Source organism: Clostridium fungisolvens, from assembly GCF_014193895.1.
Classification (GTDB): domain Bacteria; phylum Bacillota; class Clostridia; order Clostridiales; family Clostridiaceae; genus Clostridium_AR; species Clostridium_AR fungisolvens.
Window position 1 is genome coordinate 2,306,855 of the sequence record NZ_BLZR01000001.1, and the last position, 115,343, is coordinate 2,422,197.

The window sequence follows — 115,343 nt, forward strand, 5'->3', positions numbered from 1 at the left end:
TTTTCTTATAGCATCAAGTAAAGAGGTCTTACCATGGTCAACGTGACCCATTACTGTTATAATTGGAGGTCTGCTTTCAAGGTTTTCACCATCTTCAGTTTCCTCTTCAAATATTTCTAAAGTAGCTTCTTCTGCTTTCTTTAAAACTGAAACTCCATACTTTTCTGCAACTTTTTCAGCTGTAGCAAAGTCTATTTCTTGGTTTATAGCAGCCATAACACCAGTGAAGATTAAAGTTTTTATTACATCAGCACCAGGTTTATTTAACTTTTCAGCTAATTCCTTAACTGTTATTGTATCGCTGATTTCAATAGTACCACCGTCTAATACAGTGCTATCTTCATCATTAACTTCTTCATCATCTGATTTCTTTTTCTTTCTCTTTTTAGCAACATTATTAACTTCTTCAGCTACCATTTCCTCATATTCATCTACGATAGTTTTAGAAACTTCCTCATCATCATCATCTGAACCTGCTGGAATTATAGTGTGGTCACTACCTGCTAGCAGTTCTTTAATAAGTTCTGCATCTTCGTCTTCTATAACACTCATATGATTCTTAACTTCTATGCTAAATTCATCCATAAGCAAAGTGATAAGATCCTTACTTGCTACATTTAATTCTTTTGCTAATTCATATACTCTAATTTTTGACATAGATTCACCCCCGACAAAATTCGTTGGATTTATCAAATATTCTCCTGAATCTGAATTAATTTCTTAGCCATATTTTCTTCTGTAACAGCTAAAACATTAATTTCACTTCTTCCTAAGCTAAGTCCTAAGTCTTCTTTAGAGAAAACATCAATGGTAGGGATATTTTTTTCTATGCAATATCGCATAAACATATCCTTACTTTTAGGTGAAAGCTCAGTTGAGAATATAAACAAATAAATCTTTTTCTTCTTTAATATTTCTTCACATCTATTGTAACCTTCAATTAAGTTCCCGGATTTTTTTACTAGTCCTAAAAATTGAAGAAACTTATTAACCATTTACAATTTCATCCTTTAAGTTATTATAAATATTCTCATCGATTGTTGTTTCAAGATTTTTATTAAGTCTTTTTGCTTTAAATGCTTTATCTAAGCATTCAACACTTTTACAGATATAAGCTCCTCTACCGGACTTTTTACCTGTCAAATCAACTGATACAACGCCCTCAGGACTTTTAACAATCCTTATGAGTTCTTTTTTTGGTTTCATTTCCATGCAACCTGTGCACATTCTCATTGGAATTTTTTTTGGTTTCATTGTAGCACCTCCAAGCTTCAGAACTATTCAGTCTGAGACTTGCTTTTAATATCAATCTTCCAGCCAGTAAGCTTAGCAGCTAATCTTACATTTTGGCCTTCCTTACCTATAGCAAGTGATAATTGATTGTCATCTACAACTACCTTAGCAGATTTATTATCTTCATCAATTGCAACATCTAAAACTTTAGCTGGACTTAAAGCATTAGCTATATATTCTTCAGGTAACTTACTCCATTTAATGATATCAATTTTTTCATTTTTTAACTCATTAACTATGTTTTGAACTCTTGACCCCTTTGGTCCAACACAAGCTCCCATAGGATCAACAGATTCATCAGTTGTATTTACTGCAATCTTAGTTCTTGAACCTGCTTCTCTTGCAATACTCTTAATTTCTACTACACCTTCAAAAATTTCAGGAACTTCTAACTCAAAAAGTCTTTTTACAAGTCCTGGATGAGTTCTTGAAACTAAAACTTGAGCACCTTTTGAAGTGTTTTTTACTTCTACAATGTAAAGTTTTAACTTTTCATTAAAATTATATTCCTCACCAGCCATTTGCTCATTAGGTCCTAGAATTGCTTCTATTCTTCCTAAATCAACAAAAACATTGCCTTTATCTTTTCTAATTATTGTTCCAGTGATTATATCAAATTCTTTTTGAATGAATTCATTATAGATAATATTTCTTTCTGCTTCCTTAATTCTTTGGATTACTACTTGTTTTGCAAGTTGCGCTGCTACCCTTCCAAAGTTTCTTGGAGTTACTTCTATTTCAACAACATCATCTATTTCATATCTAGGATCAATCTCTTTTGCCTCATCAATTGATATTTCTGACACTTCGTCATAAACAAAATCAACAATTGATTTTTGTGCATAAACATGGATTTCACCAGTTTCCCTGTTCATACTTACTCTTACATTCTGCGCTGCAGTAGTAGAATTTGCATAATTCTTCTTATATGCAGCTACAAGAGCATCTTCTAAAGTTGTAAAAATAAGATCTTCACTTATCCCCTTTTCTTTTACAATCTCTTTCAATGCACCTATAAATTCTTCATTCATTTTTTTAACCCTCCTTACTAAATCTCCCCTTCGATGTTTACAGACTTTATTTTATCTTTAGGAACAGTAAATTTCTCACTGTTTTCTGCGATAACTAATGTATCATCTGTTACTTCTTCAAGTATACCTTTAACATTTTTTTTACCATCAACATTTTTAGTGAACTTTACAAAAACCTCCGAGCCAACAAATCTTTTATAGTGCTCTTCAGTAAATAACTGTCTATTAAGTCCAGGCGAAGAAACTTCTAAATAATATGGATCTGTTATAGGATCCTTTTCATCTAGAATATCACTTATTCTCCTACTTACTTTCTCACAGTCAGCTAGAGATATACCTTCTGGCTTATCGATATATATCCTTAAGTAGTATTCATTGTTTTCCTTTACAAACTCAACGTAATAAAGTTCATATCCAAGTTCATCTACAACAGGCTTGCAAAGGTTATTTAAATTTTCTAAAAGTGCATCTTTTTTCATATCTATCCTCCTTTAAACACCTAGCAATTTTTATTAGTATTCCCAGATAATAAATCTATATTGATTATTATGCAAAAACGCAACTTTCAACAAGTTGCGTTTACAAATAGAAAGAGCGGACTTTTATGCCCACTCTTATCTTGCTCTATTGTAAATAATCTACTAGTGTAATCATAACATAGTAATTATTGGATTACAAGTACTAATTTATATTAGCATAAATGAATATTCTGATTTATTACTTTATTCACCAAAAAAATTATTATTAGCTAATGATTTAATTGATTACTTATCTTCTTTAAGTTTTTAAATTCCATAAAAATTTTATATTTTCCTTACAGTAAAAAAAGCGACTAAGTCGCTTTTAAAAATTTTCAATTTCTTTAATTAATTCATTAACTAGATCTTTTTCATCAACTTTTCTAACTATTTCACCTTTTTTGAATATTAAGCCCTCACCATTTCCTCCAGCTATTCCAATATCGGCTTCTCTAGCTTCACCAGGGCCATTAACAACACATCCCATTATAGCTACTTTTATATTTTTCTTGCAAGATGCTAGCTTACTCTCTACTTGCTCTGCTATATTTATCAAATCAATTTTTGTTCTTCCGCATGTCGGACAAGATATAAATTGTATTCCTGATTTAACATATCCGAAAGTTTTAAGTATTTCACGTCCAACTTTAATTTCTTCAACAGGGTCTCCTGTCAAAGATACTCTGATGGTATCACCAATTCCTTCAGAAAGCAATGTGCCGATACCTATGCTTGACTTAATAGTGCCTCTCCATAATGTTCCGGCTTCAGTAACACCTAGGTGAAGAGGATAATTGACATTCTGAGACATAAGCCTATAGCTGTCAATCATCTTTAATACATCTGCCGATTTTATTGATATTACTATATCATTAAAATTCATATCTTCCAGTATTCTTACATGTCCAAGAGCGCTTTCTACTAGAGCCTCAGGAGTTGGACTTCCGTATTTTTTCAGCAATTCTTTTTCAAGTGATCCCGAATTAACTCCAATTCTTATAGGAATCTCTCTTGACTTTGCAGCTTCAGCCACAAGTCTAACTCTATCAGCGCTTCCTATATTTCCAGGATTTATTCTAAGTGCCGATACTCCATTTTTTATAGCTTCTAGTGCTAATCTATAATCAAAATGAATATCAGCTACTAATGGAATATTGATACCTTTTACTATATCATTAATAGCTGCTGCAGCTTCCATATCTGGTACTGCACACCTAACTATATCACAACCAGCCTCTTCAAGTCTTTTTATCTGTTCTATAGTACTTTTAACATCTCTAGTATCTGTGTTAGTCATAGACTGCACTGATACGGGTGAATCTCCACCTAAAAATACACTTCCAACTCTAACTTTTTTTGTTTGCTTTCTGTCCATAAAACCATCTCCTACAAATTAACTGGGAACAATATATCCTTAACTGTTACTAAAAGCATCAACAGCATAAGTAGTGAAAATCCCACAAAGTTTAATGCACCTACAACTTTATCAGGAACTTTCTTTCTTGTTATCAGTTCAAATAATAACATAATAATCCATCCTCCATCAAGTGCAGGAAATGGCAATAGATTAAATACTGCTAGCTGAACACTTAAGTATGCTGTAAACCATACTAAAGTTATTATACCACTTTTAGCTGCAGTTCCTGTCATTTTAACTATAGTAACAGGTCCACCAACATCAGTTTTTAAGTTAGCTTTTCCAGTGAAAATTGTCTTTAAAGCAGAAAATGTTTGCTTAACCCATGAAGCTGTTCCCTTGAAGCTATACTTAACACTTTGAAATACAGAAGGGTTCTCAACAAAATCATTAGTTATACCTATCATTAATATTCCATCACTATTTTTAGTTGGTACTATACTAAAATTTTTAGTTTCGCTTCCTCTTTTTAACTGAACATCTACGGCATTACCCTTTGACATGGCTATCTCGTAGGTTAAATCATCTTTAGTCAGCACTGTTGAATTATTCACTTTAGTTATTTGGTCACCTTGCATCAATCCTGCTTTAGCTGCTGGAGAGTCTTTCACAACATCCTTTACAACAGGTATTGCATATCCATTGTGAAATGTAAAAATACTAAATAAAACTATTGCTAGAACATAATTCATAAAAGCACCAGCAAATATTATTGATATTCTTTGAAGTGGTGATTTAGATAAAAACCCTCTATTATCACTAGTTGTTTCTTCTTCACCGTACATCTTAACATAGCCACCTATAGGTAGAGCCTTAATCATATATTCTGTTTCTTTCCCCTTAATACTGAAGAGTTTAGGTCCCATCCCTATAGAAAATTCATCTACCTTTACCCCATTGAGCTTTGCTAAAGTAAAGTGTCCAAGTTCGTGAATTAATATTAATAAACTAAATGCAATAACTGCAAAAACTATATACACAGCAGTTCCTCCTATTCATACTTTTTAAATACATAATCTCTTACTTCTTTATCAATAGACTTTACATTTTCTAAGGTTACTTCTTTGTTGTAGTCGAACTTATTCATACATTCTTCAACAACATCTCCTATTTGTAAAAATTCAATTCTATTGTTCAAAAATAAACTTACACATGCCTCATTTGCAGCATTAAGTATACAAGGCATAAGTTTTCCAAGCTTTCCAGCTTTAAATGCAAGATCAAGGCATTTAAAGGTTTGCAAATCTGGAGTTTCAAATGTTAAAGTGCGCAAAGTTTTAAAATCTAACGTTCCTCCAATATTACTTTTCCTACTCGGATAATTTAATGCATATTGGATAGGTAACTTCATGTCTGGAGTTCCAAGTTGCGCAATTACGGCTCCATCTTCATATTGAACCATAGAGTGGATAACTGATTGAGGATGTACAACTACCTCTATCTTGTCATAATCACAATTAAAAAGCCAATGCGCCTCGATTACTTCCAGACCTTTATTCATAAGCGTAGAAGAATCAATTGTTATCTTTGGTCCCATTGACCAATTAGGATGTTTTAATGCATCTTCTAAAGTAACAGCACTTAAATCATCTATTTTTTTTCCTCTGAAAGGCCCACCTGAAGCAGTAAGTAATATTTTATCTATTTTGTTCATTTTATTTCCTTGAAGACTTTGAAAGATTGCACTATGTTCTGAGTCTACAGGAAGTATAGTAACATTGTTCTTTTTCGCTTCTGACATAACTAATTCACCAGCAACCACTAAGGTCTCTTTGTTTGCTAACGCTATAGTTTTCCCAGCCCAAATGGCATTCAAAGTTGGTTCTAATCCTACCATACCAACAACAGAAGTAACAACAATGTCCACTTCTCTACGGGTTGCAACTTTATTCAAGCCCTCGATACCAAAGTTTACTTCTATATCATACCCTTTTTTAGTACAATAATCCAAAATTATGTTATAAGCTTCGAAATCTGTCATAGCTACTGTTTTAGGCAAAAATTCATCTATTATATTCATAATACTCTGAGTACTTCTGTGTGCACTTATCCCTATTAAGTTAAAATCATCTTTATGAAATCTTAATACATCTAAAGTTTGTGTTCCTATAGAACCAGTTGCCCCTAATATTGCTATATTTTTCATGTAAAATCCTCCTGAGTTGAACTGATTATTATATTTTTAGCTAGAAGTATATATAGTGGTCCTGATATGATACCTATTATTCCAAATAGGTTAATTCCTATATATATTGAGATAAGAGCAAGTATAGGATGAATATCTAGCTTATCTCCAATAAATTTAGTTTCAAGAATTTCTCTATTTATTTGAATTAGAATGTATAATACCACCAATCCAAAGGCTATGAAATACTCCTTTAATACAATATTGTATATTATTAGTGGAATAAATACAATAATTGTTCCTACATAAGGAAGTACATCAAGCATTCCACATATAATTGCTAACAAAAATGGTTCTGGCACTTTGAAAAAAATAAAACCAATTAATGTTTCTATAGTACTAATTAATGCAAGCATTATTTCAATAGCAGCTAGCTTTTTTAATTTTAAAATAGACTTACCTATATTATTAATTACTGAGGTTGGCAAAAATGAATAAAAAGCTTTCTTTAATACAACCTCATCTACCATCAAAAAGTAAACACAAATGTTAGCAATAACATAAGATACAATACTTTCAGATGTATATGCAGCACCTTTTCTTATAATTGAACTGTCAATCAGGTTGCTTCCCTTATTTAATATATCACCACTACCGCTTACTGTAATTAAATTAATAAAATCACCATAAAAGGATCGTAGCTTGTCTATATTTAAAACAATATATTTTTGAAAAAGCAGAATTATATTGTTACTTAAATAAAATATCATAATAAACAAAAGCAAATTTAATACAATTATACTAAAAGCTGCCGATAATTTAAATGATTTTGTAACTTTCGAAAAAAATTTTTGTGAAGGTTTTGCGAGTAGATATAAAACAACAATATATAAAAATGGATTAAAATAGTTTTTAACTATATATGACACTAGTAAAATTATAATCAATAAAATTAGTAACTGAATTAACTTAGCGTATTCTTTTAACATTTTCATTCCTTTCTAAAGCGGTTATTCTTCATTTAAGATATTCACAGTCCTATTAATATAAGTACTTTAGTTAAGTATATTAATAAGAATATAAGTATATTAATAAAAAATAAAAAAACTCACAGTGCATTTCTGCATTATGAGTTATAGTATATATAGATGGACACTTTATAATCAAATTTATATTTTCAAATTAAAGTGTTTCATCTTTATTAAAATTCAGTTGATTTTACATAATATAATTTATATAGATAATACAAGGTGAAGATACATATATATTATAGTTGAAGCGAATAATATACTATCAAATCTATCAAGTATTCCACCGTGACCTGGTATAAGATTGCTATAATCTTTTATACCTACATATCTTTTTATAGAAGATGCTATTAAATCTCCAAATTGGCAGAACACTCCACATAATAACCCTATTATTATATAATGATAAAAAGGTATGTTATGTATAAAAGAGTTTATGTAGTATCCATAAACTGATAAAGCTAAAGTGCTACCAAATAATCCACCGATAGAACCAGCAATGGTTTTCTTAGGACTTACTTTAGGGCAAAGCTTTCTTTTTCCTAAATATTTTCCAGTATAATAAGCTACTGTATCACAAAGCCATGATGCTAAGAATATTAACCATACTAAAAACTTACCATTAGGCATAGCATTTATCAGGTAAATAAAACTGAAAAAGACGCCTACATATAGAAATCCTAGAATAGTTAATGAAACATCTATAAAAGTATATTTCGTATTAATAACCGGTATACAAAATAAAATAATTAGTGCTATTATCAGCAGATACACTAGCTTTTCTATATCTGCGTTTATAAGGTAATAGCAAATTAGAAGACCGTATCCAACTGGCCATATTGGATTAAAATCTTTAACTTTCATTGTTTTATAAAATTCATACATACCAATCATTGAAATTAAGATCGTGAAGTACTTCAAATATACTCCACCAAGAAATATAAAAATTAATATTGGGGCAATTATCAATGCACCTAGATATCTGTTATTCGATTTCATAATATCACCTCAGTTATTTTATGCCGCCAAATCTTCTATCTCTATTCTGATAATCGTAAATAGCTTTATGAAGATCTGACTCTGAAAAATCAGGCCAATTTATATTGGAATACCAAAACTCAGAATAAGCACATTGCCAAAGCAAAAAGTTACTTAATCTTTGTTCTCCACTTGGTCTAATAATTAAATCTGGATCTGGCATACCTTTGGTATACATATGAGATGAAATTACTTCTTCATCAATGTCTTCAATTTTTAGTTTTCCATCTTTTATATCCTGTGCTATTTTTTTTACTCCATCTATTATTTCAGACCTACCACCATAATTCAAGGCAAGATTCATAACTATACCTGTATTATCTTTTGTTCTTTCGTATGCACTTATAAGTTCCCTACTGCACCTTTCAGGTAACTTAGAAATATCACCTATATGATTGATAACTACGTTGCTTTTATTAAGTTCGTCAAATTCTTTCTTTAAGTATTCAACTAATAAATCCATCAAAGCACTGACTTCATCCTTTGGTCTTTTCCAATTTTCTGTTGAGAAAGCATATAGAGTTATATACTTAACACCTAACTTGTCACATTCTTTTATAATTCTGCGGATTGTTTCTACACCAGCTTTGTGACCAATAGTTCTCGGAAGATTTCTTTGTTTCGCCCATCTTCCATTGCCATCCATAATTATAGCTATATGTTTCGGGATATTATCATAATTTAAATCTATACTTACATCATCACTTATAGTGCTTCTCTTTTTTAAGAAGTCAAACATAATTTTTACACTCCTATAAGAAGATTTATGACATTATTAATAGTATCAATATTTCTTCATACTAATATATTTTAAACAAATTTTATTTAAAGAGAAAAAAACCTGCTAAAGAAGCAGGTTTTAAACTGTCATAATTTCTTTTTCCTTATCTGCTACCATTTTATCTATTTCTTTTACATAACTATCAGTTATTTTTTGTATATCTTCTTCAGCCTTTTTGATTTGATCCTCAGAAATTTCTCCATCTTTCTTTAAAGCCTTAACTTTATCATTAGAATCTCTTCTGATTGATCTTAAAGCAACTTTAGCTTCTTCCCCAGCTTTCTTAACATTTTTCACTAGGTTTTTTCTAGTTTCTTCAGTAAGTTCTGGAACTAAAAGTCTGATTATTGTACCATCATTAGTCGGATTTATGCCTAAATCTGATTTCAGTATAGCTTTTTCTATTTCCTTTAAAAGCGATTTTTCCCAAGGAGTAATCACAAGTAGTCTTGGCTCTGGAGCAGAAATGTTAGCAACTTGATTTAAAGGACACATACTTCCGTAATAGTCAACTTGTATTCTATCAAGCATGGTTGGGTTAGCTCTTCCAGCTTTCATTGTTGCAAACTCAGAGTGTAAAACAGTTAAAGTTTTTTTCATTTTATCTTCAGATGCTTTTATAATATCCTTAATCATCATAAACCTCCTTATTTATTACAAACTAAAGTACCAATTGTTTCTCCACATGCGGCCTTTTTTATATTTCCTGGTTCATCAAGTCCAAACACAAGTATTGGAATACTATTATCCATACATAGTGAAGTCGCTGTAGAATCCATAACTTGAAGACCTTGTTCTAACACTTGAATGTATGATAAAGTATCATATTTTTTAGCGTCATTGTACTTATGTGGGTCTTTATCATAAACTCCGTCAACTTTTTTAGCTAAAAGTATAACATCTGCTTCTATTTCAGCTGCTCTTAAAGCTGCAGTTGTATCAGTTGAGAAATATGGGTTACCAGTGCCTGCTGCAAATATTACAACTCTACCTTTTTCAAGGTGTCTCATAGCTCTTCTTCTTATAAAAGGTTCTGCTACTTCTTTCATTTCGATTGCAGTCTGAACTCTAGTAAGTACACCTAAACCTTCTAATGAATCTTGAAGCGCAAGTGCATTTATACAAGTTGCTAACATACCCATATAATCAGCAGTAGTTCTATCCATTCCTTCTCCACTTCTGCCTCTCCATATATTTCCGCCACCAACTACAGCACCAACCTCAATGCCCATATCTACAAGCTCTTTTATTTCACTAGCTATTCTTGTTGCTACGTTAAAATCGATTCCAAACCCATTATCACCAGCTAGAGCTTCACCGGAAAGTTTTAGTATTACTCTTCTATATTTAGCTTCCATTACACAACCTCCACCATGTAGTATATATTTATTTTTTAAAAAAAGAGAACACGGTGTGTTCTCTTTTGTTTTACTATTTTCCTTGAACTTGCTTTGCAACTTCTTCTGCAAAGTTTTCTTCTTTCTTATCTATACCTTCTCCTCTTTCATATCTAACGAAAGTATTGATATTGATTGGAGAACCAACTTCTTTAGATTTCTCTTGTAAGTATTTAGTTATAGTCTTGTCACCATCTTTTACCCATGGTTGTTCAACTAAACATACTTCTTTATAGTATTTTTGAATTCTTCCTTCAACCATTTTATCAACGATCTTTTCAGGCTTTCCTTCATTAAGAGCTTGAGCTCTGTATATTTCTTTTTCTTTTTCTAAAGATTCAGAATCAACTTGAGTCTTATCTAAGAATAAAGGATTTGCAGCAGCAACTTGCATACAAAGTTCTTTAGCAACTTCTTCTAAAACTGGGCTAGCAGTTTCACATCCTAGTTCAACTATAACACCAATTCTACCACCACCATGGATGTAGCTTTGAGTTATTCCGTTTTCAACTGAGAACTTTTGGAATCTTCTTACTGTCATGTTTTCGCCTAATTTAGCGATTAGAGCAGTTAAAAATTCTTGAACTGTTTGTTCTTCATTATATTTTTGAGCTACAAACTCTTCAACTGTAGCAACAGTAGTAGTTGAAGCCATTTCAGCTAACTTACCAGCAAATGCTACAAATTCTTCGTTAGCAGCAACGAAGTCAGTTTCACAGTTAACTTCAACGATACCAGCACTCTTCTTATCATCTGATATGTAAGTCTTAACTATACCTTCAGCAGCAACTCTGCCAGCTTTTTTAGCAGCAGCAGCTAATCCTTTTTCTCTTAATACTTCTACAGCTTTGTCCATGTCGCCGTTTGTTTCTGTAAGAGCCTTCTTACAGTCCATCATTCCAGCGCCAGTTCTTTCTCTTAATTCTTTAACAGCTTGAGCAGTTATCATGCTAATTCCTCCCTAAAATGTTAATTTAAAAGGTAAATGAAGCCTTGCTTCACCTACCCATATATAATTATTCAGCTAATTGTTCGCCTTGTCTTCCTTCAATAATAGCGTCAGCTATTTTTGCAGTTATAAGTTTTACAGCTCTTATAGCATCATCATTTCCAGGTATAACATAATCAACTTCATCTGGATCACAGTTAGTATCAACTATTGCTACTACTGGTATACCAAGAATCTTAGCTTCTGATATAGCATTCTTTTCTTTTCTTGGATCAACAACGAATAATGCACCTATGTTAGTAGCATCTAAGTTTCTGATTCCTCCAAGATTTTTTTCTAACTTTTCCATTTCGTTCTTAAGATTAGTAACTTCCTTCTTAGGTAGAACATCGAATGTACCATCTTGTTCCATCTTTTCGATTTCAGCTAATCTGTTTATTCTAGTCTTAATAGTGTTAAAGTTAGTTAGCATACCACCAAGCCATCTATTATTAACGAAGTGCATGTTTGATCTAGCGCCTTCTTCTTGAATAGCTTCTTGTGCTTGTTTCTTAGTACCAACGAAAAGTATATCTTTACCTTCTGTTGCTACTTCTTTAATGAAGTCATAAGCTTCTTCAACCTTTTTTACTGTCTTTTGAAGATCTATTATATATATTCCGTTTCTTTCTGTGAATATATAAGGAGCCATCTTAGGGTTCCATCTTCTTGTTTGATGTCCAAAGTGAACACCAGCTTCTAATAATTGTTTCATTGAAATAACTGACATAAAAGTACCTCCTAAATTTTGGTTGTTTCCTCCACTATCATCATATTTTTAGAGATTCCCTGAAAGGGCACCACTCTAACAATTCGATAATGTGTGTATTTTCTTACCTTAGACAGTATATCATAAGGTTTACTGTCTAGCAATATAAATTTGTAAAATTATTAATTAATATGGAAAAATTGCTGAAGTGGCTTTCTTCAGTGTTTTTTGTGCATCTGCTTTCCGGATGCATATGAGTTAAATCTGGCAGGCGACAAATTCGTATTTTTTATTCTTTTCATCACATTATATTTTGAGGCATTACTCATATTTATGGATGGAACACTTCGTAATAAATTTTTTATTTTCAAATTCTCCTCTCAGAACCCAGAAGAGTTTTAAAAATAAATTTCAAATCGAAATGGTACATCTTTATCCACATATAATTGAACTATAAATTTCTAAAGAATAAAAAAATAAGGAGGAAATCTCCTCCTTATAATTATTGACTATTTTATTTTCTTTAATTCATCAAGTAATTTTTCATTAAGAATTCTAATGTGTGTTCCCTTCATTCCTAATGAACGTGACTCGATAACTCCTGCACTCTCAAACTTTCTTAAAGCATTTACTATTACAGATCTTGTTATACCAACCTTGTCCGCAATTTTTGATGCAACTAGCAATCCTTCGTTTCCATCTAATTCGTCAAAAATATGTTCAACCGCTTCAAGCTCTGAATAAGAAAGTGTTCCAATAGCTAATTGAACTACTGCTTTCTTTCTTGCTTCATCCTCAATTTCATCTTGTTTAGATCTAAGAATTTCTAACCCTACTATTGTTGCACTATATTCTACTAATACTAAATCTTCATCAGTAAATGGTTCCTTAAATCTTGCAAGAAGAAGTGTTCCTAATCTTTCTCTGTTTCCAACTATAGGAACTATTGTAGAAAGCTTGTCCGACATCATGCATTCACCTTCACCGTCAAAAACGCATTGTCCTTTGTTAGGAAGGTTTGCTAATGTATCTCCAATGTTCAATAATTTATTATTATATTCTTCTGGGAATCTTTTGTCGTCTAATATCTTTCTTTTCATTATGTCACATTCGAAACTATCTGAAAAAGTATAACCTAGTATTTTTCCTTTTCTACTTGATATGTACACGTTACAGGCTAATACCTCACTTAATAATTTACAAATATCTTCGAAGGCTACAGGATCCGTACCTGATTTTTGCAAAATTTTATTTAACATTCTTGTTTTGTTTAGTAGAGTTGACATTAAATTCCTCCTCATAATACCGATGTTTATAATACAGGGTTTTAATTTAATACACACATAGCACGTACCAATTTGAAATTATAAAAAAATTAAAACCCTGAAAATATTTTCGAATTTTTTGAATAGTTTAAATTTTTAAAATTATCACATCCACGTCTATCTTAGCATACAAAAAAACTTATTTCAACAGTCTTTTCCGCTATTTCGACATATAATTCTACTTTTCATCATTTTGAACAGGAACTTTATTGCCGCATTCTTTATTTGTACATTCTAAATACTTGCCTTTACTTTTACTATATCTGATAACCATATGTGAATTGCAGTGGCTACATTTTTCTTTTGCTGGTTCATACCAACTAACAAAAGAACATTCTGGATAGTTAGAGCATCCATAGAATTTATTACCTTTTTTACTCTTCTTAACAACTACATTACCATTGCAAAGTGGACACTTAGCATCGATTTCTTCAACTATTGGTTTAGTATTTTGACACTCAGGGTATCCAGGGCATGCTAAGAAGTTACCAAAACGTCCTTGCTTTATCACCATCATCTTACCACATTTATCACATTTAACATCACTTACTTTATCTTCTATTACTACTTTTGATACTTCTTTTTCTGCTTTGTCTAATGCTTCCTTTAGTGGTCCAAAAAATTCATCAACGATTTTTTCCCATTCTACTTTTCCTTCTTCGATATAGTCAAGCTTATTTTCCATATCAGCTGTAAAATCTGCATCAACAATTTGCTTAAAGTAATCACTCATAATATTGTTTACAATAATACCAAGTTCAGTTGGGAAAAGATTCTTCTTTTCTCTTTGTACATATTTTCTGCTTAAAATAGTAGATATTGTTGGCACATAAGTACTCGGTCTTCCGATTCCATTTTCCTCTAGCACCTTAACAAAAGAAGCTTCTGTATATCTTGGTGGTGGTTGAGTAAAATGTTGTTTACCTAATATACTATCATAGTTTAAAACTTCATTCTCCTCAATTTCTGGGAGTAATACACTTTCTTCATCTTCATCAGTTGTATACTCATATACCTTCATGAAACCATCAAATTTAATAGTTGAACCAGTAGCTCTTAGCTTGTAATCACCATTATTTATATCTATAGTATTAGTGTTAAGAACACATGATGCCATTTGACTTGCTATAAATCTTTCCCAAATGAGCTTATATAGCTTATATTGCTCTGATGACAGATTACCTTTTGCAATTTCAGGTGTTATCTCAACTAATGATGGCCTAATTGCTTCATGAGCATCTTGTATATTCTTCTTACCTCTATATATTCTTGGGCTTTCAGGTATATAACCACTTCCATAAGTGTCACCAATAAATTGTAAAGCACTATCTTGAGCTTCCTTGGATATTCTTACAGAATCAGTTCTCATATAAGTTATAAGCCCCACTGTTCCATATCCTTTGACTTCAACCCCTTCGTAAAGTTGTTGAGCAATTGACATAGTTCTCTTAGTTTGGAAGTTAAGTTTTCTACTGGCATCCTGTTGAAGAGTACTTGTTGTAAAAGGTGGTAACGGATTTTTATTCTTTGTTCCCTTTTTAACTTTTGCAACAACAAAATCGTTGTTCTTTAGCTGTTCTATTGTTTTATTAGCTTCAGCTTCAGTAGCTATCTCGAATTTCTTTCCTTTGAGTGTTGCTATCTTAACATTGAATTTTTTGTTTTTCTTTTCTAATTTTATATCAACAGTCCAATATTCTTTAGATTCGAATTTGTTTATCTCATCTTCTCGATCACATATTAATTTTAAAGCTGCTGATTGTACTCTACCAGCACTTAGTCCCCACTTAACATTTCTCCATAGAATAGGACTTATTTCATAACCAACTAGTCTATCTAAAACTCTTCTTGCCTGTTGAGCATCAACTAAGTTTTGGTTGATAGTCCTTGGATTTTTTATAGAATTCTTCACTGCATTTTTAGTGATTTCGTGAAATTCAACTCTGCATGTATCCATATCAGGTATCTTTAGGATATTAGCTAAATGCCAAGATATGGCTTCCCCTTCTCTATCAGGGTCAGTTGCCAAGAATATTTTATCACTTTTCTTTGCAAGCTTTTTTAGCTTATCTAATAAATCCCCTTTACCTCTTATGGTTATATACTTGGGATTATAATTATTATCAACGTCAACCCCTAGCTGACTTTTAGGAAGATCTCTTATGTGTCCCATAGATGCCTCTACAACATAATTTTTCCCTAAATATTTACTAATTGTTTTTGCCTTTGCAGGCGATTCTACTATTACAAGATTTTGACCCATTTTTTACTCCTCAAAAACTTTGGAGTGTTCACCCCCTAGTTTTAAATATTTTTAACATAATAATTTCCTAAAATACACATAATTTCATTATTAAATTGCATTTCAAATAATAACTCATAAATCATTGAGGTGTCAATATCTGTGTTTCTTATAATTTCATCAATATGAGTTGGTTTATCATTTATTAACCTTATAATTTGAGCTTTTAAGGTATCACTGAAATTTTTATTTTTTTTCATATTGATATCAAGACCTTCTAATAAAGTTATTGTATCTAATATAGACGTAGCACCATCTCTTATTAGTTTATTTGTACCTTTACTTTGAGGTGAATAAATTGTTCCTGGTACTGCCAAAACATCTTTTCCTTGGTCCAATGCATAATTTGCTGTAATTAGCGAACCACTCTTCTCATTAGCTTCAACCACTATGACAGCTTTGGACAATCCACTAATTATTCTATTACGTCTAGGAAAATTATAAGGTAAAGGTTTAGTTCCTGGAAGAAACTCAGATATAAGACAACCATCTACTGATATATTTTCATATAAAATTTTATTATAAGCCGGATATATTACATCAATACCACAACCTAATACTCCACAAGTGACTCCTTTATTTTCTATGACACTTTTATGAGCTTCTGAATCTATTCCATAGGCTCCACCACTAATTATACACGTATCATATCTGCTTAATTCCCTACAAATAAACTTTGTAACTTCTCTCCCGTAGGACGTACATTTTCTTGAGCCTACTACTGCTATATTAATCTTTTTATTCAAAATGTCAATATCCCCTTTATAAAATAAACAATAAGGAGCATCGTTTATTTGTCTTAAAGAACTAGGATATCTGTCTTCTGTATAAGTTACAAGTCCGATATTATTTTTTATTATGTATCTAGCAAGTTTAGTTATCTCTTCTTCTGAAATATTACTCTTAATCTTTTTATTTACGAGTTTCTCCATCTTATAATGATTAAAATTGATATTTCTATAAATAGTTTCTTCATCTATATATTCATCCAGTAGATTCAATTTTATACTATCACTTATAGGTAACATGGAAAACCAAATTTTATAAAAATCCAAAATCAATTTCTCCTTTATATTATCTGTCCATCAAAAAACTTTCTATAACCTAAAGCCTCTATTATAGATGATTTTCTTACATCTTTATCATTATTTAAGTCAGCTATAGTTCTAGAAACCTTTAAAATTTTATCCAGACCTCTTGTGCTTACTCTGTATTTATCATAAATCTTTTCTATTAACGCTAAACATTCGCCATCTAATTTAATATATTTTTTTATTTGACTATGATTTAATTGTGAATTGAAACTTACCCCTATATCTTTGTACCTTCTCTGTTGCAAATCTCTTGCCTTTATAACTCTTTCTTTTATATCTTTAGAACTTTCTCTTCTCGAATTACTCATTAGTTCATTGAAAGGAATTTGGACAACTGATACATATAAATCTATTCTGTCAGCTATTGCTTTTGATAATCTCTTTTGATACTTATTTTTTTCTACATCAGTACAAACACAACTTGAAAAACCGCTCTTGTCAACGCCTTTAGCACACGGACACTGATTGGTTGCGCCGATAAAAATAAAATCCGCTGGATATGTTATTTTGCCAGATAGTCTTGATATTTGTATCAATTTTTCTTCTAAAGGTTCTCTTAAACATTCAAGAACTCTTCTATCAAATTCTAATAGCTCATCTAAAAATAATACCCCTTTATGTGCTAGGCTAATCTCACCTACTGCCAATTCCCTACCACCACCTATAAGGGTATGTTTAGGAGTTGTATGGTGAGGGTTTCTAAAAGGTCTTATATCAACAACACCATTTTTATTCTTTAAGTTTCCAGAAACACTATATATTTTTGTAACTTCTAAACATTCTTCATAGCTCAAATCAGGCAGTATTGATGATAGCCTCTTAGCTAGCATTGTTTTTCCAGAACCTGCTGGCCCATAAAGAATAATGTTATGGTTAGATGCAGCGGAAATTTCTAGAGCTCTTTTTGCCGACTCATTACCATATACATCACTAAAATCATATTCCATTTCATGAGAATCATTAAACTTAACTACTTCATCATACTTTATTGGTAATTGATCTTCATAAACTAAAAATTCTGTAACTTGCTTCAGACTCTTAAAAGGATATATATTTCCATTCTTTATTAACGATGTCTCTTCTATATTTCCTTGAGGTATAATATAATTATCTATTCCTCTATTCTTACCTTCTAATATAATAGGTAAACATCCATTCACAGTGTTTATTTCACCATTTAATGATAATTCGCCTACTAGCATATATTTATTAGGATCACTTAGCGTGATCTGATTACTTTCTAGAAGAATACCAATAGCTATTGGTAAATCTAAAAGAGTACCTATCTTTTTTATATCAGCAGGGGCTAGGTTAACCACTACTCTTCCAAGAGGAAATTCATATCCGCTGTTGATTACTGCAGAACGAACTCTTTCTTTAGACTCTTTTATAGACATATCTGGCAGTCCTACTATAGAAAATGAAGGCAATCCTTTATTAATATCCACTTCTACATACACAACTTCACCATCTATACCGTTAAATGATGCACTTATTATTTTTGTTGCCATCTTAATCACCTCTTTAATGAGTATTGACCATTTTTAATTTTAATAACAAAAAAGTTTTTTTTTTGTTTCAAAAGTCAATAATATTAAAAATATGTTAATTAGGGGAAAATTAAATGAAAAAGATGAATAAATCCATTGGAACCACAGGAGAAAATATAGCTTGTAATCTTCTTTTAAGTGAAAAATACAATATTATTAAGAAAAATTTCAATTGTAGAAATGGAGAAATAGATATAATTGGATGGGATAAAGAAATACTTTGTTTTATTGAAGTAAAAACAAGATACGACTTAGGATTTGGAAGTCCTATGGAAGCCGTATCTTTCAGTAAAGTATTAAGCATAAAAAGGGTTGCCAAATACTTTATTCACAAATATCAATTATATAATGTAAATGCTAGATTTGATATTATAGAAGTATATTTAAATCATAAAAATACAGAAATTAAGACTAATTTAATAAAAGATGCATTTAGGTAAACAGAATTTCTGTTACAAAATGCATCATATCTTATTATTAAATCACTTATAATATTTAAATTATTTTTTAGATAGTATGTTATTGAGGAATGACATTCTATGTATTTCACATGTTCCTATTTCATGAATTGCGTCTACATGCTTCTGCGTGCCGTAGCCTACATTATCCTTAAAACCATATCCAGGATATATAAGATCATATTCTTTCATAAGTCTATCCCTGTAAACTTTAGCAATTATAGAAGCACATGCAATAGAGGCGCTTTTTGCGTCTCCTTTTATTACAAATTTGTTAGGTTTGTTCAAATTTCTAACTGGATATCCATCAGAAAGAACCAATTGAGGCTCTATAGGCAAAGTTTTACAAGCATCTAAGAAAATCTTATTATTACAATGAGCTATTCCTAGTGTATCTATTTGCTTATTATCACATACAGTTATACTATAGGCTAGAGCCTTTTCTCTTATGATAATATCTAATTCCTCACGTCTTTGCTCACTTAATGCCTTAGAATCCTTTATACCTAAGATTATATCCCCTAAGTTGTTAAGGTCTAAAATCACAGCCGCACCTACTATAGGGCCAGCAAGAGGTCCTCTACCAACTTCATCAACTCCTGCAACGTATCTAAAATTACTAAATTGTTTATCAAACATGTACATAGCTCTGACTCTGTTGTACTCTGCTTCTTCTTTTTGAATTGAGGTTTCAATTTTTTTAGCTAATGCAAGTACGTTCTTTCTTTTATCGCCAGAAAGAATATTTGTAAGCTCTGACAGTTCTTCTCTATTGCTTAGCTTAACAGGTACTGAGGCAGCTAATGCTTTAACCTCGTTAAAACTAATATTATGTAAATTCTCTTTCAAATAAATAATATTATCCTTCAATTTCTTCGCCTTTCCAAGGAGTTTCTAAAGATACATTACCTATCTTACCGCCTCTAAATTCATCTAATAAAATAGAAGCTATTCTGTTGTAATCAATCTCTCCACCAGATACAATTGCCCCTCTTTTTCTCGCAATCATATTTAAAGTATCAATTGGTTCTTCAGCTACTGCTTCTAATTTATATCTAGCCTTTAGTAATTCAGGATTAGTATTCTGCAATCTCTCTACTAACTTTAAAGAAAGCTCTTCTGTATCCATAATTTCATCTTTAATCGCCCCAGTAAAAGCTAAGTTTAATGCCACTTCCTCGTCTTCAAACTTAGGCCAAAGCACCCCAGGAGTATCAAGAAGCTCAATACCAATAGAAGTTTTAATCCACTGTTTATTTTTAGTAACACCAGGTCTATCGCCAGTTTTAGCTATATTATTTCTTGCCATCTTATTTATGAAAGTAGACTTTCCAACGTTAGGAATGCCTACAACCATAACTCTTGTTATAATCTTAGCTAATCCTTTAGCTTTTAGCCTCTCGTGCTTTTCCTTTAGCAGTTCCATTAACGCAGGCTTAATATTTTTTATACCATCACCCTTAAGACAGTTAACTTCAATTGCTCTTATTGACTCACTTTTCAAAGCATTAATCCACGCTTTAGTAGTCTTGCTATCAGTAAGATCACTCTTGTTAAGTAGAATTAATCTAGGTTTATCCTTACATAATTCATCTATATCAGGATTAGCACTAGATTTAGGAATTCTAGCATCCCTAATTTCAATAACAGCATCTACTAACTTTAAATTTTCTTTAATCTCTCTTTTGGTTTTCACCATATGGCCAGGAAACCAATTTATCGCCATAAAATCATTCCTTTCTTATTCAAAAACATTATCAATACATTCATATATTCATATATTTATATATTTATATATTTATATATTTATAGCTCTATATAGATATATCGATATATGAATGTAGATTATATATATTTTACAGGTTTATATAAAACAAATTTATATATAACAATTAGTTCCATAGCAATAGTATACCTATATATATATCAACTATGTTACAATTATAGCCACACTACTTAATATTTAAATTCATCAAAATAAAGATTCGTAGAATCACCGAAATCTTTTAATTCATTTAGCAATTCTTGTCGATATTTCATTTGGAACTGATATATCTATAGCTACACAATCTATTTTAAAATAAAAAACGGAGCTAAATTAGCCCCTGTCTTTTAATTAAATATTAGATTAATTCTTTAACCTTAGCTGCCTTACCTACTCTATTTCTTAGGTAGAATAACTTAGCTCTTCTTACCTTACCTCTTCTTGTAACTTCAATCTTCTCTATGATTGGAGCATTTAGTGGGAAAGTTCTTTCAACGCCAACGCCATAAGCTATTCTTCTAGCAGTGAAAGTTTCTCTTAATCCACCATTTTGTCTCTTAATTACAACACCTTCGAAAACTTGGATTCTTTCTCTTGTACCTTCTTTAACTTTTACGTGAACCTTAACAGTATCACCTACGTTAAATTGAGGTAAATCAGTTCTGATTTGTTCTTGTTCTATTGCTCTTAATATTTCGTTCATGTGCATTCCCTCCTTAGTAATAATGTGACGTTCTTACCATATGTAAATACGACAGAGGACCGCCCGTACTAGCACAATGGTAATTTTAACACATGTAATTTATTTAATCAACATTTTTTTCATATTCTTTAAGTAGCTTAATATCTTCTTTAGTGAGTTTTACATTTTGAAATAAATCAGGACGTCTTTCCTTAGTAATCCTAAGGGACATTTTCCTTCTCCACTTTCTTATGTTCTCATGATGCCCTGATAAAAGAACACTTGGAACCGATTCATCTTCAAAAACTTCTGGTCTAGTATACTGAGGATGCTCTAGCAAACCACTATAAAATGATTCCTCAACAAAGCTTTCCTCACTACTTAAAACTCCCGGAATCAGTCTGCAAATACTATCTATAATAGGTATAGCAGCCATCTCTCCTCCAGTAAGCACAAAGTCCCCTAAGGATAATTCTAGATCAAAATATTTATAAGCTCTCTCATCTATGCCTTCATAATGTCCACAAACAAAAATAACTTCATCTAGTTTAGATATTTCTTTAGCAACTTCTTGATTGAAGGTTTTGCCTCTAGGTCCTAAAAAAATTACTTTACCACTATTATTCTGTTTTACAGCTTTGATGCATTCTACCACAGGCTGAGCACTCATAACCATACCAGCACCACCACCATATGGATAATCATCTACTTTTTTATGCTTACTAGCTGAAAAATCTCTAATATTAGTAGTAGTTATATCTAAAATGCCACTATTTCTTGCTCTACCTATTATGCTATGTTCAAAAACACTAAACATATCAGGAAAAAGGGTAAGAATATTAATCTTCATCTTGCCATTCTCCTGAAGGTTTTATTATAATTTTCTTCTCTCCAATATTTATATCAAGGACTATCTCTTTTAATACAGGAACTAAAATCTCTTTATTACCTTTAACCCAGTAAACATCATTACTTCCTGTTTGTATTACATCGTATACATCACCATAGTTAAATCCATCTGTATCAGAAACATTACATCCTATTAAATCAGATATAAAATATGTATCTTCGGGAAGTTCAACAGCATTTTCTCTAGTAACTCTAATATACTTTTGTTTTAGTTTTTCAGCATCATTCATGGTATCAATACCTTTAATTTTAACTATAACTCTATCTTTCTGGTATTTTACCCATTCAACTTCAGCCTTTTTATCATCAATTAAAATTTCTTTTAGATCATCAAATCTGTTTACGTCATCAGTTAGAGGATAAACTTTAACTTCTCCTTTAACTCCATGAGTATTAACAATTTGACCTACGTTAAAAAATTCATTCATAAAATCACCTCGCAAACCATTTTAAGAGTATGTGGAAAAAGAGCTAGGAAGCCCTAACTCTTATTAGATAATTTCAACAACAACTCTTTTATTGTCCTTAATTGCTGCAGCCTTAACTACTGTTCTTATAGCTTTAGCAATTCTACCCTGTTTTCCTATAACTTTACCCATATCTTCAGGAGCAACTTTAAGCTCTATTATTATAGATTGCTCTCCAGCCACTTCATTAACCTGAACTGAGTCTGGGTTATCAACAAGTGATTTAGCAATAACTTCTACTAGTGTCTTCATAAACAATCTGCTTTAGGGGAATCCTAAGCAGAATTCACCTCCTAAAAGCTTTTACTTGTTTATACCAGCTTTAACAAAAAGCTTTTTAACTATATCAGTAGGTTGAGCACCGTTGTTTAACCACTTTGCAGCCTTTTCAGCGTCAATTTTAACTTCAGCTTCAGGTTGAACGATTGGGTTATAGTATCCTATTTCTTCGATGAATCTTCCGTCTCTTGGACTTCTTGAATCAGCTACTACTACTCTGTAGAAAGGAGCTTTTTTAGATCCCATTCTTCTTAGTCTTATCTTTACTGCCATTAATTTCACCTCCTTTTAAGGATATTGATATATTTTAACTAAAGAAAGGCATTTTACCAAACAAACCTTTTTTAGTATTTTTTTGCATTGATTTAAATTGCTTCATTTGTTTCTTCATCATTTCATAGCCTTTTAAAAGCTTATTTATTTCTTGAATTGTAGTACCAGAACCTACAGCTATTCTCTTCTTTCTCGAAGAAGAACTTGAAATCAAGTTAGGATTTTTTCTTTCTTTTGCAGTCATTGACTGAATGATTGCTTTAACTCTTCCCATTTGATTTTCACTGTCTGAAAGGTCTAACCCCTCAAGTTGTTGAGTATTTACTCCTGGCATCATCTCAAGCAGCTTATTAATAGGTCCTAACTTTTTCATCTGCTCCATTGCACTTAGATAATCATCAAAGTTAAATTCTTGACTTAACATTCTTTCACTAAGTTGTTGAGCTTCTTTTTCATCAATTGCCTGCTGAGCTTTTTCTATAAGTGACAAAACATCACCCATACCAAGAATTCTTGAAGCCATTCTATCTGGATGGAACACTTCAATATCATTCATTTTCTCACCAATACCAGCAAACTTTATAGGCTTTTCAGTAATGCTTCTAATTGATAGAGCAGCACCACCTCTAGTATCACCATCAAGCTTTGTAAGTATTGTTCCAGTAACATCTAATGATGCATTAAAAGTTTCAGCAACATTTACAGCATCCTGACCAGTCATTGAATCAACAACAAGTAAGATTTCATTAGGGTTTACTGAAGTTTTTATATCTTTAAGTTCCTGCATAAGCTCTTCATCTATATGAAGTCTACCAGCAGTATCAATAATAACTAAATTATATCCATGTTCTTTAGCATGAGCTACTCCTGCTTTAGCTATATCAACAGCAGGTACTTTATCTCCCATAGAGAACACAGGAATATCTATTTGCTTACCAACAACCTCTAATTGTTTAATAGCAGCTGGTCTATAAATATCACAAGCAACTAATAAAGGCTTTTTATTTTTCTTTCTCATGTGAAGAGCAAGCTTTCCACACATAGTTGTTTTACCTGCACCTTGAAGACCTGCCATCATAAAAACTGTTGGGCCATTGTCTGCATAGTTCAGTTTGCTTTCAGTATTTCCCATTAAAGATGTTAGCTCATCATTAACTATTTTTATAACTTGTTGTCCTGGTGTAAGGCTTTCTAACACTTCAGATCCTACGCATTTTTCACTTACAGTCGCAATAAACTTTTTAACTACTTTAAAGTTTACGTCAGCCTCAAGTAATGCGAGCTTAACCTCTCTCATGGCTTCTTTTATATCTTTCTCAGTTAGTTTACCTTTTCCCTTGAGCTTTTTAAGCGTATCTTGTAATTTAGACGCTAAACCTTCAAAAGCCATGTTACCCCTCCTACGAATTAATAATTTCATCTAGCATTTCATCTATATCTTCTACTAATTCTTTTGACAACATATATTCGTTAGTAAGTTTTTTTATTAGGTCATTTTTCTTAGATTTTCTTATTTTACTTTTTTCCACAAGCTGTAGCTTTTCTTCATAATTAATAAGTTGTTTATCACATCTTTTAATCAAATCGTGAATTGCTTGACGGCTAGTGTTATTTATCTCAGCAATCTCTGCTAATGAAAAATCATCATTATAATACATGAACATTATATCTTTTTGTTTCTCAGTTAATAAGTCTATGTAATAATCTAGTAACAGAGAAATCTCAAATCTGTCTTCCATATAATCACCTTACTCACAAAGAATATATTATCAAAAGAAAATATAGCTGTCAAGTATTTTTACTTAACAGTTATATATTTTTTAAAATAATGCATCAGCGAACCCTTGTGGATCGAATTCTTGAAGGTCTTCTACACCTTCACCAACACCAATATATCTTACTGGTATGTTTAAAGAATTCTTTATTGAAATAACTACTCCACCTTTTGCAGTACCATCTAACTTAGTTAAGATTATGCCATCAATAGGACACGCTTCCATAAATTGCTTCGCTTGAATAACTGCATTTTGACCAGTTGTAGCATCTAAAACTAAAAGAGTCTCTTTTGAAGCTTCTTCAAACTCCCTATCAATTATTCTATTAATTTTTGATAATTCGTTCATTAAATTTTTCTTATTATGAAGTCTTCCTGCAGTATCACAAATAAGTATATCCATATTTCTAGCTTTAGTTGCTTGAATTCCATCATAAACAACAGCAGCAGGATCTGATCCTTCTTGATGTCTTACTATATCAACCCCAGCTCTATTACTCCATATCTCTAATTGATCACTAGCAGCAGCTCTAAAAGTATCTGCTGCAGCCAATATTACTTTTTTTCCTTCATTTTTGTATTTAGATGCTAATTTTCCTATAGATGTTGTCTTTCCTACGCCGTTTACCCCTATAACTAACATTACTTTTTGCTTATCATTAGTTTCTTTATTTTCTACACCTTCATTAAGCATATCTGCAATTACATTTTTTAAGCACGGCTTAACTTCTGTTGGATCTTTAATTTTTTCAGCTTTAATTCTAGATTTTAGTCTATCTATAATTTCTACTGTTGTATCCATACCAATATCTGATGTTATTAGTATCTCTTCGAGTTCATCATAAAGATCCTCATCAATTGTTACTGCTAAGTTTAAAACTTCAGTAATTCTGTCTGTAAAGTTATCCCTAGTCTTACTAAGTCCCGATTTTAATTTTTCAAATAATCCACCAAACATAAATGCCTCCTAATTTGTTAAGTCTACTGATACAACCTTTGAAACTCCTCTTTCTTCCATTGTTACTCCATACATTATATCACTAGCTTCCATGGTTCCTTTTCTATGAGTAATAACTATAAATTGTATATTATCAGAAAACTTTTGAAGGAATTCTGAATATCTATAAACATTTGCATCGTCTAGTGCCGCCTCTATCTCATCTAATATACAGAATGGGGTTGGTTTCATCTTAAGGATTCCAAACAGTAATGCAATTGCTGATAAGACCTTTTCTCCACCTGACATAAGATTTATATTTTGAAGCTTTTTACCTGGAGGTTGAACATTGATATCAATGTTAGCAGTTAATTCATCACCATCTGATAGTATAAGCTCAGCACTTCCGCCTTTAAAGAGTTCCTTAAATGTAATATTAAAGTTCTCATTTAATATTGCGAAATTCTCCTTAAATACCTCTTTCATTTTTGCAGTCATTTCGTCAATTACTGCAAGAAGCTCAGTTTTTCCTTTTTCTAAATCCTCTCGTTCCGTTGACATAAATTTATACTTTTCTGAAAGATCTTTATACTCTTCTATAGCACTAACATTAACAGTTCCAAGTCTATTTATTGATGCTTTAAGTTTATTTATTTGATTACTGTATGAAACTTCATCAAAATCCTTATGTGCCAAATCTATAGCTTCAGCATAGGTTAAACTCATTTCGTCATTGAGTTTTAATAAAAGATTTTCTTTTTCAACTTCATTTTTAGCCTTTACCAACTCAGATTTATGAATTTCATCTTCTTTTATGTTAATCTCAGAAGAAAGACTTTCAACTTTGTTCTCATGGTTTTTTATAGTTTCTTTAATTTTTATTTTTTCAATATCATATTCTTTGAATTTATTCTCAAGTTCTTCAATGTTATTATTATAAATTATAATATTATTTCTATTTTCATCAATAGTTTGGATACACTTACTTTTACTCGCTAAACTTTCTTCATTTGATGTTTCTAAAAAGATCATTCTGCTTTTAAGCTCAGTTGTCTCATTAGATAATCTTTCAACTTCCTTTTTTATACTTAGTATTGATTCATCAACTTTAGCCTTTATAACTTTTTTACTAGTAAGCAAGTCTTTCTGAGTATTAGTTTTTTCATTTAAATCTTCTATCTCTTTTGAAAGCTCATCGAATTGTACCCTATAAGACTTTAATTTTTCTTCTAATAGTATAGCTTTATTGCTGCTTTCTTGAAGCTCTCTTCTGTAACTATTTAATTTTGACTCACTTGTAAGTTTTTCATTTTGTGAAATCTTTATATTGTTTCTAAGTCTTAAGGTATCTTTTTCAATATTATCTATTTCACTATCTAATTTAGCTATTTCTATACTCTTAAAATGACTTTCATCTTTGAAATTTAAGTTAGTTTCATCTAGCTTCTTAATTTCATTTCTACCATCAGAAATTAATCTAACAAGTTCTTCAATAGAATTTTCAACTTTAACTAATTCTAAGCTAATATCGTCTATTTCTCTCTTTCTACTAATAATGCTTGTATGCTTATTATAGACACTACCACCTGTTAAAGATCCACCAGGATTAATTACTTCTCCTTGCAAAGTTACAATCTTATGTGAGTATCCACTTATTTTAGCTATGTTTAAAGCACTATTCATATCTCTACTTACTATTGTTCTTCCTAATACGTAATTAATAGCTTTTTCATATTTCTTGTCGAAATTCAATAATTCAGAGGCAATTCCAATATAGCCACTTACTTCTTTAATTCTCTTATCTAACTGAAGTACAGTGCCCTTAATTATTGTTAGTGGTAAGAAAGTAGCTCTTCCAAGTTTTTTCTCTTTTAGGTATTCTATAAGCTTTTGAGCACTTTTTTCATCTTCAGTAACAACATTAGATATCGAACTTCCTAAAGCTATTTCTATTGCAGTTTCATACTCTTTTTCAACGGATATAAGTTCACCTATAACAGAACAATTCTTTACATCAGTACCAACATATCCTTTATCAATATGCTCCATTAATATTTTAACAGCTCTATTATACCCCTCATATTGCTTTTCTAGATTTGAAAGCATGGTTTTATTAGCTTCAAGTTTACTTTTTTCTTGGTTTAGCGTTTTAAGCTTTGCATCATTTTTAGTATTCCTACTTGATAGAATCCCTATGTTTTTATTATTTTCTTTTACTGCTAGTTCTAATCTCTCTATTTCATCTTTTAATAATATTACTTTTTCTTCAAGCATAAGCTTGGTTGATATATTTATTTTCAAAGAACTTTCTAGATTTGAACTGTTATTATGTAAGTTGCTAATAGAATCTTCTAAAACTTTTATTTGACTAATAAGCATAGTCTTATTGTTTTTAAGCTCAGATGACAATTGAATGTTTTCAAATTCATCTTCTCTTAAAAACTTTATCTTATCCTCTTTTATTTTTAATGATTTAGATAAATCAAGAAGAACATTTTCTAAGCTTTTGCTTTCAGTATCAATAAAAATTTGTTCCTCAATTTTGCTGTTTAAATAATTAACATGTTCATTTCTTTCATTTTCAATAGAAACTAACTTTTCCGATAAAGTCTTTATTTCTTTATTATTATTTTCAATATTAAATTCAATATTTTTTACTCTTTCATTAAGAATATCAATCTGCTTTTGAAGTTCACTTGAAGTCTCTTTATTTTTATAATATAATTCTCTATCTTCTCTTGTTAGATTTTCAAGCTTTTCAAGTTCATCGCTCAAAGAAATTGTTCTATTTTTAGCTTCAGAAAGCTCTTCCTTAAGCTTATTATTCTCATTAATTAGCTTTGATACTTTTTCACCTTGATTTTTAATATTTGTATCAATTTTTTCTATATGGTTTACTATCAAAGAAATCTCTTTTCCACGAAGTTCATTTGAAAGTTCTAAGAAAATCTTAGCTTTTTCACTTTCTACCCTTAATGGCTCAATTCTTTCTTCGTAAGTAGATAAAATATCATTTATTCTAACTAAATTTTGCTCAGTATTATCAAGCTTTCTTTCAGCCTCATGTTTCCTAGTTTTAAATTTAACGATTCCAGCGGCTTCCTCTAAAAGAGCACGCCTTTCTTCTGGTCTTCCACTTAGTATAGCTTCTATTTTACCTTGTCCAATAAGTGAATAACCTTCTTTACCTATACCAGTATCCATAAACAAAGTTGTAATATCTTTTAATCGGCATTGAGAATTATTTATTAAGTATTCAGCTTCGCCTGATCTATATATTCTTCTAGTGACTGTCACATCATTGTATTCAATAGGAAGTTCTCCATCTGCATTGTCTAAAGTAAGTGAAACTTGTGCCAAGCCAACTGGTTTTCTAAACTGAGTACCAGCAAAAATAACATCTTCCATTTTACCGCCTCTTAGAGTCTTAATACTCTGTTCACCTAGAACCCATCTAACAGCGTCGGAAATATTACTTTTTCCGCTACCATTTGGTCCAACTACAGCTGTGACACCTCTTTTAAACTTTAATTCTGTTTTATCTGCAAATGATTTAAATCCCCTTATTTCAAGAGACTTTAGAAACATATGTCCACTCCTTATCTTCCAACAAATTGATAAAATAATCCTATTAGAAATGATGTAATAATTATTGCCATTATTATATTCATTATGATTTTTCTTGTTCTCTTCTTCATACTGCTCACTCCTTATTCTATTTAAGTTTATAGTAAATAAAGTAAAATATCAATGGTGACGAAAAGAAAACCCTAGAGTTTGCTCTAAGGTAATTTCTCTATGTATCAAAGTAATATAAATTCATTTATAAACATTTCTTCGTTACCTGTATTTATTTATATTGAAACTATCTTAGTTTCATTATTTGAATTAATTAAAATTTCTCCTACCTTTACTGAATCATCGATACATACATCTATCTTTACATTAACCAACTTACTCTTTAATTCATTAAAGAATTCTTTTTTGTTAGCATAAAGTCTAGAAATATATCTATTATTTATTCTAATGGTTACATCATCTTTACTTTCTCTAAGTAAGTTATAGATATGCTCATTTAAGATACTGCTTTCTACGAGTTCTCTAAATGCTGGATGAAATGGACCATCAACTATATCTCCACCAGTATTAATGTTTTCAGTAGGTTGTAACCCAACTCTTATAACATTGATATTATTTTCTATATAAAGCTTATATATCTTTTTTGCTACTGTTACTGCTTCGCTTAATGTGTATGGCTTATATTCTTCTCTCCTAAGCATTTCTTCCATAGGTGTATCTTTAATAACTAAGGCTGGATATATTCTACAAATATCTGGTTTCATCTCAATAGATTTTTTTGCTGTATCTAAGTCTTTTTCAAATGTGTCACCAGGAAGCCCAAGCATAATTTGATGACCTAAAGTAAAGCCGTATTCTTTTATAAGCATTGATGCCTTCTTTACATCTTCTTCTGAATGCCCTCTTGCAGATTTTCTTAGTACTTCTTTGTCAAGAGATTGAACCCCAAGCTCTATTATATCAACCTCATATTCTTTTAAATGATTTAAAATATCATGATCTATATAGTCCGGTCTTGTTGATAATCTTATATAATTTATTTTTTTTAACTTCTTGTATTTGTATGCAACTTCTAAAAGTTCTTTTTGCTTCTGCATCGGTATTGCAGTAAACGTGCCACCAAAAAATGAAATTTCAACTGTTGAATTAGCGATATCTATAGTTTTCAAATACTCTTCTACTGTATTTTCTACATACTGACTATCTACTACTCCTTCTTCACCAGATATCTTATTTTGATTACAAAATACACAGTTATGTGGGCATCCTAGATGAGGTACGAAGATTGGAATTATATAATAACTTTTACTCATTGCTGCCCTCCAAAAAATTCAAAGCCTTTTTAGCAGATTGCTGCTCAGCTTCTTTTTTACTAAAACCTTCTCCTTCACCAATTATCCTATCACCGATAACGACTTTAGTATAAAATTTTCTTCTATGCGGAGGACCTTCATATTTTACTAGTTCGTAGTTTATATTAACTTCGCCATTCTCTTGCAATTTTTCTTGAAGCTTTGTTTTAAAATCAAGAACGATTTTATCATTAATCGCATCTGCTATTACATGTTTAAAGTTTGTTATTATAAAATCTCTAGCGTACTCCAAGCCTTTATCTAGATATATAGCAGCTAGTAAAGCCTCTAAACAGTCGGCCTGAATAGATATTCTTTCTCTTCCTCCTGTTAGTTCTTCACCTTTACTCATTCTTATAAGATCACCAAGTCCAAGAATCCTTGCCACCTCATAAAGAGAATTTTCACATACTATTAAAGCTCTCATTTTTGTAAGCTCACCTTCGGATTTATCCTTACAATTATTGAACAAGTATTCAGATATGCAAATTTGAAGCACTGAATCGCCTAAAAACTCAAGTCTTTCGTTATATTCAATACCTTTATACTGATTTGCATATGAACTATGAGTTAATGCAGTTTCAAGCAAATGTTTATTTTCAAAATAAATATTTAGTTTGCTTTCAATCTTTTCAATATTAAACTCGTACATTTAAAAAAATTCAACTCCTTAAGGTTTATTCTTCAGTATGTTAATCCTTTACCGTCGTACTTAAATTTATTACTCATGCCATCATTAACACATTCAAGAATAAACTTAATTTAAAATATAAAATCCCGCTTTAGGCGGGATATATTATTCTTCACTATGTTCTTTAAGATACTCTACTACATCGCCTACTGTAACAAAGCCTTCTGCTACATCATCAGGGATTTCCATTTCAAGTTCATCTTCTAAAGCCATAATAAGCTCAACTATATCTAGTGAATCTGCACCTAAATCTTCTATAAATGATGCCTCAAGTGTAATATCATCCTCATTCACACTAAGCTTATCTGCTATTATTCCTTTTATTCTTTCAAACATTTAATGCACCTCCAAAATTAATCTACTTAGATAATATTATATATAATCGACATCGTCAATATATCTCTAAGCATATTTGTAATAAAATATTATTTTATATTAAAAATAATATTAATTTTTATCGTTAGTATTAGCTTCAAGCTCAACTTTAAGCTTTGCAAGAGTATCATTAACATAAAACGTTCTCGCTTGCTTTATAGCATTCTTAAAAGCTCTTGCATCTGAGCTTCCATGAGCTTTAATGCATATTCCATCAACACCTAAAAATGGAGCTCCTCCATATTCCTTGTAATCAAATTTATTTTTCAAAGATTTTATTACAGGTAGAATAAATAATGCGCCAATTTTAGTAATTATTGATGATGTAATTTCGGATTTTATAGTTCCAAGAAGATTTGAAGCAACACCCTCATACATTTTAAGAACTGTATTTCCTACAAATCCGTCACACACAACAACATTTACATCTCCATTTGAGATATCTCTAGGTTCTATATTTCCAACAAAATTAAGATTAGAATCTTTCAAAAGCGAATAAGTCTCCTTTGTAAGTTCATTACCTTTCTCTTCTTCTGCACCAATATTAACCAATGCAACTGTAGGATTGGATACCTTAATTACGTTTTCATAATATACTTTGCCCATAATTGCAAACTGTTTTAAATATTGTGGTTTACAATCAACATTTGCTCCAGCATCAACAACTATAAAAGGCCCATTTATTCCTGGCATAATAGGTGACAATGCAGGTCTTTCTATACCTTTAATTCTACCTATAACCAAAGTACACCCTGCAAGGAATGCTCCAGTACTTCCAGCTGAAATTACTGCATCACACTCTTTATCTTTTACAAGTTTCAAAGCTTTATTCAAAGTGGAATCTTTTTTCTTCCTTAAAGCCATAACTGGATGTTCATTAGTGCCAATTACTTCAGTTGCATCAATAATTTTTACTCTTGAGCCATCATATTGGTATTTACTTAACTCATTTTTTAGTTTTTCTTCAGGTCCAGTAATTACGATTTCAATATCTTTAAACTCTTTTAAAGCCTCTACACACCCTTCTACAACCGCAGAAGGAGAATTATCTCCACCCATACCATCAATAGCTATTCTCATTTTATCACCCCTTTGTAAACTATAATTCAATTTAGAATCTTAATATTTTATTATTTACACATTTGATGCAGAATCAAGGCAAATATAATCTCTTAACTCTAACATGCTTTATTAATAATAATCTTATACTTTAATTTCACTTACAACATTAGGATAATATAGATGAATCACTTCATACTTAAATTTATATTTTCAAAATTCCTCTCAAAACCCAGAGGAGTTTTGAAAATAGATTTTGGATTGAAGTTCTTCATCTTTATTAAAATCAAATAACTGATGCATGACGAAATTCAGTAAAATGACTTTAATAAAAATTAGCTTTATATGGTTTAAAAACTTTTACAAAATATTTTGTTACATATAAAGAAAAGAAAGTCAATTGACTTTCTTTATTGTTCTGAAGCAACTACTTCTTTACCCTTGTAATATCCACAGCTCTTACAAACTCTGTGAGCTAATTTCATTTCATGGCATTGTGGACATTCTACAATACCAGGTATGCTTAACTTAAAAGTTTGAGCTCTTCTTGAATCTCTCTTTGCTCTGTATGTTTTTCTAGCAGGATTTCCCATAATTACACCTCCTTATTTGCTAAACAAATCATTCAATTTAGCCAATCTAATGTCAATATCATTGTTGTCACAGCTACATTGCTTTTTGTTTAGGTTCGTTCCACATTGCTGACACAGACCTTTACAATTTTCATTGCAAAGTCTTTTTATAGGCAAGGCTGATATAATATTGTTAACAATTATTTCTGTGATATCTATTGTATCACTATCAACGAAGATAATATCATCATCTTCATCTGATAAATTATTTGTAAATCTCTCATTAACACTAATGTGTATTGGATATGAGAAGATTTCTAAGCATCTTGAACAAGAAAGTTCTAAAACTGTTTCAACATCTACATCTAGCTCTAACAACCCTTCATTAAAAGAGAACTTACCCTTCACCTTTACAGGTTCAACAGCTTTTATCGATTCACCTTCATAATTAAAGGCATCTAGATCTAATGTAAAGTCTAAAGGCTTTACTCTTTCTCTCTTGCTAATTAAATCTGAAAATTGTAGTATCATATGTACAACTCCACTTCATGCCTAAGAATGGCACAGCCATTCGTACAGCAGAATTAGTAATTTTTACTGACAACACAATTTATTATATAAACATGACTTTTAAAAGTCAAGAAATTTATTTTTTATTTTCTAACAAGCTCCAAAGTATCCTTAGCTATCATCATTTCTTCATCAGTTGGTATTACAAATACCTTAACTTTTGAACCTTCTTTACTTACCTCAGCTATTTTACCTCTTACGTTGTTTTTAGCAGTATCTATTTCTATTCCAAGGAACTCTAAACCTTCACATGCCTTTAGTCTTGTTAAAGGATCGTTTTCTCCTACACCAGCAGTAAATACAACTACATCAAGACCACCCATAGCAGCAGCATATGAGCCAATGTATTTTCTTACTCTGTATTGGAATATATCTAAAGCTAATTGAGCTCTAACATTACCATTTGCAGCAGCTGTTTCTATGTCTCTAAAGTCACTGCTTACGCCTGATATACCCAATACTCCAGATTTCTTATTTAATAATTCGTTAGTTTGTTCAACTGTATAACCAAGTTCCTCCATTATAAAAGTTACTACAGCTGGATCAAGATCTCCTGTTCTTGTACCCATTGCAACACCTTCTAATGGAGTAAATCCCATAGATGTATCAATTGACTTACCATTCTTTACAGCAGTTAAACTTGAACCATTTCCTAAATGACAAGTTACTATCTTTAATTCTGATAAATCTTTCCCCATAACTTCAGCAACCTTAGCGGATACATATTTATGAGAAGTTCCATGGAATCCGTATTTTCTTATATTATGTTCTTTGTATAATTCATATGGCAAAGCATATAAAAATGCCTTATCTGGCATAGTTTGATGGAAAGCTGTATCAAAAACAGCAGTCATTGGTGTGTTAGGCATTAGAGCTTTACAAGCATCTATCCCTATTATGTTTGGTGGATTATGAAGCGGAGCAAGTTTAATGCATTCTTCCAAATACTTCATAACTTCATCATCTATAACAACTGAGCTTGAATATTTTTCACCACCATGAACAACTCTATGTCCTACTGCAGATATTTCATCCATTGACTTTAATACACCATTATCTTTATCTATCAGTGCGTCTAAAACCAACTTTATTGCATCCTTGTGGTCATTCATATCTTGTTCTATTACATATTTGTCCTTACCTTCAACTTTTTGAGTAAGGATTGATCCTTCTATTCCTATTCTTTCAACAAGTCCTTTTGCTAAAACTTCTTCTTTAGCCATATCTATTAATTGATATTTTAAAGATGAGCTTCCACAGTTAATTACTAGTATGTTCATTTCTATTCCTCCTAAAATGATTAAAATGTTCTATTTATCAAATTGCGCTTGAACAGCAGTAAGTGCAACTACATTTACAATATCCTCTGAACTACAACCTCTAGATAAGTCATTTATAGGCTTATCAAAACCTTGGCAGATTGGTCCGATTGCTTCTGCATTCGCAAATCTTTGTACAAGTTTATAACCTATATTTCCAGCTTGAAGATCTGGGAATATAAGAACATTAGCTTTACCAGCTACATCACTATTAGGTGCCTTTTGACTAGCTACTTTTTCAACTATAGCTGCATCTAACTGCATTTCCCCATCAATTAATAGATCAGGTCTTAATTCCTTTGCTCTTTCAGTTGCAGCTCTAACTTTATCTACAACCTCATGATCTGCTGATCCCATTGTTGAGAATGAAAGCATAGCAACCTTAGGCTCTATCTTACATAATTTTTTTGCTGTATCAGCTGTTGCTATTGCAATAGCTGCAAGTTGATCCGAATTTGGACTTGGGTTAACAGCACAGTCTGAGAATAAAAGCATTCCTTCTTCACCATACTTAGAACCTGGTACCATCATAATGAAGAAACTTGATACAACAGAAACTCCTGGTGCAGTCTTAATTATTTGAAGACCTGGTCTTAATAAATCTCCAGTAGTATGCACAGCACCTGAAACCATACCATCTGCATCTCCAACCTTCACCATCATTGTACCAAAATATAATGGATCTCTTACAATTTTCCCTGCTTTTTCGATTGTCATTCCTTTACTTTTTCTAAGCTCATAAAATTCGTTAATGTAAACCTCAAGCTTATCTGAAGTTTCTGGATCAGCAATATTTATTCCTGTTAGGTCAACACCTAAATCTGCAGCTTTACTTCTAATCACTGATTCAGATCCTACTAAAGTTACCTCTGCTAATCCATTTTCTTTAATTTTTTGAGATGCTACGAGTGTTCTCTCTTCATCTCCCTCAGGTAGCACAATTCTCTTTATATCTTTTTGTGCCATATCCCAAATTTGCTTCATAAGTTCCATGTTCATTTCTCCTTTCAGTCGAACGGATAATATCTACATATACTAATATACTCCTAAATTAGAGTAGATTTCAACACATAAAGCCAAAAACATAGTAGTTCTTATATTTGAATAATTAATAATAGTCTGACATTTCATTTTTTTTAATACTTTATTTATTCTATCCAATGTTTGGTGTATTATATATCTATAATTTGATAAAGGAAGGTTTTATTATGAATATTGTTGGAATAGTAACTGAATATAATCCGTTTCATAATGGACATAAGCTACATCTTGAACAGACTAAGAAGCTAACTAATGCTGATGGTGTCATATGTGTAATGAGCGGAAATTTTGTTCAGAGAGGACTACCTTCAATCTTAGATAAATGGACTCGAGCTCAAATTGCTGTTCTTAATGGTGTTGACTTGGTGATAGAACTCCCTACAATATTTTCTGTATCTTCAGCTGAATTTTTCGCAAAAGGGGCTGTAGATATTTTAAATCAAACATCAGTAGTTAACTCACTGTGTTTTGGAAGTGAAGTTGGAGAAATAGACATAATTATGAAAGTAGCAAAAATATTATCATACGAATCAGATGAGTTTAAATCCTTATTAAGAAACCATTTAAACCTTGGTAAATCGTATGTGAAAGCCCGTTCTGAAGCTTTACTAGAGTATTTTAAAAAATATGAATATATAAATTTAAGCACAGAGGAATTCGAAAATTTCTTAAATTCCTCAAATAATATTCTAGGTATCGAGTACTGCAAAAGTATAATTAAATCAGAAAGTAGCATTAAGCCTGTAACTATTAAAAGAATAGGTTCCTCTTATAATGATATAAGCCTTTCTAGTAGTTTTGCTAGTGCCACTGCTATAAGAGAACAACTTTATAAGGAGTCTTCAATTGATGAACTTTATAAATACATGCCTGATACATCTATACAAATAATAAACGAAAAGAAAAAAAACTCAAATAAATTTCCATCAAATGATGATTTCCTTAAGTATATAAGATATAAGATTATAACCAATCCAGGTTCGTTTTCTAATCTTCCAGATAACATGGAGGGTTTGGAAAATAAATTCATCAAGGAAATTATGAAAGCTAAATCTGCCGATGAGCTTATAATGTTAGTTAAAAGCAAACGATATGCCTATACAAGACTTTCAAGGCTTATATGTCAATATTTTATTGGATTTGAAAACTATGATATTCAGTCTTTAAGAACTTCAAAACCAAATTATCTAAGAATACTCGGATTAAACAATGTTGGCGCACAAATAGTAAAAGAAATAAAGAAAAAATCACAAATAAATATATTAAATAAGATACCAAAACAAATAGACGATTCAATGCTAGAGCTTGATTTAAGGGCTACAAATGCATATTCACTTATAAATCCTACTATTCCAGTTAACGCAGATTATCTGATTAGCCCTTTTATACATAAATAAATATTAAAATCTTTAGAGTTAATTATAGAATAAAAATATATAAAAAATACTATATATGAGATAAGGGGGGATCTCATGTATAGTATTTTTTTATTGCTTATTGCATCAGCTTTATTAGTCTTTATGCTGCTAAAGCTTAATTTTAATAGGACAAGCACCTTTGTAACTTTATCATTAACAATATTAATACTCTATTTCGTAGTTAATCCAAGAAGTTGTATGGAAGCAGCTTTACAAGGCGCACAATTATTTATAAAAGCCATCTTGCCTTCTTTGTTTCCATTTATGGTTATCTGCAATCTTCTTATTGCTTTTGATGGAATATCTATATATTCTAAATTATTAGGTCCAATTTTATGTAGACCTCTAAGATTAAGTAAAAACTGTAGCTTTGCTATTGTTGCAAGTATGTTATGTGGTTATCCACTTGGTGCAAAATATAGTTCTGAGCTCTATGATAATGGCTATATTGATGAACTTGAATTCAAAAGACTTTTAAACATAGCATCTAATGCAGGACCAATATTCATATTAGGGTCTGTAGCTAGCTCAATGCTCAACAATATCTATTACGGTTATATAATTCTAGCTGCAAACTACTTATCATTTTTTATAATCGGACTATTTTCAAAAAGCAAAGCAAGCCCTAGAAAGTTAAATTTTAACCCGGCACCTAAAAATATTAATATAGGCGAAGCTTTTAAAGCATCTATTAATGATGGAATAAATGGCACTCTGATGGTAGGAGGCTATGTAATCATTTTTGCTGTATTAATCGCCATAATAAAAAATAATGCTATTGCAAGCATTATTTCTAACAGTATATCCAATATGAACCTAAACAACGAATTGTTATCAGCTTTATTTTTAGGTAGTCTAGACTTAACTAATGGATGTTATATTATAACAAGTAGTTCTTTATCTATAACAATAAAATTATGCCTCATAAGCTTTTTTTGCTGCTTTGGAGGATTTTCAATTATTGCACAAACACATGCTTTTTTTTACAAATATGATATCTCTGTAAAAAAGTACTTTATTATTAAATTCTTGCAAGGATTGATAGGCGTAATCGTTACATTCCTTCTATGTACTATATTCATCACCACTATACCTACATTCAGCACAAATAATACGGTTGGTCTCTACAACCAAATTTGGCTGCCATACTTAATATTTATGATAATAACAATAATTTGCCTAAGTATAAAAAAATTATTTAATGCTGCGTAGTTCCTTAATATTTTCCCTTATTGTAACAGCTGTTTTGTTCATATCATCATTCATATTAGTGGCCAAGGTTTCTACGTTAGTCTTAATTATGTTCAAAATTTCATTTGTTTTAACTTCTATTTCTTTTTCAAGTTGACTAAGTATTTCATCGGCATAATCTCTTGCACCTATTCTAATAGCTTTAGCTTCTCTTTGAGCTGAAGCTATTACTTCTTGTGCTCTAATATTTGCTTCTTTTACTATATCATGATTTTCGACCTGCTTTTTTAGAAGATCCATAGTCTGTTTTTTGACAGACTCATATTCTTTTTGTGCTTCTCCTAAAATTCTCTCTCTCTCTGTCATAACCCATTGAGCTTTCTTAAATTCATCTGGTAAGTAATTTATCACTTGATCTACAACTTCTAGTACTTCCTTCTTATCAACAACAACTTTACCAGTTATAGGAACCTTTGCTGCACTTTCAACAATATCTTGAAGATATTCAAGGAGCTCAATAACATTAACTTCCATCTTACTCACCCTTATTCCCCCTTTATTCTACTTATAATATCAACGATGATCTCATCTGGAACCAATTCACGAATACAACCTCCGAATTTAGCAACTTGCTTTACAGCTGAACTACTCAAATATGAGTACTGTGCATTAGTCATCATAAAAACAGTCTCTATCTCCGGATCTAATTTATTGTTCATCAATGCCATTTGAAATTCGTACTCAAAATCAGAAACTGCTCTCAATCCTTTTAAGATTACAGTAGCTTTCTTTTGTCTCATAAAATCCACTAAAAGACCATTAAAAAATTCAACTTTTACATTTGGAAAGTCTTTTGTAACTCTCTTTATTAATTCAACTCTTTCATCTATCTTGAATAAGCCCTTTTTATCAACATTAACTAGTACGACAACTATTACTTCATCAAAAACCTTAGCCCCTCTAGCAATGATATCAAGATGTCCATTAGTTATTGGGTCAAAGCTTCCAGGGTATACGGCAATCTTCATTTTAGACCTCCTTGTATTTATAAAAGACAACGGTTGTATTTCCATATTTTCTTTCATTAGTTATTTTAATTTTTTCACTACCTTGATATATTTCTTCACTAGTATCTATTTTAGTTACAATTATTCCATTGGGATCTAGTAAATTTCTATCCTCTACTATCTTTATCGCATCAGGAATCATATTCTTTAGGTAAGGTGGATCAATAAAAATAATATTAAAAACCTTTCCTTTATCAGCCATTGAGTTTAAGGCACTATATGCATCCATGTTTAAAGAGAAGCAGAAATCATCAAATTTCAAGTTTTGAATATTCTCCCTTAAAACTGGATATGTTATCGGACTTTTATCAACTAAATAGCATTCTTTGGCACCTCTACTTGCAGCCTCCAATCCTAAACTACCAGTTCCCGCAAATATATCAATTACAACAGCATCAGGAATGTAAAATTGTATGCTACTGAACATAGCTTCTTTTACCCTATCTAATGTTGGTCTTGTATCATATGTAGGGGGCGATAATAATTTTCTTCCTTTTGCTTTTCCCGCTATGATTCTCATTTGTATGTCCTCCTAAATTAAGTAAATTTTATCATATAGATAAATAAATTAAAATATTGTTTAACTAAATAGATATATCCTTGTATCAAAAGAAATATCTATTTTTAATTAATGAGCATATTTATATACACTTCCGTCTTACACTATCTTTAAGTATTAACGAATAATTCAAAATCTAAAAACTTCTTCTTTCAACTAGAAATTACAAATCATAGTTTTTTAGTTGAAGCAAATATACTTTGAACTTCTAGATAGATTTTTACTAATCTCTGAAATTAGTTTTACATTATTTAGGTCTGAACTCTGTAAGATTATTTTAGCTTCTTCGCTAGCACATCTTAGGATCTTCATATCTTCAATTATATCTGCTAAAATCAATCCTGAATCTCCACTTTGTCTTAAACCAAACATTTCACCAGACCCTCTTAGTTTTAAATCTTGTTCTGCAATATAAAATCCATCGTTACTTTCGGTCATTATCATCATTCTTTTCTTAGTAATATTATTTTTAGCATTACCAACAAGGATACAATAAGATTGATATTGACCTCTACCTACTCTTCCTCTAAGCTGATGTAGCTGACTTAATCCAAATCTTTCGCAATTCTCAATAATCATTACACTAGCATTAGGCACATTTACCCCAACCTCAATAACAGTTGTTGATATTAAGGCTTTTATATGACCTTCTTTAAATCTATTTACAATGTCTTCTTTATCCTTTGGGGCCATCTTTCCATGTAGTTTTTCGATTTTATGTTCTTTTAAAACCCCATCGCTAAGGTCATTATAGACTTTATCAACAGAATTTAGCTTTCCGTCTTCATCCTCTTCTATTAAAGGGCATACCACATATACTTGTCTTCCTTTGTTAATTTCATCTAGTGCTAAACTATATGCTTGATTTTTGGATTCACTTTGAAAGAATAATGTCTCAATCTTTTTTCTCCCAGGTGGAAGTTCGTCAATAATAGAAACATCCAAGTCACTATATAAATATAAAGCTAAAGTTCTAGGTATTGGTGTCGCAGTCATAACTAGAACATCTGGTTCTTTCCCTTTATTGATTAGTTTACTTCTTTGTTCTACACCAAATCTATGCTGCTCATCAGTTACGACCAACCCTAAATTTGTAAAATTAACATCTTCCTGTATTATAGCATGAGTCCCTATTACAACAATAGGTATTCCAGAAGAAATTTTTTCTTTTATCCTAATTTTCTCCTTATTTGTAGTACTTCCTGTCAGAAGTTCAATATCTATGTCGAATTTGCCAAGTAGCTTTTTAGCCTCATAAAAATGTTGTGATGCCAAAATTTCAGTTGGTGCCATCATAGCAACTTGATATCCGTTCTTATATACATTAAACATAGATATAAATGCTACAACAGTCTTACCACTTCCTACATCTCCTTGGACAAGTCTGTTCATAGGACTAGAACTTTTCTGGTCAAGAAGTATTTCTCTCACAACTTTTGCTTGTGCATTAGTTAACTGATAAGGAAGCGATTCTTTTAAATCTGTGAGTTCTGAACACATGGTAAATTTAATGCCATTATTGCCCTGTTTTAAGTGATTCTTTAACATTAAGAGTTTTACCGAATATGTAAACAACTCTTGAAATTTCAATCTTGTAATTGCTCCGTTTAACTTTTCTTTTGTAGAAGGGAAATGTATATTTCTTATAGCTTCGTCTAAAGAAACTAGATTATACTTTGACAGTAAGTATTCTGGTAAATTTTCGCCAATAACTATATTGCAAAGTATACTGTTAACGAGCTTTGATATAACTCCTCCAGTAATATCACCCTTCAAGGGATATACTGGTAGTATTTCATTTTCACTAGCATCCCTAAATACTATAGTAGGATTAACTATTTCCAGATAATTTCCTACCTTTTTGTATTTCCCCATTAAATTATAGTTTTCACCAATTTTAAAATTGTTCTTTATGTACGGTTGGTTAAACCATTTTGCTATAACTTTTGTATTTTCATATTTTAAAGAAATGGAGGTTAGCCTCTTTCCATTTTTAGTTCTAATATCTCTTTCAAATGAAACTACCTTACAATTAATTATCTGTTTAACTTCTTCAGAAATATCATCTATATTAGGATTTCCATCCACAAATTCATAATCTCTTGGAAAATAGAGAAGCAAATCTAACATAGTAAAAATACCACAACGATTTAACTTTTCTTCTAATTTAGGCCCTACTCCTTTTAATTTTTTTATCTCGCTATATATATCCATCTTTACCACCTAAAATAAAAAAAGTCTTCAGTTTATCAGTCATTTTTCATTTGTATTTATAATTATTGAAGTATGATTCATATGACTAATAAGCTATTATTCTACATTTTGTTCACATTTTCATCACAATAAATTTCAGCTTACTACTTGTTATTGAATTATATAGATAAACTTCTTCACATTTAAATTTATCAAAATAAAGATTCGTAGATTCATCTAAATGTTATTTTGAGTTCAACGACTGAAGTGGTCTATCTATAAATAGTAAAAAGAAAAGCGACAATGTCGCTTTTCTTATATTACATCATATGTCAATTATTATCAATATCTTGACTACGTTAAAGACATTTATATATTTCAAATTTTAATAGGATTACATGTACTATTTAGCAATTTATCATATAAATTTAAAATTATATAAATCTATATTCTCTAAGCTAGCATATGTATGAGATATTAAAATTTATTCTACAGATACAAGGAAATAATATAATGGTTGCTCTCCATTATAGCACTGAACATCTATATCAGGATACTTCTTTTCAAGTCTAGAAACGAATTGCTTAACTTCATTTTCATCGCATTCTTTTCCATAGAATAAGGTAATAAGCTCGCTGTCTTCGTCTACCATTTGGTTTAATAACTCTTCGGTAACTTCATATACATCGCCGCCAACATGCTTAATTTTGCTTTCAATTAGCCCTAGTATATTTCCTTCTTTTATTTCTATTCCGTCCATTTCAGTATCTCTTACTGCATATGTTACAGATGCTGACTTAACTAATTCGATTGAATCATTAAGTTCCTTTATATTTTCCTCAACCTCAGCCTCTGGATTAAACATAGTTATACATGTAATACCTTGAGGGATTGTCTTTGTAGGAACAACCACTATATGCTTATCAGATATTTCTGCAGCTTGGTTAGCAGCCATTATAATATTCTTATTGTTTGGGAATACGAAAATATGCTCCGCATTCAATTTATCTATGCATTCAAGTATATCTAAAGTACTTGGATTCATAGTTTGACCACCCTCAATTACATAGTCAACTCCTAAATCCTTGAATATATTTTTTATTCCAGATCCCATTGCTACCGATACAAAAGCATATTTTTTCTTTTCTTCAACCTCTTGTTCAACAGCTACTATATTTTCGTCCGGTACATCTTCATATTCTTTTTCAACTAAAAGATGTCTATGTTCTTCTCTCATATTATCAATCTTAATCTTTGATAATTCACCTAGTTTAACTGCCTTTGAAAGAACTGCACCAGGATCATTAGTATGAATATGAACTTTTATAACGTCTTCATATCCAACAACAATCATAGAATCTCCCAAGTTCTCTATTTCATCTTTAAACTTATTAGATTTAGAGCTATCTCCCATAATTATAAATTCAGTACAATATCCGAATTTAATTTCATGATCCTCCATGTTATTTGCAGCTGATACTCCAGTAACTGCTGGTTTAAAGTTTTGTATTTCTGCTTGTAGATTTTTTTCTAAAGCCTCATACATTCCTTGCAATATAATTAAAAGGCCCATTCCACCAGAATCTACAACTCCTGCTTTTTTCAAGGCTGGAAGCATCTCAGGTGTTCTATCTAACATTGTTTTACTGTGATTACAAACTTGTTCCATTAAAACTGTTACATCAGTAGCAGAAGATTCTGAAGCAGCTTCTGAAGCAGCTCTTATGATAGTTAAAATTGTACCTTCTGTTGGTCTCATAACTGCTTTATAAGCTGACTTTGCACCTTCTGATAAAGCGTTGGCAAACTCAGTTGTATCCGCTTCCACTTTATTTTCTAATCCCTTTGAAATACCTCTAAGTATTTGGGATAATATAACTCCTGAATTTCCTCTTGCTCCCATTAAAGCGCCTTTAGCAAGTTTTTTTGAGATCTCGCCCAAAGAAGCTCCTTTTAAGGCTTCAATCTCCTTAACAGCAGCTTTAAAAGTCATTGACATATTAGTTCCAGTATCACCATCTGGAACTGGGAAAACATTAAGCGAATTAACATACTCGCTTTGTTCTTCCAATCTATTACTTGCGTTAATCACCATGTTATAAAAATTTTCACCGTTAATTCTAATATAATTCATTAGTTTGCCCTCCTAAACTCTCACAGCTTGCACGTTAACAGTTATTGATGATACTTTAATCCCAGTATAATTTTCAACATTATATCTTACTTTTTGAATTATATTATTTGCTATAACAGATATCTTTGTACCGTACTCAACCATAACGAATAATTCTACATTTAATTTATCTTCTTTAAAATTTATTTTAACACCTTTGCTTAAATTCTCAACCCTTATTAGCTCCCAAAAACCATCAGTTGCATTTTTAGATACCATTCCAACAACACCATAGCATTCCATAGTTGAAAGTCCAACTATTTTAGCAACTACTTCATCAGAATATGATATATTTCCAAATTCATTTGATACGCCTAACATAATTAAATTCCTCCTTGCTATATTCCATTAAATATATTCTATATTAAATAGGAAGATTATTCAATACTCTTAATTATCTCTAATATTTTGCTCATATTTAGTATTTTTATCTTGCATAAATTATACATGTTGTGATAATATATTATATGTCCTATTGAAGATCACAATCTTCAGAGTTAAGGAGGTGTTGTAAATGTCAAGAAAATGCGAAATCTGCAACAAGGGTGTAATATCAGGAGTACAATACAGCCACTCACACAGACAAAGCAAGAGAAAATGGGCTCCTAACATAAAGAAAGTTAAAGCTGTAGTTAACGGAACACCAAAAACTGTTCATGTTTGTACTAGATGCTTACGTTCAGGTAAGGTTCAAAGAGCTGTCTAAGAATCTTGTGAAATGCAGTTGTAAATTAGCAATTGCATTTTTTTTTAACATTAAAAGCGTGCCTATGGCACGCTTTTTACTTTATTAAATAATATTAGTTTTTCTTATGTATTACTTCTACCTTTTCTTATAAAAATTCTTAAAAAAATAGATAAAAACTTAGGTAACTTAATAGCTACTATCTTCATTCTAATTCCTCCCACAATTAATATAAAAGCCACCAATAAGCTGCTTTATATATAGTATGCAAAAGACAATTTATTGGTGACAAATAATTTTTAAAAAAATCTTAGATTTTTTTATTTGTTAGTCATTGCTATAAATAACCATAACAATGCCAGAGGAAAATTTAATTTCAATTGATCTATCTATAAATTCATTTGAAACTGTTCTTCCGTCTCCAAATTCTAAGTTATAATCATGAAGTGGATATTTTGCATTCGCTATATAAAAGTTTCTTACAGTCTCTCCAAAAGCTTGAAAAGATATAGTTTGTCCGTGAGAACCTTGAAGTACCGTATCTTTAGAAACTAAAAAAATACAGTTGTTTTCATCTTTAATTTTGGCCTTTATATTCAAGTCTAAGGCACGCTTTAATAGTCCTATATTAGCAATAGTATGATCAAGCCTAGTACCAGTACATCCAAGTAAAACAATCTCATTTGCTCCGTGTTCTATTGCATTTTTAAAAGCTAATTCACTATCTGTAAAATCCTTTTCCGGCTTGAACTTAACTAACTCTACTTCTTTGAATGCATTAATTGCTTCATATTTTGCAGAATCAAAATCACCTAATATCACATTAGGAGTAATATTATATTTATAAAAAACATTAACACCACTGTCTGCAGCTATTAAAAAATCTGCATCTCTAATTTCACATAAAAATAAATCTTCGCTTGGAGCCTTTCCTCCTGCTACTATAACAGCTTTCATTACTATAGCACCTTTCTAAGCTCCATTAAATTATTTTCTATGTTATCTCCACTAAAAACTGAAGAACCTGCTACTATTACATTAGCCCCTGACTCAACAACTTTCTTTATATTACTCTTATCTATTCCACCATCTACTTCTATAAGAAGTTCAGAATTATATTTTTCTGATAATTCTTTTACTTCCTTAATTTTTTCTAAAGAATAATCAATAAATTTTTGACCACCAAAACCTGGATTTACAGACATTATAAGAACCATATCTAGTTTTGGTATTAGGTGCTTAATAAATTCAACAGGAGTTGCAGGATTAAGTGATATTCCAGCCTTTATTCCTTTGCTTTTTATATAAGAAATAGTTCTATCAATATGTCTATCAGCTTCGTAGTGTATTGTAATTATATCAGCTCCTGTGGCTATAAACTCATCTATATATCTTGCAGGTTCTTCAACCATTAGATGAACATCAAAAACCTTTTTTGTTAAAGGTCTAATTGCCTTTATTATAGGAAATCCAAAAGATATGTTTGGAACGAAAGCTCCATCCATAACATCAATGTGAATAAATTCAGCCCCAGCTTCATCTACTCGTTTTATCTGCTCTCCTAATCTAGTAAAATCTGCTGCTAAAATCGATGGTGAAAAAACTACCATTTAATTTTCCTCCTCATTATGTCTTCTAGTGATCTTATGTAAAATTCGTATCTAAGTGTGCTTATCTTACCTTCCTCTACTGCATTCTTTACTGCACATTTAGGTTCTTTGTAATGATTACATCCTGTAAACTTACACTCTTCATTATAATCAATAAACTCAGGGAAACAATACTTTAGATCATCTTTTTCAATAAAATCTAAATCTAAACTTGAAAAACCAGGAGTGTCAACTAAAAATCCATGTTCCACCGGAATAAGTTCACTATGTCTAGTAGTATGTTTTCCTCTTTTTAGTTTCTCGCTTATTTCTCCAGTCTCCATATGCTCTTTGTCAGCTAATGCATTAATAAGAGTGGATTTTCCAGCACCTGATGGGCCACATAATACAGTTACATTATCTGAGAGCCTACTCCTTAAAACGTCTAGCCCCAGTTGTCCTTTTGCATTTATGTATAAAACTTCATATCCCAGATTATTTATGATATTTTTCATATTAGTTCTTTCTTCTTCGCTACATAAATCAATCTTATTAAGACAAACAATAGCCTTTATATTATTGTGCTCACACAATACTAAAAACCTATTAAGCAAATCAAAATTTATATCAGGATTTTTTATAGCAAACACTACATATGCCTGAGTAACATTTGATACAGTAGGTCTTATAAGCTCCGAAGTCCTTTCATGTATAGAGTTAATTACTCCTTTTCCATTAGTAACTTCTATCTCAACCTTATCTCCTACCATAGGCTTCAGATCATTATGTCTAAATATACCTCTTGCCTTACATTCAATTATTCCTTCCTCTGTCTTTATATAATAAAAACCACCAATGCCTTTAATTATTGTACCTGTCATAGTACCTCCAAAAAAAATATATTCTATTACTATAATAAACACTTTTCTGAGAAAAATGCAATGGTGCCAGCATATACTGGCACCATTTTTTACTGTATAGGAAATATAAAATTTTCAACTTAGCTAAAACTAGATATTTCAATGATTTTAAAAGTCTTATATGGGCATACAGTAAAAAATAAAACTTATTCGCCTGCCAAATTTTCCTCTTATACATTCGGAAAGGCAGATGCGTTAAAAAAGCTCGCTGAAGAAGGACTCTTCAGCGACTTTTTTATTGAGCTGGTTTATTTGCAGGTTTTAGCTTAATAGTTACAGCATCACCTTGATTAACCTGAGTTGGACTTACACTATCAACAATTGCATCTTTAGGTTGAGAAGGATCATCAAACTTATATGCTACATTATTTCTGTTTGACCATTGATTTTCAACAAAATCTCTAGTCTTTCCAATTATCTCAGTTACATCAATCTTTCTTGGTGTATATCTGTAATATTGTACAGTTATATCAGAATTTTTATCAACTTCTTTGCCTGTTGGTAAAGTTTGATTGAATATCTTTCCATCTTGGTCTTTTAAATCAATTTTATCTGTATCAACAACAGTTGGCTTTAGATTTAAACTCAACTTATTATCTGAAAGATACTTTTGAGCCCCATCTACAGTCATACCTATAAGGTTAGGAACTATTACAGGTTGAGGTCCTTTGCTAATAACAAAATCTATTGATGTATTATCATCTTTATTTCTAACATCATTTGCTGCAGGATTTTGGCTCATCACCTTACCTTTAGCTACAGTATCACTAAAATCTTCTGTTTGCTTTCCAACAGAAAACCCTGCACTAGCAATAGCTTTTTTAGCACCATCAGCATCTAACCCTTGTGATACTAAATCAGGAACTTTTATTGTAGCTACACCAGCACTTATTATCACTTTAATCTCAGATTTTTTATCAACCTTTTCACCTACACCAGGAACGACCTGTGAAACTGTATCCTTTGGTTTGTCACTGTTTTCTTGACCACCATCAACAAATACAAGGCCATTTGATTCTATAGTGCTCTTAGCTTGATCCCTTGTCATACCAACTACATTAGGAACTTCAACCTGCTCACTTGTAGTCGTAGGATTTAGTCTTACTTTATTATTTGTAATTGCATAAGCAGAAACTGCACCAATAACAAGTAAAAGCAAAAATAGAAGCCCAAGTAAAATTCTATTTTTAGTTCTTTGTTTCTTCTGCTTTGGAGTTAATTTTTCCTCTTCGTCTTCATCATCGTAATACTCATCATCTTCATCTTCTTCATCAATATCTTTTGATTTAACATTAGAAACTTTTCTAGCCGCCGCTTGCTTAATAGCTTCAACGGTTATTGGTTCCATTATTCTAGTGTGATCATCATCTAAAGATTCAACTGGTATAATTATTTGAGCATTTGGATTTTCTTTAATTTTTTCTAAATCCCCTATCATTTCTTTAGCACTTTGATATCTCTTTATTGGCTCTTTTTCAGTTGCTTTTAGAATTAGAGTGTTTAAGCTATCCGGAATTTTGCTATTTATATTCTTCGGTGGAACTACTTCTTCCTGAATGTGTTTTAAAGCTACAGCTACTGGTGATTCACCATCAAAAGGAACTCTACCAGTTACCATTTCATACAACACTACTCCTAAAGAATATAAATCAGTTCTACAATCTATATAACTTCCTTTTGCCTGCTCTGGAGAAAAATAATGAGCAGATCCCATAACACTATTAGTATACGTAATTGTAGAAGAGTCCGTTGATTTTGCAATACCAAAGTCTGTAACCTTTACTATACCTTCTTCAGTAACCAGTATATTTTGAGGTTTTATATCCCTATGTATTATATTATTTCTATGTGCACAATCTAGCGCATTAGCTACTTTAGATGCTATGCTTATTGCACTTTCATAGGAAAACTTTCCATGCTCATTTATTATTTCTTTAAGATTCTTACCTTTTACATATTCCATGACTATATAGTGAATATTATCTTGTGTGCCTACATCTAATATATTTACAATATTAGGATTAGTCAAATTGGCAATGGCAGTAGCTTCTCTTTTAAATTTTTCGATGATTTCTTCATTATTGGTAAAGGAATCTTTTAGTATTTTTACTGCTACATATCTTTTTAGCTTATGACATTTTGCTTTGTAGACATAGGACATTCCCCCTTCGCCTATCTTCTCAAGGATTTCATATCTTTCTCCTAAAACCTTACCTACCATGCTATATCTCTCCTCCAAATATCATTACAGTTATATTGTCTTTTCCCCCTCTATCTTTAGCTAGTTCAACAAGAGCAGTACAAGCGTCATCATAGTTAGATTTGGACTTGATCAAGTCTTTAATCTCTTCATTAGAAATCTCATTAGTTAAGCCATCTGAACACAAAACAAGTATCTCAAAACCTGAAGAAGTTATATCAAATATATCTACTTCTACGTTTAAATTTGTCCCAATAGATCTTGTAATGACATTTTTTCTAGGATGATGCATTGCCTCCTCTTCACTTATAGATCCACAATCCAGAAGTTCTTGAACTAAAGAATGATCTTTAGTTATCTTTATTATCTTATCATTTATAATCCCTAAGCAACAACTATCTCCAACATTAGCTATTTGTATTAAGCTATTAGTTACAAAGCAAGCTGTTATTGTCGTACCCATGCCAGTTAAAGCATCGTCACCTAATGAAAATTCAAATATATTTCTATTTACATGTTCTATAGCAGTTTTTAATATATCAACATCATCTATTGTACCATAATTTTCAACAAAATAGGAAATCAAACCCTCTGCAGCCATTTTACTTGCTACTTCACCAGCATTATGACCTCCCATACCATCTGTGACTACGTAAATAGAATATCCATTATCTTTATAGTAACTAGCAAAATCCTCATTTAAATTTCTTTTGTTACCCACATCTGTTTTAATGCTTACCATAGAATCTTCCCCCTATTAATTCTGGGAATCGATATAGCTTCTTCTTAATTGACCGCAAGCGGCATTTATATCCGTTCCCATCTCTCGCCTTACAGTAACTTCAACACCATAGCTTTTTAAAATACTTTCGAATTCTTCAATTGTTTTCTTAGATGATCTTTTAAAGGAGTTCTCAACTACTTCATTGACTGGTATTAAATTCACATGGCACAACATATTTTTAAGTAATCCTGCCAATGCCTTTGCATCTTCTTTTGAATCATTTACATCCTTAACCAATGAATATTCAAAGGTAACTCTTCTTTTAGTATTCTTTATATAATAGTCGCATGCATCCAATATTTCTTTTATTGAATATTTATTTGCTATTGGCATTATCTGTTTTCTTTTTTCATCACTGAAAGCATGTAGCGAAATGGCTAAAGTAATCTGTGTATTTTTGTCTGCAAATTCCTTTATTTTCGGTACTATTCCACAAGTCGAAAGTGTTATGTGTCTTTGACCGATATTCAAACTATAATCCGCATTTACTAATTCTAAAAATTTCATAACATTTTCGAAGTTGTCAAACGGTTCTCCACTTCCCATCAAAACTACATTAGATATTCTCTCACCAAGAATTTTTTCACCAACTAAAATTTCTGCCATGATTTCTCCTGTAGTTAGGTTTCTGACCATTCCGTTTAAGGTTGAAGCACAAAACTTGCATCCCATTCTGCAACCAACTTGAGTAGACACACAAATTGAATTTCCATGCTTATACTTCATAATAACCGCTTCAATTAAATTTCCATCTTTAAATTCCAAAAGTAACTTCTTGGTATCATCATTAATAGACGTGTATATTTCTTTAATTTCAGGAATACCAAAATAAAAGTTATTTTCTAATTTTTGAGTTAAAGTCTTAGATATATTTGTCATATCTTTAAATTCGAATATATGCTTTTTATAAATCCATTCAAGTACTTGTTTCGCTCTAAAAGCACCTTCATTATTTACTTTCATCCATGATTTAAGTTCATCAAGAGTTAGATCTAAGATATTATCCATTGTATCACCTACTTAACTTCCTAAGTTTTGCAATATAGAAACCATCGAAAAATTCATTTGGTAATATAGTTACTGATCCATCTTCATTGTATATTAGATTATCACTTTCTCCTAAATAGATCTTTTCAAACTGTACATCTTTATAATTCTCTTTAATCCATTTTATGTTTTCTTCATTTTCTTTTTTATTCAATGTACAGGTTGAATATACCATTATTCCACCAGGTTTTAAATACAACCATGCATTTTTTAAAATATTTCTTTGAATTTCAATGAGATCTTTTAGATCTTTTTGAGATTTTGTCCATTTTATTTCTGGTTTTTTTCTTATAATTCCAAAACCTGAACATGGAGCATCAACTAAAATTCTATCAGCAGTTTCCCTAAATTCACTATTATATTTAGCTGCATCAAGTAGTTTTGTTTGTATATTCTCTATGCCTAATCTATCTTTATTTTCTTCTACTAATTTAAGCTTATGGTCATAAATATCACAACCTATTACTGTCCCTTTATTTTCTAGAATCTCAGCAATATGAGTGGTTTTCCCACCTGGAGCACTACATAGATCTAATACTTTTAGTTCTCCATTAAGTTCTAACACTGGAGCTACCATCATAGCACTTTCATCTTGAACAGTAATTTTTCCTTCTATAAAGAGAGGATTGTTTTCTATACTCTTTCCCCTAATTATGTTTATAGCTTCTGGGCAGATATTACCTTCTTCAACTGTGTATCCTTGTTTGCTTAATTCATCAAAAACATCATCATAGTCTGACTTTAACGAATTTACCCTTACAGTGACACTTGGAGTTGAATTGAGTCCATTTAATATTTTTATAGAATTTTCTCTACCATATTGTTCAACAAAAAGTTTAACCATCCAAGGCTCAAAGGAGTACTCAACTGAAAGATATTCAATATCACTTATATTACTTTTAATTTCAAAATCTTTGTTTCTTATAAAGCTTCTGAGCACTCCATTTATAAACCTAGAAGAATTCATTGAAATCTTTTTACCCAAATTTACAGATTCATTAACTACTGCAAAATCAGGAACTCTGTCTAAATATTTAATTTGGTATATAGCACTTCTTAATATATTTAAAATTCTTTTATCTATCTTCTTTACATCAGCTACTAAAGTAGAAATTATATAATCAATAGTTTTTTTATATTTAATTGTTCCATAAACTACTTCGGTAACTAGACCTTTATCTTTGTCGTTTAAATCACTTTCACTAAGACGCTTATTAAGTTCTATATTTGAATAAGCGCCATTGTAGAAAATACTATCTAAAGTATCTTTAATTATTTTTCTGCTATTCATCTTTTACCTCGATTTATCTGTTTATCTGTTTATCTGTCTCTATCACTGATGACTATAAGTCTTAACAGTTGAGAAATAGCCATTAGAGTTGCTGCCACATAAGTCATTGCAGCAGCGCTAAGTACCTTCTGTGCTCCTTTTACTTCATCTGGATAGAGTATATTTCTGCTTTTTAAAATTTTCAAAGCTCTACTTGATGCATTGAATTCAACCGGAAGTGTTATAATCTGGAACACTACTACAGCTGAAAAAAGTAATATACCAAAAGTTATTAGTGGTCTTATCCCTAACATTAATCCTAAGACAAATAAAATCCAAGAAAAATTCGAACCAATATTAACCGCTGGTACAATTGTGTTTCTTATAATTAATGGAGCATAAGAATTTTTATGTTGAATTGCATGCCCTACTTCATGCGCTGCAACACCAATTGATGCAACAGAATTGCTATAATATACATCCTGAGATAATCTTAAAACCTTTTGTCTTGGATCATAATGATCTGATAGCTTACCAGATACCAATTCTATTGGTACATTATGAAGACCTGAGTCATCTAAGATTATCCTTGCTACTTGTGCACCAGTATATCCATTATAACTCTTAACTCTGCTGTATTTGTTAAAAGTTGATGAAATTTTTGATTGAGCATAGATAGATATTAACATTGCAGGTACTAACAATAAAAAAGTTGAATCAAAAAACATTAATATTCACTCCTTTTATCATATTCTACTGCTAAGCACTTTTCTTTTCTATAGATGAACCACTTTATGTTTTAATTTACATTTTCAAATTCTCCTCTAAGAATACAGAGAAGTTTTGAAAATATATTTCGGATTGAAGTGTTTCATCTTTAGATGTACCATTTCGTAATAAAATTTATTATTAAACTCTCTCACAAGAATCCGTGAGAGTTTTAATAATAGATATTTCGGTTCGAAATGTTACCTCTTTAGTTATACTTTTATATATTTGATTAACCATTTATAAATAAATCTTTTTTAAGCAAAAATCACATCGATATCTATTGAGTTGCTATTTTCAAAGAGCTTCTCATAAATTAGAGAAGCTTTAAAAATAATTTGCATATAAAACTGAAAGGTCTTAAAGTACATATCCAATCTCAAAAGAATTACCATTTATATATTGTTCTACGTATAGTGGTTTTCCGTTAGGAAACTGTATTTTTTTAATTAGCAGAACATCCTTACCTGTAGCTACCTCAACCCCTTGCTTTGTAACAGAAAGTATTGTACCAGGCAATTTACCACTATTTTTACTTATAACTTCAGTTTCATAAATCTTCATTTGCTTATCCATGTACTCAGTATAAGCTATCGGCCATGGATTAAGTCCCCTTACTAGATTGTGAATTTCTATTGCACTCTTACTCCAATCAATATTAGCTAAATTTTTATCTAGCATTGGAGCGTGGCAGGTTTTACTTTCATCTTGTTTTACAGGTGATATAGAATTATTAATTAAACCTTTTAATGTATCAACTAAAAGCTTTCCACCAGTTTCCTTCAGTATATCGTATAGTTCTCCAGCGGTCATATCGTCAGTTATTTCTATACTATTTGTTAAAAGCATATCCCCAGTATCTACCCCAACATCCATGAGCATAGTAGTATTGCCTGTTACTTTTTCTCCATTTATTACAGACCATTGTATTGGTGCAGAGCCTCTATATTTTGGAAGTAAAGAACCATGAAGGTTTATACACCCATACTTTGGTATATCTAAAACAGACTTAGGTAATATTTGGCCAAAGGCTACAACCACTATGAAATCTGGCTCCATTCCTCTTAATGCATCTATAGTTTCTGGTTCATTCTTAATTCTAATTGGCTGATATACAGGTATATTATTTTCTACCGCTACCTCTTTCACTGCAGACATAGCTAACTTCTTACCTCTTCCCTTAGGTCTATCTGGTTGAGTAAATACTGCCTTAACACCAAATTCAGATATTAAAGCTTTTAATGATGGAACTGCAAAATCTGGAGTTCCCATAAATACAATATTCATAATTTATCTTCTCCTTACTGTTTAGAATAATCTACAAAAAGCACTCCATTTAAATGGTCATTTTCGTGACATATCGCCCTAGCAAGAAGACCTTCAGCTTCTAATACAAATTCTTGTCCGTTTATATCAAGTGCTTTTACCTTAACCCTACTTGGTCTTTCTACTTCTGACTGTTCGCCTGGTATGCTAAGACATCCTTCCATATCAGTCTCAGCCCCCTCAGTTTCCAATATCTCAGGATTGATAAACACTCTAGCACCATTATCATCATATACATCAATTACAAAGATTCTCTTAAGAATACCTACTTGAGGTGCCGCAAGCCCAACTCCATCCTCTTCGTACATTGTATCAATCATGTCCTTAACTAGTGTTTTGATTCTATCATTTATAGTATCTACTTCTCTGGATTTTTTTCTTAAAATCTCATCACCAATTTTTCTTATATTTCTTAAAGCCACAGCTATCACTCCTATACTAAATTATTTGGATTTATATCCATACTAATCCTTATATCATTATAAACTTCATTTGATAATTCATAAACTATATCTTTTATATTATGTGCCAAAGATAACTCAAAATTACCTTTTATTAAAATTTGCCATCTATACATCTCATTAATTTTTTGAATTATACATGGGCATGGTCCGAGTACTTCTACTTGATTATTATCCTTCAATTCATTTTTGATACTATAACCAAGTTTTTCACAATGCTTTTGTAAATCAACTTGATTCTTAGAACTTAAGTTAATAAGCATTATATTCGCATATGGAGGATAATTCATAGATTTTCTAAGAACAATTTCTTGCTCATAAAAGCCTTCATAATCATTATTTTTTGCATAACTTAAGCTATAATGTTCTGGATTATAACTCTGTACTAAAACATTTCCTTCTTTACTTCCTCTTCCTGCTCTTCCACCAACTTGAGTAATTAATTGATATGTCCTCTCGCTGGATCTAAAGTCTGGAAGATTAAGCGAAATATCTGCAGTTATAACTCCAACAAGAGTGACATTAGGAAAGTCTAATCCCTTTGATATCATCTGTGTTCCTACTAGTATATCTGCGTTGCCATTTTTAAAAGTATTGTATATTTCCTCATGAGAATTTTTCTTTCTTGTAGTGTCAACATCCATTCTAAGAACCCTAGCTCTAGGAAATAGTTTTTTAATCTCAATTTCTAGTTTTTCAGTACCTGCACCAAAATATTTAACATATTTGCTGCTACAGGATGGACACTCGCTTTGTTGCCTATGTGCTGTACCGCAGTAATGGCATACAAGGTATCCATTAGTATGATAAGTCATAGCTATATCGCAATGAGGACATTTAAATACATAGCCACATTTTCTACAAGATACAAAAGTTGAGTATCCTCTTCTATTAAGAAAAATTATTATCTGTTCTTTCTTTTCCAATCTATCTTGTATTGCTTCATATAACTTTTTACTAAACATACTTTTGTTATTGTTACTAAGTTCTTCTCTCATATCAATAACTTCCATCTTAGGCAAACTGGAACTATCTACTCTATTTTTTAATTCAACTAATTTCATATTTCCTTCTAGAGCTTTAAAGTAGGATTCAATACTTGGAGTAGCTGACCCATACACAACAGTACAACCTGTTAATCTGCTTTTGAATTCTGCTATCTCTCTAGTATGGTACTTAGGATTTTGTTCAGACTTGTAAGTTCCCTCATGTTCCTCATCTATAACAATAAGACCTAAATTATCAAAAGGGAGAAATATTGCGGATCTAGCACCAATAACCAACCTAACATCACCATTTTTTATTCTAAACCATTCATCAAAGCGCTCACCATCAGATAATCTGCTATGAAAAACAGCTACATTCTTTCCAAACCTCCCCTTAAAACGTTCAATCATTTGAGGGGTTAAGGCTATTTCAGGAACTAAAATCAAAGATGTCTTATGGTTATTAAGCATATGGCTAACTAGATTCATATAGACCTCAGTTTTTCCACTACCGGTAACACCTTTAAGTAGTATTAATTTACTTTTACTACCTAGAATAGCATTAACAGCATTCTGTTGTTCCATATTTAAATCTTTCGAAGAATATATTTCGTAATTTCTAGTATTTATCCTATTTACCTGCTCATCATCAGAAAATATAATATTATTTTCTAGTAACTTAGAGATTGTATAAGCAGACAGCTTAAATTTATCCATTAGTTCACTTTTAGTAAAAATACCACTATTTTCAGAAATAATATCCACAGCATTTTTATAATTAGGTTTATTAAGATTCCCTTGAAGCTGGGCGCCAGCGTAGCAAATTACTTTTTTAGTTTTTATTCTATTCCCCTTCATAATACCAGTGGGAATTAACACCCTAATAGCTTCAATATACTTACATAAATATTTTTCTCTCATAAATTGTATTAGGCTAAAATCATCTTCTGTAATTAATGGATTTTCATCACAGACTTCTGAAATAGCCTTTAGTTTTGATATGTTTCCGTTATAATCAGTATATAGATCCATAACGAAAGCCTCTATTGTTTTATTTCCTTTTCCAAAAGGAACTCTTATTCTATGTCCTTTTTGAATCAAGGGACTAAATTTATCTGGTACTTCATATGTAAACAACTTATCTACTTTTAAAGCATCACTATTTACAACTACACCTGCGAATAAACTCAATATAATCACCCTTAGCTATATTTAAAAAATCGCTAATACGCTTTATGCTAGCGTTTTTTTTGCGCATCCGCCTTTTCCGAAGATTTATGAAGAAATTTTGGCAGGCGAATAAGTTTGCTTTTTACTCTAATTAAATTATCATCTTAATTATAAAAAAAGCCAAGTTATACAAAGACTTTAATTATTATTATTTATAATAGAGTAAAAAAAGCGCAATTAGCGCTTTTTTATTATATTAAACAAATTTCTTGCTACGTCTTTTTTATTCATTTTATCCAAGGCGAATTGCTCACCTTTAGATGAAATAATAGTAACTAAATTATCATCTGATGCAAAGCCTGTATCTGATTTTGATATGTCATTTGCAACAATATAATCTAGATTCTTTCTTTTAAGCTTACCATCTGCATTTTCTATCAGATCATTACTTTCTGCAGCAAATCCTATTAGAATCTGATCTTTTTTACGTTCACCTAAAGTTTTAAGGATATCATTATCTCTTACAAAATCAATCGAAAGATCACCTTCAGTTTTCTTGATTTTTTTGTCATGATACTCTTTAGGTTTGTAATCTGCAACTGCAGCAGATTTTATAACAATATCTGAAGAATCAAAATCTTCTAAAACAGCATTCATCATTTGCTCATTTGTTCTAACTCTTACTACTTTCATTCCAAAAGGATCAGGAATATCTGAAGGTCCAGCTACAAGTACTACATCAGCACCTCTATCTCTCGCTTCTTCTGCAATAGCAAACCCCATTTTACCAGAAGATCTATTTGATATAAATCTAACTGGATCAATGTCAGAAACAGTAGGACCAGCTGTTACTAAAACTTTCTTTCCTACTAAATCCTTTTGATCGTTTAACATACTTATTACATAATCAGAAATAAGCTTTGTATCTGCAAGCTTTCCTTTACCAACATCACCACAAGCTAATCTTCCACTTGCAGGTTCAATAAAGTTATACCCTAATCTTTTTAGTTTTGTAATATTTTCTTGAACTATTACATTTTCGTACATATTTGTATTCATGGCTGGAGCAAAAACAACAGGGGCTTTTGTAGCCATTATTGTAGTTGATAGCATATCATCTGCAATACCATTTGCAACTTTGCCAATAATATTAGCAGTCGCTGGTACAATAAGCATTAAATCTGCTCTTTTAGCTAATGAAATATGCTGAATTTCCCAAGCCTTAGGTTCTGCAAACATGTCTGTAACAACCATGTTTTGGCTTAAAGATTGAAATGAAAGTGGTGTTACAAACTCAGTTGCTGACTCAGTCATAATTACATGAATGTCAATATCCTGTTTCCTTAAAGTACTAATAACATCTAAAGCTTTATATACTGCTACTCCTCCAGAAACGCCAACAACAACACACTTTTTACTCATTCTATTTTAAGCCTTCCTTTATTTGTTCATATTTTACAAAGCCATCATTAACTTCATTAATAGAAACTGTTAAAGGTTTATTTGAATCTACCTTTACATATGGTTCAGCACCATCTATTATTTGTCTTGCTCTTTTTGAAGTTACAATAACTAGTGAGTATCTATTGTCTACCTTTTCTAATAAGTCTACGATTGATGGATTAATCATAGAGTTGCTCATGAATTAAACCCTCCTTTGATTCTATTATAGTTTCTTTTATTCTGTCTACCCTGCATTTTTCTGCTAAGATAATACTTTCTATTTTTTTTACAGCTTCATCAACTGTATCATTTACAACCGCATAGTTGTATTTTGATACATAATTTATCTCTTGATACGCTGATTTGAATCTTGTCATTAAAGATTCTTGTGTTTCGCTTCCTCTATTTATAATTCTTTGTTTTAGCTCTTCCATTGATGGTGGAAGAATAAATACGAAAACACCATCTCTTGCATTTTCCTTAACCTTTAGTGCACCTTGAATATCAATTTCAAGGATTACATTAATGCCTTCATCTAGCATCTGATCTACCGTGGATTTTGGAGTTCCATAATAATTGCCATAAACTTCTGCCCACTCAATGAAGTCATCATTTTCTACCTTTTGCAAAAACTCTTCTTTAGTTATAAAGTAGTAGTTTACGCCTTCAACCTCTCCAACTCTTGGTTTTCTTGTAGTTGCAGAAACTGAAATAAAAAGATTATCGTTTTTTTCTACCAAAGCTTTACATATGGTACCTTTTCCAGCGCCTGAAGGTCCAGATATCACAATAAGTATTCCTTTATCGTGTTGATGCATTATTCGTCTACCTCTTCTACATCATCATCTTTAGTAGATAATCTATGTGCAACTGTTTCAGGTTGAACTGCTGATAAAATAACATGATCGCTATCTGTAATGATAACTGCTCTTGTTCTTCTACCATATGTAGCGTCAATTAACATACCTCTATCTCTAGCCTCTTGAATTATTCTTTTTATTGGTGCTGATTCTGGGCTTACTATCGCAACAAGTCTATTAGCTGAAACTATATTTCCAAAACCAATGTTGATCAATTTGATACTCATATTATTCCTCCTACTCGATATTTTGGATCTGTTCTCTTATTTTCTCTATCATATTTTTAATATTGATAACTAAATTAGTAATTTCCAAATCAGTAGATTTGGATGCTATTGTATTTGCTTCTCTATTCATTTCTTGAATAATAAAATCTAGCTTTCTTCCAACTGGTTCATTAAGTAGAAATGTATTTCTGAGTTGATGTATATGGCTATAAAGTCTTGTAATCTCTTCATCAATGGTTGATTTATCAGCAAAGATAGCTACTTCCATTGCAAGCCTATTTTCGTCAATCTGGACATTTTCTAAAATACCTTGAAGCTTTTCTCTTAATTTTTCTTTATATGCTTTAAGAACTTCAGGACATTTTGCTTCAATCTTTCTGACATTATCTTCAATATCATTAGATTTTAGCACTATATCTTCATGAAGCTTTTGGCCTTCAGCTTCTCTCATGCATATTATAGTATCAAGTGCCTTATTCACTAGTGGAAGTAATTCTTTCCAAATGTCTTCTAAATTTTCCTCATGCTCCTCTAGAACTATAACTTCAGGAAATTTAGAGATTAATGTTAAGCTCAATTCATCTTTTAATGAATATCTTTCTTTTATTTGCTTAAGACAATCTACATAACTATCCGCCAAATTAACATTTAATTTCGCTGCAGTATCAAATTGTCCATAGTTCTTGTAGTTCAAAAAGATATCAACTTTACCTCTGTTCAATCTTTCTCCTACAATTCTTCTTATTCTTTCCTCAAGTGAAATCATTGATTTTGGCATTCTTATATTTATATCCAGATATCTATGATTTACACTCTTCATTTCTAATGAAAAACTTCTAGTACTTTCTTCTTCACTTGAAGCTCTTCCAAAACCTGTCATACTTTTAATCATTGTCAATCCTCCTAAAAAAATATATCAGATTGAGACTATAATCATTGTATATAATACACTTAATAAATGTCAACACTTTGTTAACAGAATGTTTACATTTAAACGCGTTTTTTTTCTTTGGTTACTTTCCTTAATTAAACACAGTAATTATCTTTTGAAAAAATACTTTATAATGACCATAAAAGACTTCTAAAATAACTGAAATCTCAAAATTTAGCTAGTTTGAAAATCTTATACCAGCCTATAAATTAAAAAAGGCCCTGCTAGATATAATCTAGCAAGGCTATAATAAAATTGAAGGAAGACAATTATAATACTAATTTCAAGACAAATATAACTGCTAATAAATACATTACTGCTGATATTTTCTTTTTATCCTTAGAAATTAGATTAGAAATTACATTTATTATTACATATGATAATATACCTATCATTAAGCCATCACCGATTGAATATGTAAATGGCATCATACTTATTGTCAAGAAGGCCGGAACAGCTTCAGTAATATCACTAAAGTCTATTTCTTTTACAGTACCCATCATTAAGTAACCAACATATATTAGCGCTGGTGCAGTCGCACATGATGGAATTGCAATGAATATCGGTGATAAAAACATTGCTAGTAAGAATAACACACCTGTCACTATTGCAGTAAATCCAGTTCTGCCACCTTCTTCGATCCCTGTAGCACTTTCTATGTAAGCCGTTATTGCTGAAACTCCCATTAATGCTCCACCAGTAGTTCCTACTGCATCAACGAGTAGAGCTCTTCCAGCATTAGGAACCTTGCCTTCTTTATCCACAAGATTAGCTCTTGTAGCAACACCTACTAATGTTCCTACTGTATCAAAAAAATCTACAAATAAGAATGTTAAAACAACTCCTATAAATGTAAATATATTAGCGCTATTCGAAAGAAATGAGAAATCAACTTTCCCAGCGATTGGTGTAAGTGATTCAAATTTAAAAATTCCATTAGGTAGATATATACCAAATGCAGCAGCACCTTGTGTATCATAAAGCGCATATGCCCAAGCAACTAAAGTACCACCTAAAATCCCCCAAAGCATTGCACCCTTTACTTTTTTCTTTTCTAAAATTACTATTATTAAAATTCCAAGGCAGGTTATTGCAACTGATGGAGTTGTAAATCTACCAAGTGCAACTGTAGTTGATTGATCCTGTACAACAAGCCCTGAATTTAACATACCTATAAATGCAATAAACAATCCTATACCACCAGTTACTGCTAGTTTCATGTTACGAGGTATAGCGTTAACTACAGCTTCACGAACACTGAACAATGATAAAATTATAAAAATAAGCCCTTCTACAAAAACTGCTGTTAAAGCTACAGGCCAAGAAATACCGTACTTACCACAAACGGTAAAAGCAAAAAATGCATTTAGTCCCATACCAGACGCAAGTCCAATAGGAAGATTGGCGTAGACACCCATAAATATCGAAGTTAGCCCTGCTGATAAACAGGTAGCTGTTACTAGAGCACCAACTGGCATTCCTGATTTACTTAGTATATCAGGATTAACTGCTATTATGTAGGCCATAGCTAAGAAAGTAGTAATACCTGCTAGTATTTCTTTCTTATAGTCTACATTTTTGTTATCCAGTATTGCTAGTTTTCTTTGTTTAGCTTTTAGATTTTGCATAAATTTCTTCCTCCTAAAAAATAAAAGCCGCAGAGGTGAAGAACCAAAGCGACATCATATTGATGTATTAACAACTTTTGATTCCTCATAGTCAGATATTTAAGGTATCTGGTAGAAACTTTCGACCCATATCGTCAAAATTATACGAGCAATAAGCACGAATATTATTATATATTTCATCCATATCGTTGTCAACATATCGAATTATTTTTTATTTTCATTTTATATAATTCACGTTATTTATACAAATCTCTTTCAAACAAACATTTTATATACTCGAAATCAGATGTATAGCTTAAAGCAGTAAGCAATTTAATCCTAGCTTTTTGACCTGGCATATTATCTCCAAAAACTACCCCTAAATTTCTAAGCTCTTTTCCACCACCATGATATCCATAAGAATCATAAACTCTTCCTTCGAAACATCTTGAAACCACAACTACCACAACGCCCTTGTCTATTGCTCTTTTTATTCCATCTACCATTGCTGGAGGAATATTTCCCCTTCCCATAGCTTCAATTACTATTCCTTTATCTCCACTTGCTACTGAAAAATCAATTAATCTAGAGTCCATTCCAGCAAAGCATTTAAGTAAAGTTACTTCGCCAGTTATTTTATCAATATCTATGAAGCTTTCCTTATGAACATCTCTATAGAATATAACACGATTGTTATCTACTATACCGATAGGACCAAAGTTAGGTGTTCTAAATGCATTAAGAGCCATTGAATTAGCTTTTGTAACTTCTGCTGCACTGTTGAGTTCACCATTGAAACACACTAAAACACCTCGATGCTTAGCTTCTTCAGAAATAGCAGTACAAATTGATGCTGCAAGATTTGAAGGACCGTCGTAACCTAATTCAGATCCACTTCTCATTGCTCCTGTAAATACAACTGGTTTTTCTGTATCCAATGTCAAATCTAGAAGATAAGCAGTTTCTTCTAGAGAGTCTGTCCCGTGTGTAATTACAACTCCACTTATATCTTCCCTTGAAAGCAGCTTTTGCACATACTTTGAAAGATCAAGCATTATTTCTGGAGTCATATGTGGTCCTGGCAGACTTGAATATGTGTATGATTCAATTTCCGCAAAACTTTCAATTCCTGTAACCATTGACATTATTTCTTCACCAGTAAGACTCGGAACTGCTGCTTTTATTCTAGGATCCACCTTCATTGATATTGTTCCACCATTAAAAACTATTGCTATCTTTTTCATTGCTCCTCCTAGGTCACTCAGTATTTTAAATCTTCAATAAATAAACTATTACTTTGATTGAACTACTATATATACTCATATGAGTAGATGCTCATTTACATTATAAAAGTTTATTATATATAAAGAATTTTTTCAACAACCTGCATCTAATTTAAGCATTTTATTTGATATTAAATTTAAAAAATGTATTTAAAAAGATTATTATCATTTGTTATTTTTATAAGCCAGGAATAAATATATTTTTATAATTTTGTTTCAGCTTTAGAATTTTCGGTCCTTGTATTTTGCTGTAAATTATAAATACTTGTCAGCAAATCATGTGCGAAATTAGCTCCTCTAGATATAAGCAAGCCTGTTAAAATTTGTCCTACATAATTAATTTTAGGTGAAAAGCCGATTAAGCTCAATAAGTCAGCTCCAGTTACTAGGCAAAGTAATATACCTACTAATATTGCACCAAGTTTATTGAAGTCCAATTTACCATGATCAAAGACCATCTTGATTGTTTCCCAAATAGCTTCAGCTATTCCAGCTAAAATTATAATGCTAGCTAATTTATCCATTCCCTTCTCCCCTTTTTTTATAGCTTGATAAAAACATAAACTATTTTTTATAAATATATTCATAAGAGCACTTATAAATTCTGGGAGATTAATAAAATCTTCTTTCTCATGAAATATCTAGGTTTAGCTAAATTAAAAATTTTATAGCTTCCTATATAGTAAAAAACCATCCTAATCATTTTCATATTTCAAAATTTCTGATATTAAAAGAAACTTGAAATATTTCTCAATAATTAAGACGGTTTTAAAATACATATAGTTTACTATTTTGTATTTTGGGCAACTTGCAATATTTCATCAAAATTTACTTGATTTGATACTTCTTCTAGATAGTTTGCATATACTATTCTATTCCCCGAATCTATTACGAATGCAGCTCTTGTTAAAAGACCTAATTCCTTTATATAAGTACCACTAACATCTGCAAAATTTCTTTCTTTATAATCTGAGAATACTTTGACATTCTCAATTCCCTTTGCTGCACACCATCTTGCTTGAGCAAATGGTAAATCCATTGATATAGTAACACAAGTTACATTAGGTAATTCTTTAACCTTATCATTAAATGTTGCAACTTCTAAATCGCATACTGGAGTATCAACGGATGGGACTGCTAGCAAAATTTTCACTCCTTGAATATCTTTAAAATTTACTGAATTAAGATTTGTATCTGTTACGGTGAAATCTGCTATAGTTTCATTAACAGCAAGTTGTTTTCCTTTTAGTTCAACATCATTTCCTTTAAACTTTACCTTCATTCAAAATCCTCCTTATATTATAAAAAATTATTAAAGTCAATTGTAATCAATTTTAAGTAATAAGCCCATTGTTTTCCATATACATAAAAAACTAAAACAGCAAATGAAATTTATTGGATTGTCAAAATAATACTTATAAACTTCCCTATACTGTAAAAATAGAGAACCATAAGGTTCTCTTAGAGCTTATCTATGATGTTGAACCATATCAATAGTGCCTAAAACTACATGTGCTAATCCAAACCCTAATAAAGCAGTTTCAGCCATTGGAACTATGTCTCTTCTTCTCATTCCATGTTTTCTAAGTTCGTTTGCTCTTAAAGCTGCTGTTCCAGCTACAACAACACTACCAATAAGAGTTGGAATTGTTCCCTCTTTAATTCTCATTTATAATCACTCCTTTCATATATAGTATTTTAAGGAGAAAAATATTAATTATTCTAAAAACTTTTTACCAATTTTATATTTTCTATATAGAAAAAAGGCATATTTCTATGCCTTTATTCTTTCTAATATATATTTCTTAACATCTTCTAAAGAACTAAACTGTTCTTCATTCTCTTCATCCAAAAAGTAAAAACATTTTTGAGCGTCATCTTCTTCCGATTCATAATCAAAAACTATTTCTCCAAGCTTTACATCATCTTCGATCCATATTTCAAGAAAATATTCTTCTATATTTTCTTTATATTTTTCTAGTGCTTTATCTAACTTTTCTGTAGTTAGTTCTACACTAACTCCTTCTTCATTACCTGAAAATACTATAATAGTCATTTGATCTACTCCTTCTTATATGGATATAGTTGATCTATAGATGAACCACTTCGTAATAGAATTTATATTTTTAAATTCTCTCACCAGAACCCGTGAGAGTTTTAAAAATAGATTTCAGATCGAAGTAGTTCATCTTTGGGAACCCTATATCACTTTGTAATTAAATTTATATTCTTAAAACTTTAACTCAGAGTTAACTAAATTTTAAAAATAAACTCATACTAAGCTGAAATTTTCCCAGTAAATAGCTTCTTATACTAAATCATTTACTAGATTATGATTGGATAAGACAATTTTAATATATAATCCTTTTTTTGGCTATATCTTAACAATAAATATTTAATTTTAGTTTATTTTATATATTAGGATTAAAATTAAATTCTTCTATTAATTTGATAATATTCAATATTAATATACATTAAATATTAGATTTTATTTCGAATTCAATTATAAAATTATTTACTCATTTACGAGTATATTATATTAGATGTTTTCATATTAGAATCAATAATAAAAAAAATAGTAGGAGTATTACTATCTCCTACTATTATCATTTCACAATTTTTAATTTTTCTGATGATGGATATTATTAGTAAGACTAAATACTTGCTATTTTAATCCATCTTCATAGCTTTGTATCATTTTCTTAACCATATTTCCACCTACAGAACCATTTTCTCTAGATGTAAGGTTTCCATTATATCCTTCTTTTAGATTAACACCAACTTCTTTTGCTGATTCTTGTTTCATCCTATTTAATGCTTGCTTAGCTTCTGGAACTAAAGTTCTATTACTTCTTGCCATTGTAAATCCCTCCTAAAAATATCTTTTATTTGTGTTTCTAATACTATTTTATATAATTATAGATATTATATTCAGGTTGATTATTGGTATATAATGAAACTTCATCCAACTAATGAATAGGCTTTTTCTTATATCTTTTTCCAGCAACTTCTACAGTTCCAATGGTGATCAATGCGTTTTCATCAAATCCTTGTACAATACTTTTTACTTTTGCAATCTCTAATCTTGAAACCACTACATATATTACATTTGTTTTTATTCCTTTATAGCCACCTTTACCATCTAATAATGTTACTCCACGCCCCAGCCTGTCCACAATAGCTTCTGTAATATCTATATGTTTATCCGAAATTATTGTAACAGCTTTTGATTCATCAAGCCCTTCTACAATAACATCTATTACTTTGAATGCAATAAAGTATGCTATTAATGAATACATTGCTCTGTCAAAACCAAATATTGCTCCTGAAATTCCTAATATAAAGAAATTAAAAAACATTACAATCTCTCCGATAGAAAAACTCAACTTTTTATCCAATATTATTGCAGCTATTTCTGTGCCATCTAATGAACCACCATTTCTAATTATCAAACCCACTCCTGTGCCTATAATAACACCGCCGAATACTGCTGCGAGCAATGTATCATGTGTAATTCCCGGAATAGGGTGAAAAAAGTTAACACTTAAAGATAGGCATATTACTGCAAAAAGTGTTGAAATTGTAAATGTCTTACCAATATGCTTATAGCCTAAAACAAAAAACGGTATATTTAGCAAAAATGTAAACACTCCTAAAGGTAGCCCAGTCAAATGACTTACCATTATCGAGATACCTACTACTCCACCATCTACCAATTCATTAGGTATTAAAAATATTTCTAGTCCTATTGCAGCCAATATTGATCCTATGATTATAAATATTACTTTAAAAGAAATACTTGCAAATTTACTCCTCATTATAACCTCCTCTTAACTAATAAAATACTCTTATTAGTATTATTTTTTTATTTTTATATTATTAATAATAGCACATTAATAATATAATGCCAATTTTTTAATGATTTTATATTTGACAACCACTTTTTATATTAAGAAACTTTAATTATTAATTTATTATTAAATTCCAATGTAACCCAATACACTATATTGTAATTTTATAAAACTTAGTTGTATAATATGCACTATAGTGTATAAATCTTTCTTTTTTTAGGAGGTGAACCATTAAATAAATATTAATTTATGAAAATCTACAATTTAAATAAGGTGGTAATAAGATGAAATCTTCTATCAGAAAAAAGCTTATGTATTCTTTTGGTGCTGTAGTGGCAAGCAGTATATTTATCATAGTCTACATGTATCTTGTTATAAAAGGATATGTAAGCAAGGACAACCTAGACACAATTTTCATAATTGCTACACCAATTGTTCTAATAAGTATGGCCTTGGCATCTTTTCTTACTTACAAAATCTCAACAAATATCTCAGTTGTAACAAAGGTACTTAATAGAACTGCTGATTTTGATTTTAGAGTGGATCAAAAGGCTTATGATACTTTGCACAAGATAAGAGGTAATGATGAAGTAAATCAAATGGCTACCTCAGTATCTAAAATGAGATCAGAACTTAGAAACTTAATTTTAGCAATAATTGATAGCTCAAATAAAGTTGCTATAGGTTCAGAGGATATGAACAAGATTGTTGAACAAAACGTTTGTACAATTGAATCAATAACTAGTGCAGTGAATGGAATAGCTACTGCATCAAACGAATTATCAAGTAATACCTTAAACGGTACAGAAAAACTAGAGCACTTAGCAGATGACATCAACAATATAGGAGAATCTACAACTTTAATAAAGCAGTATATAGATAAAACAAAACAATCTAACGATACTGGAATTAGGAATATAAATCAACTTGTAGATACTATTAAAGAAAATGAAATTGTATCTGATAAGGTTGCCGTTAGGATTAATAATTTAAAAGAACAATCAAATCATATAAGTAGTATTACCAACACAATAAATGATATAGCTAGTCAAATAAATCTATTAGCATTGAATGCATCAATAGAATCAGCAAGAGCTGGTGAATCAGGCAGGGGCTTTGCAGTAGTAGCAAATGAAATAAAGAAACTTGCAACTGAAACTGAACAATCCACAAAAGAAATAGAAGTTATTATAAGCGATTTTCAATCTATGATTTCTGAGACTGAAAAATATATGACTGAAGCATCAAATACGATACATAAGACTGGACAAGTTTCAGGTGAAACCGGTAAGACCTTTAATTCAATTAAAAGTGATGTCGACAATATGTTAGACAAGGTTAATCTACTAATCGGTAACATAAATAAAGTAAATAAGAACAAAGATAATGTTGTAAGTACCATTGAAGAAATAGCTGCAGTTGCTGAAGAATCAGCTGCAAATACAGAAGAAATTTCAGCCTCACTCCAGGAGCAAAATGCCAATATTGAACAAGTTCTTAATACGTCAAATCATTTGAATGACATTGCTAAAGAGTTAAATGAACTTACAAGTAAATTTAAAATTTCCTAATAATCTTTAAATTTTAAAAAGCTAGATTCGTATATAAATAAATTAACTTAACCCCTTAAAGTTAATTTAAATATGTGAATCTAGCTTTTTACTTTATATTAAACTAATAAATGTACCAAATAATAACTTAAGCTTCATAGTCAACACAAGTTCGATCGTCTTTAACAGTACCAACAAACGCTGCTACCTCCATATGTGACGGATGTTTTTGGTATATATCTAAATCTTCATAGCTTTCAAATTCAGAATATAAAACCACATCATAAGAATTAGCTGGGTTATTATTTATTCCAACTTCTATTTTACCAATCTCACTGATCTTATCCTTTAAAGACTCTAACCTTATTTTAATCTCATTTGCATTAAACTGCTTATCATTTCCTTCAGCATAATCCTTTAACTTCCACATAACTATATGTTTAATCATACTAATCTCTCCTTATTTCAAAGATATACTGCTTCAATCGAAACCCTAATTTTAAAACTCATCTAGTTCTAAGAATAGAATTCAAAAATATGAAAATTTATCTAAGTTTTATTTTATTTCAAAAAAATACTATTTGCAAGTTTAAGCTTTTAAATATTTACTACTGTAATCTTAGTATAATTCTTATTTTTTCTTTTTTATGACACAATTTTGGCTTATTCGTTATATTCTATCTTAAAACGGGAAATCCTACTTTTTATAAGGAGTGATCTAATGTTTAATTTTTTTAAAAACTACAACTTGTCAATTATAAAACGAAAGTTGTTAATTATATATCTTCTTAATGTAACTGATATATTCTTTACGCTTATATTGGTTAATAGCGGATACTTTTATGAAGGCAATACACTGATGGCTGTAATACTCAACACTCCAATTTTAGCTATTCTATGCAAGACATTAATTCCAGCCACTTTAATTGTTTTTGTATACAATAGAATGAAAAAAGCAACCTTAAATCAATTAATATATTCAAATAAAATAATAGTAGCTTGCATCCTTTTCTATTCATTTATAAACCTATTGCATCTAATATGGCTTATAATGTTAAAACTTTATATTAAATAAATAAATAAAAATAAGGGCTTTAACAATTCTATTATTGCCCTTATTTTTTTATACTTTCCTTGAAACTCAGGATTGCTTTTGCTATTGCTTCTGCACACTTAGCTTGTCCATCTTTTGAGGTTATAAATTTACTATCATCTTTATTAGTTAAGTATCCAATTTCAACTAAAGCTGAAATCGCATCATTATTCTTCAGTACATATAGGGGAGAGTTACTTTGGTACTTTATATTGCGTTTTTCAGTATATTTCAATTTATAAAGCTCATTCTGAATATCCTTTGCTAATAATTCATCCTTTGTATTTGGTTCATCGCACCAAAGCTCGATACCTTTAATTGATGCATCCTTATAACTGTTACAATGAATTGAGACAAATACGTCGGCTTTATTATCATGGGATATTTGCACACGTTTCTTTAGATCTTCTCTATCATCTGATCCTAATATTGTTTCATCGTCTTTTCTTGTATAAACTACCTTTATATTATTATTCTCAAGAATTTGTCCAACCTTTAATCCGACTTTTAGTACTATATCTTTTTCAAATACTCCACTGGCACTTTCTGTACCTCTATCATACGCTCCGTGACCAGGATCAATGCAGACTACAAAGCTTTGTTTTGATTTGACCAACAAAGTAGTGTCATTGACTTTTCCCTTGCTAGAACTAAATATTGAAATAGCACCATTTAATACTAATAATATAAGCATAGAAATTACTGAAAATGAAAATGCTAGTCTTTCAATCCTAATTTTATATCGTTTTCTTTTCTTTTTCATTTAAAAATCCCCTAACTACATAGCTATAGACTTTTTGTATTTATTTCCATATTTATATATTATTTTACATCTACTATCTTAATGTGTAAATATTAAATATATGTATTAAATGTAAAATTTATTACACAAAAAAATAACTAATAAAATTTGTATTAGCTATTTTTTTGCGCATATGCTTTTCAAATGTATATGAAGAAAACTTTGCGGCAAATATTCTTTTCTTTTTTATTTTTTATAATCATTCTATAGATAATGTTATCTTCTTAATCTCCTCACCTATTACTCTTATACCTTTTTCAATGTCTTTTAAACTTACTTTAGAAAAACCCAGTCTTAATGTATCATCTCCACTGCCATCAGTATAAAAAATATCACCAGGTGTGAATACTACTCCTCGTTTATAGCAACCTTCAAGTACTTTTCTGCTACTAATTCCTTTAAGCTTAACAAATATATGAAGCCCTCCTTCTCCCATGATAAATTCATTAGGTATATGATTCATCACTTCCGAAAAGGTAAAATTATATTTCTCTCTATAATGCTTTCTTACCTTTTTTAGATACTTGTTAAATGCTCCATTATTCATATAATTGAACAAAAGGGCTTGATCTAAAAAAGAACTGTGTATATTTCTAGCCCTTTTCACACTTTCTAACGTACTTATAAGTTTCTTATCCGCTAAAACCCATCCAATTCTTAGACCTGGAAAAAGTATTTTAGAAAGACTTCCTATATATATAACTCCATTCCCTTTATTGCATAAACTTGCAAGAGGCGGAACATGAGAACTTGAATACAAAAGTTCTTCGTTAAACCCATCTTCAATTATAGGGACAGCATATTTTTCAAATAAATTAAGTACTTTCTTTCTATGTTCTCCTTTCATAACTATCCCAGTTGGATTGTGGTATGATGGTATTATAAAACCAAGCTTAGGTTTTTCATTAATTAATTTATCCTCAAGTTTCTTAAGATCCATCCCTTCTTGTGTCATTTCTACTCCGAAAATATTAAGTTCATGAGCTCTCATTATTTTTAAGGCTGTATTATGAGTTGGATTTTCGCATATTACTTTATCGCCTGGCTCTGTTAATGAGTTTATAAGTATGTCAAAGGCTTCAGTAAATCCATTGGTTATTAAGATATCTTTCCCATCAGTATTTACTCCCTTATTAGCCATATACATTAATAAATATTCAATAAGTGGTTTATAACCTTGAGCGTAACCATAATTAAGCAATTTGTCTCCTTGAAAAGACCAAGTACTTAAAAAAGACCTTTTAAATTCTTCTGTATCAAATAAAGTTTCATCTGGTGCAATGCTTTTAAATGAAATCATACCTTTTTCCCATGGCAATTCAGTTTTTATTATATCTAAACTTTCACAGATATTGGCATAGTTGTTTATTTTTGAATCCCATTTTATATTAAAGGCTTTATCTTCATTCTTAAGCTCTAAAGATACAAAGGTTCCTTTTCCCTTCAAGCTTTTAATTACACCATTACTTTCTAAATTTTCATATGCTGTAACAACAGTGCTTCGACTTATATTTAATAGTTCACTAACTTCCCTAGTAGAAGGCAGCTTACTCCCTTTTTGAAGTAAGCCGCTATTTATACTTTCTTTTATATGATGTTCTATTTGTATATATAAAGGTTCTTTTTTATTAAAATCAAATGACGAAAAAATCAAATATCTATCACCTCTTAAATTAAGGAATATTCAATTATTTTATTTAGAAGTTCTGAATACTCCATATTGGCTGCTTTTGCACTTCTAGGAAACAAAGAAGCTTTTGTCATTCCAGGTGCTGTATTCAATTCAAGCACATAAGCAATTCCATCACTTACTATAATATCAACTCTAACATATGATTTGCAATCAAATATATCCCAGCACTTTGAAGCTATCATTTCCATTTGTTCTTCTAATTCCTTTGGCAGCGTTGCTACAACCTCCTCAGTTTTATCATCGAAATATTTTGATTTATAATCAAAGAAGGTTTCCTTTGTTTTGATTTGCAATATAGGCATAATATCGCCATTTAATATTGGTATTGTATACTCTTCTCCTTGTAGATACTGTTCAATTAAAACTTCTTTATCATACTTAAAGGCTTCATTAATTGCATTAATTAACTCACTTCTATTTCTTACAATAAAAGTTCCAACACTGGATCCACCAGAATTAGGCTTTACTACCATAGGGTATTTTAGCTTTTCTATATTATTGATTGAAAAAATTTTATTTTTCAAATTTATATCTTCGGCTACATTTAATCCTTGATTTTTCATTATCCTTTTAGCCTGTTTCTTACTCATACAAATTGCACTTGTTAAAACGTCGCAACCGGAATAAGGTATTTTCATAGTCTCAAGTATACTCTGAACAGTGCCGTCTTCACCAAAGGCACCATGAAGAGCAATGAACGCAAAATCAATATCTTTTGCCTTATCAAATATGTCAATCTTAGAATCTATAACTATTGGAATAACCTCATATTTATCTATATCCAAATTTTCAACAATTTCTTTTCCTGACATCAGAGATATTTCTCTTTCTGATGATACCCCACCCATTAAAACTCCAACTTTCATAAACATCACTCCTTATAGTTTTAATATAAGTATATGTGTCAAGCTTATTTTTTTTAAGTACCACTTACTATAGAGTTTTATAAACCTGTGGTATAGATAGACCAGTTCCTAATAAAAGCTATAAATCAAGTTAAATATCATTAATTGTTAAACAGGTTATTTGTCTGTTTTTTTATAATGGAAAAGGAATATTTATATATACTTTCCCTTTAAAAGCAAAAAAAACAGCAGGATGGGGGGATCCAACTGTTTTTTACTTACTTGTGTGGTCGATTGTTTTACTATCTTAATTGTATAATCATATTATTAACACAGTATTACTATTTTAAGAATAAATCGTTAATAATTTATTCTGCATTCTTTAATGATTCAATCATATCTATTTTATCAAATCTTTTATACATAGCTAAATTGACTATAATAGAGAACATTATTGTTAATAACACAGAATATAAGAAATAAATCGGCTTTATAGTTCTTAAAAACATTATTACATTAGTTTCTGCTGCAGATACAACAAAATTATTAATAAGTATTCCTACTGCTATACCAGCAATACTTCCTATTACAGTTAATATCATGTTTTCTCTGTATATATATGCCGCAAGCTCATGATTATAAAATCCAAGCAATTTTATGGTAGCAAGCTCTCTTCTTCTCTCACTTATATTAATATTAGTTAAATTATAAATGACAACAAAAGCAAGAACACCTGCTGATGCTATAAGTATTAATACAACTGAATTTATACTGTTCATGCTCTTATTAAAATCAAGGTGAGTACTATTTTTGAAGCTTGTGGATCCAACCTTATCAATAGTATTAAAATCTTCTGCTAGCTTGTTTTCAGTATCCTTGGACTTATCTTTAATTAATGCAAAAAATCCACTATACTTAACATCTTCCCCCGAAAGTTCTTTATAATAATTTGAACTCATATATATATAGTGCTGAACATAATGTTCTGTTATTGCAGCAACCTTAGCCTTCATTACCTTATCATTAACAGTTATTTCAATCACATCTCCGACCTTTTTATTAACTAGCTTTGATAACTTTTCAGTAATTATAACACCATCATCGGTAAGTTGAAGTTTTTTACCTTTCTTAGAAAGATTTATATAGTTATTTAGTGTATCACTTTTCTCAGGAACAACTATATATGCATCTTCATTAGATGAATCAGCCTTCTTAATTGTGGCATTCTTAGAATAAGTAAAAAGTATGGATTTAATGTTTTGGTTGCTAGCAATTTTTTCTTCAATATTCTTTTTCTCATCGTTATCTACATTTTGAGTAAGGGAGGTTTGCATATCATAAATATAGATATCGTTAAATTGCTTTTCTACCGCACCAAGTATTCCATCCTTTAATCCATAGCCTGTTATCATAAGTCCAGTACAGGCAGCGATTCCAATAACTGTCATGAAAAATCTCTGCTTATATCTAAATATATTTCTAGCAGTTACCTTTCTTGTAAAGCTCAATCTTTTCCATATAAAAGGTAGTTGTTCAAGCAAAATCTTTTTACCAGACTTAGGTGGTTTAGGTCTAAGTAGTGATGCTGGAACTTCTCTAAGTTCATCTAATGTAGCTGCAACTGCAGCCACAGTTGTAAATAATATAGCAATCAAACAAGCTTCTACTGCTAAGATAGTGTTAAATGGAGTTAATGAATTTGGTATTGCATAAAGTGAAGTATATGCATTCATTATAAGTGGAGGGAATAATTTAAACCCAAAAGAAACTCCGATTACACTTCCTAGTACACTGGCTGATAAAGAATAAATTAAATAATGGGCAACAATGGCTGCTCTTGAATAACCTAATGCCTTAAAAGTACCTATTTCTATTCTATTTTCTTGAACCATTCTGGTCATTGTAGTGAGGCTCACAAGGGCAGCGACCAAGAAAAATATCAAAGGAAAAGCTTTTCCGATATTATCGATTCTATCACTATCCTGTCTATAATTTTCATACCCTACATTTTGAGATCTTCCTAGTACATACCATTCTGGATTCTTTATTTCCTTTAACTTATCTCTATTCTTTTGTATTTCATTTTCTGCGTCTTTTATTTTATTGTTTGCTTTATCTTCTTCGTCTTTTAGTTTTAAAGTATTTTCTTCTAAATCTTTTTCACCATCTGCAAGCTTCTTTTTAGCATCATTTAGCTTTGTAATGCCTTCAGCTTTACCTTTATTAAGCTCCACTTCAGCATCAGCAATTTTTTTCTTGCTGCTTTCTAGTTCACTTCTACCAGCTAAGAGCTGTTTTTCTCCTGAAAGAAGTTCATTTTCTTTCGTTGTAATAACTGCTTTTTGAGTATTAATCTCAGCAATTCCACTGTCAAATTTAGCTTTAGTATCTGTAAGTTCCTTTGCGTTAGGCATTTGAGCTAACATTCCGCTACTGTTTAAGAAACCATACATTGAATCAAAGTCTTTACCTTTTATTCCATTATTAAAAGCCTGATTTAAAGTGTTATATTGCATGATTAGCATTGGATTTGTAGGATCTTTGTCTAAACTTTCTTTTAATGTTGTTAACTGTGCTTGCATTCCATTAGAAATACCATCAGCAGCTAACTTTTTACCTTCACTTATCTTTAGTAATCCATCCTCAAGTTGTTTTTTTCCTGCAGCTATTGCAATTTTCCCATTCTCAATTTCAGCAGAACTTTCATTAAGCTTTGTTTCCCCATCTTGAATTGCTTTTTTTCCATCTGCTATTTGTTTTTCTCCATCAGAGATTTTCTTATTGTATAAATCTTCGTTTTTCTTAAGTTCAGCTTTACCTTGATCAAGTTTAATTCTTCCATCTTCCAGTTTTTTATGAGCATCAGCAAATTTATCTGCTGCTTCCTGTTTCGAACTATTTAGCTTATCTTCTGCTTCTTTCAGCTTATCCTCAGCAGTTTTCATCACATCCGCATATCTGACTTCGCTTCTTTTTAATCCAAGAGTCTTAAAATCTTTTTCTAAACTTGATATCACTTCTTTATACTTTTCATTATTTAAAAGACTGTTTTTTGATTCTGCACTTTCAGCTCTCACATATATTTCTGTAAAAACCTCACTTTTGAATACTTCAGGTAGTATATATACAAATCCTCTAACTGAACCATTTCCTACGGAGCTTAATTGTCTTTGACCTGAAGCATATATAGGGGATTTTGCTGACCCCACTATTTCAAATTCAGTATTGTTTAACTTGTCTTCTATATTTGTATCATTACCTGATTGTAGTTTAATTTTGTCACCAATCTTAAGATTGTTTTCCTTTAGAAATCTATCTTCAGCTATAGCCTCAGTATTGTTATTAGGTCTTCTCCCCTCAACCAGTTTTATTGAATTAATTCCACTTTCTGATGGAAGAGTATTTATATTCAATACTAATGAGTGATCTTCTTTCACAATAACAGCATCAAGAGAATAAGAACCTTCTGCTGCTGTTACACCTTTTTGCTTTTTCACCTCTTCCAAATCATCCTTGGTAAGTCCCAGCGTTGAAATAAGTTTAAAGTCCATCAAATTATTGCTACTAAAATATGAATCTGCTGATGCTTTCATATCTGGACTAGTAGCTCTTACACCTGCATAAAAAGATACACCAACTGCTATTATGATAACTATTGATAAAAATCTTGAAAGTGTTTTTCTAATATCTCTGAATAAATTTTTAAAAAATGTCTTTTTCATACTTACCACTCAATGCTTTCTATTGGCACCGGATTTGAATTAGTTTTAACACTTTCAACCTTACCACTTTTAACAGTTATTATTTTGTCAGCAATTGGTGCTATAGCTGTATTATGTGTAATTACTATTACAGTCATATTGTATTTTTTAGAGGTATCAGAAAGAAGTTTTAATATTGATTTACCCGTATTATAGTCTAATGCACCTGTTGGTTCGTCACAAAGTAACAGCTTTGGATTCTTTGCAAGAGCTCTTGCTATTGACACTCTTTGTTGTTCTCCTCCAGAAAGCTGAGAAGGGAAATTGTTTATTCTATGTTCAAGCCCCACATTCTTAAGTACTTCTACTGGATTCATTGGTTCTTTGCATATTTCAACAGCAAGTTCAACATTTTCTACAGCATTTAGGTTTTGCACTAAATTATAGAATTGAAATACAAATCCAATATCTTCTCTTCTATACTTTGTCAACATTTTAGTATTGTAACTGCTTATTTCATTATCATCTACATAAATCTTCCCTTCAGTCACATGATCCATTCCACCTAGAAGATTAAGGATAGTAGACTTACCTGCCCCGCTGGCACCAAGTACAATGACAAATTCCCCTTTTTCAATAGAAAAGGAAACATCGTCAACTGCTTTAATTACTACTTCACCCATGGTATAACTTTTTCTAACATTTTTTAACTCGATAAAACTCCCCATTGACTTTTCCTCCAAATTATTTGTGAACTTTCGTTCTCTTTTAGATTAAAATTTTTATTACTATTTTTATAAAGTACCGATTATATTTTCAATTTCTTTTACTAAAAGTATTCAAGCTTATTTATTATATCATTGTAAAATATATCGATTAGGTTTAATATTAACTTTCGAACTTCAACTTCTTCACTTTTTTCTTTTAATATAATTGAGATACTCTCAACAAGACTGTAGGAAAGAAGATATATTATAAAATTATCTTTAAGCTTTTTACCCTGAATAGTTAATCCATACTCCATTACCTCTGTGACAACTCTAGTAATAAAATCTACAAAAGTAACCTTACAATTTTCGTATTTTGAACCTTCACTTTTATTAAGTAATATGGCTAGCTCAACTCTATTTTCATCAAATATCTCCATTATCTTTTCCAGAAGGCTATAGAATATATCTTCCGCCTTATCGTTAAGTTCTACCTTTTTGAATTGATTTATGTACTCCATAACTTTATGATAGACTGCACCTATAAGGCTTTCATATAGATCCTCTTTACTAGCAAAATATTTATATATATTACCAACTGAAGTACCAGAATTTTTAGCTATGCTCCTAATGGAAGCAGCTTTATATCCCTTAGTATTAAATTCTTTTATTGCTTGGTTGATAATACTTTTTCTAATTTCATCCTTTTGATATTGCATTAGAAAACCTCCGTTCACTTTTAAAATTTTACTCTTAAAAAAAGTCAATGTCAACTTACTGCTTTATTAACATATTTTTATATATATAAAAGCTACTTATTAATAAATAGATATTTATTATAATAAAAAGACAATCTATCAATTGTTGATAGGATTGTCTTTCTTGTTATAATCCAATATAAATTGTTATATAGTTCTATTCATAGCATTTGTAAAATCTTCTATAGTATCTTCTGAAAGTTTATAAACACTGCCTTTAATTCCTGTTATCTTTTTAATCATTGCTTTTTCGAAAAAATTTAATTTTTCAAACTTATATTCATAACCAAAAGAGCATTTACATATAGCATTTTCGTATAGTTTAGCAGGAAATGCATTTTTTAATTCTTTATCCTTTTCCTCTTCCTTATCAGCGCCTCCACATATAAAAAGCCCTACTCGCTTCATTAAGAGCTCTTCTTCATGGTTTATTGCAAATTGTTTCAACTTTTTTTGTATATTTCCTATATATATTGACCCACCTAATATTATGTTATCAAATTCAATTAGAGAAGGGGGATCCTGTTTAAGAATATTAACAATAACTACTTCATCTTTCATTTTATCTTTTATAAGATTTGAAGCTTTTTCAACTGTACCATATTTAGTAGCATAAATAATTAAACTTTTCATAATTATCTCCTAACCATATGATTATTTTCTTTAACATTACTAATTACAAGATAAAGGCAATAAATAATAATTAAATTGAAACAGGGAAATATAACCATCTCACCTACTGACATTGAAATACCTGAATATATTTGACCTATTATCATAGCTGTTATTGCTGTGAGCATAGAGATTTCTTTAATTATCATTATCGGTGCTAAAAGATACCCTAATGACTTATTTTTAATTAATAAAATTCCTGACATTATTGCTATCGGAACAACAAAACCTAAATCAAGCGCCTGTATAGGCAAAGTAGTATAATACTCTAGTCCTTCCGGATATCCTCCTTTTAAAAATGCTGCTCCAATTTTGCCAACCCACATTAAACCAACGACAAAAGACATAAACAATAAAAATCCTCCAATAAACTTTCTCGGAATTTTATCACTAAAATAGAATTTAATGTTGTCAATATCAAAAGACGTAATCATCAGTGTAAGTGAGAAAAAACTCATTGACATTAAAGCTACATAGATTAAGAAGAATTTATTATACATTGACAGAAAGCTGTACGATGTATAGGTGTAAAAAAAATAACCTAATGTTCCTGTAAGTAACAATTTGCCTTTCATGAGCCCTTTGTTTGCCAAAAACATTGAAATCAGTAGCAATGGAACTGCTAGAATTATTGTAACTATATCTTGAGAAATTGCTTGAGAAGCTATGGAAACAGAATCATTATGATATAGACCTCTTCCATACATTTTAACAAGCTCTCCACCAATTGTAGTAAATTCAGTTTTGCCATAACTTTGATTGGAAAAAACACCGTATACTGCCGCTAAAAGTGATAAAAGTAATATTAAGATTGAAAGAATTTTTACAGATATTCTTAATTTCATCTAATTAACCTCACTTTTTAATATTTAATATTTTAATATTTTGAAAACTGCTTCAATATGACAATTAATAAGTTTTTCTTTTTGCTCAATAGTAATAAAATCCTCAATCATAAGCCTTATTATTAGCCCAAAGGTTGATGTCCATATGATTTGAGCTGTAACTTCTATTTTACTTTTATCAATATCACTTTCATTCCATAAGCTTTCTATACACTTACATAGTATCCCTATGGCTTTCCGTTCTTTTGACGCCCCTTCAAATAGAACTGACGTATGTTGAAGCACATTTGGTGAGCTATTCAAAAGCAAATTTCTATATTCCTCTTTCATTTTTAAAGCCATATTGATATAATTTCTTAATGCAACTTCTAGTCTACTTGCAGGTTCACCATCGATATCTTCCATAATTGATATAGACTCAATAATCTTCTTATATCCTTCTCTCATTATGCAGTCAATTATCTCATCTTTATCCTTAAAGTAATGATATATAATTGGTGCAGTATACTCTATTTTATCTGCTATTTTTCTTACAGTAACACTGTCAATTCCTTCTGTATTTATGATATCTTTTGCTGCATTTAATATAAGCTCTTTCTTTTCTTGCCTTTCTCTTTCTCTTCTATCTTGAATACCCATTTTTAATACTCCTATCCAATCATTTAACACCATCAAATCATTTAACACCATTAAATCATTTAACAACGTTAAATTAATCATATCACTGTAAAATTCTGGTGTCAATTGCTAAATACTAACTATATACCTCTCTTTAAAGATAATTATTTAATTTAGAAATCTAAAACATTGAATATTAATATTTCTTACGAAAACAGAAAACCACTAGTTAATTCACTACTATGAGTAAAATAACTAGTGGTTTCATTTTTAGATAACTTTCATTCGTTGAATATTTTTCCATAAACTTTATCTCATCTTCAGCCTTACCATTAAATAAAGAGTAATAATATCGTTTAATTAGTAGCTAACTAAAAGTAAAACCCTCGCCAACTACCTCATTTACTTCATTAATTGTAATAAAAGCCCTATCATCAATACTTCCAATATACTCCTTCAACTGAATAAACTGTTTTCTAGTAAGAATCGTAGTTATAACTTCGCTTTCATTATTATTATAAGCACCTTTGGCATAGTAAATCGTTGCACTTCTTTCTAGTATATCCATTATATATCTTTTGATTTCTTCTCCTTGTGAACTTATTATTGCAACTTGCTTATATGTGTTTAAAGTTTTAATCACTTTGTCTATAAGAGTACAGTTTATTATTACTCCTAGTATTGAATAAAGCCCTATGTTAATCCCAAATATTGATGTAGCAGCAATAGTTATAATAATATCTGCTGCTAGAAGTGAGTTACCAATAGATATATTAAAGTATTTATTAATTATTTTAGCAATTATATCAGTTCCGCCTGTAGATGCATTTTGATTAAATACTATCCCCATACCTAGTCCACAAATAAGCACTCCGAAAATCAGCTGTATTAGCACATCATCACTTATTGGTTTAATGTTAGGAAATACTTCTTCCAGGATTAGTATAACCCCAGAAATAGAAAAGCTACAAAATATTGTTTTTCCACCAAAAAAAGGTCCAATCACCAATATACCCAATAAAAATAGTATTATTTCCATACACATCATTAATCCACCAATAGGAAGTTTAGGTATTAAGCTGTTAATAATAATAGCTATTCCACTAATTCCCCCTGCAGCAATCCTATTTGGAGCCAGAAAAAAATAGGTACCTAAAGCTACTAAAACAGATCCAGTAAATAGCAGTAAAAAATCTTTCAATTTATTTTTCATGTAATTCCTCCTCCTGTCATTTAACTTAAGAAAAAGTTTAAGTTATTTTCAACAAAAAAGAGCACATAAATCAAAATATGCAATAGGCTTCTTTAACCAATTAACAATTTAAGATTTATATGCTCTCATTACACAGAAGCAATCTTCTGTGAACGTCTTTTATTTACAACTTAATATTATCCAAAATTATACTTTATGTCAATCTTTAAATTTATTTTAACGTTTTATGCCTATATAGCCAAATATTATTCTATATTGGTTAAGTTTCTTACTTTTATTACGATATGTTAAATATACCACTTCTTTAAACTGTATTTTTCATAGAATCCCCTATAATTTAATAAGTTTAAAGAAAGTGGTACTACGCTTTAATACTGTAAATATTCTATGCAAATGTATATTAGACATGATTATCTTTTTAATTAAAAATCAAAGTAGGAACTTTTCGAATAAATTACTAAAATATGCACAATATAATATTGTAACTAACCTAAGACATATACTTCAGTAATTTGAAATATATCCTCAATTTCAAGTTATTAAATTAAGTTTATATGTCTTTAATTACTCACTGTGGTCAATGCTAAAACCAAAATAATCCAAACACTAATTTCATTTAGAGTTTGGATTATTTGCATTTTAATATTTTTTGTTATTATAAAAATCTTTACATAGGTTTACTTAGTATAATATAACGTACATTAAATTAAATTTTTTGCTTTTTTTGCTCAGTAAAAATATCTTCAGATATCAGACTTATTCTTTATACTTTTCTTCTTACTAACATATAAGTTGCTATACCTACTCCTGTAGCTGTTCCTAAAAAACTAATTGTCCTAGAAGGAAATGTCTTTCTTGATTTCTTTTCGTTACCCAACATGTTTATTAATGTTGAAACTCCTACAATTTCACGTATCATTACTCACACCTCCAAATATTAAATAAAATGTAGTATATATTGATTTACTAAATTTTCAAAACCTTAAATAGCTACCCTAAGTACATTTTAAGATTTTTCAGTAAATGTAACATTATATAGATGTATTACAAAATCCATCTATATATATTTTCTCTACATATTATATAATTATCCTTTATTAAAATAGGAGGTACTAATCAATATGAGTATATTCTTCTTATATTGGAATACTCTACAATATTCGTAACGCGATAATCTATTTACAAACAACTCGGAATTCCAGTGCATCTATAATGTCCTACTTTCAATTACTTATACATACACTATAATTTCTTGAATTCGTGATTATCGAAAGAGTATAGATAAAATTTGAGTAGGTAACATTAGTGTATATATTCTGCAGCAAGGATATTTTCTTTTTTAAAGTAACGCTTTTGTCTTCTTAAGTAGCAAAAGGCTTCGACTTTCTCGCCTTTTATACCTAATACTTGAATATTTCTTCTTGTTATTTTTCTGTCTTTGTCCATGTAGATAATTGTAACAGGCCTATGAAATTCTAAAGCACTTTTTAATATATCCATTACTAATCACCTCAATATTATTATAATATATATCATTTTTATATGCAAACATATATTCGCATATGTCATATTTTTATAATATCACAATCTATTATACAGTGATTTTTTTGTGAATCTGTCTTTCTGAATGCATATGAAGAAAATCTGGTATGTGATATATTCTTCTTTTTTTATTGTTTAAAACAAATTATGTTTTGAGTCTTTACTCATATTTGTCCACATCTATAATTGGGTTATAAATTTCTAAACAATATAAAAGCTCAGAAGTAAAAACTTCCAAGCTTAATTTTTTATCTTGTTATTACACCAGATTTAGTCCACGGACCTTTGTCAGTACTATATACTACATTTAATCTCCCGTTTCCCAAGTCTTCTAAGACAATAACATTTTCACTATTAACACTTCCAATATTAGCGCCTGAAAATCTATCGTAAACTTGTCTAAATCCATTTATATAAATTGGGGCATTTAAATAGCCAATATTAGCTACAACATTCCTTATATAAGTTTGTCTTGTACCTCCTGGTACAGGGTATTCAACTAAATCAAGCTGCTTACTGTAAGATACATCAATAACTTTTATTCTATCCCCTATTTCAACTATTCTTCCTGGCTCAATATCACCGTTGGCTGTTCTCCCATAGAACCAGTCATTTTTTACAACTGCATTTGCTCCACTTACTTGCCCCATTGGCGGATTTGGATTTACTGGTGGTGTTGTCCTTCCTGTCAATAAATCTTCCTTAAATTGATCCATATCAACAGGTCCAAAAATTCCGCTTACTGAACCTGATGCAGTATATTGCCACCCACTCCAGGTATCCCAAATATTTGTGTTCCAGCTAGGTGTTCCATTAGTATAATGAGCTAGCCATAATTGAGTACCTTTCAATAAATCAGTTAAGTTATTCTTTGAAAAGTAACTTCCTGTATATACTATACATTCTATTCCTGTTAATTCTTTCACTCTATCAATAAAAGTTCTAACGCAGCTACTTAAAAGATTTTTATCTAATCCTTCAGTTGTTTCTACATCGCAAGCATATTTTAAGTCCACACTATATCCTTTAGCTGCTTCCACAAAAAAGTTTGCTTGATCTATTGCATTTTCAACACTTCTGGCTCTAAAAAAGTGATAAAACCCAACTAATATCCCTTGTGCCTTCATTCCTTGATAATGAGTAGCCATCATTTTATCTTTATAAGTTATACCTTCAGACGCCTTTAGATATGCTGCTTGTATTCCACTATTTTTTACTCGCGAATAATCAACATTAGTTTGGTAATTAGAAATATCAATTCCTTTATACATAATATCCCTCCCTATTAATATATATGAAAAAATGTGCAATTTTGGTCCTTTTTGTACATTCTAGTCATATTTTTTATGGAGTAAATATCAGTTTAAAATCAATATTTTTTTGTGCTTCATTCTATATTCATTCTATGGTATTCAAAAGCAGTTTTTATCTCAAAGCCACATTTTTTATACAAATTAAATGCTATATCATTACCACTATCTACTTCAATAAAAATGTTTTTGCTTTCATCCTTACATAAAGCTTCAACTAATTTTATTAAAGTCTCCTTTCCCATCCCCTTACCTTGATTCTCCTTAGTAATCGCAAACCCAAATAAGAATATATCATTTTCATCGTAACTTACAGAGCATGAACCAATAATCACATCATTTAATTCTGTTACATAAATTTCTCTATCTTTGGATTCTAAAGTTTTCATTGTAAAACTTTGAGAAACTTCATAACTATCATCAAAGGCATCAACACAAACATCAATGATTTGTTTAGCATCATCAAAAGATGCTTTTCTAATCTTAAGCAACTCTGATGGTGTTAATATTTTACTGTCTCTATTAAATTCCAAAAGGTATTCTGTAAAATCATAAGCAGTCTTAAGGTTCTTTACAGTTTCTTTTCCATCCTTTGACTTACTTTCACAAACAAATAATAAATCTTTAATATCATATCTCTTAACCTCTTCATTTGCTCTATGAATCAAAGATTTAAAACATCCTCTTTTCCTATATTTAGGATGTGTATATGCTGATATCTCTGCTTCAGCCTTAGTTGGAATAAACATATATAAAACACTTACTAAAATATCATCATCATATGCCATAAATAAGTTTTTTATATTTTTGTTAAAGTTTAATGAGTTATCTAAAAACATATTCCCGTTTAAACCGTCATATTCTTTACAAACATTTTCTAAAATTCTTATAGAATTTATTAATTCCTCATTTAGTTCACTAAATTCTTTTATTATCAAAAATACTCCTCCAATTTCATTTTAAAGATTTTCTTTTAAATACTCTATATATTTATTAAGTAAGTTTTTATCTTCAAAGCTTGCTTGAGCCCTATTAGCATTTCCGCCGCCTCTGCCTCCAAAATCCTTCAAGGTTTCTTTAAAAACCTTTCCACAGTCAAAATCAAACCTTCCGTTTTGGCATAGTATTAATTTTTTATCTTTTAAAGTACTCAAAATTAAGATAAAATCTTTTTCTTTAAGCTCATCATATATTTTTTCCATGAGCTCAAAACCTTCATTTTCATATTGAGCTAATATAAATTTATTAGTGGCACTATCAAGAAGCTCTTGAGCTTTATTTGAAGCTATGCTAGCATACAAACTTCCAATCTTCTTTTTAAGTTCTATAACTTCTTCCTTCTGATTCTTTATCTTATTACTTATCTCTGACGGATCAGCAGAAAAAGTTCTAGTTAATTCAACTATATAGTCATGCTTTACTTGATAATCTTTTAATGCTCTGTACCCACATTTAAAATAGACTCTAGTCATTCCTTTGTACTTTTCATATTTTATTATTTTTACAAGACCAATCTCCCCAGTCCTGTTTGCGTGAGTTCCACAACAAGCACTAAAATCAGTGTTTTCACCCATTTGTACCATTCTTATATTTCCTTCAGCTTTTATCTCTTTTCTAAGCGGAAGCTTTAGAGCCTCCTCCTTTGATAAAAAATATGTTTTGATAGGTTCATTCTTAAATACATATAAGTTAACTTCTTTTTCTACATTCTTTATCATTTCTTCAGTAGCATCTTTAAATTCCATATCAACAGTTACATAATCTTCTCCTAGATGGAATCCTGCATTGGATACTTTAAAAAGCTTAAAAAAAGCAGCTGACAATAGGTGTTCTCCTGAGTGTTGTTGGATATGGTCCACTCTTCTCTCGTAATCAACTTTGCATTTGACTACACTTCCTTCCGGTTTTCTATCAACTACGTGATATATTACATCATCTTCTTCATATACATAACTTACTTCAATATCATCAATATATCCCAAATCATTGGGCTGTCCTCCGCCTTCTGGATAAAACGGAGTGCTTTTAAGCACAATTTCAAATTTATCTCCTTTATCTAAAATTCTTTCAATTTCGCAATTTGCTTCGCATATATATGGATCTTTATAAAATAATTTTTCAGTCATTTTCATACCTCCTAATTTTCATTAGTTTAGCTTATAAGGAGAATCTTTAAATAAAATTATAGCATATATTAAATAATTTACTAATATATTCATGCACCAATTCATACTACATAATTCATTTAAATACTATATTGTCGCTGAATAAACTCTCTTCAATGAGTTTTTTTGTGCACCTTTCCGAATGTATAGGATGAAACTTACAGGCGAATAAGTTTTATTTTACTGTCCTGCAGCAAAAACTTATAAAGCCATTGAAGTATCTAGGTTTAGCTAAATTAAAAACTTTATATATTCCAATACAGTAAAAAAACACCTTACAAATTGTGGACAATTTAAATAGTCCATAATTTGTAAGGTGTTATTATACATTTCAGTAAAACTAACAACATTAAATTTTTAGGTAACTTCTTTTCATTATTATATAATTATTCATTAAAGTATTTCTTTTTTAATTTATATACATCTTCTAATTAACGAGCTAAGCACTTATTGATATTTTCTAAGAAAGTTTTTAGATATATTTATTATTACATCAAACTTATCTGTATTATTTACGATATGCTCTAGTAACTCTTCATGACTTGGTTCTTTATATCTATGTGATATTCGATTCCTTACTAATCTTGACTTTTCAAGAAAAAGATAAGTTCTTTCGTCAAATACATCACTTTTTCTTAAAAGTTTAAAACTATCACTTAAGGAAATACCTATCTTGAACCTTCTTACCTCTCTTAGCGCAATAGAACAAAAATCTTCTAGTATCGTATGAAAACCAACAAATAACTGTCTCAAGCTTGATCTTGCTAGTTTGGTTATAAGCTCGTCATCTTTATATTTTTCTAGTACCTCTAAACATTCATTTATGTCAGCTTTGCACTCTTCTAAATCCTCAATTATTTTTACAAGTCTCTCATCATTCATGATAATACATCCATTCTCCTAAAGTATATAAAGTTTTCATTTTCTTTATAGATTCTGTCAACTTCATCACAAATATTCTCAAACATCTTTCCATGGTCGTTTGTAAATAATATTTTACCATAATTTAAAATATTTATTTTAACAAACAAATCCAACTTATCACTTCTAAGATCGACAACATCTATAGGTCTATTAAGTAAATTTTCTAAGAATAACTCCAAATCTAAAATTGTGTCAAGTGATATCTTTTGTTCGTTGAGCACAGCAATATCCACATCCGATATCTCGTTAAATTCTCCATGATTTAAGCTTCCAAATATAATCACATTAGATATATTCAATTGATTTATAAAATCATATACTTCTTTGGAGTTAAGCTTATCAATAGCCACCTGTCTCTCATCATTTTCCAAATTAAACACCAACCTTCAGGTCAATTACATCTTATATTTATAAGTATTTTTAATAAGACACTATTATACCCTAAACTTAGATTATCTACCTAGTATTAATATTATATCCAAATCCTTGCTAAAATAAAAGTGAAGTGTCAAGTTATAGAACTTCTATTTCATCTCTTAGAAATACTCTTACTGAAAAAAGCAGTAAAAATGATAAGATATATAAAATAGTAGCAAATGATGTTGCCATTTTTACATCAGTCTGCATGTATGTATAAATTTGAAGTGGAATTGTTCTGGTCTGATTTAGTATATTACCTGCAAACATCAATGTGGCCCCAAACTCTCCTATGGATCTTATAAAACTTAATATTAGGCCAGAAATTATAGTTCTTTTAAGCATAGGCATTATTACTTTAAACACTGTCTCAACACGTCCAGCCCCTAAAACATAAGTAACTTCAAAGATTTCTTTTGGTATATCACTAATTGAATTAGAAAGCACTTTCACATAATAAGCCGAAGACACAAAAAACTGTGCTAAAATAACAGCAATAGGAGTAAAAACTATCTCTATTCCTATCTGATTTAATAATTTTCCTATAACTCCATTGTTTCCAAAAGTTAAAAGTAGCGCAACCCCAACTGCAGCTGGCGGTAAAACTATAGGAAGCTCTATTATTATGCTTATAAGCTTTGAAAGATTTTTATTTTTTATAGTCCTTAAATAAAATGCTATAGTTGTACCAAAAACAAAAGTCATCAATAACGAAATGCTAGATGTATAGAAAGTAAGAATTATACTTGATATATTGTCTTTTATATAAAACATCTCAAGTATATTATATATGCCTGAATATCTGATCATAGCAGTTACTGGTAGTATAACAATTGCTAGATATATAAATATAATAATTCCAATAGGGAGAACCAAAATCTTACTTAATATTCTGTTGTTAGTTTCATTTCTTATTCCAGGGAATTTCTTATTAAATAAACTATCTTGTACCATAAATCTCCTATGTAATAAATCAGTATTACTATCAGTAAAACTAGTTATAAAAATTTTCTCGCCAGTATCTGTTAGATCTTAAAAGTAAATTTTTAATCCCAGTAGTACCCCTTTATTATTGTATTTCAAACCCATGTTTTTTTAATATGTCCTTTCCTTTACCTTCAGTTATATATGTAATAAACTCTTCAGCTTCTTCTTTATTCTTAGAAGCTTTTAACTTTGCTATGGGATACTGAACTTTAATATTATTAAACTCACTTGTTTCTACTAAATAAACCTTATCTTTATTAGCTTTATTTATGTCAGTCTTGTATACGACTCCTGCATCAGCTTCACCAAGTACAACCTTTGCTAAAACATCCTTAACATTTAGTTCATTACTTTTAATGTTTGACTTAATAGCATCATACGTATGCGCATCAATCAAATTTTTCTGTTTTTGTTCTTCTAGTACTTTATAAAAATAACTTCCTACTGGCACAGTTTTATCTCCAATTATAAGTTTCAAATCATTTTTTGATAAATCCTTAAAATTACTCACAGATATTTTACTAGTTTTGCTTACACATATCACAATTTTATTTTCAGCAAAAAACTTGAAATCATCAACCTTATTACTTTCCTTTAACTCATCCATATAATTTGTATTTGCAGAAGCAAATATATCTGCTGGACTTCCCTGATTTATAGACTGAGCCAAAGCTTGACTACCAGCAAAATTGAATATTACGCCAATTTTCTTATCTTCTTCAAACTTTTTTCCTATGTCGTTGAAACTTTCAGTAAGACTAGCAGCTGCAAAAACCATTATCTTTTTATCATTATTGTTTGTTATATTTTTAGACTCTTTAGAACATCCAAGCACATTAATAGCTACAGCTACTAAACCAACTAAAGCTACAACTAGTTTTGATCTTATTGTCATATTGCCTTCTCCTGCTACATTATTTCAATGGTGTCTCCAGGTCTTATAATTCCACTTTTTATTATCCTTGTAAAAATGCCTTCAGTTGGCATTATGCACTTTCCTACCTCATTCTTGATAGCACAACCCTTATGGCATTCTTTACCTATTTGTGTTACCTCTTGAATAGTTGCCCCTATCTTGAGCCTTGTTCCTATAGGAAGCTCATGTAATACTATACCTTCGGTGGTAATATTTTCTGCAAATTTTCCTGGTGTCAAATCCGGAACTCCGAACTCTATCATTTTATCTATGCTTTCTTGTGCGAGAAGGCTTACTTGTCTATGCCATTTTCCGGCATGGCCATCTCCTTCTAATCCATGTTCTTCTTTAAAAAAGCCTTCATTTATAGGTGTCTTAATTACACCTTTTATTTCACTTATATTGATAGATATTACCTTCGCCATATAGCACTTACTCCCTTCAAGCATTTTTTATCTAATGTAATCCCCACTTTTGCCGCCTGTTTTCTTCATCAGTTTTATATCAGTTATTATCATATCCTTATCCACAGCCTTACACATATCATATATAGTAAGAGCTGCAATGTTCACAGCAGTTAATGCTTCCATCTCTACACCAGTTTTTCCTATGGTACTTACTGTTGCTTCTATATATATTTCTTCTTCCTTAACATCAAACCTTATATCAGAGCCAGTTAAAGGTATATTGTGACACATAGGTATAAGCTCCCAAGTTTTTTTAGCTCCCATAATCCCAGCTATTTGAGATACTGCAAGTACGTCACCTTTCTTAATTAGTCCTTCTCTTATTAGCTTTACAGTTTCGCTTTTCAGCTTTATTATAGCTCTAGCTACTGCCACCCTTTTTGTATCATCCTTCTCAGATACATTAACCATATGTGCTCTTCCTTCTTCATTAAAATGTGAAAACTCCATATTTACCCTCCAATTGCAGTCATTTCTCTTTCTATATACTCTTCAGCCTCAAGGCAGTGTTCCTTAGGTTTATGCTTTACAATATCATATATTATCTCAGTTATATCTTGTCCATCTCTTATCAAGCCTTTAATATCTATTTCATGATTAGAATGAAGGCATGTTTTTAGCTTCCCATCTGCAGTTAGCCTTATTCTATTACAATTGCTGCAAAACTTACAGGAAATCGGGTTAATTAGTCCAACGTTTCCTTTTCCATCAGAAAGTCTATAATATTTTGCAGGCGAAGATATATCCTTTGACTCTATTTCAATAAGTTCCGGAACTTTTTTTAGTATATTTTCGTTACTTAAATATCTATCAAGGGACCAATGTCTTACTTGCCCAATTGGCATAAGCTCTATAAATCTTACATCAAATTCTTCATTTTTTGTTAAATTGACAAAGTCCATTATTTCATCTTCATTAAAATCTTTTATAAGAACTACATTTAATTTTATAGGTGTAAGCTTAACTTTTTGAGCTTCTTTTATACCCTCAATCACCTCTTTAAGTTCGCCACCTTTTGTTATTTCTCTATATTTTTTATCATCTAAAGTATCTAAGCTTATATTAACTCTTGTTAGACCTGCTTCCTTTAAGTCCTTTGCATACTTTTTTAAAAGTGTTCCATTGGTGGTCATCGCTATCTCCTCAATACCTTTAAGCTTAGAAAGCTTTTCAATAAGTGTTATTATACCGGCTCTAACTAAAGGCTCTCCACCAGTTATCCTAATCTTATTTATACCCAAAGAAACAAATTTCTTTACTATTTTTTCTATTTCTTCAAATCTTAATATTTCATCATGGCAGGCTTTCTTTATTCCTTTTTTAGGCATACAATACTCACACCTTAAATTACATAAATCTGTTACTGAAATCCTTAAGTAATTTATATTACGACCATATGAATCTATCATTTGTATAACCTCCATGAAAATTCTAAAAGTATTTTTAAATTTTAGTTTTATTACAAATACCGAAATATTTGTATATCTAGAGGAAAAGCCTTAAATTCGTATCGATTAAAACTATAGATGAACCACTTCGTAATAGAATTTATATTTTTAAATTCTCTCACCAGAACCCGTGAGTGTTTTAAAAATAGATTTCGGATCGAACTCGTTCATCTTTAATAACTAACTTTGCTGATATGTAAGTATGTATCTATCCAAATCCTCTTTTGTATTCAAATTCATAAACATTTCAAAGCTGTAATCAAAACTTTTTACTTTCTCTTCTTTAATATATAGTGTATCTGAAGCCTTAATTAAATATTTAAGTGATCTTTTATCTTCTTGTATCATCTGTTCTACTTTTTGAAGCAATGATTTTGAATAAAAGGCGTTAAAAGGTTCTATATAATTTTCTCTTTCAACTATACAGCATTGTTTATTTTCCTCTATTAATCTATCCTTCATAAACTCTATAAACTCGAGATTAATTATAGGCATATCGCAAGCAATAAAATATACATATTGTCCTTTTGCAGCCTTAAGACCTTCATAGATTCCTGATATAGGCCCAATACCTTCTACTTTATCCGAAATCACTTTATATGGGCTATCCCTATAGTAATCAGGTTTATTGCTTATTACTATGACTTCTTCAAAATTAGTGTATAATTTTTCTGCCACTACATCAATGAGCTGTTTATCTTCAAACTTTAAAAACTGTTTGTCAAAGCCCATTCTAGAACTTTTGCCTCCAGCTAAAATCACAGCGGTCTTAAATATATTTAATTTTTCTAATCCATTATAATACATTTCTCTTCTACCATAAGTCCTGATTGTGGAACTTTTTCTCCGTTCTTTTTATCTCTTCTTTCATATATATCACAAATTGACTAATTATTAAGCACTTTTCATCCCATAAACTTTTTATTTCTGCTACCTCAAAAGCATTTACCTTTGAACTTTTATTAATACAACATTTCCAAAGATGATTTACTTAAATATGAATCTTCCTCGTATTGTTTGTCCAGCATTCATCTCACTATACTCTTCTGGTACGATTAATACCCCATTAGCTTTGCTTATTGTTGTAAGTTTGTTAGAACTTTGAGAACCAATATTATAAGCATAATATTTATCATCCCTTTTAACTATTTTCACATATAGAAGTTTTACTCTGCCCTTTCTTACTTTAAAATCTTCTCCTAATATAATTGGAAAGTCTTCTTTCATGCAATCAAGCTTACCTAAAACTTTATTGCAAAGTGGCTCTATAAATTGTTCAAAGGTAGTTATTGCTGAAAGTGGATTACCAGGAAGACTAAAGAAAAACTTACCATTAAACACAGCGAAACTTATTGGTTTTCCAGGCTTTATAGCAACTGAGTCAAACTTTATCTCAGCTCCGATTTCCTTTAATATGGTTTCAACAAAATCATAATCCCCAGCAGAAGCTCCACCAGAAGTTATTACTATATCTGTTTTTTCAAGTGCTTCTTCTATAATTTTCTTAAGTACAGCTTTATCATCCTTTACGACACCATAAGAAATAACCTCAAGGCCTAAGCTTCTTATCATTGAAGTTATTGCGTATTCATTACTATTTCTTATCTTACCTTTACCTATATTTTCATCTATATCAACAAGTTCATCTCCAGTTATAATAAGTCCCACAACAGGTGGTTTATAAATCTCAACTGTTTTATAACCTAATGATGCAAAAAGCCCTATTTCTGCCGGTCTTATTTCAGTTCCTTTTTTAAGAACAATATCACCAGGCTGAATTTCTTCACCAAACTTTATCACATGATTATCTTTTTTAACTTCATTATATAAGTAAACAATATCACCTTCAGTTTTAACCTTTTCAACTTCAATGACACAGTCAGCCTCCATAGGAATTGGAGCTCCAGTCATTATCTTATAGGCTTCTCCTAAGTTTATGCTCTCAGTACACCACTGCCCAGCCTTTATTACTCCCCTTACCTTGAACCCTCTTGGATTTTCTTCAGTTATTCTTTCCGTATCAATACTTCTTACTGCATATCCATCCATTGCTGACTTATCAAAAGGAGGAAGACTGTCCTTAGATAATATGTCTTCAGCTAAAACCAATCCATTACATAAAAGTATTTCTCTATTTTCTTTACCTATTGGCTTAGCTTCTTCAGAAATTATTCTTAAAGCATCACTTACACTAATCATCTCAAATTTCCTTTCGTCACTAATTCTAATAATACAGCATCTAAATCTTGTTGTTCTTGAAATTGATTTTGAAGCCTTTATAGTAAGTTTGTTACAATTACATTATCAAATAAAAGTTGTACTTTTTTTAATTTCTTTGCTGATATAAAAGAGTACTTTCATTATTAATCAAATAAACTATCATAGTACAAAACTTATTATAAGCTAATTTTCATTTTTTTTATATGTATTTAATACTTCGCTCCTAATAACCTTTTGTTATTAAGAGTTATGATACACATTTCTATTGTAACGTTCTTTATTTACAAAAGATTTCAATATAGTATAATTAAAGAGTTTTAATAATATTAAAAACATATTATATGAAACAAAGTTTAACTAAAAACTAACTTTTTTGATTAAATAAGTGCAAATTTAATTTTAAAAATTTAGAGTTATTTATTATATAGATTTTAGAACACATTGGAGGGAAATGCCATGATAAAAACCGCAATTTTAACTATAAGTGATAAAGGATCAAGAAACGAAAGAGTTGATACTACAGGTCCAGCTATAAAAGACCTCTTAGATAAAGATTATTACTCAATTGAATACTATAAAATTATCCCAGATGAAATAGATATTATAAAAAAAGAACTTACATACTTATGTGATGAAATGAAATTAAATTTAATATTAACGAATGGTGGTACTGGTTTTTCCCAAAGAGATGTTACTCCTGAAGCTACTTTGCAAGTTATAGATAAGCAGGTTCCAGGTATTGCTGAAGCAATGAGAGCTGCATCTATGAAGATTACCCCTAAAGCTATGCTTTCTAGAGCGGTTTGCGGTATAAGAAAATACTCCTTAATAGTTAACTTACCTGGAAGCCCAAAAGGTGCTGTAGAAAATTTGGAAGTTATTTTACCTGCCCTTCCACATGGAATACAGATACTCACTGGACAAACTTCTGAGTGTGCAAGATAAGATATACTAATAGTATTTTTCTCTAGTACAAATTATTTTTGAAATAGTATCAATTATAGACGTTTATGAGTTTGAATTAATTTAGAGTTTGTAGAAAATTTGCTAGCATATCACACGTATTTGAACTAAACAATAAACTAAAACTGATTTAATAATAAAAAAGGGGCTAATTACAAGTATCTAATGTAACTAGCTCCCTTCCATAAGTTCCAGCATATCATCTGTATTAGAGGAAAATTTATCAGCTCCAGTTGTCTTCCACAATTCAGGATTATTCTTAAAAGCACCTCCTCCTATTATAATTTTAGGGGGACTGTCCTTAAACTCCTCCTTGATTGCTTGTATCAGGAATTTCGCAGACTCCAAATGATATTCCATTGTCACTGATATAGCTACTAAACTTGGTTTTTCTGTGTCTACGGCCTTTATAAGGCTTTGCACCGGAACGTTTGACCCTAAATAAACTGTATTCCATCCTTCAATTTCGAGCATGTCTAAAACCATTTTCAAGCCAATATTATGCTGTTCTGGACCAGCAGTAACTCCTATCACAGAATGTGATTTACGCTTCTTCCTTTTTTCTCTAGCCTTTACTTCTCTCATAACATCTAAGGTAACCTCTGAAATAAAATGTTCCTGCCATACATCTATTTTACCTGATTCCCAAAGGCTACCTATTTCTTTTAAAGCCTTTTCAAAAATATCAAAGTATATAAATCCCATGGGAAGTCCTTTTTCATAGCACTCTATAACTAACCCTCTAGCAGCTTTACTTTTTCCTTCTAAAAGAAAAGTTAAATAATTCCTATATAAATTTTCTTTATTTTCAAGATCAGTTTCGTAAACTTCACTTAATTTGGCCGGACCTTTCATATTTGAGTCTCTTTCTTCTCTACCTAATAGATAATCGAGACTAATTTCAAAAATATCAGCCATTTTTTGTAGCATTTCTGCGTCTGGAATTCTTATTCCATTTTCATAATTTGCTATTGTTGTTTGCGCCACTCCTAATAACTCAGAAAGTTGTTTTTGCGTATATTTATTTTTCTTCCTTAAGTTCTTTATATTAATTGAGATTAAATTTCTCATTTTACTCACCTCTAAAGAAATTTTAACACACTTCGTAATACTTTTACTAATTATATATTGATTAATTTCATTTTGTGGTATATGATTATATTATAAATTAATTAATAATTATTATCAAGTAATATATATTGAACAGAAATTAAATTTAGGAGGTAAAAAAATTGAAATTAGCATTTAAAATTGCAGTAAGATTTCTAAAATCAACTAAAGGCCAAACAGCTTTAATAGCACTAGGAATAGCAGTTGGTGTCTCAGTGCAAATTTTTATCGGTTCTCTAATACAAGGACTTCAAAAGAGTTTAGTAAATAAAACTATAGGTAATTCCTCTCAGATTACAATAAGTTCAAAATCCTCTGATAAGTTAATAGATAATTATGACGCTATTGTAGATACAATAAAAAACTCTGACGACAGAATAAAAAATCTTTCTATAGTATCAGATGGGCCCGCACTAATTAAAAACAATTCAAAAACATATTCTATCCTACTCAGAGGAATGAATATTAACGATTCGGATAAGATTTATAATATTAAAAGTAGTGTTTATGAAGGATCTATTCCTAAAAATGAGTTTGAAATATTAGTGGGGAAAGATCTAAGAGATGAATTAAATCTGAATATAAATGATAAAGTAGATGTTATTACAAACTCAGGTAAACTCAATACTCTAACAGTTACTGGATTCTATGACTTAAAGATATCTACAATTAACAAGTCATGGTTACTAACAGATTTATCTACCGTAAAAAAACTTTTCTCTACTGGAAATAAAATAACTGGAATTGAGATGCAAGTAACAGACGTATTCAAAGCTGATGAAATAGCTTCAGATATCTCAGCAAAAATAGATAATGATATGGTAAAAGTAGATAACTGGAAAGCACAAAATGCATCACTTTTAAGTGGACTAAACGGGCAAAGTGTATCAAGCTACATGATTCAAGTATTCGTTATGATTTCTGTTGTCCTAGGAATTGCCAGCGTGCTAGTTGTAACTGTGGTTCAAAAATCTAAGCAAATCGGTATCTTAAAAGCTATGGGAATTAGGGATTCGCAATCTAGTTTAATTTTCTTATTTGAAGGCTTTTTACTTGGAATCATGGGAGCAATTTTAGGTGTTATTTTAGGTTTAGTCTTAAGCTATATATTTACTAAATTCGCTGTAAATCCTGATGGAACTCCAGTTGTAGAACTTTATATCAGCTATAAATTTATAGGTGTTTCAGCACTAATAGCTCTGCTTGCTTCTACCCTTGCGGCATTGATTCCAGCAAGAGGATCATCAAAATTAAATCCAATCGAGGTGATTAGAAATGCATAATGTGATTGAATTAAAAAATATAAATAAAACCTACGGCTCAGTAATAAAAACTAAGGTGTTAAATGATATTAATATCTCTTTTGAAGCAGGAACATTTAACTCTATAATCGGTGCATCTGGAAGTGGTAAGAGTACTCTTCTTAATATAATGGGTACTTTAGACAAACCAACCAGCGGTGAGATTTATATAAATGGTATGAGAACTGATAACATGAAAAAAAATGAACTTGCTTCTCTAAGAAATAAAACTATTGGATTCATATTTCAATTTCACTACTTGCTTCCTGAATTTACTGCTCTAGAAAATGTGCTTATGCCTTATATGATTGGAAACTCAAAGCCATCAAAGGAAATCAAAGAAAAAGCTAACGAGCTTATAGAGTTAGTTGGACTGACCAAAGTAAAGAATAACTTAGCTACAAATATGTCTGGAGGCCAGCAACAAAGAACTGCTATAGCGAGGGCATTGATAAATAACCCTAAAATAGTTCTAGCTGATGAACCTACTGGAAATTTAGATTCTGAATCAACAGAAAGTATCTATACTCTTTTAAGAGCCATAAATGATAAACTAAATACTACTTTTATAGTTATAACTCATGACAATAGAATTGCTGAAAAGGCGGATAGAATTATCGAGGTTAAAGACGGAAGAATTGTTATGGACACTAATAGAAGAGATACTGCAATTGGTCTTTAGATTTGCTTTCACAAATATATAATTTGATCGGAGAAGATACTAATTCTTCTCCTTTTTACTGTATAAAAACATGAGATTCTCAAGTTTAACTTAATGTGTAATTCCACAATAACATAATTCCAAAACATCGTTCATTAAAAAATTTTATCATAAAATATTATTATCAATTAATGTATGGTAAAATATTATGGTCATTATATTGATTTTCCACTTCACCTTAGAATTTTTTTAAGTGCCCTCAAAAACCAGAGGAGTTTTTAAAACAATCTTCATTTTGAAGTGATACATACTTAACAAAGGAGTGGTTTCTTAATGGATTCACGTAAAAACAGCATAATCACAGCATTAATGGTAGCAATGTTTTTAGGCGCTGTTGAAGGTACTGTTGTAACTACAGCGGTTCCATCAATAGTAAAAAGCTTAAATGGCTTCGAACTTATAAGTTGGGTATTTTCTGCGTACATGCTCACTTCAGCTATATCTACCCCTGTTTATGGAAAACTATCTGATTTGTATGGAAGAAAGCTGATGCTTTCAATTGCTATATCTATATTCTTACTTGGTAGTTTCTTGTGCGGATTCTCAACTAATATGTATTTACTGATATTTTTCAGAGCCTTACAAGGACTTGGAGCTGGTGGTATCTTTACAATAAGTTATACTATTGTAGGAGACGTGTTTACCCTTGCAGAAAGAGCAAAAGTTCAAGGCTGGTTAAGCTCTGTTTGGGGAATAGCAAGTTTAGTTGGACCTTTCTTAGGAGGGTTTTTCATTGATTACTTAAGCTGGAATTGGATATTTTTTATTAATATTCCTTTTGGGATACTATGCATTATATTACTACAAAAGAACTTACAAGAATCTTTCGAGAAAAAAAGCCATAAGATCGACTACATAGGGACAATCACTCTTTCTTTCGCAATTTTGTTTATATTACTTAGTATATTATTTGCCGAAAAAAGTCATAGTTTATTTTCTAATAATATAATTGTTTGCCTTATAATATCAATATCAATGTTAGTATTATTCTGTAAGGTTGAAAAGAAAGCAGAAGAGCCTATAATACCTTTTGAGATCTTTACTAAAACAAATACTGTAACAAATATAATAGGTTTCTTAGCTTCTGCTGTACTTATAGGCTGTGATGTATACATGCCAATATATATACAGAACATACTTGGAAAAAGCGCCACAATTTCTGGGCTTTCTCTTGCACCAATGTCTATTTCCTGGTTAGTTGCTGCAGTTGTTTTAGGAAAAGCTATTACAAAATATGGAGAAAGAACTACAACAATATTCTCTTTTATAGTTTTGATAATAGGTTCAGTACTTCTTGCTACTCTCGGTGCAAACTCACCCCTATTTTTATCAATGACTTATACATTTATATTAGGGGCAGGTTTTGGAGGCGCTTTTACTATAATCACAATAATAGTACAATCCTCTGTAGAATTTAACATGAGAGGAGCAGCTACCGCTTCAAACACTTTACTTCGTACATTAGGTCAGACTATTGGAGTTAGTGTTTTTGGAAGCATGTTTAACCTTAGCATAATAAACTATTTTAGTAAAATTGGAATAACTAATATAGACCCTAACAACCTTTACACTTCTGCTGAAGGAAAAATTAAGTATACAGTTGATAGTGTAATCAATTCACAAATCAGTGGTATAAAAAGTATATTCTTTATATTAGTTATAATTTCCGTAGTGTGCTTAGTTCTTTCCTTTATGCTTCCTAATAAGCTAAAAAAAATTAATGATATTAACCAAGATTAAGATTTATTTAATTAATGACAGACAAGAGAGTATGCTTGAAAAGTTTTTCAGGTTTACTCTCTTATTTTATATAGGATTCCTAGTTCAACAATTAATTTATGCATGCCTACAAAATCTTGGTGGTTGATTTTAGAACAAGTATAAGTTAAGTTTCGATATATGAACTCCATATCAAAACTAACCTTTAAAAATAAACTCCTTATGAAGCACCCAAGTATTATTCTCCCACTTATAAATAGATATATTGTCAAAGCTACTTTCAAATTTACAAGGTATTTCTGTAACATACTCCCATATATATTGATATATTGGTTTTATATTTTTTGATGCAACAGTTATGTGAAAGGCTTTTTCCTTTCCTTCCTTTCCCTCGAAATTTATAAAACTAAATGATTGTAAAACATCAATTACTTTATCATGTATCTCTTTTCCCTCATCAGTCAGTTTCATGCTCATATATACAACTCTATTATCAAAATGATCAAATCCATCAATTGTTAACGGAGTTACTTTACTTTGTTCGCATAAACCTTTCAGTTGGTCTTCCATTTCTTTTATACTACCCTCATACTCAAATGGAGCTTTTATTGTAAAATGTGCAGGTAACTTTGAAGATTTCGCTTTGAATTTATTAAACATTTCTTTTCTTAAGTTATTATTAAAATCTCCTGCTTTTCCTTTAATAACTGAAACAATAACATATCTCATAATTAGTTCTCCTCTTACTTACATTAATTTTTTGTTAAACCAAGTTCTAATTTCATTCATATTTAAATCATTTTACTCCTCGCTTAAAGCATTTATATAAAACTTATTTACAATAAAAACATACATTTATATTATTATATATTTGATAATATTTATTATATAAATATATAACCAAAACTTTTATCTAATACTTATATAAAACCATAAAAAGATATTTTTATTATTCTTACTTCTAATAGTCTTGCTATTGTTGATATTTTATATATTGTTCCTCAAGTTTTCAATAACTTAACAGGAATAGTTTCGCCTCAAAAACAAAGAATATTACTGGAGGTGATTTGATATGCAACAAGCTAACGGCAAGAAAAAATTAGGTGACAAAAAAGCTTATCTAAATAAATATAAGAATTCAGAACCAAACCCTGTAAACACAAATGGAGATAAAGATATGAGAGAACCTGTAAGAGGTTTACCACAAAGATAATTTGGGACATGTATAATTTGTAAATTTTGATTACATAAATGTGGAGGTGTATATGTCATGCAAAGCACAAATCATATAAATAAACCAGTTCATAAAGATCACGGTAAAGGTAAAAACTACAATCCAAATCCTGTGAAGATTGTCTGGAATAAAGATGCAAAGAAACCAGTTAGACATTCACCTGAAGAGTATCTTTAAGCTTATTTAACAGTTAAATCATAAAAAACTATAAAAAAAGAAAGGATGTAAGCAAGGACTTTCTTAAGGTCTTATGTTTTACAGAACGGTGGCTAATTATGACTCAAAAATTAGGGAAAAATAATAGAACCGGAGAAAAATCTTATTATAGAAATAGAGATAATAAATCTGCAGCTAATCCAGTAAATGCTGAATTTAATGAAAATACAAGTATGCCTGTAAAACATCTTCCAAAGCAATAGCATAAGATAAAATTAATGTGTATAAATTCACAAAATTAGGTAGCTATTTACTAGCTACCTCTTTTATAGTGTTTATTGATCTTAGTGGCTATCTTTATTTTATGGTGTGTTAAAGGATATCACCGAAATTAATTAGTTTTGAATAGTATACAATATAAACGTTTATTTAATAATAATTGTAAAATTACCCATAAACTTATATTTATGATATAATTTTTTGTGAAATTATTTTTTAGGAGGCACTATGAGCAAAGTTTATTTCGTTCGTCATGCACTTCCAGACTTCAACGTACATGACGATTTAGTAAGACCTTTAACTGAAGATGGAGTAAAATCAACCTATAAAGTAACCGATTTTTTGCAAGATAAGAAGATTACTAAAGCCTATTGTAGTCCTTACAAAAGATCACTTGACACCATTTTAGATTTTACAAACAAGAATTGTTTGGAAGTATTAATAATTGATGATTTAAGAGAAAGAAAGATAAGTAATTCTTGGATTGAAGATTTCCATACCTTTGCCCGAAATCAATGGGAGGATTTTAACTTTAAATTATCAGAGGGTGAAAGCTTGAAGGAAGTTCAGAATAGAAATGTACAGGCTTTACATAGTATACTAGAAAAGCACCCAGAAGAGAATATTGTGATAGGAACTCATGGGACTGCTCTTGGTACAATTATAAATTATTATGATAAAAGCTTTGATTATAATAGTTTTTTGAGAATAATAGATCTAATGCCCTTTATAGTTTGCATGGAATTTGAAGGAATAAGTTTAGTAAGTTTAGAAGAATTTGTATTGTAATGATTTCTGTTCAATTTAACTTAAACTTACTTTTGTAAGTACAAACCTGGAACTTCTTAATATATTTTTTTCAAGTTAAAATAGATTCTTAAAAACCACGGTGTTTCTATATCATACTACTAAACCACCTTATTAACCAAAACCTAAAAATTATTTATTTTTAAATAAATCAATTGGCCTACAGAGAAATCGCAAAACTCCGTAGGCCATTGATTTAATGATGAACTCCTCTACCCATAAAACTTTCCACAAATTCCGCTAGTTTCTAAGCAGAGTTTTAAAAATATAAGTTTAATTGTAGAGTTGTTCATATATATGGAATTAAAGCAAAATGCTTTAATTGGGGGCTAATTTATTATATTTTCTTAAAGCTCTTTTGCAGTTTTAATAACATTATCTACTGTAAAGCCAAATTCCTTGAAAAGTATATCTCCAGGTGCTGATGCTCCAAAGGTATCAATTGAAACAACTTTACCATCCAATCCAACATATTTATGCCATCCAAATGAGGATGCTGCTTCAACTGCAACTCTCTTTCTCACTGCCTTTGGCATTAACTTTTCTTTATATTCTGCTCCTTGAGCTTCAAAAACTTCTAAAGATGGTATTGAAATTACTCTTGCATCAATTCCTTCTTCCTTAAGCTTTGACTGAGCTTCGTATATTAACTCAACCTCTGAACCAGTTGCCATAAGAAGCATATCCGGTACTTCTTTTTCACTATCCTTTAATATATAAGCACCCTTTAAAGCTTCTGGTGATGTTTCATTATATAAAGGAAGATTTTGTCTTGATAGTACTATGGAAGTAGGACCATCTTTTCTCTTTAATGCATGTAGCCATGCAGCAGCAGTTTCCTTTGAATCGGCTGGTCTAAATACATGCATATTAGGTATGCTTCTAAGCATTGCTAATTGTTCAATTGGTTCATGAGTCGGTCCATCTTCGCCTACTCCAATACTGTCATGAGTTAATACGTAAACTACTGGAATCTTCATAAGTGCTGATAGTCTCATTGAAGCCTTCATATAATCACTGAATACAAAGAAGGTTGAAACATAAGGCACAAGACCTCCATGAACTGCTATACCATTAGCTATAGCTGCCATTGCATGTTCTCTTACTCCAAAGTGAAGATTTCTTCCGCTTCTATCTTCCTTTGAGAAATCTCCTTTTCCCTTCATATAAGTTTTTGTAGAAGGTGCAAGGTCAGCAGATCCACCTATTAGATTAGGTACTAAATCCATTAATCTATTTATAACTTTTTCTGAGGATACTCGTGTAGCAAGCTTACCTTCAAAAACCCAATATTCTTCATTTGAAAGCAAATCTGCTTTAACTTCTCCACTATTCCAAAGCTCCCACTCACTAGCAAGTTCTGGATATTCCTTTTTATAGCTCTCGAAAAGTTTGTTCCATTGTTCTTCTGCTTTAGTTCCTCTTTCTATAGTTTCACTTAAATGTTCTCTAACTTCTTGTGGAACATGAAATTCTTCTTCATAACTCCAACCTAAGAATTCCTTAGCTTTTTTAATATTTTCAACACCTAGAGGTTCTCCATGTACTGAAGAAGTTCCTGCTTTAGGTGAACCATATCCTATTACGGTCTTTACTATAACTAAAGATGGTTTTTCAGTTTCCTTTTTAGCTTCTTCTAGTGCTTTTGTAATTGCAGCAACATCATTTCCGTCTTCTACTGTAAGTACTTGCCATCCATATGCTGCATATCTTGCTCCAACATCTTCTCTGAAGGCTATATCTGTATCTCCTTCTATAGAGATTTTATTTGAGTCATATAATACTACAAGCTTACCTAATCCTAAAGTAGCAGCTAGCGAAGCTCCTTCACCAGTTATACCCTCCATCATATCACCATCACCAGATAAAGCGTAAGTGTAGTGATTAACTATTTCATAACCAGGTCTATTGAATTTTTTAGCTAAATAGCTTTCAGCCATAGCCATACCAACTGCATTAACCTGACCTTGACCTAGAGGTCCAGTTGTTATTTCAACACCTACAGTGTGACCATACTCTGGATGCCCAGGAGTCTTGCTATCCTTTTGTCTAAAATTCTTTAAATCATCAACTGTAAGTCCATATCCATATAAGTGTAAAAGTGAGTATAAAAGCATTGAACCATGTCCAGCTGATAGCACGAATCTGTCTCTGTCGAACCATTTAGGGTTCTTAGGACTATGTTTCATAACCTTATCAAAAATGGCATAAGCCATTGGAGCTGCTCCCATTGGCAATCCAGGATGACCTGAATTAGCTTTTTGTACAGCTTCTGCTGAAAGTAATCTTATAGAGTCTACGGTTAAATTGTCAATATTTTTACTCATTCTATCTCCTCCGTTTTTAGCCAAATATAGCTTTCCAGTCATTCATGAATTTTTCTATACCACTGTCTGTTAATGGATGCTTAATCATTTGATTTATAACACCAAATGGTACTGTTGCAATATGAGCTCCTGCTTTCGCAGAATCGATTATATGTGTAGGATTTCTTATACTTGCAGCTATTATTTCTGTCTTTATATTATGCACATTAAATATAGTAGTTATTGCTTCAATTAAGTCCATTGGGTTTGTAGTAATATCATCTAGTCTTCCAAGGAAAGGACTTACATAAGTAGCTCCTGCTCTTGCAGCAAGCAACGCCTGACCTGGGTTAAATATTAAAGTTACATTAGTTTTAATTCCTTCGCTTGCTAATACCTTTGTAGCTTTTAAGCCTTCTGCAGTCATAGGTATCTTAACAATCATGTTTGGATGAATTTTAGCAATTTCTCTTCCTTCTTTAACCATACCATCTTTTTCAAGACTTATTACTTCCCCACTTATTGGACCGTCAACTATTGAAGTAATTTCTTTAATAACTTCGTTAAAATCTCTGCCTTCTTTTGCAATCAAGCTTGGATTGGTTGTTACACCACATATGACTCCCATCTCATTTGCTTCTCTAATCTCATTAACATTAGCTGTATCTAAAAATAATTTCATAATTCCGACTCCTTTTTATTATACACTTTATTTTCCATAATACTTAAAGTAAATGTTATTTTTATATAAAATATAATTTATACATATATTTATTTAGATTTGACTTTCAAAACAATGAAATACTTATTTTTGACCGTAGTAAGCATTACTTCCATGCTTTCTATAATAGTGCTTGTCTAACAAATATTGATCTAAACTTTCTATTTCTTTATTTAAAGTAACAGTATGATAAGCCATGTTACAAGTTTCTTCAAGAACAACTGAATTTACTACTGCATCTTTTGGAGTTTTTCCCCAAGTAAAAGGTGCATGACAGCTTACTAGCACTCCTGGAATGGCCATCACTTCTCTATCTCCTAAAGTTTCTATTATCACTTTCCCTGTATTACCTTCATAATCTCCTTCTATTTCTGCTTCAGTGAGTTTTCTAGTACAAGGGATATTACCATAGAAATGATCTGCATGAGTTGTACCAAGTGCTGGCATTTCCTTAGAAGCTTGTGCCCAAATGGTAGCCCATGTAGAATGCGTATGAACAATCCCACCTATATCTTTATATCTTTTATATAGTTCTATATGAGTTGGGGTATCAGATGAAGGTCTTAAATCGCCTTCTACTATGTTTCCTTCTAAGTCGAGAACTACTAATTTGTCAATAGTTAACTCCTCATATGGAACTCCACTTGGTTTAATTACAATTAAGTTCTTTTCTCTATCTATTCCACTTACATTGCCCCATGTGAATTTAACAAGGTTGTACTGTGGAAGCATAAGATTAGCTGCTAAAACCTGTTTTTTTAACTCTTCTAACATTTTTACCTCCTTAAGATAAATAAGATTAGATATATATATTGCAGATAACTTATTAGTTACAGCTGATTTAACAATGATATAAAAACTAAAAGATTATCTATAAAATATCTATTGGATTACGTCATTTTAAACCTTTTCAAATTGATGAGTATTTAATAACTAATTTTAAAAAACATTTTACTATAGAACTCTTGTTTATCATAAAAGCCTATTGTTATTCATACAAATACGCCTTATTGTACGTACAAATATTATTAAAAAAATATATGTAAAATATATTAGCTTAGCTTTTTACAGCTAGCTAATTATATTTTAAGCAAATTAAAATCCTGTAGTGGATGCTCTGACTATGAGTTCCGGCTTATATACATATGAACTATGATCAACTCTTCCTTCAATTACATCCATAAGCATTCTTGAAGCTTTTCTTCCAAGATCCTCTTTTGGATGTCTTATTGTTGTTAGTTTTACTTCTGTAGCAGTAGCAATATAAGAATCATCATATCCAACTAAAGCTATATCTTCAGGTACTCTAAGCCCTTCTTCTCTGATTGCTTGAAGCGCTTGAACAGCTATTTGATCGTTATAACAAACAATTGCTGTTGGTCTATCTTTTCTTCTAAGAAGTCCATTAGTAAACTCTTGAGGAAAGTATTCTTTTTCCTTAGTACCGTATCTCCCGATGTTATGGTCATTAGTAGTAATTTCTTTTTCCTTAAGTGCTTTTAAATATCCAACTTCTCTGTTCAAACCTTGCAAGTCATCATTTTTAAAAATACCAGCAATATTTTTATGACCAATCTGAAGAAGATATTTAGTTAATATGTATGCACCTTCTACATCGTCCATACCTACGAAAGGTCCACTAAGCTCCTTATACTTACTATTAATCATTATATAAGGAATATTTCTTTTTTCTAATTCTCTATAATAAGCTAAATTTGTATTTTCTGCTGCACTCATAGTAGGTTCAACTATAAGACCAGCCACTCCATTTTCAATTATTTTCTCTAAACACTCTTTTTCTTTTTGCTTCTCATTGTTTGTATTGTAGAGAAGTAGATTGTAACCAGCAGAACTTAAAACCTCTTCTATTCCAGATATTATTGAAGGAAAAATATAGTTTGATATATAAGTAGTTAAAACTGCAATTGTCTTCTGCTCGTTTGACTTATTCTTCTCACTATAACTACAAAAAGTTCCTTTACCTTGTTCTCTCTTTATGTAGCCGTTATTTTCTAATTCCATAAAGGCTTGCCTTACTGTGTGTCTACTTACTGAAAATTTATCAACGATTTCATTTTCGGTTAAAAGTTGATCACCATAGGCAATTCTTCCTTCTTCCATTTCTTTCTTAAAAAAGGACGCTATCTGCATGTATTTTGAAATTTTTGCTTCTTCACGCATATAGTTATTTCTCCTCAAATTATTTGTACGTATGTCCTATAATTCTATTTTATAACAATATTTCTTTATGTCAATGCCTATAAACACTAAAATTCCAAAAAAATATTATTTATTTTCTCAAAATTTGTATTGAAATAAAATAATAAAAGGTTTACAATATACTCAAATGGTACGTACAAATTCTAAACTTAGCAACAAATTTGTATGTTTATTACTTAATATAACTTAACTAAAAGGGAGGATATAAAATGCTTAAAACAAAACCTTATGAATTTTGGTTTGTAACAGGTAGTCAACATTTATACGGAGAGGACACACTTAAAGAAGTAGAAGACCATTCTAAAGAAATAGCTGAAAATTTAAACGAGAAATTAGGATCACAACATAAAATAGTTTTCAAGAAAATACTAACTAGCTCAAGTTCGATAGCTAAGTTATGTATAGATGCAAATTCAGATGAAAACTGTGCAGGTATAATTACTTGGATGCACACTTTCTCACCTGCAAAGATGTGGATATCAGGATTACAACAATTAAACAAGCCACTTCTTCACTTACACACTCAATATAATCGCGAAATTCCATGGAGCACTATGGATATGGATTTCATGAACACTAATCAATCAGCCCATGGTGATAGAGAATATGGTTTTATCGGAGCTAGAATGCAAGTTAAAAGAAAAATCGTTGTAGGCCATTGGCAAGATGAAGATGTTTTAGCTAAAATAGCAAATTGGACAAGAGTTGCAGTTGCATTTGTTGAAGGTAAAACTTTAAAGGTTGCTCGTTTCGGTGATAATATGAGAAATGTTGCAGTTACAGAAGGCGACAAGGTTGAAGCTCAGATTAAATTAGGCTGGGAAGTTCATGCTTACGGAATATGCGATCTAGTGGATGAAATGGCTAAAATCACAGAAGAGCAAATAGATGAATTGATGAAAGAGTATGAAAGTGAATACGACTTTGCTGAAGATTTACTTGTTCCTGGTCCAAAGAGAGATGCTGTTAGAGAACAAGCTAAGATCGAACTAGGCATTGAATCTTTCCTTGTAAGAGGCGGATTTAGCGCATTCACAACTAACTTTGAAGACTTACATGGGATGAAACAACTTCCTGGTCTTGCAGCTCAACACTTAATGGCTAAGGGATATGGCTTTGGAGGCGAAGGCGATTGGAAGACAGCTGCCCTAGTTCGTGTTATGAAGATAATGGCGGAAAACAAAGGCACTGCTTTCATGGAGGATTACACTTATCACTTAGAACAGGGAAATGAATTAATCTTAGGCGCTCATATGTTAGAAGTTTGCCCAACAGTTGCTGCAACAAAACCTAGAATTGAAGTACATCACTTAGGAATTGGAGATAAAGAAGATCCAGCAAGATTAGTATTTGATGGAGCTGCTGGTTTTGGACTTTGCGCTTCCCTACTTGACATGGGTAACCGCTTTAGACTATTAATCAACGAAGTTGAAGCTGTTAAAATTGAAAAAGAGTTACCTAAGTTACCTGTAGCGAGAGTTCTTTGGAAGCCACTTCCTTCGTTAAAGGAATCAGCTGAAGCATGGATACTTGCTGGCGGAGCTCATCACACTAGCTTCTCCTTCGAAGTAACTACTGATCAATTATTAGATTATGCTGAAATGATTGGAATGGAAACTCTTATCATAGATGCAGATACTAAAATTCGTGACTTCAAGAATCAAATACTTTGGAATGATGTTGCATGGAAATTAAGATAGTTTAAAACACCATACTTCTAGAAAAAATCTGATTTATTTAATCCCCAGTATCATTAAATAATGATGCTGGGGTGGTAAAAATCAAACAACTGCTAAAGCTTTCTATTCATGTTATAATAATATAAATTTATTTTAATATTGAAGACTAAATTGTTAATGATAAAATACATTTTAATTTCAATGTTAAAACCAGTTTATACAATATTTTAAAATGCGGAGTGATATTATGGCTAACAATAATGATTTCGGAGATAGCAATTTAAGTAAAGTACTTAACTATGTTCATTGGTTTTTCATTACAAATATTTACTTCTTCTTATGTAATATCCTATTTATTATATGTGCATATACTGTGGAAATAAAATTTGGCAATATATTAGTGTTTTTAATTGCTTTAATTCCTACTGGTCCATCAATTACTGCAGTATGCTCTTCTATGGGCAAGATAGTTAGGGAAAAATATTTAGATACAACAAGAGATTTTTTCAAGGCATATAAAGATAATTTCTTTTCTTCAATGAAGCTATGGATTTTATTTCTTTTAACTACTTTCATATTGCTACTAGATATAAAATTATGCTTCATAAATAAAAGCTTTTTATTTTTGTTAATACCAACTGTTATAATTTTGTTTCTTTTAGTTTTGATTTTTTCATATGCCTTTCCTTTACTATCAAGGTTTAGCATGAAAACAATAGATATAATTAAATTATCAGTTTATTTAGCACTAAAAAATCCTCTGATTTCATTAATTAATATTACAGTACTTATTGTATCTACTCTCTTGTTTTTTGAAGGAAGAGGCATAATCGGTCTATTTTTAGGAAGCTTAGCATCATATGCAATAATATTTAATATGAGAAGAATATTTGATTATGTAGAAAAAAAATTTGTAAGCCCATAAGTTATTCATTATATATAAAAATATGAAGTTACGTAAAAGTGCTTCATATTTTTTTACTTTTAAATACCTTTTTATTCTTCCTAAAATCAATTTTCATTTAATTTAGTCCTCTACTTATAATATTTTAATAGCAATTATTTAACACAATAAATCAGAAAGATTAAAAATAAAGTGATGTTTAATACTTATAAATTATTCACCATATTATACAGAACTATTTTACCTTTATCTAAATATGTGAAAATATGTTATATTTACTATTGTAAATGATTAAACAATTGCTATCACTGCATATTTATTTTTTTATTCTTGATAAAATTAAATTTTATTTTAGAAAAACTTAAAATATTATTTCATTATTTTCCGTAAAATAGTATAATAATGTAAGAGTAGTATATTTAATTTAAACATAATTTTAAAAATATGCCATGATTTTTTTGATAGTAATATCTTAAACTATACTTTCACTGAGTTTATTGCATAAAATTTTATTAATACTATAGAGGAGAATGTCATGATACACATAACGGACTTAAAAGAAAGCTTACCTTTATTCAAAGCCTTAAGCTCTGATATAAGGGTACAGATAATTGAACTTCTTTCAGAACATAAACAATTAAACATGAATGAATTAGCAGAAAAACTTCAACTTACTAATGGTGCAGTAACAATGCACATAAAGAAATTAGAAGAATGTGGCTTAATAAAAACTAATACCTTAACTGCAAAACACGGGATCCAAAAAATTTGTTATTTGCATGAAGATAAATTCGTAATTGACATAGGAACTCAAGATATAGAAAATTCCTATGAATTAGAAATAGGAATAGGACACTATTCCTCTTATGAAATTTCCCCAACATGCGGCATTGCCACAAAAGAAAGACTTATTGGAGAAGTTGACAATCCAAGTTATTTTGCTGATCCCGAAAGAATTAATGCAGATATCTTATGGTTTACAAAAGGTTTTATCGAATATAGAATTCCAAATTATTTAAAGCCAGGTCAAGAGTTTTCAGAAATACAAATATCTATGGAAATAAGTTCTGAGGCACCTGGAAACTGCAACATTTGGCCTTCAGATATTCATTTTATACTAAATAACATCAATGTAGGTAGCTGGACTAGTCCCGGAGATTATGCCGACAGTAAAGGTATCCTAACTCCATCTTGGTGGTTCCCTAACTGGAATCAATACGGTTTACTAAAGCTCTTAATAATCAACAAGTTTGGTACATTTATTGATGGATTAAAAATATCAGACACTACAATAGAAGATATAAATTTAAATTATAAAAGCGATTTAATATTAAAAATGGCTGTTCCTGAGGAAACCAAACATGTTGGCGGCTTAACCATCTTCGGTAAAAACTTCGGAAATTATAATCAAGGTTTAAATGTAAGAGTTGTTTATGATATACCTAATAATTAACAGTAAAAAGTTCACTGAAGCAGCCTTCTCAGTGAACTTTCTACTATATATATCCAAAACGTCTAAAGTTTTTTAAACATCAAGATTTATCCGCATAAAATTTTCACATTTTCTTGTACATTAAAATAACTAAAGCACGTAAGATTCATATAAAATGAATTTACGCGCTTTTAATATGCATATTAAATCAGTATTGGTTATATTAATAATTCTATTTACTCATCTTCCCCCATATAGCTAGCCCTTTTTTATCAATTCCAGTGAATACTAATGTTGATTTGTTGTTTTCCCAATCCCAAGCAGGAATAACCTTACATTCAAATCTATGTTCTTCATCATTAGATAAACTTATAGTAAGATTATTATCTCCTTCAATACTCCATTTAGCGTTGTCCTTATCTATCTTTCCATTTGACTTAAAGGTATATTGTTCAGATGGTATTATATCATTATTGTCCTTTGCTAATAATATAACATCCCATTGACCAGCAATAGCATCCTTAGATATTTTTTGCTCTTTTTCTCCTGCATATTTTTCAGGTGATACCATCGGCCAACCATCTTTAGACCATTCAATTTTTCTTACATTTAAATAAAACCAATTTGGATCTTGTTCCGTTCTTATATGATGATATATATAATAATTATACCCGTCCTTTAATACCGAATTATGACCAGGCGCTAACCAACCTTCGCTATCTCCAAATTTATAGCCTCCCATAATTTTATTTCCTACTTCGTTTGGATCTATTATTGTGTCAGTCATATCATTTCCATTAATATCTAAATAAGGCCCATCAATATTATCTGACCTTCCCACTCTAACATTGTAATCTTTCGATAATGAATCATACGACTCGAATAAATAATATTTTTTCTGTGTATCATTATATATTATATACGGTCCCTCCACAGCACCACTGACAGAGTTATTCCTAGAAGATATGTTCTTCCCTTTATCCGCAGAATCAATTGGTTTCCCTGTATTCTTATCAAGTTTAACTATATATATACCAGTCCAAAAAGAGCCATAACTCATCCACATGTCACCGTTTTTATCAAAAACTATATTAGGATCTATAGCATTCATTTTATCTCCTTCTTCAGTCTTGATTACGTATCCCATATCCTCCCATGGTCCTTCAATAGATTTACTTCTTTCTAAACCTATATAAGATTTGTTCTTTCCAAAAGATGATGCAGCATAATACAAATAATAATAATCCCCAACTTTTGTTACATCTGGTGCCCAAAGTCCATTGGCACCAGTCCATTCGTAAGCTCCAGTTGGAACCCCCTCTAAAGCTTGACCTACAAACTGCCAGTTAATCATATCTTTTGATTTTCTCACCTGAATCCCTGGTGTTGCTGGACCACCTACTCTAGCATCTGTGGAAAAAACATAATACATATCTCCATCTTTAAATACAGAAGGATCGTGAGTACCTACAGTTCCCCATTTGCTTTTATCGTTTAAAGCATCCAAGTCTCTAACCTTTTCTTCTGCTATACCACTTGGAAAAGTTATTTGTTGTAAAGCTTTAGTTTTATTTGAAGAAGAACATCCTACAGCCCCGATTGAAAATGCTAAAGATATTGCTAATGCTAAATACTTCTTAATAGTAAAACCTCCTTTAATATGAAAATAGGATTTAGCACAGCAATTTTATTAGTGCACTAAATCCTAATTTAAGAGAATAATATTATGAAAATTTTCTTCTTTAAATTACTGACAGCTAAGCCTTATCATATTCCATGATAATTTAGGAAGAACAATCTCTAAACTTCCTTCATTAACTTCAGGAACATCTATATTCCTCGGCTTAACATTTTCAGGATTTTCAAAAGTGTTTGTAGCATTAAGATCAGGACCATCCAATACAACATGTTCTATAACCTTTAGTTCTCCAAACGACCTAAGCTCAGCAGATAATTCAACATCATCTATTTGGTCACAATTCAGTGCAAAAATAGTTATAGAGCTATCTTCTTTATTATAAGTGGCTGTTGATTGCACTATTGGTATATCCCCATGAATATTTGTTTTAAAAGTAGGTGCATCGAGCAACACATTCAAAACTTCTCCCCTTCCATAAGTTGATACCTGTTGAAAAGGATAAAAAGTCGTTTGTTTAATAACCGGTCCGCCTTTCTTTGTGAAGATAGGTGC

At 30.6% G+C, this 115,343-nt stretch carries 118 protein-coding genes and 1 riboswitch (2 of these 119 running past the window's edge); of the genes, 17 read left to right on the forward strand and 101 right to left on the reverse strand.

The annotated features are described in order from the left end of the window. The 19 genes from infB to bsdtw1_RS09890 form a co-directional block, all read right to left on the reverse strand. On the reverse strand, nt 1-657 hold the 5' portion of the coding sequence (gene infB, locus bsdtw1_RS09800; RefSeq protein WP_183277396.1) for a translation initiation factor IF-2. It extends 1,434 nt beyond the left edge of the window; 657 of the gene's 2,091 nt are visible here — the first part of the coding sequence; it begins with the start codon at nt 655-657; its stop codon lies off the left edge, out of view. Nucleotides 658-689: 32 nt separating this feature from the next. Further along, the gene (locus bsdtw1_RS09805; protein WP_183277397.1) at nt 690-995 is read right to left on the reverse strand and encodes a ribosomal L7Ae/L30e/S12e/Gadd45 family protein; all 306 of its coding nucleotides are present in this window, start codon (nt 993-995) and stop codon (nt 690-692) included. Next, nucleotides 988-1,254: an RNase P modulator RnpM gene (gene rnpM / locus bsdtw1_RS09810; protein ID WP_183277398.1), complete on the reverse strand. Its 267-nt coding sequence runs from the start codon at nt 1,252-1,254 to the stop codon at nt 988-990. The genes bsdtw1_RS09805 and rnpM overlap by 8 nt, the downstream gene beginning before the upstream one ends. Before the next feature lie 23 nt (nt 1,255-1,277). Further along, nucleotides 1,278-2,324: a transcription termination factor NusA gene (gene nusA / locus bsdtw1_RS09815; protein ID WP_183277399.1), complete on the reverse strand. Its 1,047-nt coding sequence runs from the start codon at nt 2,322-2,324 to the stop codon at nt 1,278-1,280. 17 nt (nt 2,325-2,341) lie between these two features. Beyond that, entirely contained in the window at nt 2,342-2,803 is a 462-nt protein-coding gene (rimP, locus tag bsdtw1_RS09820; protein WP_183277400.1) for a ribosome maturation factor RimP, read from the reverse strand. Nucleotides 2,804-3,167: 364 nt separating this feature from the next. Then, nucleotides 3,168-4,217, reverse strand: coding sequence for a flavodoxin-dependent (E)-4-hydroxy-3-methylbut-2-enyl-diphosphate synthase (gene ispG / locus bsdtw1_RS09825; protein WP_183277401.1), 1,050 nt, complete (start codon nt 4,215-4,217; stop codon nt 3,168-3,170). 11 nt (nt 4,218-4,228) lie between these two features. Beyond that, nucleotides 4,229-5,239, reverse strand: coding sequence for an RIP metalloprotease RseP (rseP, locus tag bsdtw1_RS09830; RefSeq protein WP_183277402.1), 1,011 nt, complete (start codon nt 5,237-5,239; stop codon nt 4,229-4,231). 11 nt (nt 5,240-5,250) lie between these two features. Further along, on the reverse strand, nt 5,251-6,405 hold the full coding sequence (dxr, locus tag bsdtw1_RS09835) for a 1-deoxy-D-xylulose-5-phosphate reductoisomerase (protein ID WP_183277403.1): 1,155 nt from the start codon (nt 6,403-6,405) through the stop codon (nt 5,251-5,253). Beyond that, nucleotides 6,402-7,373 carry an AI-2E family transporter gene (locus bsdtw1_RS09840; RefSeq protein WP_183277404.1) on the reverse strand — a complete coding sequence of 324 codons (972 nt, stop codon included), beginning with the start codon at nt 7,371-7,373 and terminating at the stop codon, nt 6,402-6,404. Before bsdtw1_RS09840 ends, dxr begins: the two co-directional genes overlap by 4 nt. A 243-nt stretch (nt 7,374-7,616) precedes the next feature. After that, nucleotides 7,617-8,411 carry a phosphatidate cytidylyltransferase gene (locus bsdtw1_RS09845; protein WP_183277405.1) on the reverse strand — a complete coding sequence of 265 codons (795 nt, stop codon included), beginning with the start codon at nt 8,409-8,411 and terminating at the stop codon, nt 7,617-7,619. 13 nt (nt 8,412-8,424) lie between these two features. Further along, a complete protein-coding gene (uppS, locus tag bsdtw1_RS09850) occupies nt 8,425-9,189 on the reverse strand; it encodes an undecaprenyl pyrophosphate synthase (protein WP_183277406.1) in 765 nt (254 codons plus the stop codon). 120 nt (nt 9,190-9,309) lie between these two features. Then, a complete protein-coding gene (frr, locus tag bsdtw1_RS09855; protein WP_183277407.1) occupies nt 9,310-9,867 on the reverse strand; it encodes a ribosome recycling factor in 558 nt (185 codons plus the stop codon). Between the two features lie 11 nt (nt 9,868-9,878). After that, nucleotides 9,879-10,589 carry a UMP kinase gene (pyrH, locus tag bsdtw1_RS09860; protein ID WP_183277408.1) on the reverse strand — a complete coding sequence of 237 codons (711 nt, stop codon included), beginning with the start codon at nt 10,587-10,589 and terminating at the stop codon, nt 9,879-9,881. Nucleotides 10,590-10,662: 73 nt separating this feature from the next. Further along, nucleotides 10,663-11,577 (reverse strand): translation elongation factor Ts, encoded by a 915-nt coding sequence (gene tsf, locus bsdtw1_RS09865; RefSeq protein ID WP_183277409.1) that lies wholly within the window; start codon nt 11,575-11,577, stop codon nt 10,663-10,665. A gap of 67 nt (nt 11,578-11,644) precedes the next feature. Next, nucleotides 11,645-12,346 carry a 30S ribosomal protein S2 gene (gene rpsB / locus bsdtw1_RS09870; RefSeq protein WP_183277410.1) on the reverse strand — a complete coding sequence of 234 codons (702 nt, stop codon included), beginning with the start codon at nt 12,344-12,346 and terminating at the stop codon, nt 11,645-11,647. Between the two features lie 488 nt (nt 12,347-12,834). Beyond that, nucleotides 12,835-13,611 (reverse strand): GTP-sensing pleiotropic transcriptional regulator CodY, encoded by a 777-nt coding sequence (gene codY / locus bsdtw1_RS09875; protein ID WP_183277411.1) that lies wholly within the window; start codon nt 13,609-13,611, stop codon nt 12,835-12,837. A 217-nt stretch (nt 13,612-13,828) separates the two neighbouring features. Beyond that, nucleotides 13,829-15,913: a type I DNA topoisomerase gene (topA, locus tag bsdtw1_RS09880; RefSeq protein WP_183277412.1), complete on the reverse strand. Its 2,085-nt coding sequence runs from the start codon at nt 15,911-15,913 to the stop codon at nt 13,829-13,831. Between the two features lie 41 nt (nt 15,914-15,954). Further along, nucleotides 15,955-17,007, reverse strand: a complete 1,053-nt coding sequence (gene dprA, locus bsdtw1_RS09885; protein WP_183277413.1) for a DNA-processing protein DprA — start codon at nt 17,005-17,007, stop codon at nt 15,955-15,957. Nucleotides 17,008-17,021: 14 nt separating this feature from the next. Beyond that, entirely contained in the window at nt 17,022-18,557 is a 1,536-nt protein-coding gene (locus tag bsdtw1_RS09890; protein ID WP_183277414.1) for a YifB family Mg chelatase-like AAA ATPase, read from the reverse strand. A 113-nt stretch (nt 18,558-18,670) separates the two neighbouring features. On the opposite strand from bsdtw1_RS09890, the gene bsdtw1_RS09895 reads away from it, so the two are divergent. Beyond that, complete coding sequence (locus bsdtw1_RS09895; RefSeq protein WP_183277415.1) at nt 18,671-19,036, forward strand: YraN family protein; 366 nt, start codon at nt 18,671-18,673, stop codon at nt 19,034-19,036. Between the two features lie 60 nt (nt 19,037-19,096). On the opposite strand, the gene rnhB is transcribed toward bsdtw1_RS09895, so the two are convergent. The 19 genes from rnhB to pta form a co-directional block, all read right to left on the reverse strand. Further along, nucleotides 19,097-19,912, reverse strand: a complete 816-nt coding sequence (gene rnhB, locus bsdtw1_RS09900; protein WP_183279776.1) for a ribonuclease HII — start codon at nt 19,910-19,912, stop codon at nt 19,097-19,099. A 1-nt stretch (nt 19,913) separates the two neighbouring features. After that, nucleotides 19,914-20,780, reverse strand: coding sequence for a ribosome biogenesis GTPase YlqF (gene ylqF / locus bsdtw1_RS09905; RefSeq protein WP_183277416.1), 867 nt, complete (start codon nt 20,778-20,780; stop codon nt 19,914-19,916). 397 nt (nt 20,781-21,177) lie between these two features. Continuing rightward, complete coding sequence (gene rplS / locus bsdtw1_RS09910; protein ID WP_183277417.1) at nt 21,178-21,522, reverse strand: 50S ribosomal protein L19; 345 nt, start codon at nt 21,520-21,522, stop codon at nt 21,178-21,180. 103 nt (nt 21,523-21,625) lie between these two features. Next, the gene (gene trmD, locus bsdtw1_RS09915) at nt 21,626-22,351 is read right to left on the reverse strand and encodes a tRNA (guanosine(37)-N1)-methyltransferase TrmD (RefSeq protein WP_183277418.1); all 726 of its coding nucleotides are present in this window, start codon (nt 22,349-22,351) and stop codon (nt 21,626-21,628) included. Then, the gene (rimM, locus tag bsdtw1_RS09920; RefSeq protein WP_183277419.1) at nt 22,341-22,838 is read right to left on the reverse strand and encodes a ribosome maturation factor RimM; all 498 of its coding nucleotides are present in this window, start codon (nt 22,836-22,838) and stop codon (nt 22,341-22,343) included. Before rimM ends, trmD begins: the two co-directional genes overlap by 11 nt. Nucleotides 22,839-22,901: 63 nt before the next feature. After that, on the reverse strand, nt 22,902-23,129 hold the full coding sequence (locus bsdtw1_RS09925) for a KH domain-containing protein (RefSeq protein ID WP_183277420.1): 228 nt from the start codon (nt 23,127-23,129) through the stop codon (nt 22,902-22,904). 51 nt (nt 23,130-23,180) lie between these two features. Further along, nucleotides 23,181-23,429, reverse strand: a complete 249-nt coding sequence (gene rpsP, locus bsdtw1_RS09930) for a 30S ribosomal protein S16 (RefSeq protein ID WP_183277421.1) — start codon at nt 23,427-23,429, stop codon at nt 23,181-23,183. 34 nt (nt 23,430-23,463) lie between these two features. After that, complete coding sequence (gene ffh, locus bsdtw1_RS09935; RefSeq protein WP_183277422.1) at nt 23,464-24,819, reverse strand: signal recognition particle protein; 1,356 nt, start codon at nt 24,817-24,819, stop codon at nt 23,464-23,466. Between the two features lie 10 nt (nt 24,820-24,829). Further along, nucleotides 24,830-25,168, reverse strand: coding sequence for a putative DNA-binding protein (locus bsdtw1_RS09940; protein ID WP_183277423.1), 339 nt, complete (start codon nt 25,166-25,168; stop codon nt 24,830-24,832). Nucleotides 25,169-25,249: 81 nt separating this feature from the next. Then, nucleotides 25,250-26,161, reverse strand: coding sequence for a signal recognition particle-docking protein FtsY (gene ftsY / locus bsdtw1_RS09945; protein WP_183277424.1), 912 nt, complete (start codon nt 26,159-26,161; stop codon nt 25,250-25,252). A gap of 9 nt (nt 26,162-26,170) precedes the next feature. Then, a complete protein-coding gene (smc, locus tag bsdtw1_RS09950; RefSeq protein ID WP_183277425.1) occupies nt 26,171-29,728 on the reverse strand; it encodes a chromosome segregation protein SMC in 3,558 nt (1,185 codons plus the stop codon). A 266-nt stretch (nt 29,729-29,994) separates the two neighbouring features. Next, complete coding sequence (locus bsdtw1_RS09955) at nt 29,995-31,032, reverse strand: elongator complex protein 3 (protein ID WP_183277426.1); 1,038 nt, start codon at nt 31,030-31,032, stop codon at nt 29,995-29,997. Beyond that, nucleotides 31,025-31,723 (reverse strand): ribonuclease III, encoded by a 699-nt coding sequence (gene rnc / locus bsdtw1_RS09960; RefSeq protein WP_183277427.1) that lies wholly within the window; start codon nt 31,721-31,723, stop codon nt 31,025-31,027. The genes bsdtw1_RS09955 and rnc overlap by 8 nt, the downstream gene beginning before the upstream one ends. A gap of 144 nt (nt 31,724-31,867) precedes the next feature. Further along, on the reverse strand, nt 31,868-32,098 hold the full coding sequence (gene acpP / locus bsdtw1_RS09965) for an acyl carrier protein (RefSeq protein ID WP_128213965.1): 231 nt from the start codon (nt 32,096-32,098) through the stop codon (nt 31,868-31,870). 111 nt (nt 32,099-32,209) lie between these two features. After that, complete coding sequence (plsX, locus tag bsdtw1_RS09970) at nt 32,210-33,217, reverse strand: phosphate acyltransferase PlsX (protein ID WP_183277428.1); 1,008 nt, start codon at nt 33,215-33,217, stop codon at nt 32,210-32,212. 389 nt (nt 33,218-33,606) lie between these two features. After that, on the reverse strand, nt 33,607-33,789 hold the full coding sequence (gene rpmF / locus bsdtw1_RS09975; RefSeq protein ID WP_128213967.1) for a 50S ribosomal protein L32: 183 nt from the start codon (nt 33,787-33,789) through the stop codon (nt 33,607-33,609). 12 nt (nt 33,790-33,801) lie between these two features. Beyond that, nucleotides 33,802-34,299 carry a YceD family protein gene (locus bsdtw1_RS09980; protein ID WP_183277429.1) on the reverse strand — a complete coding sequence of 166 codons (498 nt, stop codon included), beginning with the start codon at nt 34,297-34,299 and terminating at the stop codon, nt 33,802-33,804. A 122-nt stretch (nt 34,300-34,421) separates the two neighbouring features. After that, a complete protein-coding gene (locus bsdtw1_RS09985; protein ID WP_183277430.1) occupies nt 34,422-35,618 on the reverse strand; it encodes an acetate/propionate family kinase in 1,197 nt (398 codons plus the stop codon). 30 nt (nt 35,619-35,648) lie between these two features. Next, nucleotides 35,649-36,650: a phosphate acetyltransferase gene (pta, locus tag bsdtw1_RS09990; RefSeq protein ID WP_183277431.1), complete on the reverse strand. Its 1,002-nt coding sequence runs from the start codon at nt 36,648-36,650 to the stop codon at nt 35,649-35,651. Nucleotides 36,651-36,865: 215 nt separating this feature from the next. Here pta and bsdtw1_RS09995 point away from each other — a divergent pair, with 215 nt between their 5' ends. Then, nucleotides 36,866-38,095, forward strand: a complete 1,230-nt coding sequence (locus bsdtw1_RS09995) for a nucleotidyltransferase (RefSeq protein ID WP_183277432.1) — start codon at nt 36,866-36,868, stop codon at nt 38,093-38,095. Between the two features lie 75 nt (nt 38,096-38,170). After that, nucleotides 38,171-39,328 (forward strand): dipicolinic acid transporter SpoVV, encoded by a 1,158-nt coding sequence (gene spoVV / locus bsdtw1_RS10000; protein ID WP_244638143.1) that lies wholly within the window; start codon nt 38,171-38,173, stop codon nt 39,326-39,328. Here spoVV and bsdtw1_RS10005 read toward each other — a convergent pair. From bsdtw1_RS10005 to bsdtw1_RS10030, 6 genes are all read right to left on the reverse strand, one after another. Then, nucleotides 39,311-39,850 carry an ATP synthase subunit B family protein gene (locus tag bsdtw1_RS10005; RefSeq protein WP_371874678.1) on the reverse strand — a complete coding sequence of 180 codons (540 nt, stop codon included), beginning with the start codon at nt 39,848-39,850 and terminating at the stop codon, nt 39,311-39,313. The two genes, spoVV and bsdtw1_RS10005, sit on opposite strands and share 18 nt — an antisense overlap. A 2-nt stretch (nt 39,851-39,852) precedes the next feature. Then, entirely contained in the window at nt 39,853-40,335 is a 483-nt protein-coding gene (gene coaD, locus bsdtw1_RS10010) for a pantetheine-phosphate adenylyltransferase (protein WP_183277433.1), read from the reverse strand. Between the two features lies 1 nt (nt 40,336). After that, nucleotides 40,337-40,894, reverse strand: a complete 558-nt coding sequence (gene rsmD / locus bsdtw1_RS10015; RefSeq protein WP_183277434.1) for a 16S rRNA (guanine(966)-N(2))-methyltransferase RsmD — start codon at nt 40,892-40,894, stop codon at nt 40,337-40,339. A 219-nt stretch (nt 40,895-41,113) separates the two neighbouring features. Beyond that, complete coding sequence (gene recG / locus bsdtw1_RS10020) at nt 41,114-43,147, reverse strand: ATP-dependent DNA helicase RecG (RefSeq protein ID WP_183277435.1); 2,034 nt, start codon at nt 43,145-43,147, stop codon at nt 41,114-41,116. 463 nt (nt 43,148-43,610) lie between these two features. Continuing rightward, nucleotides 43,611-45,260, reverse strand: coding sequence for a DAK2 domain-containing protein (locus tag bsdtw1_RS10025; protein WP_183277436.1), 1,650 nt, complete (start codon nt 45,258-45,260; stop codon nt 43,611-43,613). A gap of 12 nt (nt 45,261-45,272) precedes the next feature. Next, nucleotides 45,273-45,620: an Asp23/Gls24 family envelope stress response protein gene (locus bsdtw1_RS10030; RefSeq protein WP_183277437.1), complete on the reverse strand. Its 348-nt coding sequence runs from the start codon at nt 45,618-45,620 to the stop codon at nt 45,273-45,275. Between the two features lie 193 nt (nt 45,621-45,813). Here bsdtw1_RS10030 and rpmB point away from each other — a divergent pair, with 193 nt between their 5' ends. Beyond that, nucleotides 45,814-46,005 carry a 50S ribosomal protein L28 gene (rpmB, locus tag bsdtw1_RS10035; protein WP_128213979.1) on the forward strand — a complete coding sequence of 64 codons (192 nt, stop codon included), beginning with the start codon at nt 45,814-45,816 and terminating at the stop codon, nt 46,003-46,005. Between the two features lie 306 nt (nt 46,006-46,311). Here the strand turns inward: rpmB and bsdtw1_RS10040 are convergent, their stop codons facing one another. From bsdtw1_RS10040 to bsdtw1_RS10155, 24 genes are all read right to left on the reverse strand, one after another. Next, nucleotides 46,312-46,941, reverse strand: coding sequence for a thiamine diphosphokinase (locus bsdtw1_RS10040; protein WP_183277438.1), 630 nt, complete (start codon nt 46,939-46,941; stop codon nt 46,312-46,314). A gap of 2 nt (nt 46,942-46,943) precedes the next feature. Then, nucleotides 46,944-47,594 (reverse strand): ribulose-phosphate 3-epimerase, encoded by a 651-nt coding sequence (gene rpe, locus bsdtw1_RS10045; protein WP_183277439.1) that lies wholly within the window; start codon nt 47,592-47,594, stop codon nt 46,944-46,946. After that, a complete protein-coding gene (rsgA, locus tag bsdtw1_RS10050; RefSeq protein WP_183277440.1) occupies nt 47,588-48,454 on the reverse strand; it encodes a ribosome small subunit-dependent GTPase A in 867 nt (288 codons plus the stop codon). Before rsgA ends, rpe begins: the two co-directional genes overlap by 7 nt. Nucleotides 48,455-48,728: 274 nt before the next feature. After that, the gene (pknB, locus tag bsdtw1_RS10055) at nt 48,729-50,714 is read right to left on the reverse strand and encodes a Stk1 family PASTA domain-containing Ser/Thr kinase (RefSeq protein WP_183277441.1); all 1,986 of its coding nucleotides are present in this window, start codon (nt 50,712-50,714) and stop codon (nt 48,729-48,731) included. Nucleotide 50,715: 1 nt separating this feature from the next. After that, complete coding sequence (locus bsdtw1_RS10060; RefSeq protein WP_183277442.1) at nt 50,716-51,435, reverse strand: Stp1/IreP family PP2C-type Ser/Thr phosphatase; 720 nt, start codon at nt 51,433-51,435, stop codon at nt 50,716-50,718. A 15-nt stretch (nt 51,436-51,450) separates the two neighbouring features. Continuing rightward, the gene (gene rlmN / locus bsdtw1_RS10065; protein WP_183277443.1) at nt 51,451-52,485 is read right to left on the reverse strand and encodes a dual-specificity RNA methyltransferase RlmN; all 1,035 of its coding nucleotides are present in this window, start codon (nt 52,483-52,485) and stop codon (nt 51,451-51,453) included. A 4-nt stretch (nt 52,486-52,489) separates the two neighbouring features. Then, entirely contained in the window at nt 52,490-53,815 is a 1,326-nt protein-coding gene (gene rsmB / locus bsdtw1_RS10070; protein WP_183277444.1) for a 16S rRNA (cytosine(967)-C(5))-methyltransferase RsmB, read from the reverse strand. A gap of 29 nt (nt 53,816-53,844) precedes the next feature. After that, nucleotides 53,845-54,522 (reverse strand): zinc metallopeptidase, encoded by a 678-nt coding sequence (locus bsdtw1_RS10075; RefSeq protein WP_183277445.1) that lies wholly within the window; start codon nt 54,520-54,522, stop codon nt 53,845-53,847. 400 nt (nt 54,523-54,922) lie between these two features. Continuing rightward, nucleotides 54,923-55,849: a methionyl-tRNA formyltransferase gene (gene fmt, locus bsdtw1_RS10080; protein WP_183277446.1), complete on the reverse strand. Its 927-nt coding sequence runs from the start codon at nt 55,847-55,849 to the stop codon at nt 54,923-54,925. Nucleotides 55,850-55,863: 14 nt separating this feature from the next. Then, the gene (gene def, locus bsdtw1_RS10085) at nt 55,864-56,310 is read right to left on the reverse strand and encodes a peptide deformylase (RefSeq protein WP_183277447.1); all 447 of its coding nucleotides are present in this window, start codon (nt 56,308-56,310) and stop codon (nt 55,864-55,866) included. Nucleotides 56,311-56,321: 11 nt separating this feature from the next. Beyond that, nucleotides 56,322-58,526, reverse strand: a complete 2,205-nt coding sequence (priA, locus tag bsdtw1_RS10090; RefSeq protein WP_183277448.1) for a primosomal protein N' — start codon at nt 58,524-58,526, stop codon at nt 56,322-56,324. A gap of 216 nt (nt 58,527-58,742) precedes the next feature. Then, the gene (gene coaBC, locus bsdtw1_RS10095) at nt 58,743-59,927 is read right to left on the reverse strand and encodes a bifunctional phosphopantothenoylcysteine decarboxylase/phosphopantothenate--cysteine ligase CoaBC (RefSeq protein WP_183277449.1); all 1,185 of its coding nucleotides are present in this window, start codon (nt 59,925-59,927) and stop codon (nt 58,743-58,745) included. 1 nt (nt 59,928) lies between these two features. Next, nucleotides 59,929-60,147, reverse strand: coding sequence for a DNA-directed RNA polymerase subunit omega (gene rpoZ / locus bsdtw1_RS10100; protein WP_183277450.1), 219 nt, complete (start codon nt 60,145-60,147; stop codon nt 59,929-59,931). Continuing rightward, nucleotides 60,128-60,766, reverse strand: coding sequence for a guanylate kinase (gene gmk, locus bsdtw1_RS10105; RefSeq protein WP_183277451.1), 639 nt, complete (start codon nt 60,764-60,766; stop codon nt 60,128-60,130). The genes rpoZ and gmk overlap by 20 nt, the downstream gene beginning before the upstream one ends. Beyond that, nucleotides 60,766-61,035, reverse strand: a complete 270-nt coding sequence (gene remA, locus bsdtw1_RS10110; protein ID WP_128213994.1) for an extracellular matrix/biofilm regulator RemA — start codon at nt 61,033-61,035, stop codon at nt 60,766-60,768. The genes gmk and remA overlap by 1 nt, the downstream gene beginning before the upstream one ends. A 10-nt stretch (nt 61,036-61,045) precedes the next feature. After that, nucleotides 61,046-61,927 (reverse strand): YicC/YloC family endoribonuclease, encoded by an 882-nt coding sequence (locus tag bsdtw1_RS10115; RefSeq protein ID WP_183277452.1) that lies wholly within the window; start codon nt 61,925-61,927, stop codon nt 61,046-61,048. A 308-nt stretch (nt 61,928-62,235) separates the two neighbouring features. Next, nucleotides 62,236-63,594 carry an NCS2 family permease gene (locus bsdtw1_RS10120; protein WP_183277453.1) on the reverse strand — a complete coding sequence of 453 codons (1,359 nt, stop codon included), beginning with the start codon at nt 63,592-63,594 and terminating at the stop codon, nt 62,236-62,238. 68 nt (nt 63,595-63,662) lie between these two features. Further along, nucleotides 63,663-63,762, reverse strand: a riboswitch (purine riboswitch). 68 nt (nt 63,763-63,830) lie between these two features. Beyond that, the gene (locus tag bsdtw1_RS10125; protein ID WP_183277454.1) at nt 63,831-64,817 is read right to left on the reverse strand and encodes an asparaginase; all 987 of its coding nucleotides are present in this window, start codon (nt 64,815-64,817) and stop codon (nt 63,831-63,833) included. Between the two features lie 242 nt (nt 64,818-65,059). Then, nucleotides 65,060-65,380 (reverse strand): hypothetical protein, encoded by a 321-nt coding sequence (locus bsdtw1_RS10130; RefSeq protein WP_183277455.1) that lies wholly within the window; start codon nt 65,378-65,380, stop codon nt 65,060-65,062. 263 nt (nt 65,381-65,643) lie between these two features. Next, entirely contained in the window at nt 65,644-66,138 is a 495-nt protein-coding gene (gene tpx, locus bsdtw1_RS10135) for a thiol peroxidase (RefSeq protein WP_183277456.1), read from the reverse strand. 186 nt (nt 66,139-66,324) lie between these two features. Further along, nucleotides 66,325-66,525: an asparagine synthase gene (locus bsdtw1_RS10140; protein ID WP_183277457.1), complete on the reverse strand. Its 201-nt coding sequence runs from the start codon at nt 66,523-66,525 to the stop codon at nt 66,325-66,327. 105 nt (nt 66,526-66,630) lie between these two features. Further along, complete coding sequence (locus tag bsdtw1_RS10145) at nt 66,631-66,912, reverse strand: hypothetical protein (protein ID WP_183277458.1); 282 nt, start codon at nt 66,910-66,912, stop codon at nt 66,631-66,633. 609 nt (nt 66,913-67,521) lie between these two features. Further along, nucleotides 67,522-67,716 (reverse strand): alpha/beta-type small acid-soluble spore protein, encoded by a 195-nt coding sequence (locus bsdtw1_RS10150; RefSeq protein ID WP_183277459.1) that lies wholly within the window; start codon nt 67,714-67,716, stop codon nt 67,522-67,524. Between the two features lie 109 nt (nt 67,717-67,825). Next, nucleotides 67,826-68,674: a YitT family protein gene (locus tag bsdtw1_RS10155; protein ID WP_183277460.1), complete on the reverse strand. Its 849-nt coding sequence runs from the start codon at nt 68,672-68,674 to the stop codon at nt 67,826-67,828. Nucleotides 68,675-68,991: 317 nt separating this feature from the next. Here bsdtw1_RS10155 and bsdtw1_RS10160 point away from each other — a divergent pair, with 317 nt between their 5' ends. Next, on the forward strand, nt 68,992-70,278 hold the full coding sequence (locus bsdtw1_RS10160) for a methyl-accepting chemotaxis protein (protein ID WP_183277461.1): 1,287 nt from the start codon (nt 68,992-68,994) through the stop codon (nt 70,276-70,278). Between the two features lie 127 nt (nt 70,279-70,405). Here the strand turns inward: bsdtw1_RS10160 and bsdtw1_RS10165 are convergent, their stop codons facing one another. Beyond that, a complete protein-coding gene (locus bsdtw1_RS10165; protein WP_183277462.1) occupies nt 70,406-70,705 on the reverse strand; it encodes a Dabb family protein in 300 nt (99 codons plus the stop codon). A 273-nt stretch (nt 70,706-70,978) separates the two neighbouring features. Here bsdtw1_RS10165 and bsdtw1_RS10170 point away from each other — a divergent pair, with 273 nt between their 5' ends. Next, nucleotides 70,979-71,332 carry a DUF5658 family protein gene (locus tag bsdtw1_RS10170; RefSeq protein WP_183277463.1) on the forward strand — a complete coding sequence of 118 codons (354 nt, stop codon included), beginning with the start codon at nt 70,979-70,981 and terminating at the stop codon, nt 71,330-71,332. Nucleotides 71,333-71,372: 40 nt separating this feature from the next. Here the strand turns inward: bsdtw1_RS10170 and bsdtw1_RS10175 are convergent, their stop codons facing one another. The 24 genes from bsdtw1_RS10175 to bsdtw1_RS10290 all read right to left on the reverse strand — a co-directional run bounded on the left by bsdtw1_RS10175 (nt 71,373) and on the right by bsdtw1_RS10290 (nt 95,579). Beyond that, nucleotides 71,373-72,113: an N-acetylmuramoyl-L-alanine amidase family protein gene (locus bsdtw1_RS10175; protein WP_183277464.1), complete on the reverse strand. Its 741-nt coding sequence runs from the start codon at nt 72,111-72,113 to the stop codon at nt 71,373-71,375. A 238-nt stretch (nt 72,114-72,351) separates the two neighbouring features. Continuing rightward, nucleotides 72,352-73,806 carry a MocR-like pyridoxine biosynthesis transcription factor PdxR gene (pdxR, locus tag bsdtw1_RS10180; protein ID WP_183277465.1) on the reverse strand — a complete coding sequence of 485 codons (1,455 nt, stop codon included), beginning with the start codon at nt 73,804-73,806 and terminating at the stop codon, nt 72,352-72,354. Between the two features lie 14 nt (nt 73,807-73,820). After that, complete coding sequence (locus bsdtw1_RS10185; protein ID WP_183277466.1) at nt 73,821-74,711, reverse strand: D-alanine--D-alanine ligase; 891 nt, start codon at nt 74,709-74,711, stop codon at nt 73,821-73,823. A gap of 347 nt (nt 74,712-75,058) precedes the next feature. Further along, on the reverse strand, nt 75,059-78,412 hold the full coding sequence (locus bsdtw1_RS10190; protein WP_183277467.1) for an ABC transporter permease: 3,354 nt from the start codon (nt 78,410-78,412) through the stop codon (nt 75,059-75,061). A gap of 2 nt (nt 78,413-78,414) precedes the next feature. Next, the gene (locus bsdtw1_RS10195; RefSeq protein ID WP_183277468.1) at nt 78,415-79,119 is read right to left on the reverse strand and encodes an ABC transporter ATP-binding protein; all 705 of its coding nucleotides are present in this window, start codon (nt 79,117-79,119) and stop codon (nt 78,415-78,417) included. 101 nt (nt 79,120-79,220) lie between these two features. Next, entirely contained in the window at nt 79,221-79,817 is a 597-nt protein-coding gene (locus bsdtw1_RS10200) for a TetR/AcrR family transcriptional regulator (RefSeq protein WP_183277469.1), read from the reverse strand. Nucleotides 79,818-80,003: 186 nt separating this feature from the next. Then, on the reverse strand, nt 80,004-80,489 hold the full coding sequence (locus tag bsdtw1_RS10205) for a flavodoxin domain-containing protein (RefSeq protein WP_183277470.1): 486 nt from the start codon (nt 80,487-80,489) through the stop codon (nt 80,004-80,006). Between the two features lie 2 nt (nt 80,490-80,491). Next, entirely contained in the window at nt 80,492-81,373 is an 882-nt protein-coding gene (locus bsdtw1_RS10210; protein WP_183277471.1) for a hypothetical protein, read from the reverse strand. A 24-nt stretch (nt 81,374-81,397) separates the two neighbouring features. After that, nucleotides 81,398-82,012 carry a TetR/AcrR family transcriptional regulator gene (locus bsdtw1_RS10215; RefSeq protein WP_183277472.1) on the reverse strand — a complete coding sequence of 205 codons (615 nt, stop codon included), beginning with the start codon at nt 82,010-82,012 and terminating at the stop codon, nt 81,398-81,400. A gap of 346 nt (nt 82,013-82,358) precedes the next feature. Then, entirely contained in the window at nt 82,359-83,204 is an 846-nt protein-coding gene (locus bsdtw1_RS10220) for a YitT family protein (RefSeq protein ID WP_183277473.1), read from the reverse strand. A gap of 763 nt (nt 83,205-83,967) precedes the next feature. Then, nucleotides 83,968-84,123 carry a hypothetical protein gene (locus bsdtw1_RS10225; protein ID WP_183277474.1) on the reverse strand — a complete coding sequence of 52 codons (156 nt, stop codon included), beginning with the start codon at nt 84,121-84,123 and terminating at the stop codon, nt 83,968-83,970. Between the two features lie 383 nt (nt 84,124-84,506). Next, on the reverse strand, nt 84,507-84,704 hold the full coding sequence (locus bsdtw1_RS10230; protein ID WP_183277475.1) for a hypothetical protein: 198 nt from the start codon (nt 84,702-84,704) through the stop codon (nt 84,507-84,509). Nucleotides 84,705-84,994: 290 nt separating this feature from the next. Next, nucleotides 84,995-86,017 (reverse strand): GH25 family lysozyme, encoded by a 1,023-nt coding sequence (locus bsdtw1_RS10235; RefSeq protein WP_183277476.1) that lies wholly within the window; start codon nt 86,015-86,017, stop codon nt 84,995-84,997. A gap of 116 nt (nt 86,018-86,133) precedes the next feature. Continuing rightward, the gene (locus bsdtw1_RS10240; RefSeq protein ID WP_183277477.1) at nt 86,134-86,994 is read right to left on the reverse strand and encodes a GNAT family N-acetyltransferase; all 861 of its coding nucleotides are present in this window, start codon (nt 86,992-86,994) and stop codon (nt 86,134-86,136) included. A gap of 21 nt (nt 86,995-87,015) precedes the next feature. Further along, nucleotides 87,016-88,182, reverse strand: coding sequence for an alanyl-tRNA editing protein (locus tag bsdtw1_RS10245; protein WP_183277478.1), 1,167 nt, complete (start codon nt 88,180-88,182; stop codon nt 87,016-87,018). A 486-nt stretch (nt 88,183-88,668) separates the two neighbouring features. Then, nucleotides 88,669-89,103, reverse strand: coding sequence for a HepT-like ribonuclease domain-containing protein (locus bsdtw1_RS10250; RefSeq protein WP_183277479.1), 435 nt, complete (start codon nt 89,101-89,103; stop codon nt 88,669-88,671). After that, nucleotides 89,100-89,516: a type VII toxin-antitoxin system MntA family adenylyltransferase antitoxin gene (mntA, locus tag bsdtw1_RS10255; protein WP_183277480.1), complete on the reverse strand. Its 417-nt coding sequence runs from the start codon at nt 89,514-89,516 to the stop codon at nt 89,100-89,102. The genes bsdtw1_RS10250 and mntA overlap by 4 nt, the downstream gene beginning before the upstream one ends. Nucleotides 89,517-89,658: 142 nt before the next feature. Next, complete coding sequence (locus bsdtw1_RS10260) at nt 89,659-90,516, reverse strand: ABC transporter permease (protein ID WP_183277481.1); 858 nt, start codon at nt 90,514-90,516, stop codon at nt 89,659-89,661. A 115-nt stretch (nt 90,517-90,631) separates the two neighbouring features. Further along, nucleotides 90,632-91,444, reverse strand: a complete 813-nt coding sequence (gene modA / locus bsdtw1_RS10265; protein WP_183277482.1) for a molybdate ABC transporter substrate-binding protein — start codon at nt 91,442-91,444, stop codon at nt 90,632-90,634. A gap of 14 nt (nt 91,445-91,458) precedes the next feature. Then, nucleotides 91,459-91,890, reverse strand: a complete 432-nt coding sequence (locus tag bsdtw1_RS10270) for an MOSC domain-containing protein (RefSeq protein ID WP_183277483.1) — start codon at nt 91,888-91,890, stop codon at nt 91,459-91,461. A 27-nt stretch (nt 91,891-91,917) separates the two neighbouring features. Further along, on the reverse strand, nt 91,918-92,382 hold the full coding sequence (gene moaC, locus bsdtw1_RS10275) for a cyclic pyranopterin monophosphate synthase MoaC (protein WP_183277484.1): 465 nt from the start codon (nt 92,380-92,382) through the stop codon (nt 91,918-91,920). 2 nt (nt 92,383-92,384) lie between these two features. Beyond that, the gene (moaA, locus tag bsdtw1_RS10280; protein ID WP_183277485.1) at nt 92,385-93,341 is read right to left on the reverse strand and encodes a GTP 3',8-cyclase MoaA; all 957 of its coding nucleotides are present in this window, start codon (nt 93,339-93,341) and stop codon (nt 92,385-92,387) included. A 219-nt stretch (nt 93,342-93,560) separates the two neighbouring features. Continuing rightward, nucleotides 93,561-94,187 (reverse strand): molybdenum cofactor guanylyltransferase, encoded by a 627-nt coding sequence (gene mobA / locus bsdtw1_RS10285; RefSeq protein ID WP_183277486.1) that lies wholly within the window; start codon nt 94,185-94,187, stop codon nt 93,561-93,563. A gap of 180 nt (nt 94,188-94,367) precedes the next feature. Continuing rightward, a complete protein-coding gene (locus tag bsdtw1_RS10290; RefSeq protein ID WP_183277487.1) occupies nt 94,368-95,579 on the reverse strand; it encodes a molybdopterin molybdotransferase MoeA in 1,212 nt (403 codons plus the stop codon). Between the two features lie 477 nt (nt 95,580-96,056). Here bsdtw1_RS10290 and bsdtw1_RS10295 point away from each other — a divergent pair, with 477 nt between their 5' ends. Further along, nucleotides 96,057-96,545 (forward strand): MogA/MoaB family molybdenum cofactor biosynthesis protein, encoded by a 489-nt coding sequence (locus tag bsdtw1_RS10295; RefSeq protein WP_183277488.1) that lies wholly within the window; start codon nt 96,057-96,059, stop codon nt 96,543-96,545. A 189-nt stretch (nt 96,546-96,734) separates the two neighbouring features. Here bsdtw1_RS10295 and bsdtw1_RS10300 read toward each other — a convergent pair whose 3' ends face one another. Beyond that, nucleotides 96,735-97,634, reverse strand: coding sequence for a helix-turn-helix domain-containing protein (locus bsdtw1_RS10300; RefSeq protein ID WP_183277489.1), 900 nt, complete (start codon nt 97,632-97,634; stop codon nt 96,735-96,737). A gap of 161 nt (nt 97,635-97,795) precedes the next feature. Here bsdtw1_RS10300 and bsdtw1_RS10305 point away from each other — a divergent pair, with 161 nt between their 5' ends. The 3 genes from bsdtw1_RS10305 to bsdtw1_RS10315 all read left to right on the forward strand — a co-directional run bounded on the left by bsdtw1_RS10305 (nt 97,796) and on the right by bsdtw1_RS10315 (nt 101,435). Next, complete coding sequence (locus bsdtw1_RS10305; protein ID WP_183277490.1) at nt 97,796-98,956, forward strand: ABC transporter permease; 1,161 nt, start codon at nt 97,796-97,798, stop codon at nt 98,954-98,956. After that, nucleotides 98,949-99,656: an ABC transporter ATP-binding protein gene (locus tag bsdtw1_RS10310; RefSeq protein WP_183277491.1), complete on the forward strand. Its 708-nt coding sequence runs from the start codon at nt 98,949-98,951 to the stop codon at nt 99,654-99,656. The genes bsdtw1_RS10305 and bsdtw1_RS10310 overlap by 8 nt, the downstream gene beginning before the upstream one ends. Nucleotides 99,657-99,968: 312 nt before the next feature. Continuing rightward, entirely contained in the window at nt 99,969-101,435 is a 1,467-nt protein-coding gene (locus bsdtw1_RS10315; RefSeq protein WP_183277492.1) for an MDR family MFS transporter, read from the forward strand. A gap of 177 nt (nt 101,436-101,612) precedes the next feature. On the opposite strand, the gene bsdtw1_RS10320 is transcribed toward bsdtw1_RS10315, so the two are convergent. After that, complete coding sequence (locus tag bsdtw1_RS10320; protein WP_183277493.1) at nt 101,613-102,143, reverse strand: 2'-5' RNA ligase family protein; 531 nt, start codon at nt 102,141-102,143, stop codon at nt 101,613-101,615. Between the two features lie 343 nt (nt 102,144-102,486). Between bsdtw1_RS10320 and bsdtw1_RS10325 the strand changes: the two genes are divergently transcribed. The 4 genes from bsdtw1_RS10325 to bsdtw1_RS10340 all read left to right on the forward strand — a co-directional run bounded on the left by bsdtw1_RS10325 (nt 102,487) and on the right by bsdtw1_RS10340 (nt 103,872). Further along, nucleotides 102,487-102,627, forward strand: a complete 141-nt coding sequence (locus bsdtw1_RS10325) for a hypothetical protein (RefSeq protein WP_183277494.1) — start codon at nt 102,487-102,489, stop codon at nt 102,625-102,627. Between the two features lie 57 nt (nt 102,628-102,684). Next, a complete protein-coding gene (locus tag bsdtw1_RS10330; protein ID WP_183277495.1) occupies nt 102,685-102,825 on the forward strand; it encodes a hypothetical protein in 141 nt (46 codons plus the stop codon). A gap of 98 nt (nt 102,826-102,923) precedes the next feature. Beyond that, nucleotides 102,924-103,067 (forward strand): hypothetical protein, encoded by a 144-nt coding sequence (locus tag bsdtw1_RS10335; protein WP_183277496.1) that lies wholly within the window; start codon nt 102,924-102,926, stop codon nt 103,065-103,067. 244 nt (nt 103,068-103,311) lie between these two features. Then, the gene (locus bsdtw1_RS10340; RefSeq protein WP_183277497.1) at nt 103,312-103,872 is read left to right on the forward strand and encodes a histidine phosphatase family protein; all 561 of its coding nucleotides are present in this window, start codon (nt 103,312-103,314) and stop codon (nt 103,870-103,872) included. A 365-nt stretch (nt 103,873-104,237) separates the two neighbouring features. Here the strand turns inward: bsdtw1_RS10340 and tkt are convergent, their stop codons facing one another. The 4 genes from tkt to bsdtw1_RS10360 all read right to left on the reverse strand — a co-directional run bounded on the left by tkt (nt 104,238) and on the right by bsdtw1_RS10360 (nt 109,098). Continuing rightward, nucleotides 104,238-106,217 carry a transketolase gene (gene tkt, locus bsdtw1_RS10345; RefSeq protein ID WP_183277498.1) on the reverse strand — a complete coding sequence of 660 codons (1,980 nt, stop codon included), beginning with the start codon at nt 106,215-106,217 and terminating at the stop codon, nt 104,238-104,240. Nucleotides 106,218-106,233: 16 nt separating this feature from the next. Beyond that, on the reverse strand, nt 106,234-106,878 hold the full coding sequence (gene fsa / locus bsdtw1_RS10350) for a fructose-6-phosphate aldolase (RefSeq protein WP_183277499.1): 645 nt from the start codon (nt 106,876-106,878) through the stop codon (nt 106,234-106,236). 123 nt (nt 106,879-107,001) lie between these two features. After that, nucleotides 107,002-107,691, reverse strand: a complete 690-nt coding sequence (araD, locus tag bsdtw1_RS10355; protein ID WP_183277500.1) for an L-ribulose-5-phosphate 4-epimerase — start codon at nt 107,689-107,691, stop codon at nt 107,002-107,004. Nucleotides 107,692-108,012: 321 nt separating this feature from the next. Beyond that, nucleotides 108,013-109,098 (reverse strand): GntR family transcriptional regulator, encoded by a 1,086-nt coding sequence (locus bsdtw1_RS10360; RefSeq protein ID WP_280514137.1) that lies wholly within the window; start codon nt 109,096-109,098, stop codon nt 108,013-108,015. Between the two features lie 248 nt (nt 109,099-109,346). On the opposite strand from bsdtw1_RS10360, the gene araA reads away from it, so the two are divergent. The 3 genes from araA (at nt 109,347) to bsdtw1_RS10375 (ending at nt 113,173) form a co-directional block, all read left to right on the forward strand. Beyond that, nucleotides 109,347-110,837 carry an L-arabinose isomerase gene (gene araA, locus bsdtw1_RS10365; protein ID WP_183277501.1) on the forward strand — a complete coding sequence of 497 codons (1,491 nt, stop codon included), beginning with the start codon at nt 109,347-109,349 and terminating at the stop codon, nt 110,835-110,837. A 226-nt stretch (nt 110,838-111,063) separates the two neighbouring features. Then, nucleotides 111,064-111,741 (forward strand): DUF624 domain-containing protein, encoded by a 678-nt coding sequence (locus bsdtw1_RS10370; protein ID WP_183277502.1) that lies wholly within the window; start codon nt 111,064-111,066, stop codon nt 111,739-111,741. A 514-nt stretch (nt 111,742-112,255) separates the two neighbouring features. Beyond that, on the forward strand, nt 112,256-113,173 hold the full coding sequence (locus bsdtw1_RS10375; protein WP_183277503.1) for an ArsR/SmtB family transcription factor: 918 nt from the start codon (nt 112,256-112,258) through the stop codon (nt 113,171-113,173). A 211-nt stretch (nt 113,174-113,384) separates the two neighbouring features. Here bsdtw1_RS10375 and bsdtw1_RS10380 read toward each other — a convergent pair whose 3' ends face one another. Further along, a complete protein-coding gene (locus bsdtw1_RS10380) occupies nt 113,385-114,659 on the reverse strand; it encodes an arabinan endo-1,5-alpha-L-arabinosidase (protein WP_244638144.1) in 1,275 nt (424 codons plus the stop codon). A 240-nt stretch (nt 114,660-114,899) separates the two neighbouring features. Continuing rightward, a protein-coding gene (gene arfA, locus bsdtw1_RS10385; RefSeq protein ID WP_183277504.1) for an arabinosylfuranosidase ArfA crosses the window boundary here: on the reverse strand, nt 114,900-115,343 show its 3' end. Its footprint extends 1,050 nt past the window's final position; 444 of the gene's 1,494 nt are visible here — the last part of the coding sequence; the start codon falls outside the window, past its right edge — the gene reads right to left on this strand; it ends in the stop codon at nt 114,900-114,902.

Excerpts from the sequence above, each read along its gene's own strand:
- bsdtw1_RS09805 (WP_183277397.1), bottom strand. The coding sequence starts at position 995 with ATGGTTAATAAGTTTCTTCAATTTTTAGGACTAGTAAAAAAATCCGGG.
- rnpM (WP_183277398.1), bottom strand. The coding sequence starts at position 1,254 with ATGAAACCAAAAAAAATTCCAATGAGAATGTGCACAGGTTGCATGGAA.
- nusA (WP_183277399.1), bottom strand. The coding sequence starts at position 2,324 with ATGAATGAAGAATTTATAGGTGCATTGAAAGAGATTGTAAAAGAAAAG.
- rimP (WP_183277400.1), bottom strand. The coding sequence starts at position 2,803 with ATGAAAAAAGATGCACTTTTAGAAAATTTAAATAACCTTTGCAAGCCT.
- ispG (WP_183277401.1), bottom strand. The coding sequence starts at position 4,217 with ATGGACAGAAAGCAAACAAAAAAAGTTAGAGTTGGAAGTGTATTTTTA.
- dxr (WP_183277403.1), bottom strand. The coding sequence starts at position 6,405 with ATGAAAAATATAGCAATATTAGGGGCAACTGGTTCTATAGGAACACAA.
- bsdtw1_RS09840 (WP_183277404.1), bottom strand. The coding sequence starts at position 7,373 with ATGTTAAAAGAATACGCTAAGTTAATTCAGTTACTAATTTTATTGATT.
- bsdtw1_RS09845 (WP_183277405.1), bottom strand. The coding sequence starts at position 8,411 with ATGAAATCGAATAACAGATATCTAGGTGCATTGATAATTGCCCCAATA.
- uppS (WP_183277406.1), bottom strand. The coding sequence starts at position 9,189 with ATGTTTGACTTCTTAAAAAAGAGAAGCACTATAAGTGATGATGTAAGT.
- frr (WP_183277407.1), bottom strand. The coding sequence starts at position 9,867 with ATGATTAAGGATATTATAAAAGCATCTGAAGATAAAATGAAAAAAACT.
- pyrH (WP_183277408.1), bottom strand. The coding sequence starts at position 10,589 with ATGGAAGCTAAATATAGAAGAGTAATACTAAAACTTTCCGGTGAAGCT.
- tsf (WP_183277409.1), bottom strand. The coding sequence starts at position 11,577 with ATGATAACTGCTCAAGCTGTTAAAGAATTAAGAGAAAGAACTGGCGCT.
- rpsB (WP_183277410.1), bottom strand. The coding sequence starts at position 12,346 with ATGTCAGTTATTTCAATGAAACAATTATTAGAAGCTGGTGTTCACTTT.
- codY (WP_183277411.1), bottom strand. The coding sequence starts at position 13,611 with ATGTCAACTCTACTAAACAAAACAAGAATGTTAAATAAAATTTTGCAA.
- topA (WP_183277412.1), bottom strand. The coding sequence starts at position 15,913 with ATGGGTCAAAATCTTGTAATAGTAGAATCGCCTGCAAAGGCAAAAACA.
- bsdtw1_RS09890 (WP_183277414.1), bottom strand. The coding sequence starts at position 18,557 with ATGGCAACAAAAATAATAAGTGCATCATTTAACGGTATAGATGGTGAA.
- bsdtw1_RS09895 (WP_183277415.1), top strand. The coding sequence starts at position 18,671 with ATGAAAAAGATGAATAAATCCATTGGAACCACAGGAGAAAATATAGCT.
- ylqF (WP_183277416.1), bottom strand. The coding sequence starts at position 20,780 with ATGGCGATAAATTGGTTTCCTGGCCATATGGTGAAAACCAAAAGAGAG.
- rplS (WP_183277417.1), bottom strand. The coding sequence starts at position 21,522 with ATGAACGAAATATTAAGAGCAATAGAACAAGAACAAATCAGAACTGAT.
- trmD (WP_183277418.1), bottom strand. The coding sequence starts at position 22,351 with ATGAAGATTAATATTCTTACCCTTTTTCCTGATATGTTTAGTGTTTTT.
- rimM (WP_183277419.1), bottom strand. The coding sequence starts at position 22,838 with ATGAATGAATTTTTTAACGTAGGTCAAATTGTTAATACTCATGGAGTT.
- bsdtw1_RS09925 (WP_183277420.1), bottom strand. The coding sequence starts at position 23,129 with ATGAAGACACTAGTAGAAGTTATTGCTAAATCACTTGTTGATAACCCA.
- rpsP (WP_183277421.1), bottom strand. The coding sequence starts at position 23,429 with ATGGCAGTAAAGATAAGACTAAGAAGAATGGGATCTAAAAAAGCTCCT.
- ffh (WP_183277422.1), bottom strand. The coding sequence starts at position 24,819 with ATGGCTTTTGAAGGTTTAGCGTCTAAATTACAAGATACGCTTAAAAAG.
- bsdtw1_RS09940 (WP_183277423.1), bottom strand. The coding sequence starts at position 25,168 with ATGGAAGACAGATTTGAGATTTCTCTGTTACTAGATTATTACATAGAC.
- ftsY (WP_183277424.1), bottom strand. The coding sequence starts at position 26,161 with ATGTTTGGTGGATTATTTGAAAAATTAAAATCGGGACTTAGTAAGACT.
- smc (WP_183277425.1), bottom strand. The coding sequence starts at position 29,728 with ATGTTTCTAAAGTCTCTTGAAATAAGGGGATTTAAATCATTTGCAGAT.
- bsdtw1_RS09955 (WP_183277426.1), bottom strand. The coding sequence starts at position 31,032 with ATGAGTAAAAGTTATTATATAATTCCAATCTTCGTACCTCATCTAGGA.
- rnc (WP_183277427.1), bottom strand. The coding sequence starts at position 31,723 with ATGTACGAGTTTAATATTGAAAAGATTGAAAGCAAACTAAATATTTAT.
- acpP (WP_128213965.1), bottom strand. The coding sequence starts at position 32,098 with ATGTTTGAAAGAATAAAAGGAATAATAGCAGATAAGCTTAGTGTGAAT.
- plsX (WP_183277428.1), bottom strand. The coding sequence starts at position 33,217 with ATGAGAATAGCTATTGATGGTATGGGTGGAGATAATTCTCCTTCTGCG.
- rpmF (WP_128213967.1), bottom strand. The coding sequence starts at position 33,789 with ATGGGAAATCCTGCTAGAAAAACATACAGAGCAAAGAGAGATTCAAGA.
- bsdtw1_RS09980 (WP_183277429.1), bottom strand. The coding sequence starts at position 34,299 with ATGATACTACAATTTTCAGATTTAATTAGCAAGAGAGAAAGAGTAAAG.
- bsdtw1_RS09985 (WP_183277430.1), bottom strand. The coding sequence starts at position 35,618 with ATGAACATACTAGTAATTAACTGTGGAAGCTCATCTTTAAAATATCAA.
- pta (WP_183277431.1), bottom strand. The coding sequence starts at position 36,650 with ATGGAACTTATGAAGCAAATTTGGGATATGGCACAAAAAGATATAAAG.
- bsdtw1_RS09995 (WP_183277432.1), top strand. The coding sequence starts at position 36,866 with ATGAATATTGTTGGAATAGTAACTGAATATAATCCGTTTCATAATGGA.
- spoVV (WP_244638143.1), top strand. The coding sequence starts at position 38,171 with ATGTATAGTATTTTTTTATTGCTTATTGCATCAGCTTTATTAGTCTTT.
- coaD (WP_183277433.1), bottom strand. The coding sequence starts at position 40,335 with ATGAAGATTGCCGTATACCCTGGAAGCTTTGACCCAATAACTAATGGA.
- rsmD (WP_183277434.1), bottom strand. The coding sequence starts at position 40,894 with ATGAGAATCATAGCGGGAAAAGCAAAAGGAAGAAAATTATTATCGCCC.
- recG (WP_183277435.1), bottom strand. The coding sequence starts at position 43,147 with ATGGATATATATAGCGAGATAAAAAAATTAAAAGGAGTAGGGCCTAAA.
- bsdtw1_RS10025 (WP_183277436.1), bottom strand. The coding sequence starts at position 45,260 with ATGAATTATATTAGAATTAACGGTGAAAATTTTTATAACATGGTGATT.
- bsdtw1_RS10030 (WP_183277437.1), bottom strand. The coding sequence starts at position 45,620 with ATGTTAGGCGTATCAAATGAATTTGGAAATATATCATATTCTGATGAA.
- rpmB (WP_128213979.1), top strand. The coding sequence starts at position 45,814 with ATGTCAAGAAAATGCGAAATCTGCAACAAGGGTGTAATATCAGGAGTA.
- bsdtw1_RS10040 (WP_183277438.1), bottom strand. The coding sequence starts at position 46,941 with ATGAAAGCTGTTATAGTAGCAGGAGGAAAGGCTCCAAGCGAAGATTTA.
- rpe (WP_183277439.1), bottom strand. The coding sequence starts at position 47,594 with ATGGTAGTTTTTTCACCATCGATTTTAGCAGCAGATTTTACTAGATTA.
- rsgA (WP_183277440.1), bottom strand. The coding sequence starts at position 48,454 with ATGACAGGTACAATAATTAAAGGCATTGGTGGTTTTTATTATATAAAG.
- pknB (WP_183277441.1), bottom strand. The coding sequence starts at position 50,714 with ATGGTAGGTAAGGTTTTAGGAGAAAGATATGAAATCCTTGAGAAGATA.
- bsdtw1_RS10060 (WP_183277442.1), bottom strand. The coding sequence starts at position 51,435 with ATGGTAAGCATTAAAACAGATGTGGGTAACAAAAGAAATTTAAATGAG.
- rlmN (WP_183277443.1), bottom strand. The coding sequence starts at position 52,485 with ATGGATAATATCTTAGATCTAACTCTTGATGAACTTAAATCATGGATG.
- rsmB (WP_183277444.1), bottom strand. The coding sequence starts at position 53,815 with ATGAATAGCAGAAAAATAATTAAAGATACTTTAGATAGTATTTTCTAC.
- bsdtw1_RS10075 (WP_183277445.1), bottom strand. The coding sequence starts at position 54,522 with ATGTTTTTTGATTCAACTTTTTTATTGTTAGTACCTGCAATGTTAATA.
- fmt (WP_183277446.1), bottom strand. The coding sequence starts at position 55,849 with ATGAATATTGTATTTATGGGAACTCCAGATTTTGCAGTTCCATCATTA.
- coaBC (WP_183277449.1), bottom strand. The coding sequence starts at position 59,927 with ATGAGTAAAAAGTGTGTTGTTGTTGGCGTTTCTGGAGGAGTAGCAGTA.
- rpoZ (WP_183277450.1), bottom strand. The coding sequence starts at position 60,147 with ATGAGCAACTCTATGATTAATCCATCAATCGTAGACTTATTAGAAAAG.
- gmk (WP_183277451.1), bottom strand. The coding sequence starts at position 60,766 with ATGCATCAACACGATAAAGGAATACTTATTGTGATATCTGGACCTTCA.
- remA (WP_128213994.1), bottom strand. The coding sequence starts at position 61,035 with ATGAGTATCAAATTGATCAACATTGGTTTTGGAAATATAGTTTCAGCT.
- bsdtw1_RS10115 (WP_183277452.1), bottom strand. The coding sequence starts at position 61,927 with ATGATTAAAAGTATGACAGGTTTTGGAAGAGCTTCAAGTGAAGAAGAA.
- bsdtw1_RS10120 (WP_183277453.1), bottom strand. The coding sequence starts at position 63,594 with ATGCAAAATCTAAAAGCTAAACAAAGAAAACTAGCAATACTGGATAAC.
- bsdtw1_RS10125 (WP_183277454.1), bottom strand. The coding sequence starts at position 64,817 with ATGAAAAAGATAGCAATAGTTTTTAATGGTGGAACAATATCAATGAAG.
- bsdtw1_RS10130 (WP_183277455.1), bottom strand. The coding sequence starts at position 65,380 with ATGGATAAATTAGCTAGCATTATAATTTTAGCTGGAATAGCTGAAGCT.
- tpx (WP_183277456.1), bottom strand. The coding sequence starts at position 66,138 with ATGAAGGTAAAGTTTAAAGGAAATGATGTTGAACTAAAAGGAAAACAA.
- bsdtw1_RS10140 (WP_183277457.1), bottom strand. The coding sequence starts at position 66,525 with ATGAGAATTAAAGAGGGAACAATTCCAACTCTTATTGGTAGTGTTGTT.
- bsdtw1_RS10145 (WP_183277458.1), bottom strand. The coding sequence starts at position 66,912 with ATGACTATTATAGTATTTTCAGGTAATGAAGAAGGAGTTAGTGTAGAA.
- bsdtw1_RS10150 (WP_183277459.1), bottom strand. The coding sequence starts at position 67,716 with ATGGCAAGAAGTAATAGAACTTTAGTTCCAGAAGCTAAGCAAGCATTA.
- bsdtw1_RS10155 (WP_183277460.1), bottom strand. The coding sequence starts at position 68,674 with ATGAGGAGTAAATTTGCAAGTATTTCTTTTAAAGTAATATTTATAATC.
- bsdtw1_RS10160 (WP_183277461.1), top strand. The coding sequence starts at position 68,992 with ATGAAATCTTCTATCAGAAAAAAGCTTATGTATTCTTTTGGTGCTGTA.
- bsdtw1_RS10165 (WP_183277462.1), bottom strand. The coding sequence starts at position 70,705 with ATGATTAAACATATAGTTATGTGGAAGTTAAAGGATTATGCTGAAGGA.
- bsdtw1_RS10170 (WP_183277463.1), top strand. The coding sequence starts at position 70,979 with ATGTTTAATTTTTTTAAAAACTACAACTTGTCAATTATAAAACGAAAG.
- bsdtw1_RS10175 (WP_183277464.1), bottom strand. The coding sequence starts at position 72,113 with ATGAAAAAGAAAAGAAAACGATATAAAATTAGGATTGAAAGACTAGCA.
- bsdtw1_RS10185 (WP_183277466.1), bottom strand. The coding sequence starts at position 74,711 with ATGAAAGTTGGAGTTTTAATGGGTGGGGTATCATCAGAAAGAGAAATA.
- bsdtw1_RS10190 (WP_183277467.1), bottom strand. The coding sequence starts at position 78,412 with ATGAAAAAGACATTTTTTAAAAATTTATTCAGAGATATTAGAAAAACA.
- bsdtw1_RS10195 (WP_183277468.1), bottom strand. The coding sequence starts at position 79,119 with ATGGGGAGTTTTATCGAGTTAAAAAATGTTAGAAAAAGTTATACCATG.
- bsdtw1_RS10200 (WP_183277469.1), bottom strand. The coding sequence starts at position 79,817 with ATGCAATATCAAAAGGATGAAATTAGAAAAAGTATTATCAACCAAGCA.
- bsdtw1_RS10205 (WP_183277470.1), bottom strand. The coding sequence starts at position 80,489 with ATGAAAAGTTTAATTATTTATGCTACTAAATATGGTACAGTTGAAAAA.
- bsdtw1_RS10210 (WP_183277471.1), bottom strand. The coding sequence starts at position 81,373 with ATGAAATTAAGAATATCTGTAAAAATTCTTTCAATCTTAATATTACTT.
- bsdtw1_RS10215 (WP_183277472.1), bottom strand. The coding sequence starts at position 82,012 with ATGGGTATTCAAGATAGAAGAGAAAGAGAAAGGCAAGAAAAGAAAGAG.
- bsdtw1_RS10220 (WP_183277473.1), bottom strand. The coding sequence starts at position 83,204 with ATGAAAAATAAATTGAAAGATTTTTTACTGCTATTTACTGGATCTGTT.
- bsdtw1_RS10225 (WP_183277474.1), bottom strand. The coding sequence starts at position 84,123 with ATGATACGTGAAATTGTAGGAGTTTCAACATTAATAAACATGTTGGGT.
- bsdtw1_RS10230 (WP_183277475.1), bottom strand. The coding sequence starts at position 84,704 with ATGGATATATTAAAAAGTGCTTTAGAATTTCATAGGCCTGTTACAATT.
- bsdtw1_RS10235 (WP_183277476.1), bottom strand. The coding sequence starts at position 86,017 with ATGTATAAAGGAATTGATATTTCTAATTACCAAACTAATGTTGATTAT.
- bsdtw1_RS10245 (WP_183277478.1), bottom strand. The coding sequence starts at position 88,182 with ATGACTGAAAAATTATTTTATAAAGATCCATATATATGCGAAGCAAAT.
- bsdtw1_RS10250 (WP_183277479.1), bottom strand. The coding sequence starts at position 89,103 with ATGAATGATGAGAGACTTGTAAAAATAATTGAGGATTTAGAAGAGTGC.
- bsdtw1_RS10260 (WP_183277481.1), bottom strand. The coding sequence starts at position 90,516 with ATGGTACAAGATAGTTTATTTAATAAGAAATTCCCTGGAATAAGAAAT.
- modA (WP_183277482.1), bottom strand. The coding sequence starts at position 91,444 with ATGACAATAAGATCAAAACTAGTTGTAGCTTTAGTTGGTTTAGTAGCT.
- bsdtw1_RS10270 (WP_183277483.1), bottom strand. The coding sequence starts at position 91,890 with ATGGCGAAGGTAATATCTATCAATATAAGTGAAATAAAAGGTGTAATT.
- moaC (WP_183277484.1), bottom strand. The coding sequence starts at position 92,382 with ATGGAGTTTTCACATTTTAATGAAGAAGGAAGAGCACATATGGTTAAT.
- moaA (WP_183277485.1), bottom strand. The coding sequence starts at position 93,341 with ATGATAGATTCATATGGTCGTAATATAAATTACTTAAGGATTTCAGTA.
- mobA (WP_183277486.1), bottom strand. The coding sequence starts at position 94,187 with ATGTATTATAATGGATTAGAAAAATTAAATATATTTAAGACCGCTGTG.
- bsdtw1_RS10290 (WP_183277487.1), bottom strand. The coding sequence starts at position 95,579 with ATGATTAGTGTAAGTGATGCTTTAAGAATAATTTCTGAAGAAGCTAAG.
- bsdtw1_RS10295 (WP_183277488.1), top strand. The coding sequence starts at position 96,057 with ATGATAAAAACCGCAATTTTAACTATAAGTGATAAAGGATCAAGAAAC.
- bsdtw1_RS10300 (WP_183277489.1), bottom strand. The coding sequence starts at position 97,634 with ATGAGAAATTTAATCTCAATTAATATAAAGAACTTAAGGAAGAAAAAT.
- bsdtw1_RS10310 (WP_183277491.1), top strand. The coding sequence starts at position 98,949 with ATGCATAATGTGATTGAATTAAAAAATATAAATAAAACCTACGGCTCA.
- bsdtw1_RS10315 (WP_183277492.1), top strand. The coding sequence starts at position 99,969 with ATGGATTCACGTAAAAACAGCATAATCACAGCATTAATGGTAGCAATG.
- bsdtw1_RS10320 (WP_183277493.1), bottom strand. The coding sequence starts at position 102,143 with ATGAGATATGTTATTGTTTCAGTTATTAAAGGAAAAGCAGGAGATTTT.
- bsdtw1_RS10325 (WP_183277494.1), top strand. The coding sequence starts at position 102,487 with ATGCAACAAGCTAACGGCAAGAAAAAATTAGGTGACAAAAAAGCTTAT.
- bsdtw1_RS10330 (WP_183277495.1), top strand. The coding sequence starts at position 102,685 with ATGCAAAGCACAAATCATATAAATAAACCAGTTCATAAAGATCACGGT.
- bsdtw1_RS10335 (WP_183277496.1), top strand. The coding sequence starts at position 102,924 with ATGACTCAAAAATTAGGGAAAAATAATAGAACCGGAGAAAAATCTTAT.
- bsdtw1_RS10340 (WP_183277497.1), top strand. The coding sequence starts at position 103,312 with ATGAGCAAAGTTTATTTCGTTCGTCATGCACTTCCAGACTTCAACGTA.
- tkt (WP_183277498.1), bottom strand. The coding sequence starts at position 106,217 with ATGAGTAAAAATATTGACAATTTAACCGTAGACTCTATAAGATTACTT.
- fsa (WP_183277499.1), bottom strand. The coding sequence starts at position 106,878 with ATGAAATTATTTTTAGATACAGCTAATGTTAATGAGATTAGAGAAGCA.
- araD (WP_183277500.1), bottom strand. The coding sequence starts at position 107,691 with ATGTTAGAAGAGTTAAAAAAACAGGTTTTAGCAGCTAATCTTATGCTT.
- bsdtw1_RS10360 (WP_280514137.1), bottom strand. The coding sequence starts at position 109,098 with ATGCGTGAAGAAGCAAAAATTTCAAAATACATGCAGATAGCGTCCTTT.
- araA (WP_183277501.1), top strand. The coding sequence starts at position 109,347 with ATGCTTAAAACAAAACCTTATGAATTTTGGTTTGTAACAGGTAGTCAA.
- bsdtw1_RS10370 (WP_183277502.1), top strand. The coding sequence starts at position 111,064 with ATGGCTAACAATAATGATTTCGGAGATAGCAATTTAAGTAAAGTACTT.
- bsdtw1_RS10375 (WP_183277503.1), top strand. The coding sequence starts at position 112,256 with ATGATACACATAACGGACTTAAAAGAAAGCTTACCTTTATTCAAAGCC.